General features: G+C 69.7%; 115 protein-coding genes and 1 rRNA gene (1 of these 116 only partly in view). 56 read left to right on the top strand and 60 right to left on the bottom strand.

The features are described from left to right. Positions 1-164 precede the first annotated feature (164 nt). Positions 165-281, top strand: a 5S ribosomal RNA gene (gene rrf / locus ACIGXX_RS09730). Positions 282-358: 77 nt separating this feature from the next. Here the strand turns inward: rrf and ACIGXX_RS09735 are convergent. The 12 genes from ACIGXX_RS09735 to ACIGXX_RS09790 form a co-directional block, all read right to left on the bottom strand. Then, entirely contained in the window at positions 359-1030 is a 672-nt protein-coding gene (locus ACIGXX_RS09735) for a response regulator (protein ID WP_399974409.1), read from the bottom strand. Beyond that, complete coding sequence (locus ACIGXX_RS09740; protein ID WP_399974412.1) at positions 1027-2352, bottom strand: sensor histidine kinase; 1326 nt, start codon at positions 2350-2352, stop codon at positions 1027-1029. Before ACIGXX_RS09740 ends, ACIGXX_RS09735 begins: the two co-directional genes overlap by 4 nt. A 25-nt stretch (positions 2353-2377) precedes the next feature. Further along, positions 2378-3178: an ABC transporter permease gene (locus ACIGXX_RS09745; RefSeq protein WP_399974415.1), complete on the bottom strand. Its 801-nt coding sequence runs from the start codon at positions 3176-3178 to the stop codon at positions 2378-2380. Then, complete coding sequence (locus tag ACIGXX_RS09750; RefSeq protein WP_399974418.1) at positions 3175-4110, bottom strand: ABC transporter ATP-binding protein; 936 nt, start codon at positions 4108-4110, stop codon at positions 3175-3177. Before ACIGXX_RS09750 ends, ACIGXX_RS09745 begins: the two co-directional genes overlap by 4 nt. Before the next feature lie 119 nt (positions 4111-4229). Continuing rightward, the gene (locus tag ACIGXX_RS09755; RefSeq protein ID WP_399974421.1) at positions 4230-5864 is read right to left on the bottom strand and encodes a type VI secretion protein; all 1635 of its coding nucleotides are present in this window, start codon (positions 5862-5864) and stop codon (positions 4230-4232) included. A 3-nt stretch (positions 5865-5867) separates the two neighbouring features. Then, positions 5868-7292: an ATP-binding protein gene (locus ACIGXX_RS09760; RefSeq protein WP_351168306.1), complete on the bottom strand. Its 1425-nt coding sequence runs from the start codon at positions 7290-7292 to the stop codon at positions 5868-5870. A 17-nt stretch (positions 7293-7309) separates the two neighbouring features. Beyond that, a complete protein-coding gene (locus tag ACIGXX_RS09765) occupies positions 7310-8869 on the bottom strand; it encodes an SCO6880 family protein (RefSeq protein WP_351168308.1) in 1560 nt (519 codons plus the stop codon). Beyond that, a complete protein-coding gene (locus ACIGXX_RS09770) occupies positions 8866-10221 on the bottom strand; it encodes a hypothetical protein (protein WP_399974425.1) in 1356 nt (451 codons plus the stop codon). The genes ACIGXX_RS09765 and ACIGXX_RS09770 overlap by 4 nt, the downstream gene beginning before the upstream one ends. After that, entirely contained in the window at positions 10211-11053 is an 843-nt protein-coding gene (locus ACIGXX_RS09775) for a hypothetical protein (protein ID WP_399974428.1), read from the bottom strand. The genes ACIGXX_RS09770 and ACIGXX_RS09775 overlap by 11 nt, the downstream gene beginning before the upstream one ends. 204 nt (positions 11054-11257) lie before the next feature. Continuing rightward, a complete protein-coding gene (locus ACIGXX_RS09780; RefSeq protein ID WP_160505898.1) occupies positions 11258-11566 on the bottom strand; it encodes a hypothetical protein in 309 nt (102 codons plus the stop codon). A gap of 236 nt (positions 11567-11802) precedes the next feature. Next, positions 11803-13554, bottom strand: a complete 1752-nt coding sequence (locus tag ACIGXX_RS09785; protein WP_399974432.1) for a hypothetical protein — start codon at positions 13552-13554, stop codon at positions 11803-11805. Between the two features lie 127 nt (positions 13555-13681). After that, positions 13682-13903 carry a hypothetical protein gene (locus ACIGXX_RS09790; RefSeq protein ID WP_351168316.1) on the bottom strand — a complete coding sequence of 74 codons (222 nt, stop codon included), beginning with the start codon at positions 13901-13903 and terminating at the stop codon, positions 13682-13684. A 94-nt stretch (positions 13904-13997) separates the two neighbouring features. Here ACIGXX_RS09790 and ACIGXX_RS09795 point away from each other — a divergent pair, with 94 nt between their 5' ends. Next, positions 13998-14771 carry a TetR/AcrR family transcriptional regulator gene (locus tag ACIGXX_RS09795; protein ID WP_361473313.1) on the top strand — a complete coding sequence of 258 codons (774 nt, stop codon included), beginning with the start codon at positions 13998-14000 and terminating at the stop codon, positions 14769-14771. Here the strand turns inward: ACIGXX_RS09795 and ACIGXX_RS09800 are convergent. From ACIGXX_RS09800 to ACIGXX_RS09815, 4 genes are all read right to left on the bottom strand, one after another. Next, the gene (locus tag ACIGXX_RS09800; RefSeq protein WP_361473310.1) at positions 14768-15475 is read right to left on the bottom strand and encodes a hypothetical protein; all 708 of its coding nucleotides are present in this window, start codon (positions 15473-15475) and stop codon (positions 14768-14770) included. The genes ACIGXX_RS09795 and ACIGXX_RS09800 overlap by 4 nt on opposite strands. Continuing rightward, entirely contained in the window at positions 15472-16092 is a 621-nt protein-coding gene (locus ACIGXX_RS09805; RefSeq protein WP_399974436.1) for a hypothetical protein, read from the bottom strand. The genes ACIGXX_RS09800 and ACIGXX_RS09805 overlap by 4 nt, the downstream gene beginning before the upstream one ends. A 94-nt stretch (positions 16093-16186) precedes the next feature. After that, complete coding sequence (locus ACIGXX_RS09810; protein ID WP_399974439.1) at positions 16187-17413, bottom strand: putative T7SS-secreted protein; 1227 nt, start codon at positions 17411-17413, stop codon at positions 16187-16189. Beyond that, on the bottom strand, positions 17410-17736 hold the full coding sequence (locus tag ACIGXX_RS09815; RefSeq protein WP_399974442.1) for a hypothetical protein: 327 nt from the start codon (positions 17734-17736) through the stop codon (positions 17410-17412). Before ACIGXX_RS09815 ends, ACIGXX_RS09810 begins: the two co-directional genes overlap by 4 nt. Positions 17737-18086: 350 nt before the next feature. Between ACIGXX_RS09815 and ACIGXX_RS09820 the strand changes: the two genes are divergently transcribed. Further along, entirely contained in the window at positions 18087-18722 is a 636-nt protein-coding gene (locus tag ACIGXX_RS09820) for an NADPH-dependent F420 reductase (RefSeq protein ID WP_399974445.1), read from the top strand. Between the two features lie 136 nt (positions 18723-18858). On the opposite strand, the gene ACIGXX_RS09825 is transcribed toward ACIGXX_RS09820, so the two are convergent. Next, positions 18859-19575, bottom strand: coding sequence for a DUF4232 domain-containing protein (locus ACIGXX_RS09825; RefSeq protein ID WP_399974448.1), 717 nt, complete (start codon positions 19573-19575; stop codon positions 18859-18861). 237 nt (positions 19576-19812) lie between these two features. Between ACIGXX_RS09825 and ACIGXX_RS09830 the strand changes: the two genes are divergently transcribed. Further along, a complete protein-coding gene (locus tag ACIGXX_RS09830; RefSeq protein ID WP_399974451.1) occupies positions 19813-20589 on the top strand; it encodes a hypothetical protein in 777 nt (258 codons plus the stop codon). Between the two features lie 49 nt (positions 20590-20638). On the opposite strand, the gene ACIGXX_RS09835 is transcribed toward ACIGXX_RS09830, so the two are convergent. Continuing rightward, positions 20639-20872, bottom strand: a complete 234-nt coding sequence (locus ACIGXX_RS09835; RefSeq protein ID WP_366462737.1) for a DUF397 domain-containing protein — start codon at positions 20870-20872, stop codon at positions 20639-20641. A gap of 209 nt (positions 20873-21081) precedes the next feature. Here ACIGXX_RS09835 and ACIGXX_RS09840 point away from each other — a divergent pair, with 209 nt between their 5' ends. Beyond that, a complete protein-coding gene (locus tag ACIGXX_RS09840; protein ID WP_351168335.1) occupies positions 21082-22092 on the top strand; it encodes a bifunctional lytic transglycosylase/C40 family peptidase in 1011 nt (336 codons plus the stop codon). Positions 22093-22390: 298 nt separating this feature from the next. Next, complete coding sequence (locus tag ACIGXX_RS09845) at positions 22391-23086, top strand: phosphatase PAP2 family protein (RefSeq protein ID WP_351168337.1); 696 nt, start codon at positions 22391-22393, stop codon at positions 23084-23086. A 421-nt stretch (positions 23087-23507) separates the two neighbouring features. Here ACIGXX_RS09845 and ACIGXX_RS09850 read toward each other — a convergent pair whose 3' ends face one another. Together ACIGXX_RS09850 and ACIGXX_RS09855 are read right to left on the bottom strand one after the other, a co-directional pair. After that, positions 23508-25094: an FAD-binding oxidoreductase gene (locus ACIGXX_RS09850; RefSeq protein WP_399974456.1), complete on the bottom strand. Its 1587-nt coding sequence runs from the start codon at positions 25092-25094 to the stop codon at positions 23508-23510. A gap of 144 nt (positions 25095-25238) precedes the next feature. Then, positions 25239-25394, bottom strand: a complete 156-nt coding sequence (locus tag ACIGXX_RS09855; RefSeq protein ID WP_351168341.1) for a hypothetical protein — start codon at positions 25392-25394, stop codon at positions 25239-25241. 120 nt (positions 25395-25514) lie between these two features. Between ACIGXX_RS09855 and ACIGXX_RS09860 the strand changes: the two genes are divergently transcribed. Both ACIGXX_RS09860 and ACIGXX_RS09865 read left to right on the top strand, forming a co-directional pair. Further along, positions 25515-26336 (top strand): hypothetical protein, encoded by an 822-nt coding sequence (locus tag ACIGXX_RS09860; RefSeq protein ID WP_351168343.1) that lies wholly within the window; start codon positions 25515-25517, stop codon positions 26334-26336. A gap of 165 nt (positions 26337-26501) precedes the next feature. Further along, positions 26502-26687 carry a hypothetical protein gene (locus ACIGXX_RS09865; RefSeq protein WP_351168345.1) on the top strand — a complete coding sequence of 62 codons (186 nt, stop codon included), beginning with the start codon at positions 26502-26504 and terminating at the stop codon, positions 26685-26687. Between the two features lie 212 nt (positions 26688-26899). Here the strand turns inward: ACIGXX_RS09865 and ACIGXX_RS09870 are convergent, their stop codons facing one another. Then, a complete protein-coding gene (locus tag ACIGXX_RS09870; RefSeq protein ID WP_351168346.1) occupies positions 26900-27256 on the bottom strand; it encodes a metal-sensitive transcriptional regulator in 357 nt (118 codons plus the stop codon). Positions 27257-27478: 222 nt separating this feature from the next. Here ACIGXX_RS09870 and ACIGXX_RS09875 point away from each other — a divergent pair, with 222 nt between their 5' ends. Then, a complete protein-coding gene (locus ACIGXX_RS09875) occupies positions 27479-28099 on the top strand; it encodes a DUF47 family protein (RefSeq protein WP_351168348.1) in 621 nt (206 codons plus the stop codon). Positions 28100-28108: 9 nt separating this feature from the next. Next, on the top strand, positions 28109-29107 hold the full coding sequence (locus ACIGXX_RS09880) for an inorganic phosphate transporter (RefSeq protein ID WP_351168350.1): 999 nt from the start codon (positions 28109-28111) through the stop codon (positions 29105-29107). A gap of 153 nt (positions 29108-29260) precedes the next feature. On the opposite strand, the gene pstB is transcribed toward ACIGXX_RS09880, so the two are convergent. From pstB to mshD, 11 genes are all read right to left on the bottom strand, one after another. After that, a complete protein-coding gene (gene pstB, locus ACIGXX_RS09885; RefSeq protein WP_351168352.1) occupies positions 29261-30037 on the bottom strand; it encodes a phosphate ABC transporter ATP-binding protein PstB in 777 nt (258 codons plus the stop codon). Positions 30038-30087: 50 nt separating this feature from the next. Continuing rightward, positions 30088-31137 (bottom strand): phosphate ABC transporter permease PstA, encoded by a 1050-nt coding sequence (pstA, locus tag ACIGXX_RS09890; RefSeq protein ID WP_351168354.1) that lies wholly within the window; start codon positions 31135-31137, stop codon positions 30088-30090. Next, positions 31134-32156: a phosphate ABC transporter permease subunit PstC gene (pstC, locus tag ACIGXX_RS09895; protein ID WP_361473284.1), complete on the bottom strand. Its 1023-nt coding sequence runs from the start codon at positions 32154-32156 to the stop codon at positions 31134-31136. The genes pstA and pstC overlap by 4 nt, the downstream gene beginning before the upstream one ends. 117 nt (positions 32157-32273) lie before the next feature. Further along, entirely contained in the window at positions 32274-33404 is a 1131-nt protein-coding gene (pstS, locus tag ACIGXX_RS09900) for a phosphate ABC transporter substrate-binding protein PstS (RefSeq protein WP_351168357.1), read from the bottom strand. A 227-nt stretch (positions 33405-33631) separates the two neighbouring features. After that, positions 33632-34054, bottom strand: a complete 423-nt coding sequence (locus ACIGXX_RS09905; protein WP_399974465.1) for an NUDIX hydrolase — start codon at positions 34052-34054, stop codon at positions 33632-33634. Further along, positions 34051-35148 (bottom strand): CHAD domain-containing protein, encoded by a 1098-nt coding sequence (locus ACIGXX_RS09910; RefSeq protein WP_361473279.1) that lies wholly within the window; start codon positions 35146-35148, stop codon positions 34051-34053. Before ACIGXX_RS09910 ends, ACIGXX_RS09905 begins: the two co-directional genes overlap by 4 nt. Beyond that, positions 35129-37480, bottom strand: a complete 2352-nt coding sequence (locus tag ACIGXX_RS09915) for an RNA degradosome polyphosphate kinase (RefSeq protein ID WP_383818995.1) — start codon at positions 37478-37480, stop codon at positions 35129-35131. Before ACIGXX_RS09915 ends, ACIGXX_RS09910 begins: the two co-directional genes overlap by 20 nt. Positions 37481-37587: 107 nt before the next feature. Continuing rightward, positions 37588-38613 carry a hypothetical protein gene (locus tag ACIGXX_RS09920; RefSeq protein ID WP_351168365.1) on the bottom strand — a complete coding sequence of 342 codons (1026 nt, stop codon included), beginning with the start codon at positions 38611-38613 and terminating at the stop codon, positions 37588-37590. Beyond that, the gene (locus tag ACIGXX_RS09925; RefSeq protein WP_351168367.1) at positions 38610-39509 is read right to left on the bottom strand and encodes an ABC transporter ATP-binding protein; all 900 of its coding nucleotides are present in this window, start codon (positions 39507-39509) and stop codon (positions 38610-38612) included. Before ACIGXX_RS09925 ends, ACIGXX_RS09920 begins: the two co-directional genes overlap by 4 nt. Further along, positions 39506-39952: a GntR family transcriptional regulator gene (locus ACIGXX_RS09930; protein ID WP_351168369.1), complete on the bottom strand. Its 447-nt coding sequence runs from the start codon at positions 39950-39952 to the stop codon at positions 39506-39508. The genes ACIGXX_RS09925 and ACIGXX_RS09930 overlap by 4 nt, the downstream gene beginning before the upstream one ends. A gap of 175 nt (positions 39953-40127) precedes the next feature. Next, positions 40128-41051 (bottom strand): mycothiol synthase, encoded by a 924-nt coding sequence (gene mshD / locus ACIGXX_RS09935; RefSeq protein ID WP_351168371.1) that lies wholly within the window; start codon positions 41049-41051, stop codon positions 40128-40130. A gap of 310 nt (positions 41052-41361) precedes the next feature. Between mshD and ACIGXX_RS09940 the strand changes: the two genes are divergently transcribed. The 6 genes from ACIGXX_RS09940 (at position 41362) to ACIGXX_RS09965 (ending at position 48044) form a co-directional block, all read left to right on the top strand. After that, positions 41362-41772, top strand: a complete 411-nt coding sequence (locus ACIGXX_RS09940) for a hypothetical protein (protein WP_399974472.1) — start codon at positions 41362-41364, stop codon at positions 41770-41772. 92 nt (positions 41773-41864) lie between these two features. After that, positions 41865-43154 (top strand): hypothetical protein, encoded by a 1290-nt coding sequence (locus ACIGXX_RS09945; RefSeq protein ID WP_383819002.1) that lies wholly within the window; start codon positions 41865-41867, stop codon positions 43152-43154. A gap of 368 nt (positions 43155-43522) precedes the next feature. Continuing rightward, the gene (locus ACIGXX_RS09950; protein ID WP_351168377.1) at positions 43523-43774 is read left to right on the top strand and encodes a hypothetical protein; all 252 of its coding nucleotides are present in this window, start codon (positions 43523-43525) and stop codon (positions 43772-43774) included. After that, complete coding sequence (locus ACIGXX_RS09955) at positions 43771-44523, top strand: ATP-binding cassette domain-containing protein (protein ID WP_351168379.1); 753 nt, start codon at positions 43771-43773, stop codon at positions 44521-44523. The genes ACIGXX_RS09950 and ACIGXX_RS09955 overlap by 4 nt, the downstream gene beginning before the upstream one ends. 313 nt (positions 44524-44836) lie before the next feature. Next, positions 44837-46648, top strand: coding sequence for a bifunctional metallophosphatase/5'-nucleotidase (locus tag ACIGXX_RS09960; RefSeq protein ID WP_399974477.1), 1812 nt, complete (start codon positions 44837-44839; stop codon positions 46646-46648). Between the two features lie 97 nt (positions 46649-46745). Then, positions 46746-48044: a DUF2993 domain-containing protein gene (locus ACIGXX_RS09965; RefSeq protein WP_351168383.1), complete on the top strand. Its 1299-nt coding sequence runs from the start codon at positions 46746-46748 to the stop codon at positions 48042-48044. 24 nt (positions 48045-48068) lie between these two features. On the opposite strand, the gene ACIGXX_RS09970 is transcribed toward ACIGXX_RS09965, so the two are convergent. The 6 genes from ACIGXX_RS09970 to ACIGXX_RS09995 all read right to left on the bottom strand — a co-directional run bounded on the left by ACIGXX_RS09970 (position 48069) and on the right by ACIGXX_RS09995 (position 53596). After that, positions 48069-49445 carry a HAMP domain-containing sensor histidine kinase gene (locus ACIGXX_RS09970; protein WP_351168614.1) on the bottom strand — a complete coding sequence of 459 codons (1377 nt, stop codon included), beginning with the start codon at positions 49443-49445 and terminating at the stop codon, positions 48069-48071. Positions 49446-49471: 26 nt separating this feature from the next. Next, positions 49472-50206, bottom strand: coding sequence for a response regulator transcription factor (locus tag ACIGXX_RS09975; protein ID WP_351168385.1), 735 nt, complete (start codon positions 50204-50206; stop codon positions 49472-49474). 42 nt (positions 50207-50248) lie between these two features. Further along, positions 50249-50467 carry a hypothetical protein gene (locus ACIGXX_RS09980; protein ID WP_351168387.1) on the bottom strand — a complete coding sequence of 73 codons (219 nt, stop codon included), beginning with the start codon at positions 50465-50467 and terminating at the stop codon, positions 50249-50251. Positions 50468-50537: 70 nt separating this feature from the next. After that, positions 50538-51572 carry a trypsin-like peptidase domain-containing protein gene (locus ACIGXX_RS09985; protein WP_351168389.1) on the bottom strand — a complete coding sequence of 345 codons (1035 nt, stop codon included), beginning with the start codon at positions 51570-51572 and terminating at the stop codon, positions 50538-50540. 165 nt (positions 51573-51737) lie between these two features. Continuing rightward, positions 51738-52760: a LacI family DNA-binding transcriptional regulator gene (locus tag ACIGXX_RS09990; RefSeq protein WP_351168391.1), complete on the bottom strand. Its 1023-nt coding sequence runs from the start codon at positions 52758-52760 to the stop codon at positions 51738-51740. Positions 52761-52783: 23 nt separating this feature from the next. Continuing rightward, complete coding sequence (locus ACIGXX_RS09995) at positions 52784-53596, bottom strand: response regulator transcription factor (protein ID WP_351168393.1); 813 nt, start codon at positions 53594-53596, stop codon at positions 52784-52786. A gap of 253 nt (positions 53597-53849) precedes the next feature. On the opposite strand from ACIGXX_RS09995, the gene ACIGXX_RS10000 reads away from it, so the two are divergent. The 7 genes from ACIGXX_RS10000 to ACIGXX_RS10030 all read left to right on the top strand — a co-directional run bounded on the left by ACIGXX_RS10000 (position 53850) and on the right by ACIGXX_RS10030 (position 58769). Then, positions 53850-54755, top strand: coding sequence for an alpha/beta hydrolase (locus tag ACIGXX_RS10000; protein ID WP_383819008.1), 906 nt, complete (start codon positions 53850-53852; stop codon positions 54753-54755). Further along, positions 54749-55003, top strand: coding sequence for a MoaD/ThiS family protein (locus tag ACIGXX_RS10005; RefSeq protein WP_160505846.1), 255 nt, complete (start codon positions 54749-54751; stop codon positions 55001-55003). The genes ACIGXX_RS10000 and ACIGXX_RS10005 overlap by 7 nt, the downstream gene beginning before the upstream one ends. Before the next feature lie 8 nt (positions 55004-55011). After that, positions 55012-56271 carry a hypothetical protein gene (locus tag ACIGXX_RS10010; protein ID WP_399974485.1) on the top strand — a complete coding sequence of 420 codons (1260 nt, stop codon included), beginning with the start codon at positions 55012-55014 and terminating at the stop codon, positions 56269-56271. A 112-nt stretch (positions 56272-56383) separates the two neighbouring features. Next, the gene (locus ACIGXX_RS10015; protein WP_351168399.1) at positions 56384-57136 is read left to right on the top strand and encodes a DUF2993 domain-containing protein; all 753 of its coding nucleotides are present in this window, start codon (positions 56384-56386) and stop codon (positions 57134-57136) included. 217 nt (positions 57137-57353) lie between these two features. After that, positions 57354-57434: a putative leader peptide gene (locus ACIGXX_RS10020; protein WP_351007875.1), complete on the top strand. Its 81-nt coding sequence runs from the start codon at positions 57354-57356 to the stop codon at positions 57432-57434. A 155-nt stretch (positions 57435-57589) separates the two neighbouring features. After that, positions 57590-58435: a sulfurtransferase gene (locus ACIGXX_RS10025; protein ID WP_351168401.1), complete on the top strand. Its 846-nt coding sequence runs from the start codon at positions 57590-57592 to the stop codon at positions 58433-58435. 46 nt (positions 58436-58481) lie between these two features. Beyond that, entirely contained in the window at positions 58482-58769 is a 288-nt protein-coding gene (locus tag ACIGXX_RS10030) for a DUF1416 domain-containing protein (protein WP_160505842.1), read from the top strand. Between the two features lie 186 nt (positions 58770-58955). Here the strand turns inward: ACIGXX_RS10030 and ACIGXX_RS10035 are convergent, their stop codons facing one another. Beyond that, a complete protein-coding gene (locus ACIGXX_RS10035) occupies positions 58956-59213 on the bottom strand; it encodes a DUF3099 domain-containing protein (RefSeq protein ID WP_351168403.1) in 258 nt (85 codons plus the stop codon). Positions 59214-59265: 52 nt separating this feature from the next. Next, entirely contained in the window at positions 59266-59628 is a 363-nt protein-coding gene (locus ACIGXX_RS10040; RefSeq protein WP_361467277.1) for a DsrE family protein, read from the bottom strand. A gap of 262 nt (positions 59629-59890) precedes the next feature. Between ACIGXX_RS10040 and ACIGXX_RS10045 the strand changes: the two genes are divergently transcribed. From ACIGXX_RS10045 to ACIGXX_RS10055, 3 genes are read left to right on the top strand one after another with little or no spacing between them, the layout of a single operon-like run. Then, positions 59891-60463 (top strand): FABP family protein, encoded by a 573-nt coding sequence (locus ACIGXX_RS10045; RefSeq protein WP_351168407.1) that lies wholly within the window; start codon positions 59891-59893, stop codon positions 60461-60463. 30 nt (positions 60464-60493) lie between these two features. Further along, the gene (locus tag ACIGXX_RS10050; protein WP_399974491.1) at positions 60494-60949 is read left to right on the top strand and encodes a Fur family transcriptional regulator; all 456 of its coding nucleotides are present in this window, start codon (positions 60494-60496) and stop codon (positions 60947-60949) included. A 34-nt stretch (positions 60950-60983) separates the two neighbouring features. Further along, positions 60984-61949, top strand: a complete 966-nt coding sequence (locus tag ACIGXX_RS10055; RefSeq protein WP_351168411.1) for a folate-binding protein — start codon at positions 60984-60986, stop codon at positions 61947-61949. Positions 61950-62012: 63 nt separating this feature from the next. Here ACIGXX_RS10055 and dtd read toward each other — a convergent pair whose 3' ends face one another. Continuing rightward, positions 62013-62450, bottom strand: coding sequence for a D-aminoacyl-tRNA deacylase (dtd, locus tag ACIGXX_RS10060; protein ID WP_351168413.1), 438 nt, complete (start codon positions 62448-62450; stop codon positions 62013-62015). A 178-nt stretch (positions 62451-62628) separates the two neighbouring features. Here dtd and ACIGXX_RS10065 point away from each other — a divergent pair, with 178 nt between their 5' ends. Both ACIGXX_RS10065 and ACIGXX_RS10070 read left to right on the top strand, forming a co-directional pair. Continuing rightward, positions 62629-63264, top strand: a complete 636-nt coding sequence (locus tag ACIGXX_RS10065; RefSeq protein ID WP_351168415.1) for a hypothetical protein — start codon at positions 62629-62631, stop codon at positions 63262-63264. Positions 63265-63324: 60 nt separating this feature from the next. Next, positions 63325-64302 (top strand): asparaginase, encoded by a 978-nt coding sequence (locus ACIGXX_RS10070; protein WP_351168417.1) that lies wholly within the window; start codon positions 63325-63327, stop codon positions 64300-64302. Between the two features lie 208 nt (positions 64303-64510). Here ACIGXX_RS10070 and ACIGXX_RS10075 read toward each other — a convergent pair whose 3' ends face one another. Then, entirely contained in the window at positions 64511-64696 is a 186-nt protein-coding gene (locus tag ACIGXX_RS10075) for a hypothetical protein (protein ID WP_351168419.1), read from the bottom strand. Positions 64697-64938: 242 nt separating this feature from the next. Here ACIGXX_RS10075 and ACIGXX_RS10080 point away from each other — a divergent pair, with 242 nt between their 5' ends. After that, positions 64939-65814, top strand: coding sequence for a GntR family transcriptional regulator (locus ACIGXX_RS10080; protein ID WP_351168421.1), 876 nt, complete (start codon positions 64939-64941; stop codon positions 65812-65814). Positions 65815-65828: 14 nt separating this feature from the next. On the opposite strand, the gene ACIGXX_RS10085 is transcribed toward ACIGXX_RS10080, so the two are convergent. Further along, on the bottom strand, positions 65829-66017 hold the full coding sequence (locus ACIGXX_RS10085; protein ID WP_351168423.1) for a hypothetical protein: 189 nt from the start codon (positions 66015-66017) through the stop codon (positions 65829-65831). Between the two features lie 125 nt (positions 66018-66142). Here ACIGXX_RS10085 and ACIGXX_RS10090 point away from each other — a divergent pair, with 125 nt between their 5' ends. The 3 genes from ACIGXX_RS10090 to ACIGXX_RS10100 all read left to right on the top strand — a co-directional run bounded on the left by ACIGXX_RS10090 (position 66143) and on the right by ACIGXX_RS10100 (position 69969). After that, a complete protein-coding gene (locus tag ACIGXX_RS10090) occupies positions 66143-67036 on the top strand; it encodes a GntR family transcriptional regulator (RefSeq protein ID WP_351168616.1) in 894 nt (297 codons plus the stop codon). Beyond that, a complete protein-coding gene (locus ACIGXX_RS10095) occupies positions 66985-67779 on the top strand; it encodes an HAD family hydrolase (protein WP_361467266.1) in 795 nt (264 codons plus the stop codon). Before ACIGXX_RS10090 ends, ACIGXX_RS10095 begins: the two co-directional genes overlap by 52 nt. Before the next feature lie 189 nt (positions 67780-67968). Continuing rightward, complete coding sequence (locus ACIGXX_RS10100; RefSeq protein WP_399974499.1) at positions 67969-69969, top strand: phosphotransferase; 2001 nt, start codon at positions 67969-67971, stop codon at positions 69967-69969. Positions 69970-69994: 25 nt separating this feature from the next. Here ACIGXX_RS10100 and ACIGXX_RS10105 read toward each other — a convergent pair whose 3' ends face one another. Together ACIGXX_RS10105 and ACIGXX_RS10110 are read right to left on the bottom strand one after the other, a co-directional pair. After that, positions 69995-70744 (bottom strand): ABC transporter permease, encoded by a 750-nt coding sequence (locus ACIGXX_RS10105; protein WP_351168429.1) that lies wholly within the window; start codon positions 70742-70744, stop codon positions 69995-69997. Then, on the bottom strand, positions 70737-71741 hold the full coding sequence (locus ACIGXX_RS10110) for an ABC transporter ATP-binding protein (RefSeq protein ID WP_399974503.1): 1005 nt from the start codon (positions 71739-71741) through the stop codon (positions 70737-70739). Before ACIGXX_RS10110 ends, ACIGXX_RS10105 begins: the two co-directional genes overlap by 8 nt. Positions 71742-71903: 162 nt before the next feature. On the opposite strand from ACIGXX_RS10110, the gene ACIGXX_RS10115 reads away from it, so the two are divergent. After that, on the top strand, positions 71904-72653 hold the full coding sequence (locus ACIGXX_RS10115) for a TetR/AcrR family transcriptional regulator (RefSeq protein ID WP_399974506.1): 750 nt from the start codon (positions 71904-71906) through the stop codon (positions 72651-72653). A 246-nt stretch (positions 72654-72899) separates the two neighbouring features. Here the strand turns inward: ACIGXX_RS10115 and ACIGXX_RS10120 are convergent, their stop codons facing one another. Beyond that, positions 72900-73541, bottom strand: coding sequence for a TetR/AcrR family transcriptional regulator (locus tag ACIGXX_RS10120; protein ID WP_399974509.1), 642 nt, complete (start codon positions 73539-73541; stop codon positions 72900-72902). 67 nt (positions 73542-73608) lie between these two features. On the opposite strand from ACIGXX_RS10120, the gene ACIGXX_RS10125 reads away from it, so the two are divergent. From ACIGXX_RS10125 to ACIGXX_RS10135, 3 genes are read left to right on the top strand one after another with little or no spacing between them, the layout of a single operon-like run. Continuing rightward, positions 73609-75657: a HelD family protein gene (locus tag ACIGXX_RS10125; protein WP_399974512.1), complete on the top strand. Its 2049-nt coding sequence runs from the start codon at positions 73609-73611 to the stop codon at positions 75655-75657. A 56-nt stretch (positions 75658-75713) separates the two neighbouring features. Continuing rightward, a complete protein-coding gene (locus ACIGXX_RS10130; protein WP_351168439.1) occupies positions 75714-76031 on the top strand; it encodes a metalloregulator ArsR/SmtB family transcription factor in 318 nt (105 codons plus the stop codon). Then, a complete protein-coding gene (locus ACIGXX_RS10135) occupies positions 76028-76882 on the top strand; it encodes an SRPBCC family protein (protein WP_351168441.1) in 855 nt (284 codons plus the stop codon). Before ACIGXX_RS10130 ends, ACIGXX_RS10135 begins: the two co-directional genes overlap by 4 nt. 9 nt (positions 76883-76891) lie before the next feature. On the opposite strand, the gene ACIGXX_RS10140 is transcribed toward ACIGXX_RS10135, so the two are convergent. Both ACIGXX_RS10140 and ACIGXX_RS10145 read right to left on the bottom strand, forming a co-directional pair. After that, entirely contained in the window at positions 76892-78367 is a 1476-nt protein-coding gene (locus tag ACIGXX_RS10140) for a penicillin-binding protein 2 (RefSeq protein WP_351168443.1), read from the bottom strand. A 91-nt stretch (positions 78368-78458) separates the two neighbouring features. Then, on the bottom strand, positions 78459-79391 hold the full coding sequence (locus ACIGXX_RS10145; protein WP_399974517.1) for an NAD(P)-dependent oxidoreductase: 933 nt from the start codon (positions 79389-79391) through the stop codon (positions 78459-78461). Between the two features lie 110 nt (positions 79392-79501). On the opposite strand from ACIGXX_RS10145, the gene ACIGXX_RS10150 reads away from it, so the two are divergent. Beyond that, positions 79502-80503, top strand: a complete 1002-nt coding sequence (locus ACIGXX_RS10150; protein WP_351168447.1) for a helix-turn-helix domain-containing protein — start codon at positions 79502-79504, stop codon at positions 80501-80503. A 49-nt stretch (positions 80504-80552) separates the two neighbouring features. Then, positions 80553-81014 carry a pyridoxamine 5'-phosphate oxidase family protein gene (locus ACIGXX_RS10155; RefSeq protein WP_361467246.1) on the top strand — a complete coding sequence of 154 codons (462 nt, stop codon included), beginning with the start codon at positions 80553-80555 and terminating at the stop codon, positions 81012-81014. A 21-nt stretch (positions 81015-81035) separates the two neighbouring features. Here the strand turns inward: ACIGXX_RS10155 and ACIGXX_RS10160 are convergent, their stop codons facing one another. Together ACIGXX_RS10160 and ACIGXX_RS10165 are read right to left on the bottom strand one after the other, a co-directional pair. Beyond that, positions 81036-81452, bottom strand: a complete 417-nt coding sequence (locus ACIGXX_RS10160; RefSeq protein ID WP_351168451.1) for a VOC family protein — start codon at positions 81450-81452, stop codon at positions 81036-81038. 10 nt (positions 81453-81462) lie between these two features. Continuing rightward, complete coding sequence (locus ACIGXX_RS10165) at positions 81463-81882, bottom strand: helix-turn-helix transcriptional regulator (RefSeq protein WP_351168618.1); 420 nt, start codon at positions 81880-81882, stop codon at positions 81463-81465. 135 nt (positions 81883-82017) lie between these two features. On the opposite strand from ACIGXX_RS10165, the gene ACIGXX_RS10170 reads away from it, so the two are divergent. The 3 genes from ACIGXX_RS10170 to ACIGXX_RS10180 all read left to right on the top strand — a co-directional run bounded on the left by ACIGXX_RS10170 (position 82018) and on the right by ACIGXX_RS10180 (position 83565). Further along, positions 82018-82497, top strand: coding sequence for a helix-turn-helix transcriptional regulator (locus ACIGXX_RS10170; protein WP_351168453.1), 480 nt, complete (start codon positions 82018-82020; stop codon positions 82495-82497). A gap of 25 nt (positions 82498-82522) precedes the next feature. Continuing rightward, entirely contained in the window at positions 82523-83122 is a 600-nt protein-coding gene (locus ACIGXX_RS10175) for a hypothetical protein (RefSeq protein ID WP_351168455.1), read from the top strand. A gap of 89 nt (positions 83123-83211) precedes the next feature. After that, on the top strand, positions 83212-83565 hold the full coding sequence (locus ACIGXX_RS10180; RefSeq protein ID WP_351168457.1) for a DUF2516 family protein: 354 nt from the start codon (positions 83212-83214) through the stop codon (positions 83563-83565). A gap of 85 nt (positions 83566-83650) precedes the next feature. Here the strand turns inward: ACIGXX_RS10180 and ACIGXX_RS10185 are convergent, their stop codons facing one another. From ACIGXX_RS10185 to ACIGXX_RS10195, 3 genes are all read right to left on the bottom strand, one after another. Beyond that, positions 83651-84988: a SpoIIE family protein phosphatase gene (locus tag ACIGXX_RS10185; RefSeq protein WP_351168459.1), complete on the bottom strand. Its 1338-nt coding sequence runs from the start codon at positions 84986-84988 to the stop codon at positions 83651-83653. Between the two features lie 342 nt (positions 84989-85330). Continuing rightward, complete coding sequence (locus ACIGXX_RS10190; RefSeq protein WP_399974525.1) at positions 85331-86380, bottom strand: NlpC/P60 family protein; 1050 nt, start codon at positions 86378-86380, stop codon at positions 85331-85333. 191 nt (positions 86381-86571) lie between these two features. After that, a complete protein-coding gene (locus ACIGXX_RS10195; protein WP_399974528.1) occupies positions 86572-87369 on the bottom strand; it encodes a class I SAM-dependent methyltransferase in 798 nt (265 codons plus the stop codon). A gap of 187 nt (positions 87370-87556) precedes the next feature. Here ACIGXX_RS10195 and mshA point away from each other — a divergent pair, with 187 nt between their 5' ends. From mshA to ACIGXX_RS10215, 4 genes are all read left to right on the top strand, one after another. Beyond that, positions 87557-88903, top strand: a complete 1347-nt coding sequence (gene mshA, locus ACIGXX_RS10200; protein ID WP_351168465.1) for a D-inositol-3-phosphate glycosyltransferase — start codon at positions 87557-87559, stop codon at positions 88901-88903. Beyond that, the gene (locus tag ACIGXX_RS10205; protein WP_351168467.1) at positions 88896-89426 is read left to right on the top strand and encodes a YbjN domain-containing protein; all 531 of its coding nucleotides are present in this window, start codon (positions 88896-88898) and stop codon (positions 89424-89426) included. Before mshA ends, ACIGXX_RS10205 begins: the two co-directional genes overlap by 8 nt. Positions 89427-89553: 127 nt before the next feature. Next, positions 89554-91218, top strand: coding sequence for a glycoside hydrolase family 55 protein (locus ACIGXX_RS10210; protein WP_399974532.1), 1665 nt, complete (start codon positions 89554-89556; stop codon positions 91216-91218). Between the two features lie 147 nt (positions 91219-91365). Then, entirely contained in the window at positions 91366-91581 is a 216-nt protein-coding gene (locus ACIGXX_RS10215; RefSeq protein WP_351168470.1) for a hypothetical protein, read from the top strand. Between the two features lie 91 nt (positions 91582-91672). Here the strand turns inward: ACIGXX_RS10215 and ACIGXX_RS10220 are convergent, their stop codons facing one another. Further along, entirely contained in the window at positions 91673-92434 is a 762-nt protein-coding gene (locus ACIGXX_RS10220) for a phosphoglyceromutase (protein ID WP_351168472.1), read from the bottom strand. A gap of 199 nt (positions 92435-92633) precedes the next feature. Between ACIGXX_RS10220 and ACIGXX_RS10225 the strand changes: the two genes are divergently transcribed. Further along, a complete protein-coding gene (locus tag ACIGXX_RS10225; RefSeq protein WP_399974536.1) occupies positions 92634-93929 on the top strand; it encodes an MDR family MFS transporter in 1296 nt (431 codons plus the stop codon). Positions 93930-93964: 35 nt separating this feature from the next. Here ACIGXX_RS10225 and ACIGXX_RS10230 read toward each other — a convergent pair whose 3' ends face one another. After that, positions 93965-95956 (bottom strand): YncE family protein, encoded by a 1992-nt coding sequence (locus ACIGXX_RS10230; protein WP_383819037.1) that lies wholly within the window; start codon positions 95954-95956, stop codon positions 93965-93967. Positions 95957-96194: 238 nt separating this feature from the next. Here ACIGXX_RS10230 and ACIGXX_RS10235 point away from each other — a divergent pair, with 238 nt between their 5' ends. After that, entirely contained in the window at positions 96195-96353 is a 159-nt protein-coding gene (locus ACIGXX_RS10235) for a hypothetical protein (protein WP_351168478.1), read from the top strand. Positions 96354-96518: 165 nt separating this feature from the next. Here the strand turns inward: ACIGXX_RS10235 and phoU are convergent, their stop codons facing one another. Next, positions 96519-97199 carry a phosphate signaling complex protein PhoU gene (gene phoU / locus ACIGXX_RS10240; RefSeq protein ID WP_160510362.1) on the bottom strand — a complete coding sequence of 227 codons (681 nt, stop codon included), beginning with the start codon at positions 97197-97199 and terminating at the stop codon, positions 96519-96521. Between the two features lie 283 nt (positions 97200-97482). On the opposite strand from phoU, the gene ACIGXX_RS10245 reads away from it, so the two are divergent. Together ACIGXX_RS10245 and ACIGXX_RS10250 are read left to right on the top strand one after the other, a co-directional pair. Next, positions 97483-98742 (top strand): ATP-binding protein, encoded by a 1260-nt coding sequence (locus ACIGXX_RS10245; protein WP_351168480.1) that lies wholly within the window; start codon positions 97483-97485, stop codon positions 98740-98742. Further along, the gene (locus ACIGXX_RS10250; RefSeq protein WP_030362171.1) at positions 98739-99419 is read left to right on the top strand and encodes a response regulator transcription factor; all 681 of its coding nucleotides are present in this window, start codon (positions 98739-98741) and stop codon (positions 99417-99419) included. The genes ACIGXX_RS10245 and ACIGXX_RS10250 overlap by 4 nt, the downstream gene beginning before the upstream one ends. Before the next feature lie 72 nt (positions 99420-99491). Here the strand turns inward: ACIGXX_RS10250 and ACIGXX_RS10255 are convergent, their stop codons facing one another. Further along, positions 99492-100217: a DUF461 domain-containing protein gene (locus ACIGXX_RS10255; protein ID WP_361467206.1), complete on the bottom strand. Its 726-nt coding sequence runs from the start codon at positions 100215-100217 to the stop codon at positions 99492-99494. 650 nt (positions 100218-100867) lie between these two features. Here ACIGXX_RS10255 and ACIGXX_RS10260 point away from each other — a divergent pair. From ACIGXX_RS10260 to ACIGXX_RS10290, 7 genes are all read left to right on the top strand, one after another. Beyond that, positions 100868-101350: a CarD family transcriptional regulator gene (locus ACIGXX_RS10260; RefSeq protein WP_003953493.1), complete on the top strand. Its 483-nt coding sequence runs from the start codon at positions 100868-100870 to the stop codon at positions 101348-101350. A 300-nt stretch (positions 101351-101650) separates the two neighbouring features. Continuing rightward, complete coding sequence (ispD, locus tag ACIGXX_RS10265; protein ID WP_351168484.1) at positions 101651-102379, top strand: 2-C-methyl-D-erythritol 4-phosphate cytidylyltransferase; 729 nt, start codon at positions 101651-101653, stop codon at positions 102377-102379. Next, on the top strand, positions 102369-102875 hold the full coding sequence (ispF, locus tag ACIGXX_RS10270; protein ID WP_399974543.1) for a 2-C-methyl-D-erythritol 2,4-cyclodiphosphate synthase: 507 nt from the start codon (positions 102369-102371) through the stop codon (positions 102873-102875). Before ispD ends, ispF begins: the two co-directional genes overlap by 11 nt. A 118-nt stretch (positions 102876-102993) precedes the next feature. Beyond that, positions 102994-103398, top strand: coding sequence for a PPOX class F420-dependent oxidoreductase (locus ACIGXX_RS10275; protein ID WP_351168487.1), 405 nt, complete (start codon positions 102994-102996; stop codon positions 103396-103398). Positions 103399-103488: 90 nt separating this feature from the next. Beyond that, a complete protein-coding gene (gene cysS / locus ACIGXX_RS10280) occupies positions 103489-104889 on the top strand; it encodes a cysteine--tRNA ligase (protein ID WP_351168489.1) in 1401 nt (466 codons plus the stop codon). Positions 104890-105013: 124 nt separating this feature from the next. Next, positions 105014-105979 (top strand): 23S rRNA (guanosine(2251)-2'-O)-methyltransferase RlmB, encoded by a 966-nt coding sequence (gene rlmB, locus ACIGXX_RS10285; protein WP_351168491.1) that lies wholly within the window; start codon positions 105014-105016, stop codon positions 105977-105979. Positions 105980-106104: 125 nt separating this feature from the next. Beyond that, positions 106105-107751: a DoxX family protein gene (locus ACIGXX_RS10290; protein ID WP_351168493.1), complete on the top strand. Its 1647-nt coding sequence runs from the start codon at positions 106105-106107 to the stop codon at positions 107749-107751. A 129-nt stretch (positions 107752-107880) separates the two neighbouring features. On the opposite strand, the gene ACIGXX_RS10295 is transcribed toward ACIGXX_RS10290, so the two are convergent. The 3 genes from ACIGXX_RS10295 to ACIGXX_RS10305 form a co-directional block, all read right to left on the bottom strand. Then, positions 107881-108612 carry a nucleotidyltransferase family protein gene (locus tag ACIGXX_RS10295; RefSeq protein ID WP_351168495.1) on the bottom strand — a complete coding sequence of 244 codons (732 nt, stop codon included), beginning with the start codon at positions 108610-108612 and terminating at the stop codon, positions 107881-107883. Between the two features lie 26 nt (positions 108613-108638). Further along, positions 108639-109097, bottom strand: a complete 459-nt coding sequence (locus tag ACIGXX_RS10300; RefSeq protein WP_351168497.1) for a hypothetical protein — start codon at positions 109095-109097, stop codon at positions 108639-108641. Positions 109098-109299: 202 nt separating this feature from the next. Continuing rightward, on the bottom strand, positions 109300-110064 hold the 3' portion of the coding sequence (locus tag ACIGXX_RS10305) for a sn-glycerol-3-phosphate ABC transporter ATP-binding protein UgpC (protein ID WP_351168499.1). Its footprint extends 372 nt past the window's final position; 765 of the gene's 1137 nt are visible here — the last part of the coding sequence; its start codon lies off the right edge, out of view — the gene reads right to left on this strand; its stop codon occupies positions 109300-109302.

Here is a 110064-nt window from a genome sequence, read left to right on the forward strand (position 1 = left end):
GTTGATAGGCCAGATCTGGAAGCCCGGCAACGGGTGGAGGTGACTGGTACTAATAGGCCGAGGGCTTGTCCTCAGTTGCTCGCGTCCACTGTGTTGGTTCTGAAACCACGAACAACCCCGTATGTCGGGCCACGACTACGGTGCGGTTGACAGTTTCATAGTGTTTCGGTGGTCATAGCGTGAGGGAAACGCCCGGTTACATTCCGAACCCGGAAGCTAAGCCTCACAGCGCCGATGGTACTGCAGGGGGGACCCTGTGGGAGAGTAGGACGCCGCCGAACTATTATTAACGGGAAACCCCCGCACCTCTGGTGCGGGGGTTTTCTGCGTTTAGGGCCCGCCAAGGGCCCTTTTGCATTCACTCCGGCCGCACCAATTTCGTGTCGTACGCCAGAATGACCGCCTGCACCCGGTCCCTCGCCCCCGTCTTGGCGAGAATCCGGCCCACATGCGTCTTCACCGTCGACTCCGCCAGGTGCAGTCGGCCCGCGATCTCCGCGTTCGTCCAGCCCTGCCCGATGACCGTCAGGATTTCGAGCTCCCGGTCCGTCAGTGAGGCCAGGCGCGGGTCACGGGTCGGGTCGGCGTCCGCGCCCGAGCGTGTCGGCAGGTGATCGGCGTACGCGTCGAGGAGGCGGCGGGTCAGGCTCGGGGCCACGACCGCGTCTCCCGTGGCGACCGCCCGGATGCCGGAGAGGAGCTCCTCCGGCAGCGCGTCCTTGATGAGGAAGCCGGATGCGCCCGCGCGCAGGCCCGCGTACGCGTATTCGTCGAGGTCGAACGTGGTGAGGATCAGGACGCGGGTGCGGTCGCCCGCGGCCACGATGCGGCGCGTGGCCTCGATGCCGTCGAGGCCCGGCATGCGGATGTCCATCAGGGCGACATCCGGGTGGAGTTCGGCCGTCATGCGGACCGCGTCGCTGCCGCTGCCGGCCTCTCCCACCACCTTCATGTCGTCCTGGCTCTCCAGGAGCATGCGGAAGCCGAAGCGTTGCATCGGCTGGTCGTCGACGATGAGCACGGTCGTCACTGGGCGGGTTCCTTGGGGAGACGGAGTACGACTTGCCAGCCGCCCGGCGGGTGCCGCAGCGGGCCTGCCTCAAGTGTCCCGTCGTAGAGGGCCGTTCGCTCGCGCATTCCCGTCAGACCCCTGCCGCCGGGGCCCGTGGTCGAAGACGCCGCGGTTGGAGTCGGTGGCGCGCCGCCCACACCCGTGTCCGTCACCGTCACCCGCACCGCGTCATCGCCGTACGCGACCTCCACGTGAGCGGTCGCCTCCGGGCCTCCGTGCTTGAGGGTGTTCGTGAGGGCCTCCTGCACCACGCGGTAGACCGTGAGCTGGCGGCCCGCCGGGAGCGAGTCGGGCCGGCCGCTGACCGTGTTGCGTACCGGGAGGCCCGCTGCCCTTACGCCGTCGATGAGGTGGTCCAGGTCGGTGAGTGCGGGCTGTGGGGCGAGTGCGGCACCCTCCTGGGCCTGAGGCGCGTCCTCCCGCAGTACGTCAAGGAGTCGGCGCAGCTCCGTCAGGGCCTGGCGGCTCGTGGTGCCGATGGCCGTCAGGGCCTGGGCCGCGCGCTCCGGGGACTTGGCGGCGGCGTACGAACCGCCGTCCGCGAGGGTCGTGATGACCGAGAGGTTGTGGCCGATGATGTCGTGCATCTCGCGGGCGATACGCGTGCGTTCGGCGTTGGTGGCCAGCTGCGCCTGCTGGTCGCGCTCCACTTCGAGCTGCTTGGCGCGCTGCACGAGCGATGCCATGTATTCCTGGCGGGTGCGGACCGCGATGCCGAGCAGCGCGACGATCGCGAAGCTCATCATCGTCGACACGACCTGCTGGTCCCAACTGCCCTGCGGGTGGCGGACGTGGCCGACCACGGGCGGCAGCACGAGCAGGGCGTACGACCAGGCCAAGGTGCGCGGCGGAAGCCGTGTCGCGATGTTGAAGACGACGATGAGCAGTGTGAGCGAGGCCTGTAGGACGGCGCCCGTCCAGTTGTTGATCAGGGACGCGAACAGCATGACCGCGTAGACCGCGAGCGGATGGGTGCGGCGCCACAGGAGTGGCACCGTGACGGCCAGCGTGATCGCGTACAGCGTCCAGGCCGGGACATCCGTGTTCTGGGCGATGTTCCGCCAGCCGTCGCCCACGAGGTCGATGAACGCGGCGAACACGAAGAACCCGGTCAGATGGAGGTCCCAGGCCCATGGATGCCGCCGGTCGAAGGCCCGCAGCCACTGGAGGCAGCGCTCCACGTACCGCGTCAGCGGCTGGGCGCCCGCGGACCAGTCGTGGTCCGGGGCGCCCTGGCGGCTTCCGCTGCCGTCGGGCCGCGGGGAGGTCCGGGAGGTCACGGTTGCATCCTCGTACGGGAAGCGCTCATACGTCGCGTCGCTTCAGCAGATACGCCGCCGCTGCCAGCGACGCCACCGCCCACGCGCACAGCGTCAGCAGGCCCGCGCCGGGCGAGAGGTCGCCGGACGACGTCTGCACGGCGGCGAGGGACTCGGCGGCCGGCAGCGGGAAGTAGTTCAGGAGGTCGCGCACCAGGTCGTTCGGGATCATCGTGGCGAGCTGCGGCAGGAGGATCAGGCCGCCGACGTACGCGCCGATCGCGCCCGGGATGCTGCGCAGGGCCGAGCCGAGGCCGAGCACGATGACGCCGATGAGGGCGGTCCCGGCCGCGGAGCCCGCCACGGCGCGGGCGATGCCGGGGTCGCCGAGCGACGCTTCCAGGTCCGAGCCGCCGAGGAAGATCTGGGCCAGCGGGAACGTGAGGAAGTCGGTGATCAGGAGCGTCCCGAGCGCGACCGTGCCGAACACCGCCGTCTTCGCCCAGAGCACCGGCAGCCGGTGCGGCACCGCGGCCATCGTGGCCCGCACCATGCCCGTCGAGTACTCGCCCGCGGTGATGAGGATGCCGAGGACCGCGATCGCGACCTGGCCGATCTGGGTCCCGAGCAGGGCGTAGGTGACCGGGTCGATCTCGTTGGCGGGGTCGGGCGTGTAGGTGGCACCGACGATCATGCCGATGACGACGGTGAAGACGCTCGCCACGCCGATCGTGATCCAGGTCGAGCGGAGCGTCCACAGCTTGTGCCACTCGGAGCGGAGGATTCCGCGGGTGGAGAGACGGTAGGGGGCGGTTGACGTGGGGGCTGTTGCCGTCGCGGTGCTCATGCCGCCGCTCCTTCCGGCACGCCGGGGGAGACCGACGCGACGTACTCGACCGAGTCCCGCGTCAGGTCCATGAAGGCCTGCTCCAACGATGCCGTGTGCGGGGTGAGTTCGAAGACCGGGATGCCGTGGTGCGCCGCCGTGCGGCCGATGTGCTCGCCGTCCGTGCCGCGTACGTCGAGGACGCCCGGCGCGTCACTCGTGATCTGTACGCCGGGTGCGGCGAGCAGCTCGCCGAGCAGGCCCGCCTCGGGGCTGACGACCTTGACGGAGCCCGTGCCGGACTCGCGTACGAACGCCTCGACTGTCGTGTCGGCGAGGAGCCTGCCGCGGCCGATGATGATCAGGTGCTCGGCCGTCAGCGCCATCTCGCTCATGAGGTGCGAGGAGACGAGGACCGTACGGCCTTCGGCGGCGAGGGACTTGAGGAGGTTGCGGATCCACAGGACGCCCTCGGGGTCGAGGCCGTTGACCGGCTCGTCGAGGATGACCACGGCCGGATCGCCGAGGAGCGCGGCCGCGATGCCCAGCCGCTGGCCCATGCCGAGCGAGAAGCCCTTCACGCGCTTGCGGGCCACCTCATGGATGCCCACCAGGTCGAGGACCTCCTCGACGCGGCGGCGCGGGATGCCGTGCGTGTGGGCCAGGGCCATCAGGTGGTGGAAGGCGGTGCGGCCCGGGTGGACGGACCGGGCCTCCAGGAGCGCGCCCACCTCGTGCAGGGGCGCGGTGTGCGTGGCGTACGTCCGGTCGCCGACGGTGGAGCGGCCGCGGGTCGGGGCGTCCAGGCCGAGGAGCATCCGCATGGTGGTGGACTTGCCCGCGCCGTTGGGTCCGAGGAAGCCGGTGACGGTGCCGGGGTGGACGGTGAAGGACAGGTCCTCCACGACGGTCTTCTCGCCGTAGCGCTTGGTGAGTTCGTATGCCCGAATCATGCTTCTGATGCTGGCGCTCGCGAAGGTGCGCGGCGTCGGACCAGGGGCGGGACGTGGGCGGTGGCGGGTAGTACCGCGGTAGGACGGGAACCCCGAGGGGACCCCCGCCCCGGTCCTGTCTAGCCGGGGAGTTCCGTGTGGGGCCAGCGGGTGCGGGCCTGTTCGCGGGAGCGGAGGAGGGCCAGGGTGGGCAGACCGCGGTCCGCGCCGGTGGTCAGGAGATCCGGGAGCTGGGGGAGCGGGGCCACGGCGGCCACGTCGTCCAGGACCAGCGTCATTGGTGGGTCGAGCCGACCGGAGGATGACCGTTCGGCCATGCGCCGGCCGTGCTCGACCACGCTTGAGGCGAGTGCCGTGAGGAGGGGCATGGCCCCCGGACCCTTGGGCGATTTGGGGTCCTCGATGGCTTCACCCACCACGAAAAGCGTGCCCCCTTCATCGATGAAGGAATCCAGGGTGAGGGCATCTGTTCTGTTTGGGGTGCAGGATTCCCGTACGTTCAGGGTGAAAAGGGCGGAGAGTGCGCGGGCGGTCAACTCCTGGGCCATGTCGCGGCGTTCGGGGTATGCCGTGAGCGCCGCCTCCAGTTCGCCCGCCGCGCCCGATGCTGCCTTCTGGTGCGTGCGCAGGACCCGTACGGCGTCCTGGACTCCCGTTCCCTGGGCCCAGCGGTGTACGTGCTTGACGGGGCGGCCGTCCACCGCTGCCGCGTGGAGGAAGCTGCGCAGGAGGGTCTCGGCGGTGTCGGCGACGCTGCTGTCCAGCTTGGCGCTGGGCCTTATGGCGGCCAGCAGAGCGGTGGCCCGCTGTGCGGCCACTGCCTTGTCCTCGCAGTTGGTGGTGGGGGACCAGTGCATTCTTGCGGGGGTGTCGCAGAGGTGGGAGGGGTCGTAGACCAGGACCGGGCCCAGCTTCGCTCGGGCGTCCTTGGTCTCTTCCCACAGGGTGGGGTCCGAGGTGAGTACTAGGGCTGCGCTTTCCGCGTCGCGGATGGCCTGGATCGCGTGCGCGCGGCGGGTTTCGGCGGGGCCCAACACCAAGGGCGTACGGGGGGTGGGGACCGTGGCTGCTTCCGTACCCGGCGTCTCGGTGCCGTACCCCTCTGCGCGGCTGACGCCCTGGTCATCGGCGCCCGGCGGTGTGGGCTGTGCCCACCCGTTCCGCCCTGCGGAACGATTGCCCACAGCGGGGACGGCTGCTGGAGGAGCGTGAGCGGGAGCGGCCTCGGCGGAAGCCGTCTCGACCGGGGTCGTCTCGACCGGGGCCCTCTCGACCGGGGTCGTCTCGACCCGTGTCGTTTCGACCGGCGTCGGCTCCGCCGGAGCGTGCGTCGCCGGACGCGGTGCCAAGTGGCCCTCGCGTCTCGCTCTCCGGACCGCCCGCCAGCGCGTCACCGTGCCCATGACGAAGATCGTCAGGACCACCAGCACCATCAGCTGGCCGATCAGCAGGCCCCAGAACAGGCCGTAGCCCGTGAGCTGGGCGGCCGGGGTCGCCGGCCACGCGCCCGCGATGTCGTGCGGCTGCTGCAACAGATGCCGCATCGCCACCGGCGTATTGCCGAAGGTGACGTTCTGGGGCCAGGAGCCGTGCGAGAAGAAGCCCGCGAGGCCCGTCGCCGACCAGACGAGGACCGTCAGGCCGAGCACGAAGGCGAGGCCGCCGACCAGCACGCCGTCGGGAATGCCCCGTTCACGCGACTCACGGCGGCCGCCCCGGTCGCGGTATTCGGGCTCGGGCTCCCGGTAGGCCATCCCTTACGCCACCCCGGAACGCGACGACGACGACGGGCCGTTCATCTGCTGCTCCATGTACGCCGCACGCTCCTCCGCCTCCAGTTCCGCCGCCCGCAGCGCGTCGTCGCCGAGCAGTTGGTCCGCCGACGACTCCGTCATCGCGCGGTCGGTGAAGACCAAGGGGCGTTCGGTCTCCGTGATCAGGTGTTTGACCACCTGGACGTTGCCGTTCACGTCCCACACCGCGATGCCGGGCGTGAGGGTGGGGATGATCTCCACCGCCCAGCGCGGCAGGCCCAGCACGCGGCCCGTCGCTCGCGCCTCGTCCGCCTTCTGGGCGTAGATCGTCCTCGTCGACGCCATCTTCAGGATCGCGGCCGCCTCCTTGGCCGCCGCCCCGTCCACCACGTCGCTGAGGTGGTGGACCACCGCCACGAACGAGAGTCCGAGCCGTCGGCCGAACTTCAGCAGGCGCTGGAAGAGCTGCGCCACGAAGGGCGAGTTGATGATGTGCCAGGCCTCCTCGACCAGGAAGATGCGCTTCTTCCTGTCCGGGCGGATCCAGGTGTGCTCCAGCCAGACGCCCACGATCGCCATCAGGATCGGCATCGCGATCGAGTTCCGGTCGATGTGCGAGAGGTCGAAGACGATCAGCGGGGCGTCCAGGTCGATGCCGACCGTCGTCGGGCCGTCGAACATGCCCCGCAGGTCACCGTCGACCAGACGGTCCAGGACGAGCGCGACGTCCAGACCCCACGCCCGTACGTCGTCTATGGCGACGTTCATCGCTTCCGCGGACTCCGGCTCCGGGTGCCGCAGCTGCTCCACGATGTCCATCAGGACCGGCTGCCGCTCGACGATCGTCTCGTTCACGTACGCGTGGGCGACCTTGAGCGCGAAGCCCGAGCGCTCGTCGAGCCCGTGCCCCATCGCGACCTCGATGATGGTGCGGAGCAGCGCGAGCTGGCCCGTCGTCGTGATCGCGGGGTCCAGCGGATTGAGGCGGATCCCCATGTCGAGCGCGGCCGTGGGGTCGAGCCGGATGGGAGTTATACCCAGCTCCTGGGCGATGAGGTTCCATTCGCCCACCCCGTCCTCGCCCTGCGCGTCGAGCACGACGACCTGCCGGTCCTTGAAGCGCAGCTGCCGCAGGACGTACGTCTTCTCCAGGGCCGACTTGCCGTTGCCCGACTCGCCGAGCACCAGCCAGTGCGGGGCGGGGAGCTGCTGGCCGTACAGCTGGAAGGGGTCGTAGATGTACCCCTTGCCGGAGTACACCTCGCGCCCGATGATCACGCCGGAGTCGCCGAGGCCGGGGGCGGCCGTCGGCAGATAGACGGCCTGGGCCTGCCCCGTCGACGTACGCACCGGAAGTCGGGTCGTCTCCACCTTCCCGAACAGGAAGGACGTGAAGGCGTCCGTGAGGATGGTCAGCGGATCCCGCATGTTGGCAGCCCTCGCCTCTAGCGTCGGATGCCGGTCGCGAACGGCAGCGTATTGACGAAGGCCCTGTGGTGCTCGCGGTCGCACCACTCCAGCTTCAGATACGACTTCCCGGCCGAGGCCCGGATGGTGCGCTTGTCGCGCGCGAGGGCTTCGGGGGAACGGGACGAGACGGTGATGTAGCCGACGAGATTGACGCCGGCCGCGCCGCTCGCCAGGTCCTCGCCGCGCTGGTCCAGACGGGAGTTCGATGCGATGTCACGCGGGTCGACCGTGCGGTTCAGCTTGGCCTGGCGGCTCGCCTCCGCCTCGTCGTTCGTCTTCTCCGTCAGCATGCGCTCGATGGCGACCTCGGTGGGTTCGAGGTCCATGGTCACCGCGACCGTGCGGATCACGTCCGGGGTGTGGACGAGCAGCGGGGCGAGGAAGTTGACGCCGACGGGCGTCATCGGCCACTCCTTCACCCAGGCCGTGGCGTGGCACCAGGGGGCGCGGGTGGAGGACTCGCGGGTCTTGGCCTGGAGGTAGGTGGGCTCCATGGCGTCGAGCTCGGCGGGCCAGGCGTTGCGCTTCGTCATCGCCTGGATGTGGTCGATGGGGTGGTCCGGGTCGTACATGGAGTGCACGAGCGAGGAGAGACGTCCCTGCCCGAGCGGCTGCCGTACGCGGATGTCGGCTTCCTGGAGCCGCGAGCAGATGTCGGTCAGCTCACGCGCCATGACGACCGCGAGACCGGCGTCCTTGTCGAGCTTGCGGCCGCCGTGCGGGCGGCTGGCGCGGGCCATCGCCTGGGCCTCGGCGGCCAGGTCGCGCGAGTAGTGCATGCAGGCCACCAGATAGGCGCGGTGCTGCTCGCTGCTGGTGGAGACCATCGACTGGAGCTGCTCGTACGACTGCTGGAGCCAGGGCAGTGCCCGGTCGTCGCCTCGTACGCTGACGTCCTTGGCGTGGGCGTCCGGGTCGGCCGGGAGGGTGCGCGCGAGGATCTGAAGGCGCGTCACGAACCCGTCGCCGTTCGCGACGTGCTTGAGCAGCGTCCCGAACCGGTCGACGAGGGCCTCCTGGTCCTCGGAGTCGCGCAGACCGACGCCCGGTCCCTCGATCTCGATGGCGGCGGTGACGGTGCGCCGGTCGGCGTGCAGCAGCACGGCGATCTCGTCGGGGCCGAAGGGCGCGGCCAGCCAGCTGATGCGCCCGATGCCCGGCGGCGGGCCGACCTCGATCTCCTTGCCGTCGAAGCGGATGCCCGCCTCGGGGGTGGCGGAGCGGTAGGCGGTGCCGCGCTTGAGGGAGCGCTTGTAGCTGCGGTTGATCTCGAACCACTTGTAGAACGTGCGGCCCTTGTAGGGGACGTAGACCGCGGCGATCGCCAGCATCGGGAAGCCCATGAGCAGCACGATGCGCAAGGAGAGGACAGGGACGAGGAGTCCGCACATCATCCCGAGGAAGGCGCCCGCGATGATCATCGCGATCTCGCCGGTCTCCCGGTTCTTGCCGACGATCGCGTTGGGCCGCGCGCGGCCGATCAGATATGTGCGGCGGGGCGCGACCGGTTGCGACACGTGGGACTGAGTCGTCAACGCCCTTCACCTCCCGTGCGTTTGGTACTTCCAGTGGAACCGTTTCCTGCGCCGCCGCGGTTGCGCGCGTGCGGAGTGCTGGTCGCGCTGCCCCGGGGCGGGGGTGCGGCGGAGGGGACAGATCCGCCGCCGTTCGATGAGCCGCCGCCTCCGCCGGGGCGGCTGCTGTGGGCGGCCACGCCGCCGCTCAGGGGGTTGGCGGGCCGCGCCTGGCTGTTGCCGCCTCCGCCGCCGCCTCCACGGGAGCTGTGGGTCTTGATCCCCTGGGACACGAGGGACGCGGGGGAGGAGATGACGGCCGCGGCACGGTTCTCGGCGCCCTGGGAGATGCGGTTGTTCCGGGTGTTGGCGATCTCGTCGCCGAAGCCGGGGACGAAGCGGTAGATCATGGCGCTCGCGAAGATGGCGAGCAGGATGATCGAGAGCCCGGAGACGACCGCCGAGAAGGAGTCGGGCCCGTCGTCGGCGGAGAGCGCTCCGGCGAGGCCGAGCACGATGACGATGATGGGTTTCACCAGGACCACCGCGATCATGATCCCGGCCCAGCGGCGGACGTGCGTCCACAGGTTCTTGTCGACGAGACCCGCGTACACGACGGTGCCGAGGAGCGCGCCCACGTAGAGCAGGGCGGCCCGGATGACGAGCTCCAGCCAGAGGATGCCGGCCGCGAGGATCGACACGAGCGAGACGACGATCAGCATGATCGGCCCGCCGCCGATGTCGTCGCCCTTCTTCAGCGCGGCGGAGAACGTCCCGAAGAACGTGTCCGTCTGCCCGCCCGTCGCCTTCGCGATGACGTCGCTCACGCCGTCGGCCGCCGAGACGACCGTGTAGAGGATCAGCGGCGTGAAGGCGGAGGCGAGGACCGTCAGCCACAGGAACCCGATGGCTTCGGAGAGCGCGGTGGTGAGGGGGACGCCGCGCACCGCGCGCTTGGCCACCGCGAGGAGCCAGAGGAGCAGGGTCAGGATGGTCGACGCGGCGAAGACGACCGCGTACTGCTTGAGGAAGCTGGGGTTCGTGAAGTCGACCTCGGCGGTCTTCTTCACGGCTTCGGAGAGCTTGTCGACGGTCCAGGAAGCGGCTTCGGCGCAGCCCTTTGCCAGGGAGGCGAGGGGGTCGGCGGTGGAGTCGATGGGGGCGTCGGTGGGGTACTCACCGCTGCCTCCGCTGCTGCTGCCGCCGTCTTGGCCTTTTTCGCAGTACTTTTTTGCCGGGCCCGCGATCAGCTCGCAGGGGTCGTCCTTCGGCTCCGGGGCTGCGAAGGCACGTGTGGCCGTCAGCACCGCTGCGGTTTGCGCCGCCGCGAGGACGGCGGTGACCTTCAGTGCACGGCGTGGGCTACCGGGCATACGTGAACCCTCCGTACTCCTTGACCGCCTCGCCGATCTCGTCGGCTCCGGAGATGGGGTTGTCGCCGTTCACCGGCGTCGGTCCGGACTTCTGGCTGGAGTCCAGAACCTTCCAGTCGTCGTCACTCCACTTCAGCTTCATCGTCACGGTGAACCAGCTGCCCGTGACGGGGTTGGTGGAGTTCTCGCCGGTGAGCCCGAACAGGCCACTGCACCAGACCTCGACGGTGGCGCTGCTGGCGCTGTAGCTCTTGATCTTGGTGCCGGCGGGCAGCGTGCGGTTCACGAACGTGCTCCCCGCAGGTGCACTGCCGGCGTTGTTCAGCCCGATCTTCTTCAGGAAGGCCTGCGAATAGTCGGAGTCGAACCCGTTCTGCAGCTTGTTCACCGAGCTGGGGTCAGCGATGGTCTGCACGATCTGGTGCCGACGGGTCTGGTTGAACATGCCGTCAGAACCCAGTGCCGACGCATAGTTCGCGGCAGCGGACTGGACACCCTGCTCGCTCTTCGCGAACCCGGAAGGAATCCCGGCCGTCTTGCCGTCGACGGGCTGCTCCCCGGTGGCGGCGGTGGGATCCGCCCCCGCCTTCTTGCCGTCGCCGCCTCCCCCTCCGGAGGAGGACCCCTCACCGCCGCGGTTCGCGAAGGCGATGGCCGCGATGAGCACCACCACCACACCGACCACCGTCACGAGGCTCCGTGACGAAGAACGGCCGGATCTGCGCCCTCCCCCGTACCCGTCCTGGCCGCCCCCCTCGCCCTCGGGAAGCCGCGTCCGGGTCTCGCCCGAGCCGCCGTAGAGGCCGTCGTTCCGCTCGTCGTCGAGACTCATGCCGCGTACGCCCCCTCAACCTCTCGGTGAACCGCCACGTACGACGGTAGCCGTGCTGGTTCCCGCGCGGGCGCGGTGTGGTGACTCGACATCAGGGAGTTGCAACCTCAGCCGGTGGGCACGACGGGTGGGTGGGTCGGAGGGGGACAGGGGGAGAGGGGGACGGGGGGACAGGGAGACGGGGACGTACGTGGGTGGCGGGCGCTAGACCGCCATGCCGTACACGATGGTGAAGACCGTGCCGAGCGATCCGATGATGAAGACGCCGGTCAGGCCCGCGATGATCAGGCCCTTGCCCTGCTCCGCGCTGAAGGTGTCGCGCAGCGCCGTCGCGCCGATGCGTTGCTTCGCCGCGCCCCAGATCGCAATGCCGAGACAGAGGAGGATGGCGATCGCCATCACGACCTCGATCATCACCCGTGCCTCGTTGCCCAGGCTCCCGAAGGGACCCCAGTCGGGGGCGATCCCGCCGATGATGGTGGTGATGTCGCCCTTTTCGGCTGCCATAAGCATGTGTAACTCACCGCCCCTAGTGGGTTGTTCTGTCACCTCTGCCTACCGCAGTACAGAGGACAGCTCATTCTCGCCGACAAATGGGCCAGTGCATGTCGACTTGGCGTCATTCGTTGGCTGAAACGTATGGTCACTCTGTGTATCACGGTGAGTGACGCCGGGCAATGACGGCCCGGCGTGCCCTCTGACCAGGTCTCATTCTGACCTGGTCCGGTGACGGAGACTCACATCATGGGTCATGTACGCCCGTCGAGGCCATCGAGACCGTCCAGGCCGTCGAGACCGCCGAGCCCGCCGCCCGTCACTACGTACGAACAGTCGGTGTAGCGGTAGCCGGGCTGGACCTTGCTGCCCTCGGCATTGTTGCGTACGCCGCCCACGCCGCTCGCGTCGCGCTTGTAGAGGAAGTGGTAGTCGCCCGGGGGCAGGTTGAGCGTCTTCTGGGGGTGGCCCTTGCCCGCGAGGCAGGCCTTCTTGCCCTGGGCCTTGCTGGTGTACGTCTTGCAGCCGCCGCACGAGGCGAGCTTGATGCTGCCGGTGGTGGGGCCGGTGTAGAGGACTTCGAGCGTTCCGGGGCCGCCGTTCTCGACGACGTACGTCAGTTTCGCGCCGCCCGGCGCCTTCGTCGGGGGCAGGCTGCTTCCGGCCGACGGGCGGGCATCGGCGATCTCGGCGGCGATGGCGATGTCCTTGGCGCGGTCGCGCTTGCCGTTGCTCTTGTAGGTCCCGGCGAAGTTCTTGAGCGTCTTGGCCGCTTCCGCGAACTTCCCGTCCTTGAACTCGTCCACGCCGCACGCGTACACCCCGGACTCCACCGCCCCGGCCGCGTCGCCGGAGAGGCCGCCGCCCGCGTCGTCGGGGAGGGCCTTCGCCGTGGAGCCGATGCCGCGGAGCTCGTCGGTGGCCTTGCAGGGGTCGGAGCCCTTCAGGTCCGTGGAGCGCGCGTCGATGGCGGCGCGGATGGCGGGCTCGACCTTCGCTGCCTGGTCGGAGTCGGGGAAGGTCCGCAGGAGCTCGCCGAACTCGGCGCCGCCGGCCGCCGCTCCGAGACCTTGGGCGCCGCACTCGTAGAGCGAGGTGGCGAGACGGTCGTCGGGCCAGGTGGCGAGGGTGCCGACGCGGTCCTTGCCGAGGGAGCCGGGGAGGGTGCGGAGGTACTTCAGGGGCTCCAGGGCCTCGCAGTACTTGCGCTCGTCGTACGGGGCGGCGACGGACTTGTAGTACGCGGTGAGGCTGTCCGGCACGCGCTCGGCGGCCTTCGACCCCGGGTGGTCGTCGCCGAGGTCTCGGTAGATGGCGAGGGCGGAGCGGTAGTCGTCCTCGGCGGCGTCGAAGGTGCGGCCGTCGGCTGCCGTGACGATTCTGTCGGCCTTGTCGAGCCGGTCGAGCAGCATCTCCTCGACGGCTTCGTCGCGCGCGGCGTCGTACGCGATGACGCCGCCGGCGGGCACGGCGAGCAGGACGAGCCCGAGCCCGGCGGCGAGCGGCGCGCGCAGCGGCCAGCTCTGGTGGGTACGGAGCGCGCGGCGGGCCCCGTCGGCCGCGGCGAGGACGAGAAAGGCGATGAACCCGACGAGTACGCCACCGGGGACGCCGTCGACCTCGGCGGGAAACGCCACGAAGAGGAGCCCGACGGTCGCGGCCCAGCAGAGGGCGGCGAGGAGCCAGCGCTTGAGGAGGACGTAGCCGAGGCCGAGGCCGGTGAGGTTGAGGAGGCCCGCGGAGAGGGCGCGCAGGGCGTCGGGGGCGGGAGGGGGCGCTGGCGCGGGCAGCGGTGCGGGCGCAGGCGCTGGCGCGGGTGGGCCGTAGGTGGGCGGGGCTGCGGGAGGCGGCGGCAGGGGCGGAGGCGACGAGGGGGGTGGCGGCGACGAGGGCGTCGGGGGCGGGGGTGCCATCGGGGGCGGGGGCCCGAAGTGGCCTCCCTGGCCCGGCGGCACCGCGTCGTTGGGCTCTGCTCCCGGCGTGGCGTGCTCGTCCCCAGGTTGCATGTTCGGCTCCCCCCAGCCGTCACAGCACAGCGCTTTGATTTGCGCTCAATTCCCCAACGATCGGGGAAAGTTGGACACTCGTCAACAGCCCGCGCACCCTCCGTCCCTCCTGCCTGCCCGCCCGCCTTCAGCCGCGGCGGCCGAGCGCCTTCGCCCGGGTGTGCCCCCAGCCGGTCAGGAGAAGGCCGGCGGTGGTCGCCATGCCGTAGGCGGCCAGGAGGGCGGCGAAGCCACCGGGGAGCCAGCCGAGGAAGCCGTTGTAGTCGTGGTCGATGAGCAGTCGGATGAGGCCTTGCGCGGCGAAACACATCAGGACTGCGCCGAGGATCTGCAGGATGTCGTACTTCACGATACGAACGTATCAACGGCGCAATGGAATTTCCCTATCTAGAAAGGAATATCTCTCTATTACGTCACACATTCGAGGTCCTATAGTGGGAGTCGTGCGTGACGAAAACAAGGCTCGTTGCACGGTCTGCCGTGCCGGAATCAGCGCCGCGGGCAAGCGCGGCCGCCCCGCTCTCTACTGCTCCCGCAGCTGCCAGGCGAGGGCCTACCGACGCCGGAAGCGGCCGCCGGTCCCGGCGCCCGAGAGCCCGGCGCCCACGTCCGCCGCCCGGTCGCGCAGGCGGCGCCAGATCGCCGAGGCGGTGTGGCGCATCGCCGCCGAGCGGGGTCTGGACGCGGCGAGCATGCGGGAGATCGCGGCGGAGGCGGGGGTGTCGCTGAGGGTGGTCCAGTACCACTTCGGCAGCAAGCACCAGCTCATGGTCGCCGCCCTGCACATGCTCCACCGCGAGAACGAACGCCTGGCGAGGACCCGCGTCCACTACGACCCCGCGAACCTGCGAGGCGTACTGAGCGCGATGCTCGACGAGTTCCTGCCCCTGGACGCGCAACGGGCCATGGCGCTGAGGGTCTTCTCGGCCTACTACGCCCGCAGCCTCACCGACCCCGCCATCGCGGCGGTCTTCCTGAGCGACGACCACCCCTTGGAGGAGCTCGTCGCCAGCTTCATCGCCACGGCCCAGGAGAGCGGCCAGACGGCCCCCGGCCTGGACGCACAGCGTGAGGCGGACCTGCTGGTGGCCGCTGCGGTCGGCCTGGGCGGGGACGTACTCCACGAGCGCCGCACCCTGGACGACGTACGCGCCACGCTCGACTACCACCTGGCCAAGATCTTCACCCCGGCGACGGCAGGCGCTCCGGGAGGCTAGCTGCGCTCACCGGCCTTGATGATCGCTTCGGCCTCGAGCAGAGGGTCTTCGAAGCTGACGTTCTCGGCGATCTGGTGAATCAGGCTCCGGTACTCCGCACGCCGGTTCACGGCGGTGGTGCCCAGCGTGAGCACGACCAGGCGTTTGCCGTCCGGGTGGGGGAGGTGGGCGAAGACCTGGAGGACAGGGTCCTGGGGGAGGCCGGAGTCGGCGTTCGGGGTACGTACGAGCTCGCTGAACGAGGCGGGGCCGCAGGGCAGTTCGAGGTACTCGATGTTCGCGTGGCCCTCGGCGCCCGCGACGGCGCGGGCTGCGGTGATGGCGGGGGCGGCGGGGGCGATGTCTCGCCAGGAGAGGGTGAAGAGGGAGAACAGGAGGCCGCCGCTGTTCTCGCCTGTGTTGCTGCCGGATACGTCGTCGCGGTGCAGACCGATCGAGCAGCGGGTGGTACCGGCCTCGGCGAGAACGGCCAACAGCTGCTGCCCTCGTGCGAGCTGCACCAGGAACTGCTGGCGGGCGAGGTCGTCCCCGAAGGAGTCCAGGATCGGTGCGATGGCGTTGCGCAGAGCGTCGGATCCGGGGGAGTCGGGCGGGTGCAACAGGGCGCGGAGGGGAATCGCGGTGAAGCCTGCCGGTTCGGCGAACCAGAGATCGGCTTCGGGGTCATGGGCCGACTCGTCGAGAAGGAACCTGGGCGCGGTCACAGGGATTTCACCTTCGGTTTGCGCGGATCAACGTACGGGGTGAATCCGGCGCGACGACCGCGTTCCACGTCCTCGGCTGTGGCACCCCACTCTGTGGTGAGGGCTTGATCGGCCATCGCCAGACGCTGCCTGAGGATCTTGAAGTGACCGGGAGTTCGGCCACTCGGTGAGGGCGCGGCAACGATGCCGACCATGCGAGGGTCGCCGGCGAACCAGATCGTCTCGATGCGGGCTTTCAGCTGCGGCTTGGCCCGGGGCGCCATCCTGCGGTGCCACCAGCCCACACGGAGGTGGTTGGAGACGACGAGGGGGAGTTGCTGCTGGGGGTTGGCGGGGTTGGGAAACTCGAACCATCCGTGCTGAGCGCCCAGGATGTCGGGATAGTCGGTCAGGCCGTACGACACTCCTCGAAGGACCTGCCATGGGTATGCACGCAGGATGCGGAGCTTACGCATAGCGATAGGGAAGTACCCGAAGACTTGGACGAAGAGTCGCCAACTGCCGTAGATGGAGTATGGAATAAAAATCCATAGCACCCAGTCCCTGTCGATGGAAAGCCCGAGGAATGCGATCCAGACGCCGACCCACCCGATGAGCCCGGCCACGTTCTTGATCATGAGTAGGAACCAGGCGCGTCGTGTTGGCGGATGCTGCCATGCAGTGGGGTAGTCAGCAGGGTTCATCGGGGTTCTTCTTTCTGCAGCAGGATGTTTACGAGAAGGCGCGTGCGATGAACGGGATTCCTGGTACGTCGAGTAGGAGACGCCCCCCATCAACCCTGGTCGTCACCTCGGCCCTGCCTTCGTCGTCATCGAAGAACCCATAGCCAGAAGTCGCGAGGCCCATAGCGCCTGAAGTGACGGCTACGTTTTCGGCTGCCGTCTCGCTCGTAACCGCTGCTTTGATCAAAGGGTTTCCCAGTTGGATGACGTCCTTGCCCGCATCCAATGTCTGTGTGCCGTAGGTCGCCAACTTCTGTCCGAGGCTCATGGCCCCAGTTCCTGCACGCACCGCACGAGTGGCGACCCGGCCACCCTTAACGACGGCGCTGAGCCCGGGGGCTACCCCTACCGCGTCGGCTCCTACCGAGACCAGGTTTCCGAAGAAGTCAGCGTCGTACTCGTTTTTGGAGAAACCGTCCATCAGCGACTGCCGCACGACCGGATCCGAGATTCGGACCCCAAGCGCCGCACCACTTGCAGCTGAAGCCGCCAGCATTAGTGCGGCTGCTACTCCAAGGCCCAAAGGTGCAGTAGCCAAGATCGCTGCCAGGGCAAGCACCCCGGCAAGTGCGCTGAGGATGTCTGGAAGGTTCTCTTTGACCCATTCCCAGGCTTCTTCGAACGCGCCAGGCTCATGCGGCGCCAGTTTGTCCGTCGCGTCGCGGATCTTCTCCGCGCGGTACTTGGACCTCTCGCTGTGCTCGTTCTGCAGGCTTCGGGCCCTGCCCAGAATCCGGTCGAGTTCCGCCTGAGCTTCTTCTACCTTGCCGTCGGCGAGCTTCTGGGCCTTCTTCGCGTCTTCTTGTTTCTTGCCCTTCTTGTCCAGGTCGGGATCATCACCGGCGGTGTCGGCATCTCCCTTCGCGGCCTTCAAGGCTTCCCTGGCGTCCTTGGCCTTCCCGTTCAGATCCCTCGCCCGGCGCTGGAAGTCGTCCAGGTCGCCTTCCCAGCGCTCCAACTGCGTGGCGGCCTTCTCGATGGAGCGGGCGGCGTTCTTCAGATTGAGCGTCAGTGGCCCGTCTTTGATGGTCTCGCGGAAGGCTACTGCCGCATCACCCTCCCAATAGCTGCCGTCCATCAGCTTGGTGACGACCTTGCGGGTGTCGCGGAGGATGGTGACGCAGGTGCCCAGCTTCTTGTGGAGCTCCTTGACGGTGTCGCGGTTTCCAGGGGTCGGATCAAAGCCGAGATCCGGATAGGTGGAGGCACTCGTCACTTCGGCACCTCTACGATGTCGTCCTTGGTCTTTCCGGCCTTGTTCATCGCCTTCGCAAGTGCGGCTTCGACCTCCATGAAGGCGTCCTTGTTCTTCTCGATGATCTTGCTCAGATCCTCCGTCTGCTCACCGATCTGCTCCGCGCCGTACTTCCAGTCCCCCTGGAACTCCTCGCACGCCTTGTCGAGCTCATCCGTCCCCAGCCCGCCAACGGTCGCACCGGACAAGGCGCTTCGCAGGCCCCTCAAGGACGTGACTGATCCATCGAGCAGCTTCATGAATCCTTCGAGCTCGACCGCGTCGACTCTCAGCTTCTCGGCCATTCCTACCCCCGGGGTCGTCTGGTCGTGTCCACGCAGCCGGCGGTGGTGCGTGTCAGGGGCTTCACCGGCACTCCGGTGCCGCGTTCTCGCCGCGGTGGGGAGAGGGAGCCTGAGTCAACCGACGCTATCCATGGGGCCTGCTGTTTCGCGAGTGCGAAGTTTGCGGCAAAGGTGTCTGAAGCGGCGCCTATCGGGCAAAGCGTGGCGTGATGCGCATCCCGTACAGAGAGGGGGAGTGAGCGGCCGGGGTCATGGCTGGGCCTCGGGCTTCAGGGGTACGTCGACGGGCCGATACGACATAGGGCTCTGGCCCGATTCCCCTGCTCCCAGGGCTAGTTAGCTTCGTGTCCATGCGAATCGGATTGCTTGGAACCGGACATGTGGCGCGTGCGTTGGCGAGCGGCTGGGAGGCGGCGGGGCATGACGTCGTGCTGGGGTCGCGTGACCCGAAAGAGCGGGGTGATGCGGAGGAGTTGCAGAGGTTCACGGTCGTGGGGCTCGGGGAGGCCGCCGCTCACGGGGAGGTGTTGGTCAACGCCACGCCCGGAACGGAGTCGGTGGGGCTGCTGAAGGGGATCGGCGCTACCGCGCTGGCCGGGAAGGTGTTGGTCGACGTCGGTGTCGGGTTCACCGAGGGGATGGAGCTCTCCCATCCCAACTACAGCCTCAGCGAGGAGATTCAGGCCGCGTTTCCCGAGACGCCGGTGGTCAAGACGCTCGTCACCATGGACTCCGTGGTGATGACGAATCCGGGCAGCTTGGAGGAGCCCGGCATGGTCTTCCTGTCCGGTGACGACGCCGCCGCCAAGCAGACCGTGCGGCGGCTGCTCGGCGACCTGGGATGGCCGGATGCCTCCCAGTTGGATCTGGGAGGCATCGGGACCGCGCGCGGTCAGGAGCACGCCGCGCTGCTGTTCATAGGGGTGGGGGACGCGCTCGGCACGTACGGCTTCGGGTTCAAGGTGGTGCGGCCACGGGTCGCTTGAGCGCCCATGGCCGGCGACCCGTGCTTCTGGGCGGGCCGCCATCTCGCTGACGCGGCGTTCCCGCCGCCCGCAAGAAGGCCCCGGCGCGGCGGTCCGGGGGGACGCCGCGCCGGGGTTCGCGCCGTACTCGGTCGGGTCAGCCCGCCGGGGAGTCGCTGACCTTGCCCACCGGGTTGATCTCCAGCTTGGCCGGGGTGTCGGAGACCGGGAGGGTGCCCGCGGGCCAGTCGAGGGTCACGTGCTTGGTCTCGTTCGGGGGCGTGACGACGAGGCTGGTGATGCGGACGCCGGAGCCGCCGGTGTTGTTGTACGGGAACGTGATGTTGAAGGCGGCGGATTCGCCGTCCTTCAGGATGCTCTTGGCCGGGGGCTCTCCGTTGCGGTCCACGGAGAGGGTGTCGCCCGTGTTCGCGGTCAGATCGACTCCCGCGTAGCCGTTGATCGTGCAGTCGCGGCCGCCGCCGTTCTTGAAGACGACGGTGACGACGCCTTCCGTCTTGTCGGTGGTGTTGTCGGTCGCGTTCACTTCGAGCTCGTCCGTACGGCAGATGCCGACCTTGCCGTTGCTGTTGTCGCCGGTACCGGCGGACGTGCCCTGGGCGGCTTCGTCTCCGCCACCGCTTCCTCCGGAGGTCCCTTCGCCACCGCCGCCCGAGGCCTCCGCGCCGCCGGAGGCGTCTCCGGCGCCGGTGCCGGAGTCCTCGTTGCTGCCGCCCTTGTCCGCCGACGAGGAAGGCACGGTGGTCTTGCTGTCCGCCGCTCCCGCCGCGTTGTCGTCGCCGTTGCAGGCGGTGAGCGAGAGGGCCGCGACGAGGCCGATGACGGCTGCGACTGCCTTGCGGGTGTGCTTCATGGGTTCCCCCGGAGTAGTGCTGCTGTTCAGTGGTGATCACAGCTAAAGGGGGCGGTCCCGGCAGGGGCAAGGTACGCCGGGTCATCTGGGACGCTGGAATGGTTCCAGGGGTCTGACCTGCGAGAACATGCCTTGCCTGGGACAGCGGGGTGGGACGCGTACGGAGTGGTTTGATCATGGACATGCGGTTGATCTAGGGTCCCGGCGTCATTACTCGACGGGGGATCGGATCACACCATGCGTACGCGCTCCAGACTGGCCGCGGTCTTCGTGACGGCGGCGCTCGCCTTGACGGTTTCCGGGTGCGAGGGGGACGGGGAGGACGCGGGGGCCTCCGGCTCGGGGGCCGGGTCCGCCGCCGGGGTTGTCGCCGGCGGCGGGTCCGACACCGGCAAGGGGGCGGGCACCGACACCGGCACCGGGGACGCATCCGACTCCAGTGCCACTCCCGCTCCCAGCTCCAGTGCCACTCCCGGCGTGGGCTCGGACGAAGCGCCCGCTCGCAACGGCGGTACCAGCGGTGGGCCCGGAGTCCGCCAGAAGTGGATGCTCGAGAACCTGCCCCAGGCGGACACCGTCATGGCCGCGGGCGAGTACCTCCAGCGCTTCACCACTTGCGAGCGCTACAGCATCGATCCGTCGGACGAGCGCTACTACCCCATGGACGAGAAGTTCGACATGGGCTGGGGCGTGCAGTTCCGGGGCACGTGCGACGACGGCGGCGACGGCTGGATCCGGGTCTTCAAGACCAGCGACATGAAGCAGTTCCAGACGGCGTACAAGGCGGACGTCGCCGAGCGGATGAAGACGAGTGAGCTGGCCGGCGTGAAGGGCGGCTTCGCCATCGGCAAGGACTTCGCCGTGATCGCCCCGGACGACGACACGATCCGGGACCTGTCGGCCTCCGGGCTCCTGATCCTCAACTGCAACCCGAACTTCCAGCCGGTCGGGGACGTCTCCACGGCGCCCGCGCTGATCGACGGCTGCGTTCTGACGGACGAGTTCGTTCAGTAGACCAAGACCAGTAGACCAAGATCAGTAACCCAAGATCAGTGGGCCACGATCAGTGGCCCTCGACGAAGTGGTCGAACTCGCCCGCCTGTACGCCGAGTACGAAGGCGTCCCACTTGGCCCGGGTCGTGGTCACGACGTTCTCGGGGGCACTGGTCTCCCGCAGATGGACGGCGTCGTCCTGGCCGTACGCGAATTCGATCCAGGGGCCCGGGCCTTCCTCCCCTTCGGGGGCGGCGCGGATCCAGTCGAGGTCCGGGGGGATGCGGGGGGTGTCCTCGGGCATGCGGACGGTCCTTTCCGAGGGTGGGCGGGTGAGCGGGCGGGTGCCGGGTCGGAGCCTGGTGGGTGCCCGGTCGGAGGCGGACGGGCGCCGGGTGGGAGCCTTCCGCGCTGCCGACAACCGTAGCCGCGCCCTCGAGTTACGCCCCCCGGCTCCCGCACGCCTCTAGACTGAGGCACGGTGGACTCCCGCGCGGTGAGGGGTGGTTGACGGTGCGTAAGGCGTGGCTGGTCGCAGCCGTCGGCATCAGTGGGGCGATGAGCTTCATCGCCCTGCTCGTCGTGGGGACGTACATGGCCGCGGGAAGCATCGCGAACGGCGCCGGGCAGGGGAATGTCGGCCTCGCCAAGGGCGCCGTACCCAGTACCTACCAGCCCCTCGTGCAGAAGTGGGGCAATCTGTGCAAGGCGATCAACCCCGCGCTGCTCGCCGCCCAGCTGTACCAGGAGAGCGGCTTCAATCCGAACGCCAAGAGCCCGGCCAAGGCCCAGGGGATAGCGCAATTCATCCCGGGGACCTGGGCCACGCACGGGGTCGACGGTGACGGCGACGGCGACCGTGATGTGTGGGACCCGCAGGACGCCATCCCGTCCGCCGCCTCGTACGACTGCAAACTCGCCAGTTATGTGAAGGACGCCCCGGGAAGTCCGACGGAGAACATGCTCGCCGCGTACAACGCGGGTGCGTACGCCGTCATCAAGTACGGCGGCGTGCCGCCTTACAGCGAGACCCAGAATTACGTGAAGACCATCACGGACCTGGAGAAGAGCTTCGCCCGGCCCACCAGCAGGGTGCAGCCGTCACAACAGGCGGCAGGGGCCATCTACTACGCGCAGAAGAAGCTCGGCACGCTGTATCTGTGGGGTGGAAACGGAACCCCCGAGCAGGGCGGACGGTTCGACTGTTCCGGTCTTACGCTCGCCGCCTATCGGAGCGTGGACATCGATCTGCCGCGTGTCGCGAACGACCAGTACAACGCGGGACCGCATCCGAAACGGGACGAACTGCTCCCGGGTGACCTGGTGTTCTTCTCGGACGACCTCACCAATTCACGCGCCATCCGGCATGTCGGGATCTATGTCGGCGGGGGCTACATGATTAATGCCCCGCGGGCCGGTGCGGTGATCCGCTTCGACCCCATCGATACGCCGGATTATTTTGGCGCGACTCGCGTCACCGAGGACGGCGCGAATGCCGTGCCCGACAAGCGGTCCGCGGCCTGAGAGCCCGCGCGGACGCCGCTCGCGGAGCGCGTGCGCGGGGCGTGATGTGGCTTGAACTCTCCGTCAGTACACTTCTCTGAGCTGCGGCGATGAGTCTCTCTTCGATAACGTCTCAGTGATCATTCGGTGGAGAGTGGAACGTAGTGAAGGGGACCGTGCGTTCCCTTGACTGGAAGAGCGAGACCACCCGGTAGCGAGCGGCATTGACCACGCGGCAAGCAGCACTGGACCACGGGGGTTGATGGAAGGGCGCACGGCAAGGTGCGTCCGAGGCGAGGAGACAAGGGGCCGCAGCACCATGGCTGGACTCGACACAACCGGGTCGAACCCCGACGTCAGCCTGCTCTACGACATCAACGGCCTGGCGGAGGATTCGCCGGCCTTGCTGGCGAAGTCGATGGCATTCGTCGGCGAGTACGGATTGCTGGTCGCGCTTGTTCTGCTCGTCCTCTGGTGCTGGTGGGGCCAGCGAAAGCGGGGCGCGCTCGATGACGCCGCTTCGTCTGTCGCCGCTGTTGTCTGGGCGCCGTTGGCGGCCGGGATCGCTGTCCTGGTGAATGTGCCGATCCGTGGATTTGTCGAGCGTCGTCGGCCTTTCAAGGATCACGACGGGCTGGAACTCCTTGTGCACGGAAAGACCGACTTCTCCTTCGTGAGCGATCACGCGACGCTCGCGATGGCTCTCGGTGTCGGGCTTTTCGTGGCCAACCGGAAGTTCGGTCTCGTCGGCATCGCCCTCGCCTTGCTCGAAGGGTTCTGCCGGGTCTTTATGGGCGTGCACTATCCGACGGACGTCGTGGGCGGATTCGCGCTCGGGACGGCTGTCGTGCTGCTGCTCTCGCCGCTTGCGATGGCCGCGCTCACGCCTGTTGCCAAGGCTGTCGGGCGTTCGGGGCGGGGCGGGTGGCTGGTGTGGGCGAAGCCGGGGGAGGCTGTGGCGGAGTTGCCTCGGCGGGCGGCCTCCGGGCCGGATGAGCGGGATCTCGCGGCGTAGGGGGAGCAGTTGGCGCGGCTTCCGTCTCCGCTTCCGTCTGTGCTTCCGCCTCTGCGCGGCGGCGCTTCAGCAGCCACCAGCCGGTGCCGGCCGCTGCGGCGGTGACTCCTGCGGAGGCAATGGCCATGGGGCCTGCCTCGGGGTGCTCCGCCCGGGTGGTGGCGGCGTGGGCCGTGGGGGTGGCCAGGGCGAGGAGCGTGGCGGTGGCTGCGGCGGCCTTGGCTATTCGTGGGGTCATACCCCCAGAGCAGTCCCCTTCCGGGGAGTGGGCCACCTGAGGGCGTGTCGGGTGAGCTGTTCGGGTTGCGGGGGCCGCCGTCCGGGGTAAGGACTTTCCTCTTCCCGGCCCAGACCCCGTCCGGCGATGGAGGACGAACTCGGCGAAGCCGGTGATCGACGGCGCGCGGGGCTCTGGAGCCCGTTACAACGCCTGGGGGAAGTCGAAGAAGCGCTTCGGGTCGTACTGCTTCTTCAGCGCCTTCAGGCGTGGTGCCGCCGAACCGTAGTACGCCTCGCGCCAGTTGGTCAGGGTCGGGTCCGCGTAGTTCTGGTACGCCGCGCCGGACGCGTATCGGGCCATCGCTCCATGGGCCGTTTTGAGCCATGCCTGCGCCGGCTTTCCGGACGTGCCGGGGCGCCACGACGCGATGTACTGCGCCAGCATCCGCGAGCGGCGGTGCACGAAGGCCGTGGCCGTCGGGTCGACGCGGTTGATCGCGCCGCCGAGGGCGGTCAGCGCGATGCTGCCCGCGCTCGCGCCCGTCACGTTCTCCACCTGGGAGAGGAGTGCGCGGATGCCCGCCGCCGAGAGCGAGCGGTCGAAGAAGTCCGAACTCGCCGCGTACGTCTCGCGGTTCAGCGCCCCCTGCGGGCTCCGCCCCGGCGTCGCGCCGGGCAGGTGGCACTGGGCGTCCGCCGAGAAGGACGAGCAGCCCGCGTACACCTCCATCGACTCCTCGTACGAGCGCCGCTTGAGGGAGACGCTGCGGGCCGGGGCGCCTATCTTGTCCGCCAGGCGGTCCACCGCGTTCTGGAGTTCTCCGTACGTCCCAAGGGAGAAGCAGGCGACCGAGACCGTGGGCGTGCCGCCCGGCGTGTTCGCCAGGTGCGCCGACGACCAGATCTCGTCCGGCTGGTCGGGGCCCCACTCCTGCCACGCCTTGACGACCGCCGCCGCCTTCGACCAGGGCCAGGTCATGTAGGCCGAGACGCCCTGCGGGGCCGCGTGCGTGCGGAACCGGAGCTCCGTCACCACGCCGAAGTTGCCGTTGCCCGCGCCCCGCAGCGCCCAGAACAGGTCCTTGTTCTCGCTCCTGCTCGCCGTCAGCTGCTTGCCGTCGGCGGTGATGAGCGTCGCCGACGTCAGGCTGTCGCAGGTCAGGCCGTACGCCCGGGACACCACGCCATGGCCGCCGCCCAGCGTCAGGCCGGAGACGCCGACCGTCGGGCAGGAACCCGCCGGGATCGTCACGCCCTTCGCGGCCAGCGCGCGGTAGACGTCGATCAGCTTGGCGCCCGCGCCGACCGTGGCCGTCGAACCGCTGGCGCGCGTTTTGTTCAGCTTCGACACGTCGACGATGAGACGGCCGCTGCCGGACGACCAACCCCCGTAGGAGTGGCCGCCGTTGCGTATGGAGACCGGGACGTCGTGCGCGCGGGCGTAGGCCAGGGTCGTACGGATGTCGTCCGGGTTCGCCACGTACGCGACCGCCGTCGGCCTGAGGCTGTCGTAGCGCGTGTTGTAGAGCTGGCGGGCCGCCGCCCACTTCGCCTCTCCCGGCTTGACCAGGGTGCCGTCCAGGTCCTTGGCGAGGGCAGTGAGGTTCGCGGCGGCGGACGCGGCGGCGCTGGACGTGCGGATGGGGGTGCTGGAGCCCGGGGAGCCCGCGCTGCGGGAGGTCGTGCCCCCGCCGCCGCTCCCGCTGCCTCCGCCGGAACCGGTGCAGCCCGCGGCCGCGAACGCCGCCGTCGCCGCTGCCGCCGTGCTGATGAACGTACGTCGCTCCATGACCCGCCTCCCGTTGCTTCCCGGAGTACGAGACGGGCTGCGGGACCGGTGGGTTCCGGTGAGCGGCAAGGGGAGTTGTGCGGGATCGGCGCGGGGCCCGTGAGCGGGGGCCATGCGCGGGAGCCGTGAGCGGGGGCCTGCGGCCTACCCGTCCGCCATGTGGGATTCCGCGTCCGTGCGGGCCTTGCTGCGCGCTCTGCGGGCGGGGCCGCGCCAGCCGCAGCTGCACCGGGCCGCACAGAACCGGCCCTGTTCGACCGTCGTCGCGCGGTGGGGTTCGTCCTGTTGCTCCTGGGCCACGACTCCACCGTACCCACGCCAGGTGAACGCTCTTCCGCGTGACGGGTCAACGTACCGGTCGTTACACGGAACGACAGGGGGCTACAGCACCTCGCGGGAAGGCTTGGGGGTAGTCGGGCGATGGGTCAGCAGCACAGGCGCACAGGCGGGGCGGTCGTCACGGCCGCGGCGGTGGGTCTCATGGCCGTCGCCACGGGATGCTCGGGCGGCGGAGCGGCGGCCGACGACGGGCGCAGCGCCGCCGAGGACGCCGTCGACGTGGTGCGGGACTCCGCCGACGCCCTGGTCCGCGCGGGGAGTTCCAAGGCGCGTACGTCCATGGAGATGGCCAGCGGCGGGACCCGCGTGACCATCCGCGGGCACGGCTCGTACGACTTCGGGCGGCAGGTGGGGCGGTTCGTGGTGGTGCTGCCGAAGGATCCCGCCGGGGACGAGGAGCACCGCCCCATCACGGAGCTGATGGCGAGCGGCGCGCTCTACATGAAGAACCGGGGGGCCGGGGTGCCCGCCGACAAGTGGGTGCGGATCGACACGGCGTCCCTCTCGGACGGCAACCTGGTCACGGGCGGCGCCACCGATCCGCTGGCCGCGGCGGAGCTGCTGCGGGGTGTGCGCAAGGCGTCGTACGTCGGGGAGACGGCGGTGGCGGGCGTGAAGGTGCGGCACTACCGCGGGACGGCGGACCTGCCGAGCGCCGCGAAGGCGGCCTCCGAGGGGCAGCGGCGGGCCCTGGGGGCGGCGGCGAAAGGGTTCAGCAAGGGTGGGGTGCCGTTCGACGCGTACCTCGACGAGGAGGGGCGGCTGCGGAAGCTGCGGCAGCACTTCAGTGTCGCGAACGCGGAAGTGGCGTCGACCACGTTGTTGTACGACTTCGGGGTGCGGGTGGATGTGCGGTTGCCGGCGAGCGAGGACATCTTCGCGGGCAAGATCGCCGAGAAGTAGAGCGGCGGAAAGAGCGAAGCGGAGACGTAATCCCCGGGGAGTGGGGGTACCCGGCTAGTCGCGCCCGGGGGTGTGGAAATGGTCCGTCCGTGCCATGCGCGGTGTGTAGGCCGCTCCCTACTCTAGGAAGTCGGTACCGGCAGGAAGCAAGGTCAGGAAGAGGTGATGAACGTGGCTCTGGTGCGCGGTACGACTGTTCAGGACCACGTCGCCCTTGCCGAGATCGAGCTGTGCGGCGAACTCATCATCGCGGCGTCCGCCGCCGGTGAGGAGCGGTTGAGTGCCGACCGCATCGACGAGGTCCTGAACGTCTCCACCGACGCGGACCGCCCGGACGCCCCCGGGGACTAGCCCCGGGCCCCGCCTTCGCCTTCCGGCGGGGGCCTGCCCGCCTTCGCGGCGCGGCGTTGTGGGTGCCGAACGGCTCTGCCTGCCGCTTCGCGGCAACAAGACCGCCGCTTCGCGGCGGAGGTCTCCCACCCACCCGGCACCCCGGGGCAATCGGGCGGGGATGATCCGTCGCGCAGCGGCGGGCTCGGGGACTGGTGCCCCCGGCGGGAGCCTTACGTTCGCATCATGCGGGCGATCGCCTTCGTCGCCTCTTCGACCTTCGCGTCGATCTCGTCGCCGCCCTTGACCGCCGCGTCCGCCACGCAGTGCCGCAGGTGTTCCTCCAGGAGCTGGAGGGCGAAGGACTGCAGGGCCTTCGTGCCCGCCGAGACCTGGGTGAGTATGTCGATGCAGTAGACGTCTTCCTCGACCATCCGCTGCAGGCCGCGGACCTGCCCCTCGATGCGCCGCAGGCGCTTGAGGTGCTCGTCCTTCTGCTTGTGGTAGCCGTGGACGCCCTGGTCGTGGCCGCCGGGCTCGGAGGGCGCCTCGGTGTTCATGGCCACACCGGCCGCATCGGTGGTCGTCATCGCGTCCTCCTGCTTGGACAGTCACTCTGCTGGGCAGTCATAGGAAAGCCACTGGCTCAACTGGCTTCCTATACCCCTAGTGGGTATAGAATACTCGATTGCTCGGGGGGCGTGCTGATCACTGTGCCTGATGGGCGACACTGGGGTCTGGCCGGTTAGCCGTGGCCGGATGATGCGCCTAGCATCAGCCTGACCGAATCCAAAGCACCCCGAGGACCCCACGTGCGCTTTCGTCTGACCCCCAGGGAGACGAGCTTCTACGACATGTTCGCCGCTTCCGCGGACAACATTGTCACGGGCTCGAAGCTCCTGATGGAACTGCTCGGGGCTGACGCCTCCGCCCGAGTCGAGATCGCAGAGCGTATGCGGGCCGCGGAGCACGCTGGAGACGACGCGACACACGCGATCTTCCACCAGCTGAACTCCTCCTTCATCACGCCCTTCGACCGCGAGGACATCTACAACCTGGCGTCGTGCCTGGACGACATCATGGACTTCATGGAGGAGGCCGTCGACCTGGTCGTTCTTTACCAGGTCGAGGAACTCCCCAAGGGAGTCGAGCAGCAGATCGAGGTCCTGTCGCGAGCCGCAGAGCTCACGGCCGAGGCCATGCCGAATCTGCGGACGATGGACAACCTCACCGAGTACTGGATCGAGGTCAACCGTCTGGAGAACCAGGCCGACCAGATTCACCGGAAGCTTCTCGCCCAGCTCTTCAACGGCAAGTACGACGCCATAGAGGTGCTGAAGCTGAAGCAGATCGTCGACGTGCTTGAAGAGGCGGCCGACGCGTTCGAGCACGTCGCGAACACGGTGGAGACCATCGCGGTCAAGGAGTCCTGAGGCCTCTCCATGGACACCTTTGCTTTGATCGTGACCATTGGCGTCGCGCTCGGATTTACGTATACGAATGGCTTTCACGACTCTGCGAATGCCATTGCCACTTCCGTCTCCACCCGTGCGCTGACGCCCCGCGCGGCGCTCGCGATGGCCGCCGTCATGAACCTCGCAGGCGCCTTCATGGGCAGCGGGGTCGCCAAGACGGTCAGCAAGGGCCTGATCGAGACGCCCGAGGGCAACAAGGGAATGTGGATCCTCTTTGCCGCCCTGGTGGGCGCCATTGTCTGGAACCTCATCACCTGGTACTTCGGGCTTCCTTCCTCCTCCTCCCACGCCCTTTTCGGTGGAATGGTCGGAGCCGCGCTCGCCGGTGGAATCGGGGTGATCTGGTCCGGCGTACTGGACAAGGTCGTCATCCCGATGTTCATCTCGCCCCTTGTCGGTCTCGTCGCCGGATATCTGGTGATGTGCGCGATCATGTGGATGTTCCGGAAGTCCAACCCGCACAAGGCCAAGCGCGGATTCCGCATCGCGCAGACGGTCTCCGCGGCCGGAATGGCGCTCGGACACGGTCTGCAGGACGCGCAGAAGACGATGGGCATCGTGGTGATGGCCCTGGTCATCTCCGATGTGCAGGACGCCGACGCGCCCATTCCGATCTGGGTCAAGATCGCCTGTGCGCTGATGCTCTCCGCCGGTACGTACGCGGGTGGCTGGCGCATCATGCGTACGCTCGGCCGCAAGATCATCGAGCTGGACCCGCCACAGGGATTCGCCGCCGAGACCACCGGCGCGGGCATCATGTTCACCACCGCTTTCATGTTCCACGCGCCGATCTCCACCACGCACGTGATCACTTCCGCGATCATGGGTGTGGGTGCCACCAAGCGTGTGAACGCCGTGCGCTGGGGCGTCGCCAAGAACATCATTCTCGGCTGGTTCATCACGATGCCGGCCGCAGCCATCGTCGCGGCCGTCAGTTTCTGGATCGTGAATCTCGCCTTCCTGTAGGGAGACGAGAGACGAAACGCATTACCGGCGGCATCGAACGCACAACGGAAAGGCCCGCCCCCCGGGAGCCAGGGGGCGGGCCTTTCTTTGTTGCCCCTGCGGTGGCACCGCCATGCAGCACCGCAAGGAGTCGGGACACCCGAGGGGTGTGGCTCAGCCGAAGCGGCCCGAGATGTAGTCCTCGGTGGCCTGCACGGAGGGGTTGGAGAAGATCCGCTCCGTGTCGTCGATCTCGACGAGCTTGCCGGGCTGGCCGACCGCCGCGAGGTTGAAGAAGGCCGTACGGTCCGAGACGCGCGCCGCCTGCTGCATGTTGTGCGTCACGATGACGATCGTGAAGCGCTCCTTCAGCTCGCCGATCAGGTCCTCGATGGCGAGGGTCGAGATCGGGTCCAGGGCCGAGCAGGGCTCGTCCATGAGCAGGACCTGGGGCTCGACCGCGATCGCCCGCGCGATGCACAGACGCTGCTGCTGACCGCCGGAGAGGCCGGAGCCGGGCTTGTTCAGGCGGTCCTTGACCTCGTTCCAGAGGTTGGCGCCCTTGAGGGACTTCTCGACGATGGCGTTCAGCTCGCTCTTCTTGTACGAGCCGTTGAGCCGCAGGCCCGCCGCCACGTTGTCGAAGATCGACATCGTGGGGAAGGGGTTGGGGCGCTGGAACACCATGCCGATGGTGCGGCGCACGGCGACCGGGTCGACACCGGGACCGTAGAGGTCCTCGTCGTCCAGGAGCACCTTGCCCTCGACGCGGCCACCGGTGGTGACCTCGTGCATGCGGTTGAGGGTGCGCAGGAAGGTGGACTTGCCGCAGCCGGAGGGGCCGATGAAGGCCGTCACGGAGCGGGGCTCCACGGTCATCGAGATGTCCTCGATGGCCTTGTGGGCGCTGTAGTAAGCGGTAAGGCCCGATACGTCGATTCGCTTGGCCATGGGGATCACTGCCTTAAGGGGGTTACAGAGAGGTCGCTGATGTGGCCGCGTCAGCGGCCCGTCTTGGGGGCCTTCCAGCGGGCTACGCCGCGGGCCGCCAGGTTGAGGATCATGATGAAGCCGATGAGGGCGAGCGCCGCCGCCCAGGCGCGGTCGTAACCTGCCTGGTTGCCGGCCGCGTACTGCTGGTAGATGTACAGCGGCAGCGAGGCCTGCGAGCCCTCGAACGGGTTCGTGTTGATCATGGGGTTGACCCAGACCAGGAGCAGGACCGGTGCGGTCTCGCCCGCGATACGGGCGACCGCGAGCATGACGCCGGTCGTGATGCCGCCGATCGCGGTGGGCAGGACCACCTTGAGGATGGTCCTCCACTTCGGGATGCCGAGGGCGAGTGACGCCTCCCGCAGCTCGTTCGGGACGAGCTTGAGCATCTCCTCCGTGGAGCGCACGACCACCGGCATCATCAGGATGGCGAGCGCCATGGCGCCGGCCCAGCCGGAGAAGTCGAAGCCCAGGATCAGGATCCAGAAGCTGAGGACGAACAGACCCGCGACGATCGACGGGATGCCCGTCATGACGTCCACGAAGAACGTGACGACCTTGGAGAGCTTCCCGCGCCCGTACTCCACGAGGTAGATCGCGGTGAGCAGGCCGATCGGCACGGCGATCAGGGAGGCCAGGAGCACCTGCTCCAGGGTGCCGATGATCGCGTGGTAGATGCCGCCGCCGGGCTCGTCGTCCGCGACCACGCCCATGGAGTGGGTCAGGAAGTAGCCGTTGAAGACGTTCGAGCCGCGCTGGACGGTCTCGTAGATCAGCGAGGCCAGCGGGACGACCGCCAGCAGGAACATCACCCACACCATCGAGGTGGCGAGGCGGTCCTTGGCCTGGCGTCCGCCCTCGACGGCGACCGCGAGGGCGTACGAGGCGCCGACGTAGAGGATGGCCGCGATCAGGCCCCACTGGATACGGCTGTCCAGGCCGGCCCCCGCACCGATGCCGATGGCGACAGCGGCGGAGCCGAGCGCGACGACGGCCGGTGTCCAGCGCGGGAGGCGGGCGCCCTGAAGGCTCGTGGGCTTGACGATGGTGGCGCTCATGCGTTGGCCCCCGAGTACTCCTTGCGGCGCGCGATGATCAGGCGGGCCGCGCCGTTGACCAGCAGCGTGATGACGAAGAGGACCAGACCGGAGGCGATGAGCGCGTCACGGCCGTACTCGGTCGCCTCGTTGAACTTGCTGGCGATGTTCTGCGCGAAGGTGCCGCCGCCGAAGTCGAGCACGGAGGCGTTGATCACGAAGCTCGGGGAGAGCACGGTGGCGACGGCGATCGTCTCGCCGAGCGCGCGGCCCAGGCCCAGCATCGATGCGGAGATGACGCCCGAGCGGGCGAAGGGGAGCACCGACATGCGGATGGTCTCCCAGCGCGTGGCGCCGAGCGCGAGCGCGGCCTCCTCGTGCATCTTCGGGACCTGCAGGAATACCTCGCGGCTGACGTTCGTGATGATCGGCAGGATCATGATGGCGAGCAGGATGCCCACCGTCATCAGGGAGCGCGGGGCGCCGCCCTGGTACTCGAAGATCCCGGTCCAGCCGAAGTAGTCGTCGAGCCAGCTGTAGAGGCCGGTCAGGTTGGGTGCGACCACGAGGGCGCCCCACAGGCCGTAGACGATCGACGGCACGGCGGCCAGCAGGTCGATCACGAAGGCGATGGGGGTGGCCAGCTTGCGCGGCGCGTAGTGCGAGATGAAGAGCGCGATGCCGATGGCCACGGGGACGGCGATCACCAGGGCGATGATCGAGCTCACCACGGTGCCGAAGACCAGGACCGCGATGCCGAAGTACGGCTTGCCGCCGGTGGTGCCACCGGCCGGGTCCCACTCGAAGGTGGTGAGGAAGTTGCCCGTGTTGTCCGAGAGGGCGATGGCCGCGCGGTAGGTCAGGAAGGCCGCGATGGCGGCCATGATCACGAGCAGCGCGATGCCGGAGCCGCGCGAGAGACCGAGGAAGATCCGGTCGCCGGGGCGGGTCGCGCTGCGGCGCGGACGCTTGGGCGTGATGCCCGAGGGCCGTACGTCGTCGAGGGGTGGGGGTGCTGTCGTACTGCTTGGTATATCCATGGGATTCTCCGGTCTGCGGAGCCAATCACCGCTCTGTCGGCGGCGGTTGCTCCTGGCGGCGGTGCACCGGACGGTGCGGCCGGCCCTGACTCACGGGGCCGGCCGCACTCGGTTCAGCTAGCTCAGGCCCGCGACGGTCGTGCGGACCTTGGCGATGATCTCGGCCGGGATCGGCGCGTAGTCGTTCTCCTTGAGGACGTTCTGGCCGTCCTCGCTGGCGATGTAGGTCAGGAAGGACTTGGTCGCGGCCAGGGTCTCGGCCTTGTTGCCCTTCTCGCAGAGGACCTCGTACGTCACCAGGGTGATCGGGTAGGCGCCCTCGGCGGCGGGCTTGTAGTTCAGCTCCAGGGCGAGGTCGTTGCCCTTGCCGACGACCTTGGCCTCGGAGATGGCCTTGGAGGCGTTGTCGACGGTGGCCTTCACCGGCTCCTTGGCCTCGGTCTTCAGGTCGACGGTGTTGATGCCGTCGGAGGCGTACGAGAGCTCGAAGTACGAGATGGCGCCGGCGGTCTGCTTGACCTGGCCCGCGACACCGGAGGAGCCGTTGGCGGACTGGCCGCCCTTGGCCTCCCAGGACTTGCCCGGCTCGTGCGCCCAGGCGGACGGGGCCGCGCCCTTGAGGTACTTGGTGAAGTTGTCCGTGGTGCCGGACTCGTCCGAGCGGTGGAACGCCTGGATCTTGGTGCTGGGGAGCTTGGCGTCGGGGTTCAGCTTCTCGATCGCCTTGTCGTCCCAGGTCTTGATCTTGCCGTCGAAGATCTTGGCGAGGGTCTCGGCGTCCAGGACGAGGTCGTCCACACCGGGCACGTTGTAACCGACGGCGATCGGGCCGCCGACCATCGGCAGGTCGATGGCCTGGCTGTTCTTGCAGACCTTCTTCGACGCCGCGATCTCCTCGGGCTTGAGCGCCGAGTCGGAGCCCGCGAAGGCGGTCTGGCCCTGCATGAACGCGGTGATGCCGGCGCCCGAACCCGTCGGGTTGTAGTTGAGCTGAACGTCCTTGCAGGTGGTCGAGTAGACCTTGCGCCAGGCGTCGATCGCGTTCTTCTGCGCGGACGAACCGGAGGCGGCGAGCTGGCCCTTGGCGTCGTCGCACTTGATGTTGGCGTTGGCGTTGGTCTCCTTGCCGGTGCCGCCGCTGCCGCCGCTCGTGTCGTCGGAGCCGCACGCCGTGAGGGCCAGGGCGCCGGAGACGGCGAGGGCGCCGAGGGAGAGGGCGCGGAGCCGGTTCTTGCGCTGAAGCTTCACTTTCGGGATTTCCTTCCGGGAGCCGCCGGCCCGTTGCTGGCGGCGTGCGAGGTCTTCGTCGTGCGAGTTCTTCGGTCCTGCGGTACTGCGGTTCTGCGGTCTTACGTTGTGTTGTAAGGCTGAAATTAGGCAGGGCAGGTGAAGTGGCCAAAGGGCATGAGTGAACGGAGGGTGAACCTCGGCGGTCGGCCTGGTTAGGCAACGCACTACGGAACGTAGCGGATCAGTTACGCCGGGTTGAGCACGCCGAGCAGGGCGTCGACAAGGTGCTGGTCGCGGGGCTGCGTGAGGCGGTTGCGGGCCGCGGTCGGCGAGAGCCAGAGGATGCGGTCGACCTCGTCGTTGGGGGTGAAGTGGCCGTCGGCCACCTCCGCCGCCCAGTAGGCGACCTCTTTCGGGCGGCCCTGGGCCAGGTAGCGGACCGTGGGGAGGCGGGCGCCGGGGACGCAGCGGTGGCCGGTCTCCTCCTCGACCTCGCGCAGGGCGCCCGCGAGGGAGTCCTCGGCCCGCTTCAGCTTGCCCTTGGGGTGCGACCAGTCGTCGTACTTCGGCCGGTGGACCAGGCATATCTCCAGGCGGCCGTCGAGCGGGGAGCGGCGCCACAGGACGCAGCCCGCGGCCAGCACGACGTCGCCTTCGGCGCGCGTCACCGGGTGCTCACCGCCTCCGTCTCTGCCGCTGTTCCCGCCTCGCGGAGCCAGGCCTGGTGGAAGTCGAAGCGTGCCGCCTCCACCTCGTGGCGCTGGTCGGCGTGCAGGACGCCCAAGGCGTACGCCGTCGCCGGGGCGATGCGGGGGGTGCGGGCGGCCGATGCCGCGGCCGAGGCGGCGTCCGCGGCCTCGCGGTGGCGGTCCAGGGCGTGGCCCGCGTCCGCGAGGCGGAGGTCCGTGCCGGGGGCGCCGGGGCCTCCGGTGAGGACTTCCTGGGCGTACCTGTGCAGGCGCAGGAGGGCGCGGGTCTTGAGCCAGGGGGCGTCCTGGGCCTCGGGGGCCTCACCCGCGGCGAGGCCGTGCGTCAGCGCTTCCGCGTTGTACGGGTGGCCCGCCTGGCCCAGGGGGAGTGCGGTGACGGCTTCGGCGAGGTTCTCCTCGGCCTTGGCCGCCAGCGGCTTCAGGTCCTCCACGGCGTGGATCAGGGGGACTTCGCTGGCCAGTACGGCGACGTTGTCCGCCACGGCGTGGAAGCGGGAGGAGCCGAAGGCTTGGAGGGCTGCTGAGTGGGCCCGCGTACGGGCGAGGGTGAGCTGCCGTTCCAGCAGTGCTGCCGCCTTGGCCGCGCCTACTGTGAGGCCCCTGGGCGTACTGCCTTGTTCATCGGCACCCTGAGGCGAGGGCTGCGGCGACCCCCATCGCCCTGCGGAACGCCTGCCCCCAGCGGGAACGGGCTCCTTGGGCGCCGGAACCGTCGGTGCTCCGGAGAGGCGGTGCAGGGCGTCCAAGAGGCGTTCCAGGCGGGTCGCGTACGCGTGTTCCCTCGCCAAGGTGCCGGAGAGCCATGCCAGTTCGGGGCGCAGCCCGGCCGCCCACTCCTGGTCCAGGAGCGGGCGGAACGTGTGCAGCGTGCCGCCGATGCGGCGCGCCGCGCGGCGCAGGGCGCGGGCGGCCTCCAGGGACTCCTCGGCGCCCTGCGCGTCCGTCGTCGACTCGCGGTGCAGCCGCAGCGAGCGCAGGAACTCCGTGGCCTGGCCCTGCAGATAGGCCGACAGGACATCGCCTGTCGTCGTCTCATGGTTTAGCTGTGCCACGCCGGCGCCTCCGGGCGTCAATGAGCATCTCCTGTACGTTCCGCAGGGGCTGGCCCTCCGGATCAAGGGCGTGCCGGGTCCAGTTGCCGTCCGCGCCCAGGTGCCAGGAGGCGGTGGTGTCCGACATGCCGGTCTCCAGGAGCCGGCTCAGCGCCGCCCGGTGTGCCGGGTCGGTGACCCTGACCAGCGCCTCGATGCGCCGGTCGAGATTGCGGTGCATCATGTCGGCGCTGCCGATCCACACCTCGGGCTCGCCCGCGTTGCCGAAGGCGAAGACGCGGGAGTGCTCCAGGAAGCGGCCGAGCACGGAACGGACCCGGATCGTCTCCGAGAGCCCCGCCACGCCGGGCCGCACCGCACAGATGCCGCGCACCCACACGTCCACCGGCACGCCCGCCTGCGAGGCGCGGTAGAGCGCGTCCACGACGGCCTCGTCGACCATCGAGTTGACCTTGATGCGTACGTACGCCGGGCGGCCCGCGCGGTGGTGCTGGATCTCCTTGTCGATGCGTGAGATCAGCCCGTCGCGCAGGGACTTGGGAGCCACGAGCAGACGGCGGTAGGTCTCGCGGCGCGAGTAGCCCGAGAGCCGGTTGAAGAGGTCGGACAGGTCGGCGCCCACCTCCTGCTTGGCGGTGAGCAGCCCCAGGTCCTCGTAGAGACGGGCCGTCTTGGGGTGGTAGTTGCCGGTGCCCACGTGCGAGTAGCGGACCAGCGTCTCGCCCTCCTGGCGGACGACGAGGGACAGCTTGCAGTGCGTCTTCAGGCCGACCAGGCCGTAGACGACATGGCAGCCCGCCTCCTCCAGCTTCCGCGCCCACTTGATGTTCGCCTGCTCGTCGAAGCGCGCCTTGATCTCGACGAGGACGAGCACCTGCTTGCCCGACTCGGCGGCGTCGATCAACGCGTCGACTATCGGGGAGTCGCCCGAGGTCCGGTACAGCGTCTGCTTGATCGCCAGGACGTCCGGGTCGGCGGCCGCCTGCTCCAGGAAGGCCTGCACGGACGTGGAGAAGGAGTCGTACGGGTGGTGCAGAAGTACGTCGCGTTCGCGAAGGGCGGCGAAGATGTCCGGGGCGGACGCCGACTCCACCTCGGCGAGGTCGCGGTGCGTGCCCGCGATGAACTTCGGGTACTTCAGCTCGGGCCGGTCGAGGGCCGCGATGCCGAAGAGCCCGGTCAGGTCGAGCGGACCGGGCAGCGGATAGACCTCGGCCTCGCTTATCTTCAGCTCGCGCACGAGGAGGTCGAGGACGTTCCGGTCGATGGACTCCTCGACCTCGAGGCGCACCGGGGGCCCGAAGCGGCGCCGCATGAGCTCCTTCTCCAGGGCCTGGAGCAGATTCTCGGCGTCGTCCTCCTCCACCTCCAGGTCCTCGTTCCGGGTGAGCCGGAACATGTGGTGCTCCTGGATCTCCATGCCCGGGAACAGCTCCGCGAGGTGCGCGGGAGCGGCGATGACGTCCTCGATGGGGACGTACCGCTGGGGGGAGGCCTCGAGGAAGCGGGAGAGGAGCGGCGGGACCTTCACGCGTGCGAAGTGTGTGTGTCCCGACACCGGGTTGCGCACGACCACGGCGAGGTTGAGCGAGAGCCCCGAGATGTACGGGAAAGGGTGCGCCGGGTCGACCGCGAGGGGGGTCAGGACGGGGAAGATCTGCTGCCGGAAGAGCGTGAAGAGGCGGGACTGCTCCTTCTCCGTCAGCTCGTTCCAGCGGACCAGGTGGATGCCCTCGTCGGCGAGGCCGGAGGCGACGTCCTCCTGGTAGCAGGCGGCGTGCCGGGCCATGAGTTCGCGGGAGCGGTTCCAGATCAGCTCCAGGACCTCGCGGGGCTGCAGACCTGAGGCCGAACGGGTGGCGACGCCGGTCGCGATGCGGCGCTTGAGGCCTGCCACGCGGACCATGAAGAACTCGTCCAGGTTCGAGGCGAAGATCGCCAGGAAATTAGCCCGTTCGAGTAGTGGCGTGTTCGGGTCCTCGGCGAGCTCCAGGACGCGTTCGTTGAAGGCGAGCCAGCTGCGCTCCCGGTCCAGGAAGCGGCCCTGCGGAAGCTCCTGGCCGTCGTGTCCTACCTGGCCGTCCTCGTCGTACGCGTCGAGATCGGCGTCGATGTCGGGGTCGAGGTCGGAGACCGCGGCCGACAGGGTGTGCGGGCGGTGTGCGGCGATGGAGCCGACGGAGGGCTGGGGGTGCTGGACCTGACCTTGCGCGCTGGGCTGGCTCATGGCCCCATTGTTCCGCGCGGGGACCCCGATGGGCGCGTCGGAGAGTGCCGGGGTGAGAACGAGCTTCCCGTTCATGGGGGGAGGGTCGGGCACGGCGGGCTGCATTGAGTGAGGGTCGCAAGCCAGTCTGAATCACTGGTTACGGCGACATGACGTGCGGGACATGTGCCGGAGGCCCCCGGGCGTCTACACACGTCCGGGGGCCGGTGGAATCAGGCGGTCCGGCGCCGCAGCACCCGGAATGCCGCGTAGGTCGCCGCCGCGGCGAGCGCGAGGACGATGCCCGTCTCCACGAACTGGAGGGGCCAGAAGTGGGACGAGGGGTGGAAATCGTTGTACCAGCCGGTGACTTGGTGCTTGTCGAGGCACTGCCTGAACTGGCCCGCATAGTTCGAGCACACGGACTGCGGCAGCCGTTGGCCGTCGGCGGTGAGCATGCCCTGCTCCACGCCGAAGCCGTTGCCGGGAGGGCCCTGCGCGTACTCGCCCGACGAGGTGACCGTCTCCGTCGCCCACAGGCGGCCCCGGAGCAGCGGCAGCGCGATGACCGCGCCCGCGGTGACGGCCAGCGCGGCGGCCATCGCGGGCAGCGTGCGCCGCAGCACCACCGCTGCGAGCGTGCCCACGGCGAGGCCGAGGAGGGCGTACGCGACAGCCACCGGGCCCACGGACCCGTAGATCGCGCGCTCGAACCAGGAAGTCTGCGGACCGTTCAGGTCCGGCCCCGCCCGCCAGGCCAGGCGCTGTCCCGCGGCGAGCAGCGTGCCGCAGCCGACCACGACGGTGGCGCACAGGGCGAACCGGACGGTGAGCCAGCGCACCGGGGAGACGGACTGCGTCCAGGCCAGCTTGTACGTGCCGGTCTCCATGTCCCGCCCGATCATCGGGCCGGCGACGAACAGGCCGATCAGGCAGGGCAGGGCGAGGATGGCCACGCCCGAGTAGTCGATGTACCGGCGGAACGAGGAGTCCGAGTCGAGGTATTCGCGGACCGTGGTGTAGCAGTCGGGGGTGATGTCCACCCCGATGGTGCAGCCGGTCGCCCTGAAGGCATCCGCCTCGTGGGAGATCACCAGCTGGTTGGTGACCAGGAACGCGATGGCGAGCACCATCAGACCGAGCGTGATCCACAGGGCGGTGCGGTGCTGGCGCAGTACGGCGCGGTACGGGCCGGGCAGGGTGAGGGCGGTGGGGCGGCCCTGAGTCCGGGCTGCGGGCGCCGTCGTCGACGCGGTCACGTGGTCACCGCCGGTTCGGTCGCGGTCGTGCCCGGCGTCAGGAGTGCGGGCGCCTCGGGGGAGCGCAGATGGGCCAGCAACAGTTCCTCCAGGGAGGGCTCTTCGATCTCCCAGCCTTCGCCGACCGGGCCTTCGGGCCGTATCAGCGCGGTCAGGCCGCGCCCGGTGGCGCGGGATTCGACGACGGTGTGCGGGGCGAGGTCCTCGGCGGGCCGGCGCCCGGTGACCAGGGCGTGCGCGCCGACGAGGTCGTCGATGCCGCCGCCGAGCCGCACCCGGCCGCCGGACACGAGCAGCAAGTGGTCGCAGGCGTCGGCCAGTTCGGCGACGATGTGCGAGGACATCACCACGGTGGTGCCGTGCTCGGCCGCCTCGGCCATCAGCGTCCCCATCAGCTGGTGCCGGGCGAGCGGGTCGAGGTCGGCCATCGGCTCGTCCAGGAGCAGGAGTTGGGCCCGTTTGCCGAGCGCGAGGGCGAGCGCGACGCGGGTGCGTTGACCGCCGGAGAGCGTGCGCACGCGCAGCTTCGGGTCCAAATCCCCTTCGCGTACGACACGTTCGGCGATCTCGGTGTCCCAGCGCCCGTAGTTCAGCTCGGCGCCGAGCCGCAGCGTGTCGGCGATGCTGAGCTGCGGGTAGAGCGGCTTGTCCTGGGCGACGTACGCGACGTGCTCGCGCGCGGTGGCCGGGTCGGTGCCGAGGACGGAGAGCGTGCCCTCGGAGGGCCGCATCAGCCCGGCCGCGAGGGCGAGCAGCGTCGATTTGCCCGCGCCGTTGGGTCCCACTACCGCGCAGATCCGTCCGGCGGGCAGCCGGAAGGAGCAGTCGCGCAGGGCATGGCCCCGCCGCCCGTAACTCTTGGCAAGCGCGGCCGCCTCGATGGCGGTGTCGGTCATGCGGGGTCCCCCTCGGTCACGTGCTGCTTCGACTGCTCTGTGTTCTCTGCGTGCTCGGTGTGCTCTGACTGCGTGAACTGCTCTTCGAGTACGGCGCTGAACAGCGCCGCGACGTCGTCCCTCTCCAGACCGGAAGCGCGGGCGCGGGCGGCCCACTGGCTCAGCTCGCCGCGCAGCGGGGAGTCGGTGGGCGCGGAGCCCAGCGACTTCCGCACGAAGGTGCCGAGCCCGCGACGGGCCTCGACCAGACCCTCGCGTTCCAGTTCGCGGTACGCCTTCAGGACCGTGTTCGGGTTGATGGCCGTCGCCTCGACGACCTCACGGGCCGTGGGCAGCTTGTCCCCCGGTTCCAACAGGCCCAGACGCAGGGCCTGTTGGGTCTGCTGGACGATCTGGAGATAGGTGGCGACGCCGCTGCGCCGGTCGATACGGAACTCGACCATGCCCTTGCACCACCCTTTCACTAATTGAGTAGTGAAAGGGTGGTGCAAGGGGGCCCGTTCCGTCAAGGGGTCCGAGAGCCCGGCGCGGCCGGACGCATGAAGGGCGCGGTGTTCCCCCGGGGAACACCGCGCCCTTCATGTCGTACGCGTCTCGTACGTGTCGTAAGCGGGAGGCTCAGGACTCCGTGCGGTACATCAGGTCCGTCTCGTGCGTGACGAACCCGAGCCGTTCGTAGACGCTCACCGCCGCCTTGTTGTCCGCGTCCACGTACAGCATCGCCGTCGGCAGGCCCGCCCCCGCCAGATGGTTGAGGCCGATCGTGGTCAGCGCCTTGCCGAGGCCGCCGCCCTGCGCGCCGGAGCGCACCCCGAGGACGTACACCTCGCCGAGGCCCTCGTCCGCGTGCACCTTGGTCCAGTGGAAGCCGACCAGGTCGCCGTCCTTCTCCGCGAGGAAGAAGCCCTCCGGGTCGAACCACGGCTCGGCCTTGCGGTCGTCCAGGTCGCGCTGGGTGAGGGAGCCCTGCTCGGGGTGGTGGGCGAAGGCGTCCGCGTTCACCGCCAGCCAGGCCGCGTCGTCCTGGCCGGGAACGAAGGCGCGTACCGAGACGCCGTCGGGAAGGGCGGGGGCGGGCAGGTCCAGGTCGCCCAACGAGCGCCGCATCTGCCGCAGTTCACGGAAGAGGGTGAGCCCGAGCACCTGCGCCAGGTGCCTGGCCGCCGAGTGTCCGCCGTGCGCCCAGATCCGCAGCCGCCGCCCCGACTCGGCGAGCAGCGCGGTGCCAAGGGCCCTGCCGTGGCCGCGGCCGCGGTGTGCGGGGTGCACGACGAGTTCGGCGGCGGGGGCCTCGATGGGGTCGGTGTCCTCCAGCTGCGCGTACCCGACGAGCTCGTCGCCGACGCCGAGCAGCAGATGCCGCACCCCGGTCCGCGCACCTCCCCGCAGCTGCAGCCGCCCCTGCTCGGACACGGCCTGCTGGCCGTCCGTGCGGGCCGCTTCCGCGATGAGTCCGAGCACGGCGTCGGCCTGGTCGGAGGTGAGGGCGGCGACGGTGTCGATCTGCCGCAGGTTGGCGGGAGGCTGCTGCTCGTCAGTCATGGAGTCGAGGGTACGGCGGCGGCCGATCCAGGAGCAGATCACGGAGGCCACAAGCCCAGTTAGGGCTCTACTCAGAAGGTAATGGGCAGGAAGGCGTACACACGGTTGTCCTCGTACGGGGGCAGCCTCTGGGTGCCGGCGAGGTGGTTGTTCTCCTGTGCGCCCAATCTTTCTTAATCAGTGATCGGAGCATGACATAGAGTGATGCGCGTAGACCACGGGGGGAGGCCTACATCGCGATGCGCTCCGCCCTGGTTTCATCCGACCAAAACATGTCTCTGGGGGGAGCGCTGTGCTCACGGAACGTCTCATGTCCAAAATGGCAGCGGTATCAGCAGGTGCCGCTGCCTTCGCGATGGTGGCGAGCCCGCCCGCCCACGCGAACTGGAGCGGGACCATCTTCGATTTCGTGTCCGGTCAGGAATCCCGCCGTTGGAAGGACGATGGCTATAACAGAGTCACCTTCACCGGGTGTGACCCGAACGGCCTGAAGAGTGTGGGGGTCAAGATGCGCCGGCACAAGTCCATGGCGCCGGACCCCAGTTACGGCGAGAAGACGTTCAAGAAGTGTGCCACGGCCCGCTATCCGAACAATGTCAGTCGTGGTGCCTGGCACGGGCTGCCCAGGGGGAAGTACTACTTTGAGATAGGAAAACTCCGCGGTGCCAACAAGGTAAGTGTCTACGAGGTCCATGTATGGACTAGGAACAGCCACGGATAGACCTGATCTCGGGCGGGGGCTCGGGCCCCCGCCCGGTGCCCTCGACTCCCCGCTCCAGCTCCACTTTTGCACACACAAGCACGGAGAAAAGCGTGCGATTCCGTACTCGGCTGCGATCCAGCAGCGCCCTGTGGGCCGCACCGCTCGCCTTGGGCGTACCTGTCCTCTATTACCTCACTGGCGCCAGCAGGCCGGAGTCACCCGACTTCGGTTATGCCCCCACGATCGTCTCCGCGCCCCTGTATTACTCCTACGCCATTGCCTACGCCATTGTGTCTGCCCTCTCTGCATGGGAGAGCGGACGGCTGAAGGAGGGTGGGGGGCTGCAATTGGCTCCAGCTCGGTCGCGGTACCGAGTGGCCGCGGAAATGCTGTGGCCGGTCGTCGCTCTCGGATGGCTCATGTTGATCACGCCCGTCGTTCTGGCGCTCGCGGACTACCGGGTATGGCCGACCGAGACCAGCCTGCGACCCCTGTGGCTCGCCCTCGTGATGTGCGTGGGGCACGCGGTGATCGGATACGCGGTCGGTGCGCATGCGCCGAAGGCACTTGCTGCTCCCGTAATGGCTGTCGTGGTCTGGGCGGCCGTCTCGTACACCGTGACCTTTGACACCACCTGGCCGCGACACGTCTCCGGCGGCTACTTCAATGACTTCATGTTCGGCGAGGCCACGTCTTACGGGGCGCTGTTGCCGCATGTGCTCTTCACCGGCAGTCTTGCTTGCGCCATCGCCCTCGGCTGGGCCCGTCTGTCGCGTACCGCACTGCGGGTTGGCCTCGCCCTGGTGGTCGCTGTCGCCGGAACCGGCACCGCGTGGGCGATGACGAGCAGTTGGGGTGCCAATCCGCCGCTCTTGACCGATCAGGCTCCCATGACCTGTGTCGGCAAGGCGCCCCAGGTTTGCGTGCCGACGCTGTTCAAGGACACTCTCGGCCCTGCACGGACTGAGACTGATCGGATCCTCGAGGACTTCCGTGCGGCAGGCGTCAAGCTCGCCCCCCGACTGGTCAGTGACAGTGTCACCGAAGGCCGCATGGAAGGGAGTGAGCGCGCCACCGCGCATGTCTGGCGCCCGCCCCTCAGCTCTGCGGTCCGCAGCGGTGATCTGCGATACCAGCTCACCGTGGAAGCCGTCACGCCCCCTTGCCGCCGCCCGAACAGGACGCGTGTGGTGGCCGCCTCGCTCTGGGCGACGAAGGTCACTGGCACGGATCATGAATACCGGGCGCTCCTGCGGGATTTCAGTGCTGGTGATCCTGAAGAGGCCGCATTGCAGGAACGGGCAGAACAAGAGTTCAAGGAAGGCACTCGGCTCCCCGAGAGCCGCCAGGGCGGCTGGTATCGGCACACGCTGCGTGCCGCCTGTGGAGGGCCGCGGTGACAGAGGGCACATCCCTGGCCTCCGGAGCGCTCTGGTGGCTCAAAGCCCGTCGCGCAGTGGTCCTCTGCGGCGCACTTGTGGCCTCCACGCTGCTGGTACTCGCGTTCCAGGGCGGCGCTGCGGTGCCCGTGCTTTCTCTCCCCGCATCCGCGTCCGTGTCCGTGCCCCTCATGCTTTTCACCCCCGTGCCCGTGGTTGCTGCTCTGGCCTGGTGCCTGGACAGTCGGCTCGCGGAGGCCGAAGATGTCGCAGTGCGTCCGGTATGGGTGCTAGACAGTGCACTGGTCGTCGCTGTCCTCGCAACGACCGCAGGCATCGGTCTCGTTGTGTCCAGATGGGCCGACTCGGGCCCGGCAGGAGCGTCGGGGGTGGGGCGGGACGCCGCGTTCCTGAGCGGATTGGTTCTGTGCCTGCGCCCCTCGGCCGGGCAGGCCGCAGTCATGGCGGCCCCGGCCTGGCTGGCCCTGGTCGTCTTCTTCGGGTTCTCGCCCTCGCGGGAGCCTTATGCCTGGACAGTCGTCGGTCACCCTGTCGACTCCTCGTCCTCGCTAGTCGCCGGCGCGCTGGCCGTTGCCGTCGGACTCGCCGTACTGATCCGCACTTCGAGGAATGCCGCATGAGCCGTACGACCCTGGAACTGTCCTCGTGCACCTTCACCTACCGCCGGTGGCTGCCCCCCGTACTGGAGGACTTCACGTACCACCTTCCGCAAGGGCTGACGATCCTGCTGGGGCCCAACGGAGCCGGAAAGTCGACGGCATTGCGCCTGGCCGCATCAGTCAGTCGCCCGCGCGTGGGCACCGTCACCTTCGACGGCCTCGTAGCGGGCACCAAGGGCTACCGGCAGGCCGTGGCGTGGATGCCGCAGCACATCACAGCCATGTCCGGCCTGACTGCCCGTGAGCAGGTCGCCTATACGGGTTGGCTCAAGGGGATGACCAAGGCCGACGCCTGGGAACAGGCGGCCGATGCGCTCAGCCGGGTCGGGCTCGTCCCACAAACCGACACCAAGGTGAAGCGCCTCTCCGGAGGCCAGCTTCGCCGAGTTGGGGTTGCCTCGGCCCTCGTTCACGACGCGCGCGTGCTGCTCTTGGATGAGCCGACGGCAGGCATGGACCCGCGTCAACGCCGGGTGTTTCGAGAGCTTTTGCAGCACGTCACCGATGCCGGCGTACAGGTACTGATGTCAACGCACGACGTGACCGACCTTGCCGAAGAGGCTGACCATGTCACAGTGCTCGATCAGGGGGCGATCACCTTCACTGGGCCGACCGAGGAGTTTCTTGCGCATGCGCCGGCCGACACAGCGGCTGGCCGCATGGCTGAGGCCGCATACTCGCAGCTCGCGGAGAGCTCGGCCGGATCATAGCCCGGCCGTAGCGCGGCATCAGGAGCCGGGTGGATCCGTAGCTGTCGCCGATGGCTGGACGCTGTGGGTCCCGGTGGGCAGACCAGGTATCGCGCCCGATCGCGGAGAGCTGGAGCGCAACGCGCCGGGACTCAGAGTGCCTTCGCCGAGGGAGACGTCGTCCGTATCGGTGCGCTGGTTCGCGCCGCTGGACAGAGCCGACGCCCGCAACCACCTCGTAACCCGTAACCCCCTGTCGCGCTACGCGCGTTGACTTTAGGCTGCGCACGGAGTTTCACACCCTCAGTCTTCTCTCACCCTCCCAGGGGGACACGTGTCAGCCACACCTCAGCCTCGGCGGCCAAGACGCCGCGCCACCCGTGTGCTCGCCGCCGCGGCCGGTCTCGCCACGCTCGGTGCGCTGGCCGCCGCGCTGCCCGCGAGCGCCGGGCAGGATCACGCGGGCGCGGACGGCAAGAAGCGCACCGTCGACGTGCAGCTGCTGTCCTTCAACGACTTCCACGGCAATCTGCAGCCGCCGGCCGGATCGTCGGGCCAGGTGACGCAGAAGCAGCCCGACGGGACCGAGAAGAAGATCGACGCGGGCGGCGCCGAGTACCTCGCCACGTCTCTTCGTACGGCCCGCAAGGGAAATCCGTACAGCGTGACCGCCGCGGCCGGTGACCTCATAGGCGCCAGCCCGCTCCTGTCGGGCCTCTTCCACGACGAGCCGACGATCGAGGCTATGAACAAGCTCGACCTCGACGTCACCAGCGTCGGGAACCACGAGTTCGACGAGGGGGCCAAGGAGCTGGCCCGCATGCAGAACGGCGGCTGCCACCCCAAGGACGGCTGCTTCGAGAAGGGCAAGAAGTTCAAGGGGGCGGACTACCCCTACCTCGCGGCCAACGTGACCGACGAGAAGACGGCCAAGCCCATCCTGAAGCCGTACTGGGTGTGGAAGCACAAGGGCGTGAAGGTCGGCTTCATCGGCGTGACCCTGGAGGGCACCCCCGACATCGTCTCCGCCGACGGCGTCAAGGGGCTCAAGTTCCACGACGAGATCGAGACGGTCAACAAGTACGCCAAGATCCTCGACAAGCAGGGCGTGAAGTCGATCGTCACGCTCATCCACGAGGGCGGCTCGCCCGCGAGCCAGGCGTACAACTACGACTGCGACTCCCCGGGCGCGGGCGACGGCATCTCCGGCCCGATCACCACCATCGCCAAGGGCATCACGCCCAAGGTCGACGCCATGGTCACCGGGCACACGCACTCCGCGTACGTCTGCACCATCCCCGACCCGTCGGGCAAGCCCCGCATGGTGACGTCCGCCTCGTCGTTCGGGAAGCTCTACACGGACACGACGCTCACGTACGACCGCAAGACCAAGGACATCGTCCGTACGTCCGTGAAGTCCGCGAACCACGTGGTCAGCCGCGAGCAGGCCAAGGCCCCGGACATGACCTCGCTCATCTCCCGCTGGGACAAGCTGGCCGCGCCGGTCGCCAACAAGCCCGTGGGCTTCATCTCCGCCGACATCCCGGGCCGCGGCGCCACCACTCCCGAGGCGCCGCTCGGCGACCTGATCGCGGACGCGCAGCTCGCGCACGGCAAGTCGCTCGACCCCGAGACGGATCTGGCGCTGATGAACCCCGGCGGCATCCGCTCCGACCTCGTCCACAAGGCGAGCGGCAGCGAGGGTGACGGGGTGGTGACCTACGGCGAGGGCTTCACCGTGCAGCCGTTCAGCAACACGGTCAATCTCGTCGACCTGACCGGCGCGCAGCTGATCACCGGCCTGAAGCAGCAGGTGAGCGGGTCGAACGAGGCATCCCCCAAGATCCTGCAGATCTCGGACGGCCTGACGTACACGCTCGACATGACGAAGTCCGGCGCCGACCGCGTGGTCACCGACTCGATCAAGCTGGGCGGCAAGGCGATCGATCCGGCCACCACCTACCGTGTGGCGATGAACTCCTTCCTCGCGGGCGGCGGCGACGGCTTCGCCGAGCTCGGCAAGGGCACGAAGCCGCTGGTCGGCAGCGACGACCTGAAGGCGTTCAACGACTACCTGACCGCCAACTCCTCGGCGGACAAGCCGATCGCGCCGCCCAAGGCGGACAGGATCACCATCGTGAAGTGAATGACGCGTTAACAGTCGCGCTCAGAAGGTGGCCTAAATCGGCGGTTACTGGGCGTAAGGCTTGGGGTGGGGTGTGAACGTATGGTGAAATCAGCTGATGCGTTCCCCCCACCGCATAGCCACGCTTCCGCCCGATCACAACCAGGCTAATCCGTCTGATGGTTGGCACGCCGCATCGGTTCCCCCAGAAGCAGCTCCAGACGCGGTAGAGACCACCGCTCCGCTCAATCCGTACGACGAGCTCGGCGCCCTCGCCGGACCGAATCCGCTGGAGGACTTCCTCCGCGAGACGGACGACGAGGACGAAACCGGCAAGCCGGACGCTCCCTGGCAGCCCCCGAACCACCGCCGCGGCAGCCGCCGCCGCAACCGGTTCGCCGGACTCCCGCTCGCCGGGAAGGCCGTCGTCGCCCTGGTCGTACTCGCCGCCTTCCTCGCGCTCGGCGACCGCTGGGCCCTGCTCTACGCCGAGCACGAGGCCGCGGACAAGCTCAAGGAGTCCATGCACCTGAGCGCCGCGCCCGAGGTCGAGATCGAGGGCTTCCCCTTCCTGACCCAGGTCCTCGACAAGCGCGTGGACAAGGTCAAGGTCACCGTCCCGGACGTCGCCGCCGACCGGATCTCGCTCGCCGAGGTCTCCGCCACCGCCACCGACGTCAAGATCACCGGCGACGGGCCCACCGACATCAAGGGCGCCCTCATCAACGAGATGAAGGGCGAGGTGCTGCTCTCCTTCGACGACCTGAACCGCGAACTGGGCGCCTCCCAGGTCACGTTCACCGGCCGCGGCAGCGACCAGGTGCTCGCGCGCGGCACCCTGCCCGTCGCCGGGCACGACCTGAAGCTGCGCGCCGACGCCCGCATCCAGCGCAACGGCGACCGCGGCATCTCCACCGACATCGGCAGGATGAGCCTGCAGATCGGCGACCTGGCGACCTACCGGCCCGGAACCCGCGAGTCCGAGGGTCTGCACCTCAGCAAGGCCTCCACGGACCGCATCGCCAAGGAGACCGCCAAGGCGAAGGCGCTGCTCTCCGTCCCGTCGATCGTCCAGCGGCTCGATGTCCCGGACTCCGTGGTCAGCGGCGCCCTGAAGAGCGACACCAAGCTGAACGAACTCGTCGGCTCGCCGCGCTTCGTGAACGACGTGATGGGCCTGAACCTCATCGACGTCGCCATGGGCCACCCCGAGCTCCTGAAGAAGCTGGGCCTGGACCCGGCGCTCCTGAAGGGCCTGTCCCAGCTCACCCGGCCGGTGCTCGCCGACCGCCTCACCCTCGCCTTCCAGCTGCCGAAGCTGCCGGGCAAGGGGAACGTGTGGCTGCAGGACGTGAGCGTGCAAAAGGAAGGCATCCGGGTGCGGCTGAGCGGTACGGGGCTGGGGATCGGCAAGTAGCGCTTGCCTGGCGGGGGCAGCGCTCTACGCGGCGGGGGGCGGGGTCGCGGCGCCCGGCAGGCTGACCGTGGCCACCGTCCCGCCGTCCCGCGCGGGCCTGAGCGCCACCTGGCCGCCCGACTGGTGCACGGTGCGGGCCACGATGGACAGGCCGAGGCCCGATCCCGGCAGGCTGCGGGCCGACGGGGAGCGCCAGAACCGGTCGAAGACGTGCGGGAGTTCGTCGGTGGGGATGCCGGGGCCGTGATCGCGGACGGTCAGCGCGCCGCCCTTCAGGGCCACCTCGACGGTGGAGCCCGACGGCCCGAACTTCACCGCGTTGTCCAGGATGTTCACGATGGCCCGCTCCAGGGCCGCGGGCTCCGCGCGGACGTACCAGGGGGAGAGGTCCGCGGCGAACGTCAGCTCGGGCCCGCGCAGCCGCGCCCGCTCCAGGGCGGTCTCCACGACCTCGTGCAGGGCGATGACCTGCACCTTCGCGGACTGGCCGCTGTCCGTGCGCGACAGCTCCTGCAAGTCGCCGATCAGCGCCGCCAGTTCGGTCATCTGCGCCGTAACCGAGGCAAGCAGGGCCTTGCGGTCGTCGGGCGGGATGGCCCGGCCGGTGTCCTCGCTGCGGGCCAGCAGCTCGATGTTCGTACGCAGCGAGGTGAGGGGGGTGCGCAGTTCGTGCCCCGCGTCGGCGATGAGCTGCTGCTGCAGGTCGCGTGAGGAGGCGAGGGAGGCGGTCATCGAGTTGAAGGACCGCGAGAGGCGGGCGATCTCGTCGTCGCCCTCGACGGGGATGCGCAGGTCGAGGTCCTCGGTGCGGGCCACGTGCTCGACGGCCCCGGTGAGCTCGTCGACCGGCCGCAGACCGGTGCGGGCCACCCACAGGCCCGCGGCGCCCGCGCCGATCACGCCGACTCCGGCGACCGCGGCGAGCAGCAGGGCGAGCTTGTTCAGGGGGGTGTCGATCTCGGAGAGGGGGCGGGAGAGGGACACCGTGAAGCCGCTGTCCCTGTCCACCTGCGTCAGGACGCGCACCGACTGGCCGTCGTCGGTCTTGCCGTCGTGCAGGGCCTGTTCGCGCACGCCCTGGGCCACCTGCAGATCGGCGCCCTCCGGCACGACGGGGGTGGAGCCGCGTCCCACGCAGCGCGTGCCGTCCGCCTGGACGACCTGCACGAAGACCGTCGTGGTGCCGGGCGCCGTCCCGGAGTTGGGCGAGGTGCCCCGGTCGCGACAGGTGGCCGCCGTCTCCGCGAGGTAGGGGCCACCGACCTTGAGGCTGCGCAGCGAGTCGTCCATCTGGTCGCGCAGCTGCGTGCGGGTCAGGAGCCAGCACGACACCGCGACGGCCGCCACCGCAAGCGCCACCGCGCACGTCACCAGGAGCGCGAGCCGTGAGCGCAGGGGCATCGCGCGGTACCGGCGGAAGAACTTGTTCACTCGACGCCGCCGGAACCGGGCCGCAGCACGTACCCCACACCCCGCACCGTATGGACGAGCCGGGGCTCGCCCCCCGCCTCCGTCTTGCGGCGCAGGTACATCACGTACACGTCCAGGGAGTTGGACGAGGGTTCGAAGTCGAAGCCCCAGACCGCCTTCAGGATCTGCTCCCGGGTGAGCACCTGCCGGGGGTGCGCGAGGAACATCTCCAGGAGCGTGAACTCGGTGCGGGTCAGCTCCACCGTGCGCGCCCCGCGCGTGACCTCACGCGTCGCGAGGTCCATCCGGAGGTCGCCGAAGGCGAGCGTGTCGCCCTCCTCGGCCTGGCCCGCCGCGGCGGCGTACGAACTGCGGCGCAGGAGCGCCCGGATACGGGCGAAGAGCTCGTCCAGCTCGAACGGCTTGACCAGATAGTCGTCGGCGCCCGCGTCGAGCCCCGTGACGCGGTCGCCGACCGTGTCACGCGCGGTCAGCATCAGGATGGGCGTCAGGGAACCGGTCGAGCGGAGCCTGCGGGCGGCGGTGAGGCCGTCCATGCGGGGCATCTGGATGTCCAGGACGACGAGGTCGGGGCGGTAGGCCGCCGCCTTCTCCAGCGCGTCGGCGCCGTCGACGGCGACCTCCGTGCCGTACCCCTCGAAGGCGAGACTGCGCTGCAGCGCCTCCCGCACGGCGGGCTCGTCGTCGACGATCAGGATGCGCTGCTGCTGCTCGCCTTCGGCGGGGCTCATCGGCTTGTGACTTCCTCGGGTACGGGTCTGACGGGGCCGGTATCAGCCTCGCACGCGCGCGCGGGGCTTGCGGCGTGCGGCGGGGCGGGAGGGGTTGGCCGTGGCCACTTCCGGGGCACGCACCGCGGTGGCGCCGTGCAGTTCACCGGCCACGGCGAGGGGGAGGCCGAGCCCGGCCGGATCGGTGTCCGGACGGCCCCACCCGACGGTGACGGCGAGGGCGTGCCGGGCGCGGTTGACGGTGATCAGGGGTCCGGTCATGGCGGCCTCCAAGGGCTCCGGGGTGTCGAGGGTCTCCAGGTCTCCAGGTCTCCAGGGGGAGTGGCCGGGGTCAGTCGGTGGAGCCGGCGCGCAGGGTGTCGAGGTCGGCCTTGACCGTGTTGACCGGGATGGCGAAGCCGAGGCCGACGCTGCCCGAGCCGGACTCGGTGCCGCTCTGCGACGAAGTGGGCGAGTACATCGCGGAGTTGATGCCGATGATGTTGCCGTTCATGTCGATGAGGGCGCCGCCGGAGTTGCCCGGGTTGAGCGAGGCGTCGGTCTGGAGGGCCTTGTACGTGGTCTTCGACGACCCGGTGTCGCCGTTGAACTGCTCGCCGCCGTACTCGAACGGCCAGTTGCCGCCGCCCTGCTGTTGCTGCTGCTGACCCTGGTCCTCGTCCGTCGACACGGTGACGTCGCGGTCGAGGGCGGAGATGATGCCGCTGGTGACGGTGCCGGTCAGGCCCTCGGGGGAGCCGATCGCCACGACGTCGTCACCGATCTTGACGTTGTCGGAGTCGCCGAGGCTCGCGGCCTTGAGGCCGGAGGCATCCTCGAGCTTGATCAGCGCCAGGTCCTTCTTGCTGTCGGTGCCGACGACCTTGGCGTCGTACGACTTGCCGTCGTTCGTCGTCACCTTGACCGACGAGGCACCGGAGATCACGTGGTTGTTGGTGATGATCTCGCCGTCGTCCGTGATGATCACGCCGGAACCGGTGGCCTCGCCCGAGCCGGACTTCGCGCTGATCTCCACGATGCTGGGGCTGACCGCCTCGGCCACGCCGGAGACGGTGCCCTTCTGGCTGGTGGGCACGACGTTCGTGTTGGTGGCGCTGCTGGACGTGCCGTCCTTGCCGGTCAACTCCTGGAAGGCGTAGGCGGTGCCGCCGCCCACCGCCGCGGCCGCGATGGCGACGGCGGCGAGCAGGGCCAGGGGGCCCCGCGCCCGGCGCCGGTGCTTCTGCGGCTCCTCCGGTGCGTGCTGCGGCTCCTCCGGTGCGTAAGCGGGCGGGGGCGGGTACGCGCCCTGCGTACCGCCATGGTGAACAGGCGCTGACGACTGCTGCTGGGGGTACTCGCCGCTGTGGCGGAAGGTGTCGGTCATGGGATCTAGGCTGCGGGGCGTTCATGAGAGGCGGCTGAGTACGCCCTGAGAACGCCAATAGAAGTGCGTATGCCCCATATAAAGCCGCCGCCGCGCGGCGATCTTCTCCCGCCCGCCCACCCGATTGCCCCGCAGCCGTTTCCCGCTGTGGGCAGGTGTCAGGTGTCAGGCGCAGCCGCAGGACTGGCGGACCACCAGCCGTGAGGGGAACAGCTTCAGGCGCTCCCGGCGGGAACCCGCCACCCGCAGGCCGTCGTCCAGGACCAGGTCGACCGCCGCCCGCGCCATCGCGGGGCGGTCCGACGCCACCGTCGTCAGTGGCGGGTCCGTCAGACCCGCCTCCTTGACGTCGTCGAAGCCGGCCACGGCCAGCTCCCCCGGCACGTCGATGCGAAGCTCCCGCGCGGCACGGAGGATGCCGATCGCCTGGTCGTCCGTGGAGCAGAAGATCGCCGTCGGCCGGTCCGGCCGGGCCAGCAGCTCCAGCGCCATCTGATACGCGTCGTAGCGGTTGTACGGCGCCTCGAAGAGCCGCCCCTCCACCGAGCGCCCGGCCTCCCGCATGGCCCGCCGCCATCCCTCGACGTGGTCGGAGACGGGGTCACCCACCGTCGGGGTCTCGGCCGTGCCGCCGACGCACGCCACGTACTCGTGGCCGTGCTCCAGGAGGTGCCGCGTGGCCAGCTGGGCGCCGCCCAGGTCGTCCGTGACGACGGCGACGTCGTCGATCGCCTCGGGCCGCTCGTGAAGGAGCACGACCCGCGCGTCCCACGCGTCGATCTCCGCGGCGGCCGAATCGGTCAGGCCGTGGCTGACGAGGATGAGCCCGGAGACCCGCATGCCGAGGAAGGCCCGCAGATAGTGGGCCTCGCGCTCGTCCACGTAGTCCGTGTTGCCGACGAGCACCATTTTTCCGCGCTCGGAGGCCGCCTGCTCCACGGCATGCGTCATCTCCGCGAAGAACGGCTGGCGCGCGTCCGGCACGATCATGCCTATGAGGTCGGTACGCCGCGACGCCATGGCCTGGGCGACCCGGTCGGGCCGATACCCCAGCTCTTTGATCGCGGCGAGTACACGCTCGCGCGTGGCCGGGGCAACCGGCCGGGGTCCGTTGTTGATGACATAGCTGACGACGGCGGTGGAAGTACCCGCAAGTCGTGCCACGTCATCCCGAGTCACCTTGGCCACGCGCGGAGTCTACGCGGATGGACCTACCGCTGGGCAGGGCGTACGGCAGCTTCCTTCGGCGAGGTCACGGCCGGGGCCGCCTCCTCACCGGGGGAGTCGTGGCGCTCGCCCTCGGCCGGTGGGGTCGCCGCCTTCGCCTTCGCCGTGTCGGCCGCACGTTCGACCTTCTCCGGCGTGACGAAGCGATAGCCGACATTCCGCACGGTGCCGATGAGCGACTCGTGCTCGACACCGAGCTTCGCGCGAAGGCGCCGTACGTGGACGTCGACCGTCCGCGTACCGCCGAAGTAGTCGTAGCCCCAGACCTCCTGGAGCAGCTGGGCCCGCGTGAACACGCGCCCGGGGTGCTGCGCCAGGTACTTGAGCAGCTCGAACTCCTTGAAGGTCAGGTCAAGGACCCGGCCCTTCAGCTTCGCGCTGTACGTCGCCTCGTCCACGGAGAGATCGCCGTTGCGGATCTCCATGGGGGAGTCGTCGGCGGTGATCGACTGGCGGCCCATCGCGAGCCGGAGCCGCGCCTCGACCTCGGCCGGACCCGCGGTGTCGAGCAGTACGTCGTCGATGCCCCAGTCGGCGGTGACGGCCGCGAGGCCGCCCTCCGTGACGACGAGGACGAGTGGACAGCCGGGTCCCGTGGAGCGGAGGAGCTGGCAGAGGCTGCGGACCTGCGGCAGGTCACGCCTGCCGTCGATCAGGATGACGTCGGCACCAGGGGTGTCGACGAGGGCCGGGCCTTCGGCGGGGGCCACCCGCACGTTGTGCAGCAGCAGGCCGAGGGCGGGAAGCACCTCCGTCGACGGCTGAAGGGCATTGGTAAGGAGCAGCAGAGAACTCATCGCCGCCCACCTGCCTGGGTCGTCTTACGGTTGTGCACGGTTCGCTCGCCCATAACGTCGGTTCCTCCTCGGTCCCTGCGAGGACGTTTACGGCACTGCTTCGTACTGATTGCTACGTAGGATCGCCCGCGCCCTGGGCTCTCCACGTGCGGTTCGGTCGGCTTCGCGGACGCGTTCGCCACGAGGCTGCAGAAAGCACGAAAGGACCCGGGGGCTTCGCTGCCCGGATCCTCTGCCAAGGAGAATAGCCCACATGACTCCAGGTCCGGCAGGTCGAGCGGCGGGATCTTCTGTGCCGCCGATCACTCGCACTCCGTCTCACGTTCAACGGCGCGTAACGCTGCGTACACAGGACGGGGTCGCCATCGAGGCCGCGTACGACCCCGGGCCCGACCCCGCGGGGGAGCTCGCGATCGTGCTCGCGCACGGCTTCACGGGCGGCGTCGACCGGCCGCACGTGCGCCGCGCCGCGGGGGTGTTCGCCCAGCGTGCGGCCGTGATCACGTTCTCCTTCCGGGGCCACGGGGCGTCCGGCGGGCTCTCCACGGTCGGCGACCGCGAGGTGCTCGATCTGGCGGCCGCGGTGGAGTGGGCGCGGTCCCTCGGCCATGCGCGGGTGGTGACCGTGGGCTTCTCCATGGGCGGTTCCGTGGTGCTCCGGCACGCGGCTCTCGCCGGTGCCGCGCAGGATGCCGCGCACGGGGGGCGCACAGAAGCGCGGGTTGACGCGGTGGTCGCGGTCAGCGCTCCGGCCCGCTGGTTCTACCGGGGGACGGCGCCGATGCGGCGGCTGCACTGGGTGGTGACGCGGCCCCTGGGGCGCGTGGTGGGCCGCTTCGGCCTGCACACGAGAATCCACCCGCACGAGTGGGACCCCGTCCCCCTCTCCCCGGTGGAATCGGTCCCGCTGATCGCGCCCACGCCGCTCCTGATCGTGCACGGGGACCGGGACCCGTACTTCCCCGTGGACCACCCCCGGATGCTGGCCGCCGCCGCGCGGGGCGGGGCCGAGCTCTGGCTGGAGGCGGGGATGGGGCACGCGGAGAACGCGGCGGACGACGCCCTGCTCGGTCGGATCGCCGAGTGGGCCACGGCATCATGGACGTCGGCATCCGCCGAAGGTTCGGCATCAGCCGAAGGAGAGGAGCTGTCGTGGTGAACGGCACCATTCGTTACTGGGCCGCGGCCAAAGCAGCCGCAGGCGTCGCGGAGGAGCCGTACGCCGCGACGACGCTCGCCGAGGCGCTGGACGCTGCGCGCGAGCGACACCCCGGCGAGCTGGTCCGTGTACTGCGGCGATGCTCGTTCCTCATCGACGGCGACCCCGTGGGTACCCGCGGGCATGAGACGGTACGGCTGGCCGAGGGCGGCACGGTCGAGGTGCTCCCGCCGTTCGCAGGAGGGTGAACAGCGCTATGAGCGATCCGCGACATGAGGGTTACGAGGGGTACCAGGGACACCAGGGTCACCAGGGGTACGGGGACTACGACCCGTACCGCCAGGAGTACCCCCCTGCTCCCGAGCAGCAGCAGCCCTACGCTCCCGAGCAGCAGCACGGCTATCCCGCACCGGAGCAGAGTTACGGCCAGCAGGCGTACCCCCCGCAGCAGCAGTACCCGCAGCAGGCCTACCCGCAGCAGCCGTACGCCCAGGACGCCTCGTACACCCAGCAGTGGGAAGGGCAGACCTGGGACACCCAGATCCAGCCCTCGCCCGCGGTGGACGTGACGGAGACGGCCTACCTGCCCCCGCAGTCCTACGGCCAGCCGCTGCCCCCGGAGCCCGCCGCCCCGGCGTACGACTCGACACCCGCCCACGCCCACGCCGACCCCGGCAGCCGGCCCACGGCGGCGGACGAGCCTCGGCCCGAGGCCGATTCCCGGCACTACGGGCCCGCCACCACCACCGGCAACCCCCGCGTCACCGACGCCCAGCGCGCCCGGGCCGAAGGGCGGTCGCCGATCATAGAGCCGGGGATTCAGCCCGCCGCGCTGACCGCGGTCCTCGGGCTGCTGCTCGCCGGGACCGCCGCCGTCGGGCAGTACGCACTCCTCGTACCGCTGATCCTGCTCCAGGCCGTCACCGCGGCCGGATGGTTCCGGCTCAACGGGATGTGGCCCGCACGGCAGGGCATCGCGCTCGCCTTCATGGGCGGTGTCGTCGCCGACATCGCGCTGCTCGTCACCGGCAAGGAGAACGCGCCCGCCGCGATCCTCGGCACCCTCGGCGTGTGGGTGCTCCTCGTGCTCGTCCTGCAGCTGCGCAGCCACGCGTCCGCCGACGAGCGGATGGCCGGGCTGATGGCGACCGTCGCGTCCGCCGCGCTCGCGATCATCGCGACCGGGCATCTCGCGGCGTCGTCCGACGCCGTGACGGTGGGTGGCATCGCCGTCGCGGTCGCCGTGATCGCCCGCGCGCTGCCGCTGCCGACGCCCGCATCCGTCGTCGTCGCGCTGCTCGCCGCCGCCGGAGCGGGTATCGCCGTCGGCGGCACGACGGACTTCGGCAACAAGGGTGCGCTGCTAGGCCTCGGCGCCGGTGTCTGCGCGCTGATCGGCCACCGGGTCGCCAGCTACGACTACCCGTCCCGTTTCGTGCACATGACGGCGGGCGTCGCCCTGCCGCTGGCGGCGGCCGCCCCGGCCGTCTACGTCCTGGGACGGGCCATCGGCTGATCGTCACAGCTGATCGACAGGTCCCCGGCAGGGCTCTCCCGCCGGGGACCTGTCCTTTAGGCTCGCGGCAAACGTCAGTTGAGTCGGGGGACTAGGTGGGGGAACACCGGACATGAAGCGCGCCGTACGAATACTTCTGATCGTCGTCGTGATCCTGGGGGGCCTCTTCGTGGGCGCCGACCGCCTCGCGGTGGGCTTCGCGGAGGACGAGGCGGCGGAGAAGCTGCGTACCAGCGAGGGGCTCGGCGAGACGCCCGACGTCTCCATCAAGGGCTTTCCGTTCCTGACCCAGGTCGCGGGCGGCACGCTCGACGACGTCGAGATCGGCATCAAGGACTACGACGCCACCTCCGGCTCCGACAAGATCCGCATCGCCGATCTGAACGCCCGGATGCAGGGCGTCGAGTTCTCCGGCGACTACAGCTCCGCCACCGCCGAGACGGCCACCGGCACGGCCCGGATCTCGTACGACGAGCTGCTCAAGGAGGCGCAGGGGGAGCCGCCGGTCGAGCTGCCGCTCGGCGCCACCGGCAAGGTCGTCGGGCTCTCGGACGGCGGCGACGGCAAGATCAAGGTCGAGGTCGAGGTGAGCAAGGGCGGCGCGAAGCTGCCCAAGCCGGTGCACGTGCTCAGCTCGGTCAAGGTGGAGAACGACACGATCAAGGTGAACGCCGACGAGATCCCGAAGAAGTTCGAGGTCATGGGCGTCTCGATCCCGCTGCCCGAGGGCCTGGTCCGCGATGTGACCGACTTCGAGGAGAAGGTCGGCGGACTGCCGGGCGGCATCAAGATCGACGAGGTGACGCCGGCGCGGGACGGCGTGGAGATCTCGGTCAAGGGCACGAACGTGAAGCTCGCGGGCTGAGGCGCCCGCCGGCTGAGGCCGAGCAGGGCCGTTTGGCCCGGCAATTCCGCAGTACGAGACGAAGCCGTCCGCGCGATGGATGCGGCAGGGGTGAACACGACCCCAGCCCCGTGCGGGCGGCTCTACTCGTTCCCTTGATCCCACATAGTGGATGATCGCGTCTCATCATCCGACACGCCGGTGACACGGCGCCCCTCGCGTCCTTACGATCGGACGCATGCAGCGACAGGCGGACCTCACGAAGCGGCGGGCAGTAGACCTGTGCCGCGTCGCCGCCATGCTCTGTCGCACCTTCTGAGCGGGAGCTCCGACTCCCGTATCCCCCGGCCCGTTGACACCGTCAGGGCCACCCCGTGCCGCGTACGCCGCGCCACCGCGCAGTCACAACCCGTACCCGGCATCCCCTCGCACAGCACCGCAGCCCCGCCGCAACTGCCCCGGAGGAGAAGAAGTATGAGCCGCAGCGACGTCCTGGTAGACGCCGACTGGGTCGAGGCCCACATCGACGACCCGAAGGTTGCCATCGTCGAGGTCGACGAAGACACCTCCGCGTACGACAAGAACCACATCAAGAACGCGATCCGCATCGACTGGACCGACGACCTCCAGGACCCGGTCCGCCGCGACTTCGTCGACCAGGAGGGCTTCGAGAAGCTCCTCTCGGCCAAGGGCATCGCGAACGACACCACCGTGGTCCTCTACGGCGGCAACAACAACTGGTTCGCGTCCTACGCCTTCTGGTACTTCAAGCTCTACGGCCACCAGGACGTGAAGCTCCTCGACGGCGGCCGCAAGAAGTGGGAGCTCGACTCCCGCGACCTGGTCGACGGCGACCAGGTCCCGCAGCGCGCGGCCACCTCGTACAAGGCCAAGCCCCAGGACAAGTCGATCCGCGCCTTCCGTGACGACGTCGTCGCCGCGATCGGCGCGCAGAACCTGGTCGACGTGCGCTCGCCCGACGAGTTCAGCGGCAAGCTGCTCGCCCCGGCGCACCTTCCGCAGGAGCAGTCGCAGCGTCCGGGCCACGTCCCGTCCGCGCGCAACATCCCGTGGTCGAAGAACGCCAACGACGACGGCACCTTCAAGTCGGACGACGAGCTCAAGGCCCTCTACGAGGACGAGCAGGTCGACCTGGCCAAGGACACCATCGCGTACTGCCGCATCGGTGAGCGCTCGGCGCTCACCTGGTTCGTGCTGCACGAGCTGCTCGGCCAGACGAACGTCAAGAACTACGACGGCTCCTGGACCGAGTACGGCTCCCTCGTCGGCGTCCCGATCGAGCTCGGCGCCAACAAGTAGCACCCCTCCCCGAACCCCCGCAGTGACCAGCTAAGGACGAACGCATATGTGTGGAGCGAAGGCCGGCGGACCCGACGCCTCGACGATCAAGCCCGGCGAGACCACCATCCAGGGCCAGGTGACCCGCGACGGCGAGCCCGTCAGCGGCTACGTGCGCCTGCTCGACTCGACCGGCGAGTTCACCGCCGAGGTCCCCACCTCGGCGACCGGCCAGTTCCGCTTCTACGCGGCCGAGGGCACGTGGACGCTGCGCGCCCTGATCCCGGGCGGCACGGCGGACCGCACGGTCGTGGCCCAGACGGGCGGCCTCGCGGAGGTCGCGATCGCCGTCTGAGTTTTCACGCGCGGGCTCCGTCCGCCGACTTCCGGCGGACGGGAGCCCGACGCGCATGAACGGCCGAAGGGCCGCATCCCTGGGGTTGGACGCCTTTATTCGCGGGATGCGGCCCTTCGTGCCGTCCGGCAGCGGAACGCGTGGCCAGGGCTTGGGCGCGCGGTGCAGGGCGGAGAAGTCCGCCGGCTAGCGGTGACGCCTGCCGTCCAGCTCGTCCCACCACTCGTCGGACTTCGGGTCCCCCGACGGGTCGTCCCACCAGCGGTCGTCCGGGCCTCGGCGGTTGGCCACCATGGCGGCCACGGGTGGGATCACCATGGCCACGACGCACATCCCGACCGCGACGGGAATGGACCACAGGCGCACCACGCCCCACGCCAGGACGAACAGGGCGATGCACGTGCCCATCATGGCGAAGTAGGCGTGACGCCTCCGCGCGTACATACGTCCAGCGTAAAGCCGCACCGGTCGATGCGGTCGGTGCGGTCGGCCGTGGTCAGTAGACGAGCGCCTGGGTGCCGTCCGTCATTGCTTCCTGGACGAAGACCTGTGCGCCCGCGATCCGTACCCCCTCGATCACGTCCTTCTCGGTGATCTCGCGGCGCGCCGCGCACTGCGTGCAGAGCGTGATCTGTCCCGCGGCCACGATCGAGTCGATCAGGTCGGGGAGCGGCGCCGCGTGCGGAAGCTCGAACTCCGCCGCGCGGCCCGGAAGGGCGAACCACGCGGACTCGCCGGTCAGCCAGAGGGAGACCTCGACGCCGCTGGCCACGGCCACGGCCGCCACCGTGAACGCCTGCGAGCAGCGCTCGGGTGCGTCGGCCCCGGCGGTCACCTTGATCACGAGCTTCTTCGCCATGGCCGCATCGTAAGGCCATCCGCGCGGCCACCCGTAAGGCCACCTCGCAGAGAGAGGCGGGCCGCGCACGACTACAGTGGGAGCGGCTCTGATACCTGCCCCAATAGCTCACCGAGGAGCACCCCGTGCTTGAGGCCTTCTTCTCCGCCCTGCTGGTTCTGGTCTGCGTCGGCGTTCTCGCGTTCGCCGGACTGTCCGTGAAGAAGCTGTATCAGGGTCAGCGCTGAGCCCGTACGCCACCTAGAGATCGCCTGAGCTTCCCATGATCGAGATTCCGTCCGACCTGCACCCCGACCTCGTGCCCCTCGTTTGGCTCCTCGGCAACTGGGCCGGCGCGGGCGTCACCGACTTCCCCGGCGCCGAGAAGGCGAACTTCGGCCAGGAAGTGTCCTTCACCCATGACGGGCGGGACTTCATCGAGTACCACTCGCACACGTGGGTGCTCGACGCCGAGGGCAACAAGGTCAAGCCGCTGGAGTCCGAGTCGGGCTTCTGGCGCATCGACAAGGACCGCAAGGTCGAGACCGTGATGGTCCGCGACGACGGCGTCGTCGAGGTCTGGTACGGCGAGCTCGCCGACCAGAAGCCGCAGATCGACCTGGTCACGGACGCGGTCGCCCGTACGGCGGCCTCCGGCCCGTACACCGGCGGCAAGCGTCTGTACGGGTACGTGAAGGGCGACCTGATGTGGGTCGGCGAGAAGCAGACCCCCGAGGTGCCGCTCCGTCCGTACATGTCGGCGCAGCTGAAGAAGGTCGTCACGCCCGAGGACGTCGCCGAGATGGCCAGGGGCCTGGGCGATCTGCCGGACGACGGCATCGCTTTCTTCAAGTAGGCCGTTTCCCCTCTGGCCTAGACTGCCTGTGTGGCGAGCACCGATTCCGACTGGAAGAGCGACCTGCGACAGCGCGGCTACCGGCTGACGCCGCAGCGCCAGCTTGTCCTCGAAGCCGTCGACACCCTTGAGCACGCGACCCCCGACGACATCCTCTGCCAAGTGCGGAAGACGGCGTCGGGGGTCAACATTTCCACGGTGTACCGGACCCTGGAGCTCCTGGAGGAGCTGGGGCTGGTCAGCCACGCGCACCTGGGGCACGGTGCGCCGACGTACCACCTGGCGGACCGGCACCACCACATGCACCTGGTGTGCCGGGACTGTACGAACGTCATCGAGGCGGATGTCTCGGTGGCCGCGGAGTTCACCGCGAAACTGCGGGACACGTTCGGCTTCGACACGGATCTGAAGCACTTCGCGATCTTCGGGCGCTGCGAGGACTGTTCGCGCAAGGTCACCAAGGACGCCGAAGCCGCCGAGGAATAAGAACGGCCGCTACCGGGTCGTAGTGTGGGTGAACATGAAGAGCCCCCTCCTGTCCTTGCCCGGCGCCGTCCCCGCCGAGGGCGTGGACGAAGGCGTCGCCGCCCACTACGGCGATCTGTTCCGTGAGCAGCGCGCCCTCGCCGACGGCACCGGTTTCGTCGACCTCTCGCACCGCGGCGTCGTCTCCGTCTCCGGCCCCGACCGGCTGAGCTGGCTGCATCTGCTGCTCACGCAGCACGTGACCGAGCTGCCCGTCGGCCAGGCCACCGAGGCGCTGATCCTCTCCGCGCACGGCCACATCGAGCACGCCCTCTATCTCGTCGACGACGGCGAGACGGTGTGGGCGCACGTCGAGCCCGGCACGCAGGACGCGCTCGTCGCGTATCTGGAGAGCATGAAGTTCTTCAACCGGGTCGAAGTCGCCGACCGCACGGACGAGTTCGCGGTCGTGTATCTGCCGGCCGGTTCGATCGCCGCGGTCCCGGAAGGCGTCGTCGTACGCGAGACGCCGCACGGCCGTGATCTGTTCCTGCCGCGTACGTCCCTCGAGTCGTACGCCGATGAGAGCGCCCCCGCGATCGGCATCCTGGCCTACGAGGCGCTGCGCGTGGAGGCGCACCGGCCGCGGCTCGGCTTCGAGACGGACCACCGCACGATCCCGCACGAGCTGGGCTGGATCGGCTCGGCGGTGCACCTGCAGAAGGGCTGCTACCGCGGCCAGGAGACGGTCGCCCGCGTGCAGAACCTGGGCAAGCCGCCGCGCCGCCTGGTCTTCCTGCACCTGGACGGCAGCGAGGTCCTCCTGCCGGCGGCCGGAACGGAGCTGCGCCTCGCCTCGGAGGGCGAGGAGGGCCGGAAGCTGGGCTTCGTCACGACGGCCGTACGCCACCACGAGCTGGGCCCGATCGCGCTGGCCCTGGTGAAGCGGAACGTGCCGCTGGACGCGGGGCTGCTCGCCGGGGCCACGGCGGCTTCGCAGGAAGTCGTGGTCCAGCCGTAGGAACACCCCCAGGAACAAACATGACCGGGTCACAGGTGTGGCCCGGTCACGTATGTGGCCCGGTCACATCTCCAGAAGCACCGTGAACGGCCCGTCGTTCGTCAAGGACACCCGCATCTGTGCGCCGAAGCGCCCCGTCGCCACCGTCGCGCCCAGGGACCGGAGTTGGGAGACGACCTCGTCGACCAGGGGCTCGGCGACATCGCCGGGCGCGGCGGCGTTCCAGGTGGGCCTGCGGCCCTTGCGCGCGTCGCCGTAGAGCGTGAACTGGCTGATGACCAGCAGCGGCGCGTCGATGTCCGAGCACGACCTCTCGTCGGCCAGCATCCGAACGGACCAGAGTTTGCGGGCCAGTTGGGCCGCCTTCTCCTTGGTGTCCTCGTGGGTCACCCCCACCAGGACGCACAGGCCCTCGCCGTTGATCTCGCCGACCGTCTCGGGGCCGTTCTCGCCCTCGACGACGACGCTCGCTCCGTCCACTCTCTGCACCACAGCACGCATATGGCCCATCATGCCGTGCTCCGTACGGCCGAGATGCGCCGGATGCGCCGCCCGTGAGGTTGGCCTGAACCCCCCATCTGGGGCCGATTGGGGGCACTCGCTCACATAGCGGCCACCCGGGGTGGCACCATGCTCATCACGCGGTGTACCGCGCCGGTCGAGGGGACGGTAGAGCCACATGAGCACACCAAGTACGGGACAGCCGCCCGGACCTGTGTCGCTGACCCGCATGAGCGCTGCGCGACGTACGAACGTGCCGCGGCCGCCCATGCAGCGCACGGGCAGTGCGGTCCTTTCCGAGCAGCCCGCGCCCGACCTGGCCGCGCTGCTCCTGCGCGAGCTGCGTGAGCTGCGCAGGGACGCACAGCAGAACGAGGCGGACCTGAGCTATGTCCGGCGCCTCCTCCAGGGGCGGATCGACATCCTGCGGGCCGAGGTCGCGCGCCGTAAGGACCCGTCGGCGCCGGGTCCCGAGGGTCCTGTCGTGCACGGTCCCATCGTGCACCGGCTCTCGGAGATCCTCACGGACGCGCCGGCCCGGCACCGCTCGTCGGCCCGGCATGTGACGCTGGGCACGCCGCACAGCGCGGAGTACGGCCTGCTCGCCACGGAGATGCTCGCCGAGGTGGAGCTCTCCGACCTGGACGCCCGTACGGACGACGAGCTGCACACGGCCATGGGGCGGCTCATCCGCTACGAACAGCAGGTTTCCCGGCGCCGCCAGCAGCTCCAGCGCACGGCGGACGATTGCAGTGCGGAGATCGCCCGCAGGTACCGTGAAGGTGAAGCACAAGTAGACGACCTGCTCTCGTGACCCGGTGATCCCGGCCTCCGCGGGCGGCCGTCACGCCACCCCCGCCCCGGAAGGCCGAAGATGACCTCGACGTCCGCCGAGTCCGCCGCCACCCCTGTCATATCCCCGGTCCTCGCCGAGGTCGTACGTTCAGGCTTCGTCGAGGGCCGCCACAGGGGAAGCCTGGTGCTGCTGGCCGCGGACGGCAGCGTGGAGCTGGCCCTTGGGGACGTGAGCGCCCCCGTCTTCCCCAGGTCCGCCAACAAGCCGATGCAGGCGGCTGCGGTGCTGCGGGCGGGGCTCGACCTGTCGGGCGAGCGGCTCGCGCTGACCGCGGCGAGTCACTCGGGGGAGGGGTTCCACCGGGACCTCGTCCAGAAGATGCTGGCCGAGCGCCGGCTGACGGCCGCCGACCTGCAGTGCCCGCCGGACCTCCCGCTGGACGCGGTCGAGGCCGAGACATATCTGGCAGCGGGTGCCGTTCGTGACCGGGTCACGATGAACTGCTCCGGCAAGCACGCGTCGATGCTCGCGGTGTGCGACCTGAACGGCTGGCCCACGGATTCCTACCTGGACCCGGGTCACCCCCTCCAGCAGCTGATCCTGAAGGTGGTCGAGGAGGCGGCGGGCGAGAAGGTGGCCGCCGTCGGCACGGACGGCTGCGGCGCGCCCCTGATGGCGATCTCCCTGACCGGCCTCGCCCGGGCCTTCCGGCACTTCGTCCTCGCCCCCGAGGGCTCGGCCGAGCGCCGGGTCGCGGACGCGATGCGGGCCCACCCCGAGTACGTGGCCGGTACGCGCCGCCCCGACACCTGGCTGATGCGGGAGATTCCCGGGGCCCTCTCCAAGATGGGCGCCGAGGCGGTCCAGGCGTTCGCGCTGCCGGACGGTCGCGCGCTGGCGTTCAAGGTGGACGACGGAGGGATACGGGCCCTGGGTCCCGTCCTGGCCCGTGCGCTGCACCTGGCGGGTGTGGAGGCGGACGTACTCACCCGCGTCGGCCGTGCGCCGCTGCTGGGCGGGGCGGCCGAGGTGGGGGAGATACGGGCGGCGTTCTGAGGGTTCCCCCCCAAGGCTTTCCCCCCCGACGGACCCGGATGGGTTCTCTCTCCCCCCCCGACGAATCCCCCGGGACACCCGCCCGCCCGTTCCTCCCCCACCGGCACCCCCGTGCCCCCGCGCCCCCCGTGCCCCCCGTGTACCCCGGTTCGGTGGCTGACCGGGCTCCCGGCTCCCCTCCGGATGGGAACCCGGTCAGCCAGCTCTGTCAGCCCGACTGGGCCAGCAGCAGGACGAGGAGCGCAGCCCCGACCCCGCTGATCTTGGTGCTCTTGGCCTTGATGCCCACGGTCAGCAGGACGAAGGCGACGATTCCCATCGGCCCGTACTTCCACTGGATGAGCTGCTCGAATCCGATGGCGAGAGCGGCGATGACGATGGCGATGAGCGGCATGACGTTCCCCCTTTCGGGACGGGGCGCCGAGCCCCGGCCCATCAGGTCGGCAGCCATCCGATGGGCAACGGCTGGTGGCCAACCCCTGAGGGTTCCTGCCAGGTTGCCTAAGTTGGCGACCAACTTCACCTGAGTTATCTCCGCGATGGCTCGATTCATAACCACCTTCCGAGCAACTCCCCAAAGATGGCGCGAAGTTGTACTGTTTGGTTGTGAGCCCGGAACCTGCCCAAGTCAATGGGATGAAGAGGCCGCACAGGTCTCACCACGAGGTGGCCGACGAGCTGCGCGACCGGATCAGGTCCGGGTTGCTGCGGCCGGGTCAGCGGATGCCGACGCAGGCCGAGCTGGCCGACGAGTTCGGCGTGGAGCGCGGTGCGATACGTGAGGCGCTGCGCACGCTTCAGGGCGAGAACCTGCTGGCGAACGTGTCCAAGGGGAGCCCCGCCACGGTCGCCGAGACCTCGAAGCAGGTCCTTTCCGGGCCCGGTGGCGTCCGGCCGCAGCCCACCATGGTCGGCCTCGCCCCGCGTATCGCCGCCGCGTTCGAGGCCGACCACGTGGAGATCGACGCGCTCTGCCTGACCTCCATCTCGCTCACGATGGCGATCGGGGAACCACTCCGTCAGATTCACGCCGGACAGCGGAAACCGGCCAAGGTCACCGTCCGCGTGCTGCTGCCGAGCCGCAGCATCGATCTCGCCTTTCCGGCGCCGGTGGACAGCGGGGACGACGAGGGCGGGCAGGTGCACAGGCGCTGGCTCGACCAGCGCAACGCACAGGGGCAGGTGCTCCGCCACAACCTCCTGGCGCTGCGCGCCTCGCACGGCATCGACGTCGACGTCTCGTTCCGCGCGCTGCCGTTCACGCCGCCGGTGAAGCTGTATCTCATCAATGGTTCCGAGGCGCTCTTCGCCTACTACACGCTCGCGAAGCAGAGCGAGCAGATCGACCACGAGCCCCTGGAGATGTACGACGCGCAGGGCGCGCAGTCGATGCTCTTCCCCTTCCACCAGGGTGACGGGCTGCGGGACACGACCTTCGTGGAGCAGTCGCATCTTTGGTTCAACGCTCTGTGGGGCACGATCAGTCAGGATCTGGAGCTGGCGCGCGGCTAGCGGACGAACGGCCCTCAGATCGCGGGGCCGGTCATCATCAGCGCGAGGACGACGGCGCCGATGGAGCTGCAGGTGGGGCTCTTCGCCTTGATCCCGACGGTCAGCAGGAGCAGTCCGACGAGGCCGGTGGCCCCGTACTGCCACTGCACGAACTGTTCGAGGGTGATGGCGGACACGGCTGCGAGGAGGGCGAGGACGGTCATGATGGTTCCCCCTTCTGCCATCTCGGATGAGTTGGCAACCAACTTCACTTGAGTTGTCCCCACTTGGTCCCGCAACATAAACAACTTCAAGACAACTGCCCCGAGATGGTGGGTAGTTGTATCGTCTGGTCGTGACCCAGGAGAACGTTGCAGTGAACGGCAGCAGAAAGCTCACTCCCCAGGACATCGCCGACACCCTTCGCGACCGCATCCGCTCGGGCGACCTCAAGCCGGGCGACCGCCTCCCCACGCAGGCGGTGCTCGCGGAGGAGTTCGGCGTGGAGCGGGGGACGGTGCGCCAGGCGCTGAAGACGCTTCAGGGCGACGGACTGCTTGCCAACGTGAGCAAGGGCAGCCCGCCACGGATCGCGGCGGAGCCATCGGGTCCGACGTCGGCGGTCGCGGGCCCGCAGGCGTCGATGGTCGGCCTCGCGCCACGGCTCGCGGCGGCGTTCTCGGAGCCGCGGGTTCGGATCGACGTCGTGTCGTACACGGCGGAGACGCTGATGATCGCGCTGGGGGAGCCGGTGCGCCGCGTCCACGAGGGGCTCATCCGGCCCACGTCGATCGACGTCCGCATCCTGCTGCCCAGCAGCGACATCGACCTGGCCTTTCCCAGGCCGGTCAGCGGCCTGGGCGACGAGGACGGCAGGATCCAGCAGCGCTGGCTTGCGCTGCGCAACACCCAGGGGCAGGTCCTGCGCCACAACCTGCGCGCGCTGCGCGCCTCGCACGGCATCGACGTCGACGTCTCGTTCCGCGCGCTGCCGTTCACCCCGCCGGTGAAGCTGTACCTGCTGAACCAGCAGGAGGCGCTTCTCGCCTATTACACGATCGAGCGCAGCACGCTGGACTTCGGGAGCGCCGAGATGGAGGCGTTCGACGTCTCGGGGCTGAGATCGCCGCTCTTCTCCTTCGACAAGGCCTCGGCCCCCCGGGACGCCGCGTTCGTCGAAGAGTCCCAGAAATGGTTCGACGCGCTCTGGGCAACCATTGCGACGGAGCTGACACTCTCTTAGTGACTCCTGATACGACGCAGACCGAACAGATGGCAGAAGAGATCGAGAACCTGCGTGATCTGATCGTCCCCGCCCGTTTCGTGCTCTTCGACTTCGACGGGCCCATCTGCCGGCTGTTCGCCAGGCACTCGGCCGTACGGATCGCCGCGGACATGGTGCGCGGCCTTGAGGGGCGGGGCCTGCGCGGGCTCCTGCCCGACGGGCTGCCGGGCGCGGAGGACCCCCAGATCGTCATGCGTGCCGTCGCCGCCCGGCACCCCGGCAGCGATCTGATCACCGAGATCGAGGAGCAGCTCACCCAGGACGAGCTGAAGGCCGCGGCCACCGCATGGCCCACGCCGTACGCCGACCCGGTGATCCAGACCTGGGTCCATCTCGACGCCCGGCTCGCGATCACCACCAACAACTCCGCGCGTGCGGTGACGAGGTACCTGGAGTCGCGCGACCTCACCCACTGCTTCGCCCCGCACATCTATGGCCGGACCCCGAACCTCGACCTGCTCAAGCCGAACCCGTACTGCGTCAAGCGGGCCCTGAGCGCCATGGGCGCCGACCCCGCCGCGGCGCTGATGATCGGCGACGCCCCGACGGACTACGAGGCCGCGGTGGGGGCCGGAGTGCACTTCCTGGGCTACGCGCACGACGACCGCAAGGCAGGGCGGCTGCGGGACGCGGGCGTCAAGCGCGAGCACATCGTGGACTCGCTCGAACCCGTGCTCAAGATCCTCCGCACCCGGCGCTGAACCGACCGCCCGTGCGGACTCCCGGGTCAACTCCTGGCGGTATCCGCTCGCCGAGTAACGCCTGGCGCACATGCGCGTTACAACCTTGGTGACTCTCGGCCATACGCCTCCCCCGCGTCGCGGGAGAGAGTGGGCCTCATTAGGCTGTGCGGCAATTTCGGGTACGCGCGCGAGCATCAGGAGCGGCACGTGTCGATCAGCACCTGGACGAACGGAACTCCGGTGTTCCGTGCCGTCCGCCCTGTGCTCCCCCAGCTCCCCGGGCTTCTCGAACTCCCCGAGCTCCCCGAGCACCCGCTCGCCCCGGAGGACCTGGACGCGCTGCGGGACACGGTCGGCTTACCGCTGGATCGGTTCTGCGAGGACGGGAAGCCGGTACAGCCCCAGCTGATCAAGGCCCTGGTCGAACTGCTCGCGCAGCTGGTCCTGGTGCGCAAGGAGTCACTGGGGACTCCCGTCGGCGGCTGGCCGCACGACGAGAAGGACAGCAGAGGCTTCCTGCGGAACCTCGCCCGGCATCTTCACGAGCGTGACGTGCGGCCCGGCTGGGCCGAGTTCGGCGGCCTGTTCGGAGCCTTCGGCATCGGGCCGGATGCGCTGATCCACTGCGCGGAGCGGGCGCCCTCGATGGCGCGGCGACCGTACAGCCTCCTCAACACGGATCTGCGCCGGGCCACCGTCCTGCTGCCCTGCGACCGGAGCCGGCCGGTGAGCCTGGACTGGTCCCAAGCGACCTACGGCGATCCCGCCTACGACCTGGCGTCCCACCTGGTGCGCATGCGGTACCCCGACTTCCAGTGGCAGGAGGTGATCGACGCCTGGGCCGTCGCCATGCACAGGCGCAGGCCGTCGGCCGTCACCAGAGTCCTGAAGGACGTCCGCAGCTACATCGCCCTCGAACAGGTCCGTGCCGTCCATCTCGACGTGATGGGAGCGGCGCGTTCCCTGGGGACGACGCTCGACAGCACGCGCCTTGGGGCTGCCGCCGAATCCGTGCGCCAGTGCCTGCACCCGGCGGAGAAGGCCCTCGGCCTCACACGACTGCCCGATGTGGGCGAGGTGGAGCGGGCGCTCTACCGGTGGCAGGCGGCCCGGATCGAGGCCCGGCACGCGGCAGCACCGGGCGGCGGCCCCCGGCTCGTGCCGTCCACCTTCTCCTGGCAGCCCGACGAACGCGTCCCGGAGCGCCCGGACTTCCCCCGGAGCGCCGTCCTCCAGGCGCTGGCCGCCGAGGGCGCGGCGCAGCAGCACCGGGTGTTCAAGGGCACGGCCCACCTCAACACGGTGGTGCGGGTGGACGGAGTCGAGCGCCCCGTCGTGGTGCGGCGCAAGGCGGGTGCCGTGCCGCGCCGCGAGAGCGGCTTCCTCAGCGAACACGCCGTACTCGACGCCATCGAGAAGTCGCAGGCCGGGGTCAGGGCGCCCAGGGTCCTCGCGCTCGGGACCAGCGACCGGGGCGATCTGTTCGCCGTCCACTCCTACGAGGGCCCGCTCGGCTGCGAGAAGCCGCCGAGTCATCCTGTGCACGGCCTGCTGCCCAACGAGGCGGACAACCTCGTGGACCAGCTCCACGCGCTGACCCGGGTCGACTACGCCAGGCTCGACCCGGCCGCGGCGAACACCAGCTTCTACGGCCGGCTCAGCCGTGAACTGGTCCGGTTCGTGCACTCGCTGCCCAAGGAGACCCAGCGGCAGGCCCGAGCCTGCGGCCTTCCGAACGGGTGGCGGCTACAGGAGATCCTCGGCAGGCACGACACCGCACCACGCACATCGGTGCTGCTGCACGGCGACCTCAATCCGTGGAACCTCGTGCGGGGCGAGTTCGGCGGCCGACTCACCATCATCGACTGGGAGTTGGCGATGATCGGTGACCCGCTGTACGACCTGGTGCGCCATCTGCACCTCACGCCGACCCGGGTGGAGATCCGGCAGCGGCTGTTCGCGCGCTGGGCCCGGATGCTGCCGCCCGAGTACACCAAGGGCTGGGAGAAGGACTGGCGCGTGTACCGGTGGATCGAGCTCGTCCGCTCCGCCTACGTTGACCTGGACCGGCTGGAGACCGGCGCCGCTCTGGACAGCCCGCACGTGCGGCGTGCCGTCGAGTCGTACGCGATGACGCTGGACGCGGCGAAGGCTTCGCTCGGTCTGCATCGGGCGGGGGCGGCGGCGGGGGTGCGGGCGCGTCGTTGAGCTGGCTCTCCGGGAGGGCGGGTCCTTACGTCGTCCGCCTCCTGAACAGCAGCCCCGATGCCCCGACCGAAGCCGCCAGGATTCCCGCGCACCAGGCCAGGGCGGCCCACGGTGTCGAGCCCACCGGCTGGTTGAGGAGCAGGCCCCGGAGGGACTCGATGACGTGGGTCACCGGCTGGTGGTCGGCGAAGGGGCGGAGCCAGCCGGGCATGGTGGAGGTCGGGACGAAGGCGCTGCTCGGGTAGGGCAGGAAGCTCACGAAGAACGTGAAGCCGCCTGCCGCCTCGGGGGACTTGGCCAGCAGGCCCACCGCTGCCGAGAGCCAGGACAGGGCCAGGATGAACGCCAGGAGGATCGCCGTCGCCGCGAGCCAGGCCGCCGGGGTCGCCGTCGGGCGGAAGCCGATCGCGAAGGCCAGGGCCAGGACCAGGGTCGTGGCGATGAGGTTGCGGGCCACCGAGGCGAAGACGTGGCCCGTCAGGATCTGCGCGCCGCCGATGTCCAGGGAGCGGAAGCGGTCGATGATGCCGCCCTTCAGGTCCTCCGTCACCGCGATCGCCGTGTTCGACGAGCCGAAGCCGGCGCAGAGGAGGAGGACTCCGGGCACTACGTACGTGACGTACGACCGGGTGTCCGTCTTGATCGCGCCGCCGAAGAAGTAGACGAAGATCAGGAGGAGCATCACCGGGAGCGCCATGGAGGTGATCAGGGCGTCCACGTTGCGGCGGCTGATGCGGATCGCTCTGCCGGTCATGATGAGGGCTGCCTCAGACATGGGTGGTCAGCTCCTGTGGTTCCTGGCCCTTCGGCCGCTGCGGGGGCGTCGGGTTCGTGAGGGTCAGGAATACGTCGTCCAGCGTTGCCGTGCGCAGGGTGAAGTTCGCCAGGTCGGTGCGGTCCGGGTCCAGGTCGTCCAGCAGGTCGCGTACGCCTGTTGCCGTGCCGTCCGTCGGGAAGCCGAGCGTCAGGGTCTCGGGGGAGTGGTGCGTGGCCCGCTCGGTCAGTCGGATGTACGCGTGGTGGGTCTTGACCGTGGCGTCCAGGCGGTGGCCCGGCACCAGGGATTTGAGGGCCGATGGTGAGCCCTCGGCCACGATCACTCCCTCGTGCAACACCGCGATGTGGTCGGCCAGTTGGTCTGCCTCTTCCAGGTATTGGGTCGTCAGGAAGACCGTCGTGCCCTGTGCCGTGAGGTCGCGTACGACCTCCCACATCTCCTGGCGGCTGCGCGGGTCGAGGCCCGTCGTCGGCTCGTCCAGGAAGATGATTTGGGGGTCGCCCACCAGGCCCGCCGCCAGGTCGACGCGGCGGCGCATGCCTCCCGAGTACGTGCGGACCAGGCGGTCGCCCGCCTCCGTGAGGCCGAAGCGGGCCAGGAGTTCGGCGGCCCGGGTGGCGGCGGCAGGGCGGTTCAGGCCCGCGAGCCTCGCCATCATGCGGAGGTTCTCGGCGCCGGTCTGCGTCTCGTCGACCGCGGCGAACTGGCCGGTGAGGCTGATCGCGCGGCGGACCTCGCGGCGTCCCGTACGGATGTCGTGGCCCGCCACCCGTGCCGTGCCCGTGTCGGGGGTGGTGAGCGTGGTGAGGATGCGGACGGCCGTCGTCTTGCCTGCGCCGTTCGGGCCCAGGAGGGCGAAGACGGCGCCGGGCGGGACGTGGAGGTCGATGGATCGGAGGACGGGGACGGCTCGGGTGCCTGATCCGTAGGTCTTGGTCAGGGCCTTTGCCTCGATGGCGGGTGGGGTGGGTGGTGGTGTGGGCGTGGGTGGCATGGCTTCCCCCGGGTCTACTGCGTAGGGCTTACGCGTTACCGTGTAAGGGTTACGCAGAACTACGATGTGCGTCAAGCACGGCAGCTCAGGAGGAGGCAGCGGCGGATCATGGCGGCAGATGGTGATGGTGGTGGCGTGCAGGGTGAGGGCACGGGGTTGTCCGTGAGCCTTGAGACCGCCTGGGGGTTGCGGGAGCGGCCCTCGAAAGGGCCCAAGCCCGGTCTGAGCCTTGATCGCATCGTCGACGCGGGCATCGCCATCGCCGCCTCGGAGGGGATCGGCGCGGTCACCATGGGGCGGGTCGCCAAGGCGCTCGGCGTCTCGCCGATGTCCCTCTACCGGTACGTCTCCGCCCGGGACGAGCTGTACGTCCTGATGCAGGACGCGGCGACCGGGGCTCCGCCCGAGATGCCGGCCGAGGTCACGGGGTGGCGGGCGCGTCTGGAGTGGTGGGCGCGGGCCCAGCGTGAGGTCTTCCGGCGCAATCTGTGGCTCGTACGCATCCCCATCACGTCACCGCCCGCCTCGCCCCACTATCTGGAGTGGATGGAGCAGGGGCTCGCGGCGCTCGACGACTGCGGTCTGGAGGAGGGGTGGAAGCTCTCCGTGCTCATGCTGGTGGGCGGGTTCGTGCGGAACGAGGTCACGCTCATGGCCGATCTGGACGCGGCGATGAGGGCGAAGGGGCAGGAGCCGGATGAGGCGATGCGTCGGTACGCGCGCACCATCGAGGCTCTGATCTCGACCGACCCCGGACGGTTTCCGGCGCTGCGGCGGACCCTGGATGCGGGGGTCCTCGACGTCGCGGATACCGAGGACGCGGAGTTCGATTTCGGGATCGGGCGGGTGCTTGATGGCGTGGCGGTGCTGGTGGGGGATGCGGGGGGTGCGGGGGACGTGGGGGATCGGTAGAGGCCTGCGGCGCATCCGGCCGTGGGTGGGGGTCGATGGCGCGGAGCCGCTGTGCGGAGGGCGACGGGGCCGCGCCGGTATGTCCGTACTCGCTATCTCGGTCTGAGTGCCTGGTGACTTCGGCGGGGGAGTTGGTTCGTGCCGTGCTCCGTGCGGACATACCGGCACGTCCCCTCGCGTCTCGTCGCCGGGCGCGGGTGCCTGGGTCCCCCGCCGGACTCTCGTGGCCGAGGCTTGGCCCGTCCCTTACGCGTACGTCGTCAAGCCCGAACGCAGTTGCCCGAATGCCCGGTTCGACGATGCCACCGCGTCCGGCCATACCGCCTTCGCGGTCTCGCCCGCGTCGATCCTGCGCCAGTTCTCCAGGGCGAGGATGCGTTGTACGGCGATGATCTGGCCTGCGGCCAGGCGTGCGGCGAGTGTGTTGGTGTTGGTCGCTTTGCCCAGTGCCTCGCCCAGTGATGCCTCCGATCGCTCCTGGTACGCGTACAGGCGTGCCACCAGCGATGGCGTTCCGTACAGGAGGCGGTGGAAGGCGAGTACGTGGACGTTGTCGCACAGGCCCGTCACCGGGTCCTGGCGTTCCAGGCCGTCGAGGAAGTTGCGCTGGAGGGCGTCCAGGGGGGTGCGTTTTGCGGGGCGTGTGGAGACTACCCGGGCCGCCTCGTCCACGTGGTCCGCGAAGCGGTGGAGTACGAGGTCCTCCTTGGTCGGGAAGTACCGGAACAGGGTCGGCTTCGAGATGTCGGCGGCCGCCGCCACCTCTGCCACCGGGACCTTCTCGAAGCCCTTCTCCAGGAAGAGCGCGATCGCGATGTCGGAGACCGCCTCGTACATCCGTTGCCTCTTGCGCTCGCGCAGGCCTGGGCCGTTCGCTTCGTCCGTCATGGCGGGAGCCTATCGCACGGGTGATACTCGGTAATAAATTTAACTCGGTTACATTATTCTGGGTCGTATGACGCCACTCGATCGAGCTCTGGATGAAGAACGCCGCTATCACGACAGCTGTCGTGCCGCCCTCGTCGGCATGGTCGAGGGGGCAGAGGAGCAAGTCGTCAGGGGATCGGACGTCTCGGCGTCCGGTGCCGATGCCGAAGTCCTCGGTTATCAGTTCCGCAGTCATGCCAAAGCGATGCGTGAGCTGCCTGAAGCGCCTCTGTTCTTCGGTCGGCTCGACTTCGCCGACGATGGGGTGGAAGCCGGTGATCACCGTGGGCAGAGCTATCACATCGGCCGCCTTCGGATCACTGAGCAGCCATCGGCCCCGCCTCTGGTCGTGGACTGGCGTGCCCCTGTGTCCCGCGCCTTCTACCAGGCCGGATCCCGCGACTCCCAAGGCGTCGCCGTGCGTCGCCGCTTCGGCTGGGCGCCCGGCAGCAAGGGGGCGTCCGCCGATCTCACCGGGCTGGAGGACGAGCCGTTGGCCGGCGAGGCGGCCGTGGCGCCCGCCGGCGGCAGTCGCATCCTCGCCGGGGAGATCGAGCGGCCCCGCGTCGGCCCCATGCGGGACATCGCCGCCACCATCCAGCCCGAGCAGGACGACCTCGTCCGTGGTGAACTCGCCGCCTCCGTGTGTGTTCAGGGCGCCCCCGGCACCGGCAAGACCGCTGTTGGGCTGCACCGTGCCGCCTATCTTCTGTACACCCACCCGCAGCGCGTGCAGCGCGCCGGGCTTCTGATCCTCGGGCCCAACCGCACCTTCCTGCGCTACATCGCCGAGGTGCTTCCCTCGCTCGGCGAGACCGGCGTGCGTCAGTCCACCGTGGGGGACGAGATCGCCAGGGCCACCGCCCCCGTGCGGGCCCAGGACAGTGTTGTTGCGGCGGGGGTGAAGCATGATGCCCGGATGGCCGTCGTCCTGCGGCGCGCTCTCTACTCGCGTGTCGCCGTGCCCACCAACTCCATTGCGGTGCCCGACGGTTCGTACACCTGGCGGGTCTCGCTCGACGAACTGGAGCGGATCGTCGCGGACGTGCGGGCGGAGGAACCTCCGTACGACGTCGGGCGCGAGCGGGTGCGTACGCGTGCCGTTCGGCACATCCAGGAGCAGGCCGAGCGTCGCGCGGGCGCCGTGAACAACGCCTGGCTGCAGAAGATCTCCCGGGCCCGTTCCGTCTCCGCCTTCGTCGACGAGGCCTGGCCGCGGGTCAGGCCGGAGGAGGTGCTCGCCGCCCTGCTCGGGGACGCGGATGCGCTGGCCGCTGCCGCGGACGGCGTTCTCGACGCCGATGAGCAGCGGGCCGTCCGGTGGGGGAAGCCGCCGCGCTCGTACAAGTCGGCCAAGTGGTCCGCCGCCGATCTCGTCCTGCTCGACGAGATCGCCGGGCTGCTCGAACGGCCGGAGGGGTATGGGCACATCGTCGTCGACGAGGCCCAGGACCTCTCCCCGATGGAGGCCCGTGTGATCGCCCGCCGCGCGGACTTCGGCTCGCTCACCGTCCTCGGCGACCTCGCCCAGGGCACCACCCCGTGGGCCGCCCGCGGCTGGCCCGAACTGCTCGGGCATCTGGGGAAACCCGATGCGTCGGTCACGCCGTTGACCGTCGGGTTCCGTGTTCCGAAGGCGGTCGTGGGGCTCGCCAACCGTGTCCTCGCCTCGCTCGACGTCGACGTACCGCCCGCTCGGTCGCTGCGTACGGACGGTGAGTTGAGGATTCGCCAGGTGCCGGACGTGGGTGCCGCGACCGTGGAAGCGGTGCGTGCCGCGCTCCTTCGTGAGGGCTCGGTCGGTGTCATCGCCGCCGATGCCGATGTCGACCTGCTGCGCGAGGTCCTCGGCGTGGGGGGCGTCGAGTGCGCGGGGCCGGACGATCTGGGTGCGCGGGTGACGGTGCTGCCCGCGTCCATGGCGAAGGGTCTGGAGTACGACCATGTCGTGGCCGTCGAGCCCGCCGCCATCGTGGAGGCGGAGAGCCGCGGGGCGCACCGGCTGTACGTGGTCCTGACCAGGGCGGTCTCCCGGCTGGATGTGCTGCACAGCAGGGCGTTGCCGTGGGAGGTGTGAGGCGCCGGCTTGTGCATGCCGTTGTGGTTATATAGCCACGGAGGTATGTTCGTTGCATGCCCATACCGTTCGATGTCCTGGCCGAGCCGAGCCGCCGGAAGATCCTCGATCTGCTCCTTGAGCGGCCCCATCTGGTCGGCGAGCTCACCGAGCGGCTCGGTCTGAGCCAGCCCGGCACGTCCAAGCATCTGCGGGTCCTGCGCGACGCGGGGCTCGTGCGGGTGCGGCAGGACGCGCAGCGCCGCTGGTACGAACTGCGGCCCGAGCCCCTCGCCGAGCTCGACGCGTGGCTCGCGCACTACCGGCACCTCTGGACGGGCAGGATCGACGCACTCGAACGGCACCTCGACGTCATGGACGGTGACTCCTCATGAATCCGCACACCGACACCCTCATCCCCGCGGACGGCGGCCGGAACGTCCTGCGGATGGAGCGCCGCCTCGCGCACCCGCCCGCCAAGGTCTGGGCCGCGATCACGCAGCCCGAGCATCTCGCCCAGTGGTTCCCCTCCGAGGTGACGGTGGAGCTGCGGCCCGGCGGCGCGATGGGCTTCCACTTCCCCGGTGACGAGGGGCCCGGCATGACCGGCGAGGTCACCGATGCCGACGAGCCGCGTCTCTTCGCCTTCAGCTGGGGTGACGACCATCTGCGCTGGGAGATCACCCCGGACGGTCCTGACGGGGCAGGGTCGCTGCTCACCCTCGTCCACACCTTCGGCGACCGCTTCGGCGCCCCGAGCTTCGCCGCCGGCTGGCAGCTGTGCATCTCGGCGCTCGGCCAGTTCCTCGACGGCGGGCAGGCCGAGGTGAGCCGGGACGCGGGCGAGCTGCACGAGGCGTATCTGGAGCAGTTCGACCTGGGGCACGGGCAGGTGACCGACGACGGCATCCGTTTCGAGCGGCAGCTGGTACGGTCCGCGGACGCCGTGTGGGCCGAACTGTGTGCGGGGGAGGTGCCGTTGGAGGGTGACACCGCGCCCGACGGGTTCCTCGCGGACGGCGTCTCGGCGGGGCCCGTCACCGCGCTGCGGGCCCCGGATTCACTGACGTACGCCGTGCATCCCAAGGGCGAGGTGCGCTGGGAGTTCGGTGAGGGGACGGGCTATGGGACTCGGCTCGTCCTGACGCAGACCGGTCCCTTCGACGGCGCGGACGCCACGGACGAGGCGCTCGCCGCCTGGCACGCCCGCATCGAGCGGCTGGCGGGGCAGCTCCTGGAGGGCTGACGGGACGGCTCAGTCGTTCAGGACGGCTTCCATGACCGCCTTCGCGATCGGCGCCCCGAGCTTGCCGCCCGCGATCTCCGAGCGCGGGATGTCCATGTCCTTCGGGTCGACGAACACGGCGACCGCGACGGGCGAGGAGCCGTCGTCCTGCTTGGCGTACGAGACGAACCAGGCGTACGGCCGCTCGTCGTTGACGTTCGAGCCGTGCTGGGCGGTGCCCGTCTTGCCGCCGACCGTGACGCCGTCGATCCGCGCCTTGTTCGCCGTGCCCTCCTCGACGGTGTGCTCCATCATCTCCTGCACCTTGCCCGCGGTGTCCTCGGAGACGGCCTGGCTGAGCTCCTGCGGCTTGCCCTTCTCGATCGTCGAGAGGTCGGGGCCGCGCAGCTCCTCGACCATGTACGGCTTCATCAGTTTGCCGTCGTTGGCCAGGCCCGCGGCGACCATCGCCATCTGTAGCGGCGTGCTGGTCAGGCTGCCCTGGCCCATGCCGGTCAGGGCGGTCTGCGGCTTGTCGAGGTCGTCCGGGTAGCTGCTCGCGGAGGAGCGCACGGGGATGAACTGCTGCTTGTTGAAGCCGAACTTCTCCGCCGTCTCGCGCATGTCGTCGTCGCCGACCTTGAGAGCGGTGTCGAGGAAGACGTTGTTGCACGACCACTGCATGCCGACCTTCAGCGAGGCCTTGTCGCAGGGGGCGCCCGGCACGTCGTTGCCGATCGTGGTGGAGCTGAGCGGCAGTTTGTAGGGGGCCTTGGCGCCGGTCTTCTCGTCGATGTCGTCGATCACGCCGTGCTCCAGGGCCGCCGCCGCCGTGAGGATCTTGAAGGTGGAGCCGGGGGGATAGATCTCGCGGAGCGCGCGGTTGGAGAGGGGCTTGTCCTTGTTCTTGCTGAGCCGCGTGAACTCCTTGCCCTCCTTCTGCGAGATCCCCGCGAAGACGGAGGGGTCGTACGAGGGGGTGCTCGCCATGGCGAGGACCTTCCCGGAGCGCGGGTCGAGCGCGACGACCGCGCCCCGGGCGTTGAGGTCCACCAGGCCCTGGTAGGCCGCCTTTTGGGCCTTGGGGTTGATGGTCGTGATGACGTCGCCGCCCTGGCGCTTCTCGCCGGTCAGCATGTCCAGGGTGCGGCGGATGAAGAGGCGGTCGTCGTCGCCGCTGAGCACGTCGTTCTCGACGCCCTCCAGGAAGGTCGCGCCCTGGGCCTGCGAGAAGTAGCCGGTGATCGGCGCGTACATGGGGCCGCTCTTGAAGACCCGCTGGTACTTGAAGTCCGTCCCCTTGACTTCCTTGGAGCCGGTGATCGGCTTGCCGCCGACGATGATGTCGCCACGGGGGTGCGAGAAGGCCTCGATCTGGACGCGCCGGTTCTTCTCGTGCTTCGCCAGGGACTCGCCCTCGGCGAACTGCACCCAGGTCGCGCGCAGCAGCAGGGCGAGCGTGAGCACGCCGCAGAAGACGGCTATGTGGCGCAGCGGCTTGTTCATACGCTCCCCCCAAGACCCATGAAACCAGGACGTGATGAATCTTCATCATGCGCCAGACCGCACGGTTCTCCGCCCCATTGTTGCCGAATGGTCACACTCGCATGCTGTCCCGTCCGCCCCCTCGGAGAACCTCGATCACGCTCGCATAGCTGTCGGAGCCGTGCCCGGCGGCGCTCGTCCGCTCCATGGTGGCCTTCAGGAGTTCCGGCAGCGCGTTGTCCACACCGCGGTCGGCCGCCGCGTGGATGAGGTGTCCGATCGCCGTGATCTGTACGTCGACGGTGGCGTCGTCGCCCGGATAGCGCCCGGCGTCCACCTGGGGCGCGTAGGCCGCCATGAATCCGGCGACCGCGTGCGTCATCCAGCGGATGGCCACGGGCGTGAAGTCGGCCGCCTTGGTCGCGTCCGCGCCGACCAGGGCCGTGCCGTGCAGCCAGCCGGTGAACGTGGACCACATCAGGCCGAGCAGGGCCACGTCGTAGAGCGAGGCGCGGCCGGGCTCCGCGCCCAGGTAGAGCGGATCGCCCAGCACGGCGAGGGTGGTGCGGTGCGCCTCGAAGACCTCGGCCGAGCCGCTGTAGAGGAACATCATCTCCGGGTTACCGACCCCCGGCGGCGTGGTCATGATCGCCCCGTCGAGATAACCGAGCCCCAGGGGAGCCGCCCACGCCGCCGCCTCGTCGGCCTGCTCCGGGGAGCTGGAGGTGAGGTTGACCAGGGCCTTTCCGGTGAGGGATGCGGCGACGGGGTCCAGGACCGCGTGCAGGGCGTCGTGGTCCAGGACGCAGGCGATGATCAACGGGCTTGCGGCGACGGCCTCTTCGGGGGTCGCGGCGAGGCGGGCGCCCCGGTCGACGAGGGGCTTGGCCTTGGCGGCGGAACGGTTCCAGACGGTGGTGGGGTGGCCGTTCTCCAGGAGGGTGGCGGCGAGGGCGGCGCCCATGTTGCCCAGGCCGATGACGGTGACGGGGGTCTTCGCCGTGGTGGAGGTGTTCTCTGCGCTGACGGTGTTCTCTGCGTTCATGGGGACCACGCTCGCAGCGCGCCGCGGCCCCGGACAGTGACAGGGGTGACGGCGCCCACCAAATTCCTGCCACGCCCCGCCGGGCCTCCGCGGCGGCCTAGTCTCCCCGTATGAGCGCTGGTTCCGTGGCCTTGGTCGTGACCGAGGAGATAGCGATCCCCTCGTGGGATCTGTACGAGCTGAGCATCCCCTGCACGGTGTTCGGGAAGCCGCAGCCGGATCTGTCGGACCACTGGTACGACTTCCGGCTGTGCAGCGCGTACGAGGGTGAGGGCTCGGCGGGCTCCGCCTTCGGCCTGACCGTGCGTACGCCGCACGGCCTGGACGACATCGTCGGGGCGGACACGGTCATCGTCACGTCCGTGCCGGACGCCTGCGTGGAGGAGGGCCGCCCGCTGCCGGACGGCCTGGCCCCGGCGCTGCGCCGCGCGTACGACGAGGGGGCCCGCATGGTCTCCCTGTGCACCGGCGCCTTCGCGCTGGCCGACGCGGGGCTGCTCGACGGCCGCCGGGCCACCGCGCACTGGATGCACACCGCCCAGCTCGCCCGGCGCTACCCGAAGGTGGAGGTCGACGACTCCGTCCTGTACGTGGACGACGGCGACGTACTGACCAGCGCGGGCGTGAGCGCGGGCCTCGACCTGTGCCTGCATCTGGTCCGCCGCGACCTGGGCGCGCACGTCGCCAACCAGCTGGCCCGCCGCATGGTCGTACCCGCCCACCGCCCTGGCGGCCAGGCCCAGTTCATCGACCTCTCGGTCCCCGCGACGGACGACGAGGGTCTTGGCCCCGTACTCGACTGGGCGCGCGCCCGCCTCGACCGGCCCCTGACGGTCGACGACCTGGCCCGCCGCGCCGCGATGAGCCCGCGCACCCTCTACCGGCGGCTCCAGGCGGCCACCGGCACGACCCCGCTCCAGTGGCTGCTCAACCAGCGCCTGGCCCGCGCCCAGAGCCTGCTCGAATCGACGGCCGCCCCGATCGACAAGATCGCCGAGCTGAGCGGCCTCGGCACGGCGAACAACCTCCGGCACCACTTCCTCAAGCAGGTGGGGGTGTCACCGGGGGACTACCGGCGGGCGTTCGGGGCCGGCGTCGGTCCTCGGGCGTAGGACCAGCGCCCCATGTGCGTCGCGAGGGCGCTGATTAGGGTCGACGTCCATGCGGAACACCGAGATCGTTCGACGTGGGGGCCCGGAGCGCAGGCGCGAGACGCTGGAGCGCCTCGACCGGGAGCGGGACATCTGGCTGTCGACGGCTCATCCGGAGCACGGCCCGCACCAAGTGCCCCTGTGGTTCCGCTGGGACGGCCTCGCGCTGTGGATGTGCACCGGCGCGAACTCCGCGACGGCCCGCAACGCCCGGCGGGAGCCACGGGTGCGCCTCGCGCTGCCTGACACCTTTGACGTGGTGCTCGTGCAGGGCGAGGCCCGGTGCTTCCCGGCCCGTGACGTCCCGCGGGACGCCGCGGACGGGTTCACCGACAAGTTCGGCTGGGACCCGCGCAAGGAGGAGGGCCCCTTCCTGTATCTGCGCGTGACACCGCGAACGGTGCGGGCCTGGCGCGGCGAGCACGAGCTGAGCGGCAGGGTCCTGATGCGGGAGGGGGAGTGGGTGGTGTAGCCGCCCCCGCTCCTCTTCCCGTTACTCCTTGCGCGGCTGGTTGAGCCGGAGCATGTTCCCGGACGGGTCGCGGAAGGCGCAGTCGCGGACGCCGTACGGCTGGTCCATCGGCTCCTGGAGCACTTCGCCGCCCGCGGCGCGGATCTTCTCGAAGGCGGCGTCGACGTCGGTGGTGCGGAAGATGACGCCCCGCAGCATGCCCTTGGCCATCAGCTCGGCCACGGCCTGCCGGTCGGCGGCCGACGCGTTCGGGTCGGCGAGCGGGGGCTCGAGGACGATCTCCACGTCCGGCTGCGAGGGCGAGGCGACGGTCACCCAGCGCATGCCTTCGTAGCCGACGTCGTTGCGCACTTCGAGACCGAGCGCGTCGCGGTAGAAGGCGAGCGCCTTGTCGTGGTCGTCGACGGCGATGAAACACTGTGCGAGGTTGATTTCCATGCGTACGACGCTACGTACCGGCGTCGGGTTTCGCTTCTCCGTTCCTGACCGGCCTGGTGTAGATCTTGGCGACGCAGGCCGGGATGACGGCACTGTCCTTGTGGTCGCGGGCCCGGTACGCGCTCGGGCTCTCGCCGACCAGCTCGGTGAACCGCGAGCTGAAGGAGCCGAGCGACGTACAGCCGACCTCCATGCAGACGTCCGTCACCGACAGGTCGCCGCGCCGCAGCAGCGCCTTGGCCCGCTCGATCCGGCGGGTCATGAGATAGCTGTACGGCGTCTCGCCGTAGGCGGCGCGGAAGCTGCGCGAGAAGTGTCCCGGCGACATGAGGGCGGCCCGCGCGAGCGCGGGGACGTCCAGGGGCTCCGCGTAGTCCCGGTCCATGCGGTCACGGGCGCGGCGCAGCCGGACGAGGTCGTCTAGAGACACTGGCACACGAGGAACGTTACCGACCGGCCGCGAACGCGGCGCGTCCAGTGGTGTGTTGAGGCCCGTCCAGTGGCGTAGCGCACTTTTGCAAGCAGGCGCTTGCAATAGTTAGCAAGGGCCAGGCAGTATCGAGGCATGGCATCACTCAACGTCGGCAATCTCGGTGAGTATCTGCGCGAGCAGCGGCGCAACGCGCAGCTCTCGCTCAGGCAGCTCGCCGACGCCGCCGGGGTGTCCAATCCGTATCTGAGCCAGATCGAGCGCGGCCTGCGCAAGCCGAGCGCCGAAGTGCTGCAACAGGTGGCCAAGGCGCTGCGGATCTCCGCCGAGACGCTGTATGTCCGGGCCGGGATCCTCGACGAGAAGGAGCGGGACGAGCTGGAGACGCGCGCCGTCATCCTCGCCGACCCCTCCATCAACGAGCGGCAGAAGCAGGTTCTGTTGCAGATCTACGAGTCGTTCAGAAAAGAGAACGGCTTCGAGGTTTCGGGGTACGCGGATGACGCGTCGTACGCCGACGAAGCCTCGTACGCGGCCGATGTGGACGCCACCGCTGACGGCCCCCGCACGGCCGACGGCAGTGATGCCGACCCCAAGGACCATCCCTCAAGCTGAACGCGAATCCGGGAGGACCATCACCATGGCCATCAAGGACGACCTGCGCAACACCCTCACCGACACGACCCCCGCCTACTTCGTCGTCGGCACCGCCGACCTGGCGTTCCAGCAGGCGAAGAAGGTGCCGGGCGCCATCGAGCAGCTGATCGCCGAGGCGCCGGCCCGGATCGACGCCGTGCGCAACACCGACACGAAGGCCGTCCAGGACAAGGCCGTCGCCCGCGCCAAGGAGGCGCAGGAGACGATCCAGACCAAGGTCGCCGATCTGCTCGGCACGCTGGACACGGACCTGAAGAAGCTCGGCGAGAGCGCTCAGGGCCTGGCCCTCAGCTCGGTCGGCGTCGCCGCCGAGTACGCCGTGAAGGCGCGCGAGAAGTACGAAGAGGTCGCCGAGCACGGCGAGCAGGCCGTGCGCACCTGGCGCGGCGAGGCCGCCGAGGAGATCACCGAGCTGGCCGTGGCCGTCGAGCCGGACGCCGAGGAGAAGCCGGCGACGGCCGACTCGGGCACGTCGGACTCCTCCGAGCCGCAGGCCGCTGCCTCGGCGAAGAAGCCCGCCGCCAAGAAGGCCCCGGCCGCCCGCAAGCCGGCGGCGAAGAAGACCACGCCGTCCACGAAGTAACCCGTGGGGAAGGGCCGGGCACTCCAGAAGTGCCCGGCCCGTTCTCCGGGTAGCGGGTACGGTGTCCGCGTACTCAAGAGCCGAGACTGGTGGTGGACGTAGTGCTGATGCAGGGGTTCGCGAACTTCATGTGGCTGCTGTCGTTGGCGCTGATCGTCTTCAGCGGCTTCGCGCTCGTCGACGCGGCCATCCGGCGTGAGGACGCCTATCGCGCCGCCGACAAGAAGACCAAGCCGTTCTGGCTGATCATCCTCGGGCTCGCCTTCATCGTGAACCTGATCTTCAACATCCTGTCGTTCCTGCCGATCATCGGGCTCATCGCGACCATCGTCTACATGGTCGACGTGCGGCCCGCGCTGCGGCAGATCACCGGTGGTGGCGGCGGACGCCGCGGCGGCTCCAGCAGCGACGGTCCGTACGGGCCGTACAACGGCGGCCGTTAGCCGCCCGTAGCCGCCCGCGCCCGGCCGCTAGCCGCTGCCGTGCCCCGTCAGGGGCGCGGACTCGTCACCGCGGCTCCGGTGAACGCTAGCGGTCGCGGTCCAGCAGCAGCACGGCGACATCATCGGTCAGGTCGCCGCCGTTCAGCTCGCGCACCTCGTTCACCGCGGCCTCAAGGAGTTCGTCGCCCCGCAGGCCCGCGGCGATCTGGCGGCGCACCATCTCCACCATGCCCTCCTGGCCGAGGCGCTGGTTGCCCTGGCCGATGCGGCCCTCGATCAGGCCGTCCGTGTAGAGCATCAGGCTCCACTTGCCGCCGAGCTCCACCTGGCGGCGCGGCCAGCGTGCGTTCGGCAGGAGTCCGAGCGCCGGGCCGTTGTTCTCGTACGGCAGCAGCTCGGCGAGGTGGCCGTCGCGGGCGATCAGCGGGGACGGGTGACCGGCCAGGCAGAGCCCGGCCCTGCGGCCGTCCGGGGCGATGTCGACCGTGCAGAGCGTCGCGAAGATCTCGTCGTCGGCCCGCTCGTGCTCCAGGACCTTCTGAAGGGTGCTGAGCAGCTCGTCGCCGCACAGGCCCGCGAAGGTCAGCGTCCGCCAGGCGATGCGCAGCTCCACGCCGAGCGCGGCCTCGTCCGGGCCGTGGCCGCAGACGTCGCCGATCATGACGTGCACGGAGCCGTCGGGGGTGCGCACCGTGTCGTAGAAGTCGCCGCCGAGCAGTGCCCGTGAACGTCCCGGGCGGTAGCGCGCGGCGAACCGCAGCGGGGAGCCGTCGAGCAGCGGCGTCGGCAGCAGGCCGCGCTCCAGGCGGGCGTTCTCCTGGGCCCGCAGCCGTGACTCCGTCAGCTGGCGCTGGGCGGCGTCCGCGCGCTTGCGCTCCACGGCGTACCGGATGGCGCGGCTCAGGAGCCGTCCGTCCAGCTCGTCACGGAAGAGATAGTCCTGGGCGCCGACCCGCACGGCCTCCGCGCCGCCCTCGGTGTCGCCGCTCGCGGTGAGCGCGAGGACGGCGTGCCGGGGCGCGAGGCGCAGGACGTGCTTGAGCGTGGCGAGCTCGTCCTCGTCCTCGTCGGGCGCCGCGGGGCCCGACATGGCGAGGTCGAGCAGGATGCAGTGCACGTCGTCGGTGAGCAGCCGCTCGGCCTCGGTGAGGTTGCGGGCGGTGCGGACCTTGATGGGCTTGCCCGCGGAGTCGAGCATCTGGGGGACGCTGAGGGAACCCACCGGGTCGTCCTCGATCACCAGGAGGCTGAGGCCGGGGCCGCTCGCCTGCTGGTCCATGTCCCTCGACGTCGGTACGGGCCCCACGGGTGCGGGGACGGGTTCGGGCGCCGGCACAGGTGCGGGCATCGGCGTCGGCAGAGCGTGAGCCTGACCGCCTTCCGCGGCCGGGATCGCCCTCTGCCGCGGTATGGGTACGGGCATGGCTTGGGTTCCTTCCCTCCCCCCGAGGGCATGGTGGATCGACGGTCGAACGCTCCACCGACGGGGACCATAGCGTTAGCCGAGGCTCGATTGGAATGGCGCGCGGCAAACAGCCACCGTCATATGCCGCATCAAGGACCGCAATTGGGCACGACAGGTCCCCACCGGGATGACGAACATCACGCCTGAGGGGTTGAGAGACGGGCCGAGGGGTGCGGTGGGTCACATGACGCACGGCACAGGCAGGGCACAGGCACGGCCCAGGCACAGCTCAGGAACCGCACAGGGGCCGCACCGACACGGCACGGGCTCCGTGGGGGCGCCGCACGACTACGTGCACGACTACTTGTCGGGCCGCACGACCCCGAGAATCTTCATCGACCCCGCGCCCGCGACGGTGACGTCCCGCCCCGGCCGGGGCGCGTGCACGATCGCGCCGTCGCCCACGTACATCCCGACATGGCTGGCGTCCGCGTGATAAATGATCAGGTCACCGGGGCGCATGTTCTTGACGTCGATGCGGGGCAGCTGCTTCCACTGCTCCTGCGACGTACGCGGGATTCCCTTGCCCGCGGCGGCCCAGGCCTTGGACGTGAGGCCGGAGCAGTCGTACGACGACGGGCCCTCGGCGCCCCACACGTACGGCTTGCCGATCTGCGCGGTGGCGAACTCGACGGCCTTCTTGCCCGATCCGGTCGCCTTGCCCTTGATGTCCTTCAGGACGCCCGAACTCACCCACGCCGACTGCTTCTTGAGCTGGGCCTCCTCCTCGAGCTTCCGGAGCCGCTCCAACTCCTTCTTCTCGAGCTTGGACTCCATCTCCTCGGCGGCCGAGATCTTCTTCTTGATCTTCTTCTTCGACTCGGCCTTCGCCTTGCGGTTGGCCTCGAGCTTCTTCCACTGGGCGGTGGCGTCCTTGGCGTAGATCCGCAGGTCTTCCTGCGTCCGCTCCATCTCGGTCATCATGCCCTTGGTGGCCTTGTGGCCCTCCCGGATGCGCCCGGCGCCGTCCAGGAACTCCTGCGGGTCGTCGCTGAGCATCAACTGGGCCTCGGAGGAGACCCCGCCGCTGCGGTACTGGGCGCGGGCGGCGGCGCCCGCGCGGGACTTGAGCTTGTCCAGCTTCTGCTGGCCCTTGGTGATGGAGCGGGCGAGCTTCACGATCTGCTTGGACTGCTTCTCGCTCTTCTCCTCCGCCGCGTTGTACGCGTCCGTGGCGACGCCCGCGTCGTGGTAGAGCTTCTCGATCTCTTTGCGCACGTCCTCAAGGGACTTGGTCTTGCCGGGCGTTGGCTTCGCCGGACTCGCGTAGGCCGCGCCGGGTGCGCTCAGCACCGCTGCCGCGCAGATCAGCGCCAGGCCAGCCACAGTCGAACTCCGCTTGCCGGTCACGTCCGCCTCCCCCAAAGCTGATTTACCGTCAGTAACTTACGGTTGCCCCGGGGATGGTGCCATGCCGACGCGCAATGCGACAGAGCGCGGCGACGACTCCGATCCCCACCCGCCCCATGTGACGAACGGCATGCGGAGATCGTTCCCCGCAGGTCGGGGGCCCTGCGCGACGGCGGTGCGGGGCGGGGGAGTCACGCCTGACGCGGTGCCAATGCTCCCCATCGCACCGTCAATTCACCCTGCCGCCACCGCACGGACCGGTCCGCGACCGGCCAGTCCGCGGCCAGGTCACGCACCGTCCTGATCCACCGCTGCCGGGCGCCGTACGAGGCGTAGGGCGCCGCGGCGGCCCAGGCCCGGTCGAAGTCGCGCAGGAACGCGTGCACCGGCTCGCCCGGCACGTTCCGGTGGATCAGCGCCTTGGGCAGCCGCTCGGCGAGGTCGGACGGCCGGTCGAGGGAGCCGAGGCGGGTCGCGAAGGTCACGGTGCGCGGCCCCTCGGGGCCGAGCGCGACCCAGACGTGCCGCCGCCCGATCTCGTCGCACGTCCCCTCCACCAGCAGCCCGCCGGGCGCGAGCCGCCCGCACAGCCGTTCCCACACGGCGGCGACCTGTTCCTCGTCGTACTGCCGGAGCACGTTCGCGGCCCGGATCAGCGTGGGCCTGCCCGGCAGCGGGACCTCGAAGCCGCCGTGCCGGAAGGAGAGCCCCTCCCGCTCGTACGGCTTCGCGGCAGCGACCCGCGCCGGATCGATCTCGACGCCGACCACGCGCGCGTGCGGGGCGGCGGTCCTGAGCCGGACGAGCAGCTCGACGGCCGTCCAGGGGGCCGCTCCGTAGCCGAGGTCGACGGCGACGGGGTCCGCCGAGCGCCGCAGCTCGGCGCCGTGCGTGGCGGCGATCCAGCGGTCCATGCGGCGCAGGCGGTTGGGGTTGGTGGTCCCGCGCGTCACCGTTCCCACGGGGCGGGAAGGGGTGCGGGAGGCCATGGAGGAAAGGGTATGCGCCCTGGCGGCAGGGGTGCTCGCCGCGTCTCGCGAGGTCATTGGTTGAGCCGGAACCGGTAATGATTTGGCAAAGAGGAAATGGAGTCGTCCCTTCCGATGTTCACCCTCTGGAGGACCGTGCACGCCCTCCCTTAAGCCATGCCCGCGCGCGCACAAGGAGGACTGCCACGTGAGCCAGTACGTGTCCAGGCTCAGTCGTCGCTCGACAGCGGCGCCCAGCAGACTCCGGATTCCCGGCACCCACCGGCGCCCGCGCCGGGTGGCCATGCTCAGCGTGCACACGTCCCCGCTGCACCAGCCCGGCACGGGCGACGCGGGCGGCATGAACGTCTACATCGTGGAGCTGGCCAAGCGCCTCGCGGCGATCAACATCGAGGTCGAGATCTTCACGCGCTCGACGACCGGCGCACTGCCGCCCGCCGTCGAGCTCGCCCCGGGCGTCCTGGTGCGCCACGTGGACGCGGGGCCGTACGAAGGCCTGGCGAAGGAGGAGCTGCCCGCCCAGCTCTGCGCCTTCACGCACGGCGTGATGCAGGCATGGGCCGGCCACCGCCCCGGCTACTACGACCTGGTCCACTCGCACTACTGGCTCAGCGGCCACGTCGGCTGGCTGGCCGCCGAGCGCTGGGGCGTGCCCCTCGTGCACGCCATGCACACCATGGCGAAGGTCAAGAACGCGGCGCTGGCGGCGGGCGACACCCCGGAGCCCGCGGCGCGCGTGATCGGCGAGACGCAGATCGTGCGGGCGGCCGACCGGCTGATCGCCAACACCTCCGAAGAGGCCGACGAGCTCGTACGGCACTACGAAGCGGACGCGGGCAAGGTCGCCGTGGTCCACCCCGGCGTGAACCTCGACCGCTTCCGCCCCGCCGACGGCCGCGCTGAGGCCCGCCGCCGCCTCGGCCTTCCGCAGGACGCGCTCGTCCCGCTCTTCGCGGGCCGCATCCAGCCCCTGAAAGCACCGGACGTCCTGCTGCGCGCGGTCGCGGTCCTCCTGGACCAGCGCCCCGAGCTGCGCTCGAACATCGTCGTACCCGTGGTGGGCGGCCCCAGCGGCAGCGGGCTCGCGAAGCCGGAGGGGCTCCAGAAGCTGGCCGCCAGGCTGGGCATCGCGGACGTGGTCCGCTTCCAGCCGCCGGTGGGCCAGGAGCAGCTCGCGGACTGGTTCAGGGCGGCCTCGGTCCTGGTGATGCCCTCGTACAGCGAGTCCTTCGGCCTGGTGGCCATCGAAGCTCAGGCGGCGGGCACCCCGGTCCTCGCCGCGTCGGTGGGCGGCCTGCCGGTCGCCGTACGCGACGGGGTGACGGGCTTCCTGATCGACGGCCACGAACCGGCCCACTACGCGCGCGTGCTGCGCGATTTCGCCGAGAACCCGCACCTGGCGGACCGCATGGGCGAGGCCGCCGCACAGCATGCGCAATCCTTCGGCTGGGACACGGCCGCGTCCGCCACGGCGGACGTGTACACGGCAGCGGTGCACGAGCACAGGCGTCGCGTACGCTCGCATCATGGCTGATGAGGCGGCGAAGGCGGCGGTGAAGGATGCGGCGGCGAAGGACGCGGCGGCGGTCATCGAGGGGACGCTGACAGAGGCGGACCTGGAGTGGGAGAACCCGGAGCCGGGCTCGTACGTGGTGACGCTCCCCGGCACGCGGAAACTCTCGACGACCCTCTCCGTGAAGCTCGGCAAGCACGCCCTGTCCCTGACGGCGTTCGTGATCCGCCACCCCGACGAGAACCACGACGCGGTCCACCGCTGGCTCCTGGAGCGGAACCTGCGCCTGTACGGCGTGAGTTACGCGATCGACTCCCTCGGCGACATCTACCTCACCGGCAAGCTCCCGCTCTCGGCGGTCACCCCGGACGAGCTCGACCGCCTGCTCGGCTCGGTCCTGGAGAACGCGGACGGCTCCTTCAACACGCTCCTGGAGCTGGGTTTCGCGTCGGCGATCCGCAAGGAGTACGCGTGGCGGGTGTCGCGCGGGGAGTCCACGCGGAACCTGGACGCGTTCACTCACCTGACTCAGCCGCAGGGCTGAACTCGCCTCCGCCAGAGGACTTTCAAGAGGACCCGTAGGACATCTTCCCCGTACGGGGGCCCCGTGGCATGCTCGCGCCCATCGCAGACATGAATGGCGTTCACATCCATGGAAGGTGGCGGCGGGCATGGGCAGGGAACACCCCACGCGGCGGGGCGTACTGGGCGGCGCGATAGCGGTGGCGGCGGTCGCGGTGAGCGGCGGGACGGCACAGGCATACACGGGCAGGGGCGAAACCCCCGCCCTCTGGCGGGAGTTCAGGGCGACCCCGCACACGCACCCCCAGATCCCCTACGTAGCCCGCGCGGGCGCCCGCTCCGGCATCCGCCGCCTCCCCCGCCGCAAGGTGGTCGCGAACGTAAGGGACTACGGAGCGAGGCCGGACGGCACGACGGACGCGGCCCCCGCGATCAACCGCGCGCTGGCGGAAGCGGGCGCGCGGGGCGGCGGCACGGTCGTCGTCCCGCCCGGCGACTACCGCGTCGACGACATCATCCGCATAGCCCACGACAACGTGGTGCTTCGTGGGGCGGGCAGCGCTCGCACCACCCTCCACGCGACGAAGAACCTCACGGAACTGATCGGCCCCTACGGCTCCCGCTACGGCGGCGACAAGTCGAGCTGGTCCTGGGCCGGCGGCCTCATCTGGCTCTGCCCGCAGCGGCGTTGGGAGTCGCTGACGACGGCCATCAAGGCGAAGGCGTGGCCTTTCGAGGGCTGGACGGGCAACAAGAGGGACGAGTGGGAAACTCTTACGGCGGCCGCCCCCGCCAGACGCGGCGACCGCACCCTGAGGGTCACGGACACCTCCCGCCTCCACCCGGGCGACCTGGTGCTCCTGCGCCTGGCGGACGACGCGGACCACACGCTCCTGGAGCACATGGCGGGCGGGGGATCGGGCCCGGAGGCGTACACCTGGGACGACAAGACGAAGCTCACGTCGTACGTCCCCTACGAGTGGCCGGTGAGGGTCACTTCCGTACGGAAGAACACGGTCACCCTGGAACGCCCGCTCCCCTTGGACGTACGGGAGGAATGGGACCCGCGCCTGACGACGCACGTAAGAGCACTGATGGGCGCGGGAGTCGAAGGCCTGACCCTGCAAGCAGTGGAAACCCCTCAATCCCCCCACCTCCTGGACAAGGGCTACAACGGGGTCACGTTCCAGTGCGCGTACGACTGCTGGGCGGACGACATCGTGGTCCGGCACGTGGACAACGGCTTCGGCCTGGTGGGCGCTTCGGCCTGCACGCTGCGCCGCACGCGCGTGGAGGGCAGGGGCGCGCACCACCCGTACTTCTGCCGGGAGGGCTCGCACGACAACCTGACCGAGGACTTCCACATAGCGCAGCGGACGGCCCCGGCCCCGCCGGGCACCCAACTCCACGGCATCAACGTGGAGGGCCTGTCCTCCTACAACGTCTGGTCCCGGGGCGAGATGGAGATGGGCACGTTCGACAGCCACCGAGGCATGCCCTTCGCGAACGTCCGCACGGACATCACGGTCGACAACAACGGCCGCCACGGCGGAGACGCCAGCGCGGGCCCCCTCTTCGGCGCCCGCTTCACCCACTGGAACATCCGCGTCACCAACGGCCGCGCGGGCCTGATGAAGATCGACGCCCTGGCCCCGTACAGCGCGACGGTAGGCATCAACGAGGTCCGGGAGTTCGACCAGACCGACGTACCGGACTTCTCCAGAGACCTGCACTCCCGGATCGAGCTCTACGGGACGACGGACAGGGTGCGGCCACGGAATCTGTATGAGGCGCAGAGGGAGCTGTCGCTGTAGCCGTGGTCCCACCAAGTCGGCCGATTCGGCCCCAGACGGGTGCTTTGCCGCCAAACCCGTCCAACTGAGTGCACCCCTCAGACAGTTCGAGCTACACAGGAGGACTGAGGAACTGGGCCGTTCTTGCTTGATGGGGGGACTCGCCAAGTGGTGCTGACGATCGATCTCGCGGTTCTGCTGGCTGTCGTCATCTTCTTGCTGTGGCGCAGACGCGTGAAGCCCAGGACCCGGCTCGACACGGGCCTGACCATGACCGTCGTGCTGGTCTTCGGGGTACTGATCGCCCCGACCGCCTTCGGGCACGGAATCATGGACGCCGTGAGCGAGGTCGCACAGGGCATCTCGGACGTGGGCCAACCGTGACCGCCCCCGGGCGGCAGCCCCCACCCGGCACAAAGCCCCCTGCCCGCGAAAGATCGCGGGCAGGGGGGCTCAGATCACTTCTGGCGTCGGGCTACTTCTTCTTGCCCTGGTTCTTGACCGCCTCGATCGCCGCCTTCGCCGCGTCCGGGTCGAGGTACGTGCCGCCGCGCTTCAGCGGCTTGAAGTCGGCGTCCAGTTCGTACGCCAGCGGGATGCCCGTCGGGATGTTCAGGCCCGCGATGTCCTCGTCCGAGATGCCGTCCAGGTGCTTGACCAGGGCGCGCAGCGAGTTGCCGTGGGCCGCGACCAGGACCGTCTTGCCCGTCAGGAGGTCCGGGACGATGCCGTCGAACCAGTACGGGAGCATGCGGACGACGACGTCCTTGAGGCACTCCGTCTGCGGGCGCAGCTCCGGCGGGAGCGTCGCGTAGCGGGGGTCCTCGAACTGCGAGTACTCCGCGTCGCGGTCCAGCGCCGGCGGCGGGGTGTCGTACGAGCGGCGCCAGAGCATGAACTGCTCCTCGCCGAACTCGGCGAGCGTCTGCGCCTTGTCCTTGCCCTGCAGGGCTCCGTAGTGGCGCTCGTTCAGGCGCCAGCTGCGGTGGACCGGGATCCAGAGGCGGTCGGCGGACTCCAGGGAGAGCTGCGCGGTGCGGATCGCGCGCTTCTGGAGCGACGTGTGGACCACGTCGGGAAGCAGGCCGGCGTCCTTGAGCAGCTCGCCGCCGCGCGTCGCCTCCTTCTCGCCCTTCGCGGTGAGGTTCACGTCCACCCAGCCGGTGAACAGGTTCTTCTCGTTCCACTCGCTCTCGCCGTGGCGGAGGAGGATCAGCTTGTACGGTGCGTCGGCCATGCCCCTGAGCGTAATCGAACCCCCGGGTGCCCCGCGCGTCCGCCCGGACCCCGGACAGTGCGGGCGTGAGACGGGCGACAGTTGACGGGTTCTGCTAATCCGCTGGCTCTTCCGGACCGCCGAGTCGTAATGTTCGCTCGTCGCTAGCGACGCTTACATTGAGCGCTCTGTACGTACGACTGATCCGTGGGGGACCCCGATGCCACTCGCCGCCCTGAGACGCGCCGCCAAGGACTCCGTCTCCGGTCTTCCCCGCGCGTTCTGGTGGCTGTGGATCAGCACCCTCGTCAACCGTCTCGGTGCCTTCGTCGCCACCTTCATGGCGCTCTACCTGACACTCGACCGCGGCTACTCCGCCACGTACGCCGGTCTCGTCGCCGCCCTGCACGGCCTCGGCGGTGTCGTCTCCTCGCTGGGCGCCGGTGTCATGACCGACCGGCTCGGGCGGCGGCCCACCCTCCTCATCGCCCAGACCTCCACCGCCCTGTCCGTGGCGCTGCTCGGCTTCATGAAGGACCCGCTGGCCATCGCGGCCGTCGCGTTCCTCGTCGGCATGGCGAGCAACGCCTCGCGGCCCGCCGTCCAGGCGATGATGGCCGACATCGTCCGCCCCGAGGACCGGGTGCGGGCCTTCTCGCTCAACTACTGGGCCATCAACCTCGGCTTCGCCATCTCCTCCACCGGCGCCGGTTTCATCGCCGAGTTCAGCTACCTCGCCGGGTTCCTCATCGAAGCCGTGATGACCCTGGTCTGCGCGATCGTCGTCTTCGTGAAGCTGCCGGAGTCGAGGCCCGTGCGCACCGCCCAGGAGAAGGCCGCCGAGCCGGACGTCGGCCTCGGGGCCGTCCTGCGCGACGGGCGTTTCATGGGCGTCGTGGGGCTCTCCTTCCTCATCGCGCTGATCTTCCAGCAGGGCTCGGTGGGGCTGCCCGTCGCCATGGGAGAGGCCGGGTTCACGCCCGCCGACTACGGGATGGCCATCGCCGTCAACGGCGTGCTGATCGTCGCCCTTCAGATCCCGGTCACCCGCTTCATCGAACACCGCGACCCGCAGCGCCTGTTGGTCGTCTCCGCGCTGCTCGCGGGCTACGGCTTCGGGCTCACCGCGTTCGCCGGGTCCATCGGCGTCTTCGCCCTGACCGTGTGCGTCTGGACGCTGGCCGAGATCGTGAACGCCCCGACGCAGACCGGCCTCGTCGTACGGCTCTCACCGCTGCACGGCAGGGGCCGCTACCAGGGCATGTACACGCTGTCCTGGGCCGTCGCCGCGCTCGTCGCCCCGCTGATGTCCGGCTTCGTCATCGACCGCTTCGGAGCCGAGTGGCTCTGGGGCACCTGCGCGGTCATCGGGACGGTCGCCGCCCTCGGCTACTGGTCGCTGATGAGGGGGCTCCCGGCGGAGGGGGACGGGGACGGGACGGTGGGAGTGGTGCCCACACCCACCGTCCCCGCCCCCGACGCGGTCGCCGACCGCGTCCCCGGTGTCACCGGGTGAAGCTGAGGTGCTTCACCAGGTGAAGTCGAGGTGCTTCACCGGGTGAAGTTGAGGTACTTCCAGGACCCGTGCGTCGTCGAGTTCACGTTGTCGCCCGACGAGTTGTTGATGTACGAGGCGCGCATCCGCGCCCGGATGCCCGACTCGCCGGGAGCCTCCAGGCGCACGGCGGACTTGCCGTTCGTACCGAGCTTGAAGTACTCGGAAGCGCCCGCGGAGCGCCACCTGCCGTCCACGCGCACCTCCAGCTGGAAGCGGTGCTTGCGGCCCTGGTAGTACGTCATCGACGTCGTGAGGACCGGATCGGTGTTCTTGTGGAAGTAGTGGTACGTCGTGGAGCCGATCTTGCCCGTCTTGTAGTGCTTGGAGACGGACGTGGAGACCTTCACCTTGGCGCCCACCGTGGACGTGGCCTTCTTGGACGTGTACCGGGCATCGCCCGCGAAGACCGCGGTGACGTCCGTGTCGCGCTTCATGTCGACGGTGGCCGACAGGTCGCCGCGGGAGTTGACGACGCCCTTCTTGATCAGCTTGTTGGGCTTGTCGGCGCCGTAGGGGTTGGCCCAGATCTCGACGGTGCGGTTCTTGTACGTGGTGCCGAGGTGCGCGGTGAAGGAGACGTCGGCGCCGTAGCCGTAGACGTTGCCGTTCTTGTTCAGCGTCAGCTTGGTCGCGGTCCGCGCGACGTCGACCGTGTCCGAACCGGAGGTCGCGGCGTGCGTGGCGTCACCCGCGTACGCCACCTTGTACTTCACGTTCCCGCCGGCCGGCGGGACGTCGGTGAACGAGAAGGAACCGTCCGCCTTGGTCTTCGCCTTGGGCAGCGCCTTGCCGTCGGGGGACTCGATGTCCGTGCGCGTGACGGTCAGTTCGGTCCCGGCGGGCAGCGGCGCCGCCGTGTCGGCGAGCTTGCCGGTGACGGTGAGGGTCTTGGCGCGGGGTGCCTTCGTGGGGGCGGTGACCGTGAGCTTCGGCAGCGACTTGCCCGGCTCGGTCAGGACCCGCAGCGAGAAGACGCCCTCGCTGTTCTCGGAGACCGCGAAGAGGCGGCTGCCGTCCGGCGCCCAGGCGAGCCCGCCCTCGGCGAGCGTGTCGGCGCCGCTGCTGTTGCCGGTGTTCGGGAACTCGTACTCCCGGACCTTGGACCACTTGCCCTGCCGGTAGATGTGCACGTCGGGCGCGTACCAGGAGGAGGTGCCCGCGGCCACGGTGCCGTCCGGGGCGATGTCCACGGCCGCGCCGTAGTCCCCGGAGTCGTAACGGCCCACCGGCGACAGGTCCTTGGTGGAGTACACCGGGTGGTAGTACGGGGCGCCGCTCGCCGTGACGATCTGGGTCCCGTCGGGGGAGACCGCGATGTCGTCGAAGAAGCTGCCCTCCACCGACTTGGAGACCTTCAGCTCCGGCTTCGGCCCCGACACGTCGTACACGGTCAGGGTGTCGTTGCTGGTCGCCTTCTCACCGGCGACGAGGATGCCGGAATCGGGATCGGAGCCGAGTTCGGGCGCCGCGTAGAAACTCGCGTCACCGTCCTGGCCGAGCGCGACGACGGGCTCGGCGCCGGAGAGGTCGAGCGAGCCGATGCCGCCCCCGGCGTCCGGGCCGTAGCCGAACCACAGCTTGCCGCTCGCCAGCGCCAGGGTGCGCGGCTTCTCGGCGCCGTCGAGCGCGTAGCTCGCGCTCTGCGTGTACGAGGACGTCTCCACGGAGACGATCCGGTTGAGCCCCGCCACGGCCGCGTACACCTGGCCGGAGTCGGGCGAGAGCGCGAGGCCCTCGACGTCAGGGAGCCCGTCCAGGGTGGCCTTGACGGCGCCCGTGTAGTCCGTGACGACGATCTTGCCGCCCCTGGGGTCGGAGACGTAGACGCGCTGGTGCTCCCCGTCCACGAGCACGTCACCCGCCGACTTCACGTTCAGGAGCTTCGACGAGTCCGCCGCGGCCTGGCCGGACGTGACCGCGACCAGAGCCGCGGAGCTGAAGAGGACCGCGAGCGCTGTCGCGGTCGAGATGGTGCGCGTACGCACGGTATGTGACCCCCCACATAGAAAGAACCCAGGTCAGAGGCCTGGGCCTTGATCCCCCGTTGCAGCGCCCTCACAGTAGGGCATTCCTGTGAAGGTTGTGGAGAGAGTTTCGCGAGTGACTTCGCGGGCGCGAGCCGGATGCGATGGGCCCGCCGAACGCGCGTGTGCGCCGTTGGTGCGCCCCTTCCCGGTGGGCATGGAACGGGCATCAGGCAGTACGCCTTCGAGGAGGAGACCCATGGCTGAGTCCCCCATCACCGAACCCGTCCCCGAGCAGTCGGCCGACACACCCGGCCTGCCCGCACTCGTGCTCCTTGGCGCCTGCGGCTGCGGTTCGGGCTGCGGCTGCGGCTGTCAGTCGGGCGGACCGTGCCAGTGCGGCGGCTGCTGCGGCTGAGGCACCCGGAGCGAGCGATCCGGACCACTGGACCAGCGGACCGGACCACGCAAAAGGGTGCGCCCCGCACCATCCATCGATGCGGGGCACACCCTTTGCGCGTACGTCTGACGCGTACGTCTGACGCATACGTCTTGCGCGTACGTCGCCGACGCGAGGGCCTGTTCAGGCGCCTTCCACGGGCGTCCCCGTCTGCTGCATCTCGTCCGCGTGCTCGCCGGTGACCAGGTAGACGACCCTCTTCGCCACCGAGACCGCGTGGTCGGCGAAGCGCTCGTAGTAGCGGCCGAGCAGCGTCACGTCCACGGCCGTCTCGATGCCGTGCTTCCAGCGGTCGTCCATCAGGTGCTGGAAGAGCGTGCGGTGCAGCAGGTCCATCTCGTCGTCGTCCTGCTCCAGCTGGAGCGCCAGATCGACGTCCTTGGTGATGATGACCTCCGCCGCCTTGGCCATCAGCCGCTGCGCCAGCTGCCCCATCTCCAGGATCGTCGCGTGCAGATCCTGCGGAACGGCCGACGCGGGGAAGCGCAGGCGCGTCAACTTGCCGACGTGCTGGGCGAGGTCGCCCGAGCGCTCCAGGTCGGCGCTCATCCGCAGCGAGGTGACGACGATGCGCAGGTCGGTGGCGACCGGCTGCTGCCGTGCGAGGAGGGCTATCGCGCGCGCCTCCAGTTCGTGCTGCAGATCGTCGACCTTCTGGTCGGCGGCGATCACGCTCTCGGCCATCTTCAGGTCGGCGTCGAGCATGGCCGTCGTGGCGCGCCCGATCGCGGACCCGACGAGGCGGGCCATCTCGACCAGGCCTTCGCCGATCGAGTCAAGTTCCTCGTGGTACGCGTCCCGCATGTGGATGTCCCTCTCTAGTACGTCCCGGGGGGTGACCCCCACGCTCCCACGGTGCGGGTCCGACGCGTCCGTTTCCGGCATCCCGAATGAACCGTCCCTGTCACCGAGGTGAACTGTGGGCGACGCGTAGCGCGCCCCCCGGAGCCGCTCCGGCCAGGACCGGAGTAACCCGTTCGGCCGAAGTGAACCACCACCGTCCCCTCGGTGAACTCTGGGCGACGAGTGTTCGAGCCGGTACCCGGATGGCTGGGGCGGATGCTCATCCGGCGCATAACCTGGGGGCATGGACGTGAACGCGGCGGTCGCCGCAGCGGCAGCGATCGCCGGGGTGTGTACCGGTGTCATCGCCATGCTGGCGTTCCGCTGGAGCGAGCGCGACCTGAAACGCCCCACCCGGACCTCCCTGCACACAGACCCCGTACTGCCGCCGGGGGTCGACACGGTGCTCTCCGTGCTCCGCTCGTCCGCCGTCGTCCTCGACGAGGCGGACAGCGTGGTGAAGGCCAGCTCGGCGGCGTACGCCCTCGGCCTGGTCCGCGGCGGCAAGCTCGCCGTGGAGCCCATGCTCCAGATGACGCGCGACACCCGCCGCGACGGCGAGATACGCCAGGTCGAGCTGGACCTGCCGCGCCGCGGCACCGGCCGCGGCGAGGCCCTCGCCGTCTCCGCCCGCGTGGCGCCCCTCGGCTCCCGCCTGGTCCTGCTCCTCGTGGAGGACCTCACCGAGGCCCGCCGCATCGAGGCCGTACGACGCGACTTCGTCGCGAACGTGAGCCATGAGCTCAAGACCCCGGTAGGGGCACTCTCCCTTCTCTCCGAGGCCGTCATGGACGCCTCGGACGACCCCGAGGCCGTCGAACGCTTCGCGGGCCGCATGCAGATCGAGGCGACGCGCCTGACCAACCTCGTCCAGGAGCTCATCGACCTCTCCCGGGTCCAGAACGACGACCCCTTGGAGGACGCCGAACCCGTCCGTGTCGATGAACTGGTGGCGGAGGCGATCGACCGCAGCCGTCACCAGGCCTCGCACAAGCAGATCACCATGGCCGCGGGCGGCACCGCCGACCTGCAGATATGGGGCAACCGCGGCCAGCTCGCGGCGGCGCTCGGCAACCTCGTCGAGAACGCCGTGAACTACTCGCCCGCACGGACCAGGGTGGGCGTCGCCGCCCGCCGGGTCACCGCACCGGGCGGGGACCTCATCGAGGTGGCCGTCACCGACCAGGGGATCGGCATCTCCGACAAGGACAAGGAGCGCATCTTCGAGCGCTTCTACCGAGTGGACCCGGCCCGCTCCCGGGCCACCGGCGGCACCGGCCTCGGCCTCGCCATCGTCAAACATGTGGCCGCCTCGCACGGCGGGGAGGTCACCGTGTGGAGCTCCGAGGGACAGGGCTCCACCTTCACCCTGCGGCTGCCCGAAGCAGCCGCGGCCCGCGACCGCGGATCCGGTCACGGCGGGAACGGCAGCGAAGCCGACACCGCACGGCCCGGCGAGACCACTGCGTACGAACCCATTCCTGCCCCGGAGGTCCTTCCGTGACCCGAGTGCTCGTCGTCGAGGACGAGGAATCCTTCAGCGACGCCCTGTCCTACATGCTCCGCAAAGAGGGCTTCGAGGTCGCCATCGCGGCCACCGGACCCGACGGACTCGACGAGTTCGAGCGCAACGGCGCCGACCTCGTCCTGCTCGACCTGATGCTGCCCGGCCTGCCCGGCACGGAGGTCTGCCGCCAGCTGCGCAGCCGTTCCAACGTCCCGGTGATCATGGTCACCGCCAAGGACAGCGAGATCGACAAGGTGGTCGGCCTCGAAATAGGAGCCGACGACTACGTGACGAAGCCCTTCTCGTCGCGCGAGCTCGTGGCCCGCATCCGCGCGGTCCTGCGCCGCCGCGGCGAGCCCGAGGAGGTCGCACCGCAGGCCCTGGAGGCGGGCCCGGTCCGCATGGACGTGGACCGCCACGTGGTCACCGTCTCCGGCTCCAAGGTCGACCTGCCCCTCAAGGAGTTCGACCTCCTGGAGATGCTCCTGCGCAACGCGGGCCGCGTCCTGACCCGCATGCAGCTCATCGACCGCGTCTGGGGCGCGGACTACGTGGGCGACACCAAGACCCTCGACGTCCACGTCAAGCGCCTACGCGCCAAGATCGAGCCGGACCCCGGTGCTCCGCGCTATTTGGTGACGGTGCGAGGCCTGGGCTACAAGTTCGAGCCGTAGCCGGGCCCTCGGTAGACGCGTGAAGGGGCGGGAACCCGGTGCCGGGTTCCCGCCCCTTCGTACGTGCGTCGATCAGTGCTCGGCGGCGTCGCCCGCACCGTGCGACTGGGCGCCGTCACCGGCCGGCGTGGAGGCCGCCCCGGACGGCTCGGTGTTCGCGCCTTCGGCGGGCGTGCCCGAGGGGTTCGTGGAGGCCTCGCCCGACGGGTCGGTCGAGGCGCCGCCGGAAGGCTTCGTCGACGGCTTCGAGCCCGGAGCCTCGGGAACCTCGGTCGGGCCCCACTTCTTGAAGTAGCTCTCGGCCGGTACGACGAAGGTCTTCATCTTCACGTCGCCGGTCTCGCTGAAGGCGAAGACGACCGGCTGCGCGTTGCCGTCCTTGACGGCCTCGCGGCTGCTGGGCAGGACGGCGGTGGCGTTGTCCTTGCCGCCGATGACGACGGAGCCGCCGGCGGGGATCGTCAGCGGGCCGCCGCGCTTGGAGGCCTTGTCGTCCTTGCCCGGCTTGATCTCGGCCTTCTTGCCGGTACCGGTGACCGTGATCGCGTCCAGGGTCTGGTCGGTGCTGCCGTTGTTGAAGATCGTGGCGGCGATCACCGCGGGACCCGTCGACTTCAGGTCGGGCTGGGTGATCACCATGGCGTTCTGGATCTTGATGTCGCCGACGGCGGTCGCGGCGTTGTCCGGCTTGATCTCGTGCGTCTGAGCGTTGTTACCGGCGCCGCACGCGGCGAGCGACGCGAGCGAGAACGCGATGGCGGTGGCGGCGATGGCGCCACGTCGAAGGCTGCGGCTCACGGCGGCGGCAACTCCTTGAACGAGAGCGGTACGGGAGGGCGGACGGCCGTAAAGCCGTCCTAAGTGTGTGTCAGCGGGCTCAGGTTACCGAGCCGTTCCCGTGCCGCCGCACCCGACCCGCCCCTAGGACCCGCGAGCCTCTCCCGCACCCTTCCTGTCCGCCCCTCATGTCCCGCCACACACGCCCCTGCCGTCACCTGCACGCCATTGGCCTCTCGTTCACCATTCACATAAGGACCGTCAAGAGTCATCACGGCCCGTCTTGCGGATTTCCCGTAAGGAATGCATGGCGGTGCGGGGAAGTCCGGGGAATTGATCATCGGGGGCACTTGATCAATTCCGGATTCACGCCGAACGGCGGCTAGCACGTCTCTCCGGTCACCGAACGGAGTAGCGGAAGTTCACCGCTTGGAACCTGGCAAACCGGGACGTTCAGCCTCGTGGAGCGCTCTCGGAGGGCGTGTGACGGGCATGTTTCTGCTTCCCCGGAGAGCCGCTCCCACCTGCGAATACCTCGCTCCGGAAGCCCTTCGCAGCACGTTCCTGTTGCTGTTGTCAAGCCCCGAGATATGCCCTGACCTGCGAAAACGCCATTCAGAAGAGGCGGTTCTCGTGTTAGGATGGATAGCCACGGAAGGGGTACCTGTCACATGACGTTCAAGGTTGGCGACACCGTGGTCTATCCCCATCACGGGGCCGCGCTGATCGAGGCCATTGAGACTCGCCAGATCAAAGGCGTGGACAAGACCTACTTGGTGCTGAAGGTCGCCCAGGGCGACCTGACGGTACGTGTGCCTGCGGACAATGCGGAGTTCGTCGGCGTACGTGATGTGGTCGGTCAGGACGGGCTCGACCGGGTCTTCGAAGTACTGCGCGCGCCGTACGCCGAAGAGCCCACGAACTGGTCCCGTCGTTACAAGGCAAATCTCGAGAAGCTCGCATCGGGCGATGTCATCAAGGTCGCGGAAGTCGTGCGTGACCTGTGGCGTCGTGAGCGTGAGCGCGGACTGTCCGCGGGTGAGAAGCGCATGCTCGCCAAGGCTCGCCAGATCCTGGTGAGCGAGCTCGCCCTCGCGGAGAACACGAACGAGGACAAGGCCGAGGCCCTGCTTGACGAGGTCCTCGCGTCCTGATCGCGTCCTGACATACGCATACGTCTTGGCGCCATGAAATGCCGCGGTGCCCGCTGACCCTCAATGGTGTCGCCGGGCGCTGCGGCATGTTCGTACCCGGACGCGATCCGGGAAGACGCTGGTCCCCGAATACGTACGCCCTGCTCAGCGCTGTCTGGTGCTCTCTGTGCTGTTGGCGTGTGTGCCGGGCTCGGGCAGCTGGTTCGACCAGATGTCACGGAAGGGTCCGGTCAAGGCGTCGCGCCCGGCACGCTGAGGCCATACCCACCTCCCCCGAGCCCACAAACCTGAACGGAAGCGATGTCTGAGGAATCCCGCACCGCGGTCGTGATCCCCGCAGCCGGACGCGGCGTACGGCTCGGCCCGGGCGCCCCCAAGGCGCTCCGCGCGCTGAACGGCACGCCCATGCTCATCCACGCCGTACGAGCCATGGCCGCGTCCCGCGCCGTCTCGCTCGTCGTCGTGGTGGCCCCGCCGGAGGGCGCCGCCGAGGTCAAGTCCCTGCTGGCCGACCACGCGCTGCCCGACCGCACCGACTTCGTGGTGGTCCCCGGCGGCGAGACCCGCCAGGAGTCCGTGAAGCTCGGCCTCGACGCCCTGCCGGAGGGCATCGGCGTCGTCCTGGTGCACGACGCGGCCCGCCCGCTCGTGCCCGTGGACACCGTCGACGGCGTCATCGAGGCCGTGCGCGAGGGCGCACCCGCCGTCGTCCCCGCGCTGCCCCTGGCCGACACCGTCAAGCAGGTCGAGCCGGGCGAGCCCGGAGCGCCCGAGCCCGTGCTCGCCACGCCCGAGCGGGCCCGTCTGCGCGCCGTGCAGACCCCGCAGGGCTTCGACCGCGACACCCTCGTCCGCGCCCACGCCACGGTCACCGGCGACGTCACGGACGACGCGGGGATGGTCGAGCAGCTGGGCGTCCAGGTCGTCGTCGTACCCGGACACGAGGAGGCCTTCAAGGTCACGCGGCCCCTCGACCTCGTCCTCGCCGAGGCCGTGCTCGCCCGCAGGAGGGCCAACGATGGGTTCTGAGGACCAGCCGCGGCAGATCCGCCTCCCGCAGGTCGGCATCGGCACCGACGTGCACGCCTTCGAGGAAGGGCGCGAGCTGTGGTGCGCCGGACTCCTCTGGGAGGGCGAGAGCGCGGGCCTGGCCGGGCACTCGGACGGTGACGTCGCGGCGCACGCCGCCTGCGACGCCCTGTTCTCCGCCGCCGGCGTCGGCGACCTCGGCGCGCACTTCGGCACCGGCAGGCCCGAGTGGTCCGGTGCCTCCGGTGTGACGCTGCTCGCCGAGGCGGCCAGGATCGTGCGCGCCGAAGGCTTCGAGATCGGCAACATCGCCGTCCAGGTCATCGGCGTACGCCCCAAGGTCGGCAAGCGGCGCGACGAGGCGCAGAAGACGCTGAGCGCCGCGGCGGGCGCCCCGGTCGCCGTGTCCGGCACGACGACGGACGGGCTCGGCCTCACCGGCCGCGCCGAGGGCCTCGCCGCGATCGCCACGGCCCTGGTCGTGCGGACGGGCTGACCGGCGTACCGGTGACGGGTGAAATGCCGCCGGGGCAGGGTGTGTTGGAGCAGTATCGGAGAACGCACCCCGCACCGCGCGGCGTCACCCATCGACGTACGAGAGAGAGGCATCCGCCATGGCCGCCGAACTGTCCGACAAGCTCAAGGCCCTTCTCGACACCCCCGTCTTCGTCTCCGTCGCCACCATCCAGCCCGACGGCAGCCCCCAGGTCTCACCGGTCTGGGTGAAGCGTGACGGCGACGACCTGCTCTTCTCCACCACGATCGGGCGCCGCAAGGAGCGGAACCTGCGCCGCGACCCGCGCGTGACGGTGCTGCTCCAGCCCTTCGACGCCCCGTACACGTACGCCGAGATCCGCGGCGAGGTGACGATGACCACCGAGGGCGGGCAGGAGCTCATCGACGAGCTGGCCCTGAAATACACCGGCCTGAAGTACGCGGAGTTCAACCCGTCCTCCGTCAACGACGACCCCCGCGTCGTCGTCCGCGTCACTCCGCGCAAGGTCGTCGGCCGCCTCTGAGGCCTTCCGGCACCCGCGCATGTCACAGTTCCGTGCCCTGTTGACCCCAGAGGTCGCAGGGCACTGTCCTGCGACCACTACCCTGGAGTGGTGACGATTCGCCTGTACGACACCAGCGCCCGGCAGATCCGAGACTTCAGCCCGCTCATCGACGGTTGTGTCTCGATCTACCTGTGTGGCGCGACGGTGCAGGCGGCCCCGCACATCGGGCACATCCGGTCGGGGCTCAACTTCGACATCATGCGCCGCTGGTTCGCCCACCGCGGCTACGACGTCACCTTCATCCGCAACGTCACGGACATCGACGACAAGATCATCCGGAAGTCGGCCGAGCAGGGCCGCCCGTGGTGGTCGATCGGGTACGAGAACGAGCGGGCCTTCAACGACGGCTACGACGTCCTCGGCTGCCTGCCGCCCACGTACGAGCCGCGCGCCACCGGGCACATCACCGAGATGGTCGAGATGATGCGCGGCCTGATCGAGCGCGGCCACGCGTACGAGTCGGACGGCAACGTCTACTTCGACGTGAAGTCCTTCCCGGGCTATCTGGAGCTGTCCAACCAGGAGCTGGACAACCTGCTTCAGCCCTCGGGCGAGGGCGAGACCGGCAAGCGCGACCCGCGCGACTTCGCCATGTGGAAGTCCGCCAAGGAGGGGGAGCCCAGCTGGGAGACCCCCTGGGGCCGCGGCCGTCCCGGCTGGCACCTGGAGTGCTCGGCGATGGCCCACAAGTACCTCGGCCGTGAGTTCGACATCCACGGCGGCGGCATCGACCTGATCTTCCCGCACCACGAGAACGAGATCGCGCAGGCCAAGGCCTTCGGTGACGTGTTCGCGCGGTACTGGGTGCACAACGGCTGGGTCACCATGAGCGGCGAGAAGATGTCGAAGTCGCTCGGCAACTCGGTCCTCGTCTCCGAGATGGTCAAGAAGTGGCGCCCGATCGTCCTGCGCTACTACCTGGGCACCCCGCACTACCGCTCGATGATCGAGTACAGCGAGGAGGCCCTGCGCGAGGCGGAGTCCGCGTTCGCGCGGATCGAGGGCTTCGTGCAGCGCGTGGTGGAGAAGGCCGGGGGCCCCGTGGAGCCCGCCGCCGAGGTGCCGCCCGCCTTCGCCGACGCGATGGACGACGACCTGGGCGTCCCGCAGGCGCTGGCCATCGTGCACACGACGGTCCGGCAGGGCAATTCCGCCCTGGCCGCCGACGACAAGGAAGCCGCGGTGGAGCGGCTCGCCGAGGTGCGGGCCATGCTGGGCGTGCTCGGACTCGACCCGCTCGACCCGCACTGGGCCGGCGAGGGAGACCGCGGCGAGGACCTGCACGGAGTCGTCGACACGCTCGTGCGGCTCGTGCTCCAGCAGCGGGAGGCCGCGCGCGGCCGCAAGGACTGGGCCACCGCCGACGCCATCCGCGATCAGCTCAACCAGTCCGGCCTCGTCATCGAGGACGGCCCGAACGGACCGCGGTGGACTCTCGGCCCGCGCTGAGCGTCTGACCTCGCGATGTGCCGCCCGGCGACCCGGGCGGCACACTTCATATACGTACGCAGTCACGCAGTGGGCAGCCATGCAGTTCGCAGGCAGCCGCACGCAACACAGAGACAGGTAGGTCATGGCCGCTAACAACCGCCGCATGTCCGGCAAGAAGGGCGCGCAGGTCGGCAGCGGTGGAAATCGGCGCCGCGGCCTTGAGGGCAAGGGCCCGACGCCGCCCGCCGAGGCGCGCAAGGGACACAAGAAGAACCGCATCGCCAACGCCGCGGCCAAGAAGACCGCCGGGTCCGGCGGCCCCGGCGGCCGCCGTCCCGGTTCCGTGAAGGGCCGCGGCAAGGGCACGTCCGAGATGGTCGTGGGGCGCAACTCGGTCGTCGAGGCGCTGCGCGAGGGCGTGCCGGCCTCGATGCTCTACGTCCAGCAGTTCATCGACAACGACGAGCGCGTGCGCGAGGCGCTTCAGCTCGCCGGTGAGCGCGGCGGCATCCACCTCATGGAGGCCCCGCGCCCCGAGCTTGACCGCATGACCAACGGGCTCAACCACCAGGGGCTCGTGCTCCAGGTGCCGCCCTACGAGTACGCGCACCCCGAGGAGCTCGCGGCCGCCGCGTACGACCAGGGCGAGGACCCGCTGATCGTCGCCCTCGACGGTGTGACGGACCCGCGGAACCTGGGCGCCGTGGTGCGGTCCGCCTCCGCCTTCGGCGGGCACGGCGTCGTCGTCCCCGAGCGGCGTGCCGCCGGGATGACCGCCGGTGCCTGGAAGACGGCCGCCGGTGCCGCGGCGCGTACGCCGGTGGCGCGCGCCACGAACCTGACCCGCGTCCTGGAGTCCTACAAGAAGGCCGGGCTCGCGATCGTCGGGCTCGCGGCGGACGGCGACCACGAGGTCGGCGACCTCGAGGCGCTCTCCGGTCCCGTCGTCATCGTCATCGGCAGCGAGGGCAAGGGCCTCTCGCGGCTGGTCGGCGAGACCTGCGACTACCGCGTGCGCATCCCCATGCCGGGCGGCACGGAGTCCCTGAACGCCGGTGTGGCGGCGGGAGTCGTGCTCTACGAGGCGTCCCGGCGCCGCCGTAGCTAGTTCGCACCCCGGACCCCGGCCGGCCCGTATTTCGCGGGTCGGCCGGGGTCCGCTGTAGATCTTGACGCGGTCCGGACATTTCCACGCGGTCAAGGCAGTGTCCTAAACACACATCACTCGGTTAGATGAGTGTGGACACCAGAACGCCCCGCAATCCCACGGGGGGAAGCTCGTCAGGGTTCGACGAAGCTCCCGCGCTGAGCATGGTGAAGGTGCCGAGCGACCCGGCGCAGGTCATCGTGAATCACGCGAGCTTCCGCGTGCAGCTCCCCACCGCGCAGCGGACCCAATCCCCGCGTATCGCACGGCACTTGAGCAATGCCGATGACACCGTGCGCATCCCCGCAGTCGGCTCGGCCGCGCGGCGCCGCTCACCCGTCGTCTGGAGCGGGAAGTCCGAGCCGGGCGACCCCGGAGCCACCGGACTGCTGCAGGCGGTGCGCGGCACCGGCGTGCGCCATTCGGCCGAACTCGGGGGCACCTCCTACGACGACGGAGGTGCCACGCAGGTCATTCCGCGCATCGACGACGAGGACGATCTCGAGAGTACGCAGGCCACGCCTGCCGTCATCGGTCCTCGCCACCCCGATCCCGGGACCCGGCTGATTCCGCGCATGCCCATGCCGGAGAGCGACCTCGACGAGCGGCTCCCCTATGGGGACGACGACTTCGACGACGACGATGACGACGGTCGCCAGGTCGTCAGACGGCACGGGGCCGATCCCGTGCGGCACGCCTACTACCCCGGTCGCCGGATGAACCTCGGCGTCGTGCTGCTCCCGCTGCGCGTCTTCCTCGGGTTCATCTCCATCTACGCCGGCATGGGCAAGCTCTGCGACCCCGTGTACTTCGACGGCGGCGACCGCGGCTCCATGGTCAAGTGGCTCAACTCGCTGCACCCCTGGGCGCTGGCCGAGCCGCTGCGCGACTTCGCCCTCTCGCACCCGGTGGGCGCCGGGCTCTGCATCGCCTTCCTGCAGATCATCGTGGGTGTGCTCACGGTGCTCGGGCTCTGGCAGCGGGTCGCGGCCAGCATCGGCGTGCTCCTGTCCGCCGCGCTCATCGTCACCGTCAGCTGGAAGACCGTCCCCGCCTACGACGCGCCGGACATCATCTATCTGGCCGCATGGTCGCCGCTGATCATCGCGGGCGCGCCCGTCTACTCCGTCGACGGACGCCTCGCGGGCGAGGCCTGGCGCACGCTCGGGCCGCGCGTGGACATCTGGGAGCTGCGGCGCCGTGTGCTGCGGCGCGGTGCGCTCATCGGCTCGCTCGTCGTCGGCCTCACGCTGCTGATCGGTTCGATGCTCGGCGGCGCGGTGCGCGACGCCGACCGCGTGACCGTGCCGGGACCCGGCGAGGCCCCGCGCAACGAACTGCCGGGCTCACCGCTCCCGGAGGAGCCCGGAAAGCAGCGGCAGCGGCAGGGTCAGGCGTCGCAGGGGCCCACGGCCTCCGAAGCGCCGACGCAGGGCAGCAGCGCGAGCCCCACGCAGGGCGGCGGCGCGGCGGCGACCACTCCGGGCGCGGCCCCCGAGAGCGCCACCGCGGGCACCGGCACCGGCCAGGGGCAGCCCAGCCAGACGCAGGGCACCACCGGGCAGGCACCGCCCCAGCAGTCGTCGCCCCAGCAGCCTCCGTCGTCGGCGGCCGCGGGACCCACGTCCAGCGGCGGCAGCGGCGGCGGCGCGCCCGAGAGCGGCACGAACGGCGGCAGCACGGGCGGCGGCGGCAACGACCGGCTCGTGGGCGGGCTGCTCGGCGGCGGCTGAGCAGGACCGTGACCCGTACGCCGACGGGGCCCCGCACAGAGACTGTGCGGGGCCCCGTCGGCGTACGTGGAGACGCGCGTGGAGATGCGCGTGGAGGGGGCGGCTCAACCGCGCGTGGAGGGGGGCGGCTCAACCGGTCTGAGCCGCGAGCTCCTTGGCCGCTTCCGTCAGATCCTTGGCGGTGTCGATCGCCCGCCAGTAGGCGCCCTGCGGCAGCGGGAAGCCCGCCAGGCTCTTCTCGCGTGCCAGGCGCGGGAACGTGGTGCGCTCGTGGTCGCCGCGGTCCGGCAGGAGTGCGGCGAAGGAGGCGGAGAAGACGTACACGCCCGCGTTGATCAGGTACGGGGACGGCGGGGACTCGATGAAGTCCGTGATGTGGCCGAACGCGTCCGTCTCGACGGCGCCCCACGGGATGCGGGGGCGGGCCAGGGCGAGGGTCGCGGTGGCGTCGCGCTCGGCGTGGAAGGCCGCCATGTCGCGCAGCGAGAAGCGGGTCCAGATGTCGCCGTTGGTCGCGTACCAGGGGCGGTCCGCGTGCGGGAGGTGGCGGGCGGCGTACTTGAGGCCGCCGCCGCGGCCCAGGGGCTCGTTCTCGACCACCGTGGTGACGTTCAGGGGGAGATCGGCCGACTCCAGCCACTCCTGGAGCACTTCGGCGAGATGGCCGCAGGAGACGACCGCGTCCGTCACGCCCTCGGCCGCCAGCCAGGAAAGCTGATGGCCGATGATCGGGGTCCCTGTGCCAGGGATCTCGACCATCGGCTTGGGCCGGTCATCGGTGTACGGACGGAGGCGCGAGCCCTGGCCACCGGCCAGGACGACGGCCTGCGTGGGCCTGTGAGCGTGAGGGTCGCCGGTCATGCCGGAAACCCTACGTGCCGGCCCGATCAGCCGTTCTGGTGGGCGGCGACGCCCGTCGCGAAGGACGTGTCGCAGACCGGGCGCGCATACGACTGGGCACGGGTCGGGCCGTACTTCTGGACGGCCGCGCGGCCGAGGGCACGGGCGATGGAGACGCAGTGCCGGGCGAGCGACGGGTGGCGGTTCACCTCCTGCTGGAGGTGGGTGAGCGCGAGGCCCGGGTTCCTCTCCTGGAGCTCAAGGAGCAGCCGGTCGCGCAGGAGGTCCTGCGGGGCGCGCGACTTGGCCGGCTTGGAGAGGTCGCCGGAGGACGCGGTGAGCATCGAATCCGAGGAGTTCCCGGACCAGTTGACGCTGGTGACCGCGAGGGTCCCGGAGAGCACCAGCATCACGGGCAGGACGAGGGCGAGCGTGCGGCCGATGCGTCGGGCGGGGCCTCGGTGGGCTCGGCGCGGCTTCTGGGTGTAGTTGGCGGAGTGCGTCACGCGAGTGAGCGTAGCGGTCGGTGATGATTTGGCGACATTACGTCACTCGGTCGAGCGACGGAGAATGAGGTTTCTCTGGAGCGGTGTTGACGGGGCCTCGGCGAAATGACCGGTCTGCCGGGGTATTTGTCGACAACGTGGGCGCACGCGCAGGGCCCCGCACCGAGGTGCGGGGCCCTGCACGTGCTGGTGAGGCGGCCCGTCAGTCGGTGAGGCGCTCGCCCGTCGACGTCGAGAACACGTGGATCTCGCCCGGACGCGGCACGACGTGCAGCTGGGTGCCCTTCTCGGGGACCCGGCGGCCGTTCACGCGGACCACGAGGTCCTTGTGCTCGCCGCCGACCTCGGCGGAGCCGTAGACGTAGCCGTCGGCGCCGAGCTCCTCGACGACGTTCACGGAGACGGCGAGGCCCGCCGGGGCGTCCTCGGTCTCCTTGGAGAGGGACTTCGCGGTGGAGCCGTCCTGCTCGACGATGTCGAAGTGCTCCGGACGGACGCCGACGGTGACCGTGCGGTCGCCCTTGTCGGCGGCGGCGGACAGCGCCTCGCGGTTGACCGGCACCACGGAGTTGCCGAACTTCACGCCGCCGTCGGTGATCGGGACCTCGACGAGGTTCATGGCGGGGGAGCCGATGAAGCCCGCGACGAAGAGGTTGGCCGGGCGGTCGTACATGTTGCGCGGCGAGTCGACCTGCTGGAGCAGACCGTCCTTCAGCACGGCCACGCGGTCGCCCATGGTCATGGCCTCGACCTGGTCGTGGGTGACGTACACGGTGGTGATGCCCAGGCGCCGCTGGAGGGACGCGATCTGCGTACGGGTGGAGACACGCAGCTTGGCGTCGAGGTTCGACAGCGGCTCGTCCATGAGGAAGACCTGGGGCTCACGCACGATGGCGCGGCCCATGGCGACACGCTGGCGCTGACCGCCGGAGAGCGCCTTGGGCTTGCGGGCCAGGTAGTCCGTGAG

The organism is Streptomyces sp. NPDC055243 (assembly GCF_044544025.1).
Lineage (GTDB): Bacteria > Actinomycetota > Actinomycetes > Streptomycetales > Streptomycetaceae > Streptomyces.

Excerpts from the sequence above, each read along its gene's own strand:
- ACIGXX_RS10260 (WP_003953493.1), top strand. The coding sequence starts at position 100,868 with ATGACGTTCAAGGTTGGCGACACCGTGGTCTATCCCCATCACGGGGCC.
- ACIGXX_RS09845 (WP_351168337.1), top strand. The coding sequence starts at position 22,391 with ATGGCTGGACTCGACACAACCGGGTCGAACCCCGACGTCAGCCTGCTC.
- rlmB (WP_351168491.1), top strand. The coding sequence starts at position 105,014 with ATGGCCGCTAACAACCGCCGCATGTCCGGCAAGAAGGGCGCGCAGGTC.
- ACIGXX_RS09860 (WP_351168343.1), top strand. The coding sequence starts at position 25,515 with ATGGGTCAGCAGCACAGGCGCACAGGCGGGGCGGTCGTCACGGCCGCG.
- ACIGXX_RS09775 (WP_399974428.1), bottom strand. The coding sequence starts at position 11,053 with ATGAGTCTCGACGACGAGCGGAACGACGGCCTCTACGGCGGCTCGGGC.
- ACIGXX_RS10150 (WP_351168447.1), top strand. The coding sequence starts at position 79,502 with ATGAGCGCTGGTTCCGTGGCCTTGGTCGTGACCGAGGAGATAGCGATC.
- ACIGXX_RS10000 (WP_383819008.1), top strand. The coding sequence starts at position 53,850 with ATGACTCCAGGTCCGGCAGGTCGAGCGGCGGGATCTTCTGTGCCGCCG.
- ACIGXX_RS09970 (WP_351168614.1), bottom strand. The coding sequence starts at position 49,445 with ATGCCCCTGCGCTCACGGCTCGCGCTCCTGGTGACGTGCGCGGTGGCG.
- ACIGXX_RS09940 (WP_399974472.1), top strand. The coding sequence starts at position 41,362 with ATGTCCAAAATGGCAGCGGTATCAGCAGGTGCCGCTGCCTTCGCGATG.
- ACIGXX_RS09975 (WP_351168385.1), bottom strand. The coding sequence starts at position 50,206 with ATGAGCCCCGCCGAAGGCGAGCAGCAGCAGCGCATCCTGATCGTCGAC.
- ACIGXX_RS10055 (WP_351168411.1), top strand. The coding sequence starts at position 60,984 with ATGAAGAGCCCCCTCCTGTCCTTGCCCGGCGCCGTCCCCGCCGAGGGC.
- ACIGXX_RS09755 (WP_399974421.1), bottom strand. The coding sequence starts at position 5,864 with ATGGCCTACCGGGAGCCCGAGCCCGAATACCGCGACCGGGGCGGCCGC.
- ACIGXX_RS09985 (WP_351168389.1), bottom strand. The coding sequence starts at position 51,572 with ATGACCGACACCTTCCGCCACAGCGGCGAGTACCCCCAGCAGCAGTCG.
- ACIGXX_RS10210 (WP_399974532.1), top strand. The coding sequence starts at position 89,554 with ATGGGCAGGGAACACCCCACGCGGCGGGGCGTACTGGGCGGCGCGATA.
- pstA (WP_351168354.1), bottom strand. The coding sequence starts at position 31,137 with ATGAGCGCCACCATCGTCAAGCCCACGAGCCTTCAGGGCGCCCGCCTC.
- ACIGXX_RS09925 (WP_351168367.1), bottom strand. The coding sequence starts at position 39,509 with ATGACCGACACCGCCATCGAGGCGGCCGCGCTTGCCAAGAGTTACGGG.
- ACIGXX_RS09915 (WP_383818995.1), bottom strand. The coding sequence starts at position 37,480 with ATGCAGCCCGCCGTGCCCGACCCTCCCCCCATGAACGGGAAGCTCGTT.
- ACIGXX_RS10110 (WP_399974503.1), bottom strand. The coding sequence starts at position 71,741 with ATGCCACCCACGCCCACACCACCACCCACCCCACCCGCCATCGAGGCA.
- ACIGXX_RS09980 (WP_351168387.1), bottom strand. The coding sequence starts at position 50,467 with ATGACCGGACCCCTGATCACCGTCAACCGCGCCCGGCACGCCCTCGCC.
- ACIGXX_RS10135 (WP_351168441.1), top strand. The coding sequence starts at position 76,028 with ATGAATCCGCACACCGACACCCTCATCCCCGCGGACGGCGGCCGGAAC.
- ACIGXX_RS10120 (WP_399974509.1), bottom strand. The coding sequence starts at position 73,541 with ATGACGGACGAAGCGAACGGCCCAGGCCTGCGCGAGCGCAAGAGGCAA.
- ACIGXX_RS10145 (WP_399974517.1), bottom strand. The coding sequence starts at position 79,391 with ATGAACGCAGAGAACACCGTCAGCGCAGAGAACACCTCCACCACGGCG.
- ACIGXX_RS09930 (WP_351168369.1), bottom strand. The coding sequence starts at position 39,952 with ATGGTCGAGTTCCGTATCGACCGGCGCAGCGGCGTCGCCACCTATCTC.
- ACIGXX_RS10045 (WP_351168407.1), top strand. The coding sequence starts at position 59,891 with ATGATCGAGATTCCGTCCGACCTGCACCCCGACCTCGTGCCCCTCGTT.
- ACIGXX_RS09815 (WP_399974442.1), bottom strand. The coding sequence starts at position 17,736 with ATGGCCGAGAAGCTGAGAGTCGACGCGGTCGAGCTCGAAGGATTCATG.
- ACIGXX_RS10290 (WP_351168493.1), top strand. The coding sequence starts at position 106,105 with ATGAGTGTGGACACCAGAACGCCCCGCAATCCCACGGGGGGAAGCTCG.
- ACIGXX_RS10225 (WP_399974536.1), top strand. The coding sequence starts at position 92,634 with ATGCCACTCGCCGCCCTGAGACGCGCCGCCAAGGACTCCGTCTCCGGT.
- dtd (WP_351168413.1), bottom strand. The coding sequence starts at position 62,450 with ATGCGTGCTGTGGTGCAGAGAGTGGACGGAGCGAGCGTCGTCGTCGAG.
- ACIGXX_RS10020 (WP_351007875.1), top strand. The coding sequence starts at position 57,354 with ATGCAGCGACAGGCGGACCTCACGAAGCGGCGGGCAGTAGACCTGTGC.
- ACIGXX_RS10175 (WP_351168455.1), top strand. The coding sequence starts at position 82,523 with ATGGCCATCAAGGACGACCTGCGCAACACCCTCACCGACACGACCCCC.
- ACIGXX_RS10195 (WP_399974528.1), bottom strand. The coding sequence starts at position 87,369 with ATGGCCTCCCGCACCCCTTCCCGCCCCGTGGGAACGGTGACGCGCGGG.
- pstB (WP_351168352.1), bottom strand. The coding sequence starts at position 30,037 with ATGGCCAAGCGAATCGACGTATCGGGCCTTACCGCTTACTACAGCGCC.
- ACIGXX_RS10295 (WP_351168495.1), bottom strand. The coding sequence starts at position 108,612 with ATGACCGGCGACCCTCACGCTCACAGGCCCACGCAGGCCGTCGTCCTG.
- ACIGXX_RS10085 (WP_351168423.1), bottom strand. The coding sequence starts at position 66,017 with ATGACCGTCCTCGCCCTCCTCGCAGCCGTGTCCGCCATCACCCTCGAA.
- ACIGXX_RS10035 (WP_351168403.1), bottom strand. The coding sequence starts at position 59,213 with ATGTACGCGCGGAGGCGTCACGCCTACTTCGCCATGATGGGCACGTGC.
- ACIGXX_RS10220 (WP_351168472.1), bottom strand. The coding sequence starts at position 92,434 with ATGGCCGACGCACCGTACAAGCTGATCCTCCTCCGCCACGGCGAGAGC.
- ACIGXX_RS09760 (WP_351168306.1), bottom strand. The coding sequence starts at position 7,292 with ATGCGGGATCCGCTGACCATCCTCACGGACGCCTTCACGTCCTTCCTG.
- ACIGXX_RS09870 (WP_351168346.1), bottom strand. The coding sequence starts at position 27,256 with ATGACGACCACCGATGCGGCCGGTGTGGCCATGAACACCGAGGCGCCC.
- pstC (WP_361473284.1), bottom strand. The coding sequence starts at position 32,156 with ATGGATATACCAAGCAGTACGACAGCACCCCCACCCCTCGACGACGTA.
- ACIGXX_RS10245 (WP_351168480.1), top strand. The coding sequence starts at position 97,483 with ATGGACGTGAACGCGGCGGTCGCCGCAGCGGCAGCGATCGCCGGGGTG.
- ACIGXX_RS09865 (WP_351168345.1), top strand. The coding sequence starts at position 26,502 with ATGAACGTGGCTCTGGTGCGCGGTACGACTGTTCAGGACCACGTCGCC.
- ACIGXX_RS09805 (WP_399974436.1), bottom strand. The coding sequence starts at position 16,092 with ATGATCAAGAACGTGGCCGGGCTCATCGGGTGGGTCGGCGTCTGGATC.
- ACIGXX_RS09785 (WP_399974432.1), bottom strand. The coding sequence starts at position 13,554 with ATGCAACCTGGGGACGAGCACGCCACGCCGGGAGCAGAGCCCAACGAC.
- ACIGXX_RS10235 (WP_351168478.1), top strand. The coding sequence starts at position 96,195 with ATGGCTGAGTCCCCCATCACCGAACCCGTCCCCGAGCAGTCGGCCGAC.
- ACIGXX_RS09995 (WP_351168393.1), bottom strand. The coding sequence starts at position 53,596 with ATGAGTTCTCTGCTGCTCCTTACCAATGCCCTTCAGCCGTCGACGGAG.
- ACIGXX_RS10130 (WP_351168439.1), top strand. The coding sequence starts at position 75,714 with ATGCCCATACCGTTCGATGTCCTGGCCGAGCCGAGCCGCCGGAAGATC.
- ACIGXX_RS10015 (WP_351168399.1), top strand. The coding sequence starts at position 56,384 with ATGAAGCGCGCCGTACGAATACTTCTGATCGTCGTCGTGATCCTGGGG.
- ACIGXX_RS09750 (WP_399974418.1), bottom strand. The coding sequence starts at position 4,110 with ATGATTCGGGCATACGAACTCACCAAGCGCTACGGCGAGAAGACCGTC.
- ispD (WP_351168484.1), top strand. The coding sequence starts at position 101,651 with ATGTCTGAGGAATCCCGCACCGCGGTCGTGATCCCCGCAGCCGGACGC.
- ACIGXX_RS09955 (WP_351168379.1), top strand. The coding sequence starts at position 43,771 with ATGAGCCGTACGACCCTGGAACTGTCCTCGTGCACCTTCACCTACCGC.
- ACIGXX_RS10205 (WP_351168467.1), top strand. The coding sequence starts at position 88,896 with ATGGCTGATGAGGCGGCGAAGGCGGCGGTGAAGGATGCGGCGGCGAAG.
- ACIGXX_RS09825 (WP_399974448.1), bottom strand. The coding sequence starts at position 19,575 with ATGAAGCACACCCGCAAGGCAGTCGCAGCCGTCATCGGCCTCGTCGCG.
- ACIGXX_RS10095 (WP_361467266.1), top strand. The coding sequence starts at position 66,985 with ATGGTTCGACGCGCTCTGGGCAACCATTGCGACGGAGCTGACACTCTC.
- ACIGXX_RS09770 (WP_399974425.1), bottom strand. The coding sequence starts at position 10,221 with ATGCCCGGTAGCCCACGCCGTGCACTGAAGGTCACCGCCGTCCTCGCG.
- ACIGXX_RS09850 (WP_399974456.1), bottom strand. The coding sequence starts at position 25,094 with ATGGAGCGACGTACGTTCATCAGCACGGCGGCAGCGGCGACGGCGGCG.
- ACIGXX_RS10170 (WP_351168453.1), top strand. The coding sequence starts at position 82,018 with ATGGCATCACTCAACGTCGGCAATCTCGGTGAGTATCTGCGCGAGCAG.
- ACIGXX_RS10040 (WP_361467277.1), bottom strand. The coding sequence starts at position 59,628 with ATGGCGAAGAAGCTCGTGATCAAGGTGACCGCCGGGGCCGACGCACCC.
- ACIGXX_RS09820 (WP_399974445.1), top strand. The coding sequence starts at position 18,087 with ATGCGAATCGGATTGCTTGGAACCGGACATGTGGCGCGTGCGTTGGCG.
- ACIGXX_RS10105 (WP_351168429.1), bottom strand. The coding sequence starts at position 70,744 with ATGTCTGAGGCAGCCCTCATCATGACCGGCAGAGCGATCCGCATCAGC.
- ACIGXX_RS09830 (WP_399974451.1), top strand. The coding sequence starts at position 19,813 with ATGCGTACGCGCTCCAGACTGGCCGCGGTCTTCGTGACGGCGGCGCTC.
- ACIGXX_RS09745 (WP_399974415.1), bottom strand. The coding sequence starts at position 3,178 with ATGAGCACCGCGACGGCAACAGCCCCCACGTCAACCGCCCCCTACCGT.
- ACIGXX_RS10075 (WP_351168419.1), bottom strand. The coding sequence starts at position 64,696 with ATGCCGCTCATCGCCATCGTCATCGCCGCTCTCGCCATCGGATTCGAG.
- ACIGXX_RS10010 (WP_399974485.1), top strand. The coding sequence starts at position 55,012 with ATGAGCGATCCGCGACATGAGGGTTACGAGGGGTACCAGGGACACCAG.
- ACIGXX_RS09965 (WP_351168383.1), top strand. The coding sequence starts at position 46,746 with ATGCGTTCCCCCCACCGCATAGCCACGCTTCCGCCCGATCACAACCAG.
- ACIGXX_RS10155 (WP_361467246.1), top strand. The coding sequence starts at position 80,553 with ATGCGGAACACCGAGATCGTTCGACGTGGGGGCCCGGAGCGCAGGCGC.
- ACIGXX_RS10030 (WP_160505842.1), top strand. The coding sequence starts at position 58,482 with ATGTGTGGAGCGAAGGCCGGCGGACCCGACGCCTCGACGATCAAGCCC.
- ACIGXX_RS09880 (WP_351168350.1), top strand. The coding sequence starts at position 28,109 with ATGGACACCTTTGCTTTGATCGTGACCATTGGCGTCGCGCTCGGATTT.
- ACIGXX_RS10070 (WP_351168417.1), top strand. The coding sequence starts at position 63,325 with ATGACCTCGACGTCCGCCGAGTCCGCCGCCACCCCTGTCATATCCCCG.
- ACIGXX_RS09780 (WP_160505898.1), bottom strand. The coding sequence starts at position 11,566 with ATGCTTATGGCAGCCGAAAAGGGCGACATCACCACCATCATCGGCGGG.
- ACIGXX_RS10080 (WP_351168421.1), top strand. The coding sequence starts at position 64,939 with ATGAAGAGGCCGCACAGGTCTCACCACGAGGTGGCCGACGAGCTGCGC.
- ACIGXX_RS09835 (WP_366462737.1), bottom strand. The coding sequence starts at position 20,872 with ATGCCCGAGGACACCCCCCGCATCCCCCCGGACCTCGACTGGATCCGC.
- ACIGXX_RS10275 (WP_351168487.1), top strand. The coding sequence starts at position 102,994 with ATGGCCGCCGAACTGTCCGACAAGCTCAAGGCCCTTCTCGACACCCCC.
- phoU (WP_160510362.1), bottom strand. The coding sequence starts at position 97,199 with ATGCGGGACGCGTACCACGAGGAACTTGACTCGATCGGCGAAGGCCTG.
- ACIGXX_RS10065 (WP_351168415.1), top strand. The coding sequence starts at position 62,629 with ATGAGCACACCAAGTACGGGACAGCCGCCCGGACCTGTGTCGCTGACC.
- ACIGXX_RS10185 (WP_351168459.1), bottom strand. The coding sequence starts at position 84,988 with ATGCCCGTACCCATACCGCGGCAGAGGGCGATCCCGGCCGCGGAAGGC.
- ACIGXX_RS10125 (WP_399974512.1), top strand. The coding sequence starts at position 73,609 with ATGACGCCACTCGATCGAGCTCTGGATGAAGAACGCCGCTATCACGAC.
- ACIGXX_RS10160 (WP_351168451.1), bottom strand. The coding sequence starts at position 81,452 with ATGGAAATCAACCTCGCACAGTGTTTCATCGCCGTCGACGACCACGAC.
- ispF (WP_399974543.1), top strand. The coding sequence starts at position 102,369 with ATGGGTTCTGAGGACCAGCCGCGGCAGATCCGCCTCCCGCAGGTCGGC.
- ACIGXX_RS10140 (WP_351168443.1), bottom strand. The coding sequence starts at position 78,367 with ATGAACAAGCCGCTGCGCCACATAGCCGTCTTCTGCGGCGTGCTCACG.
- ACIGXX_RS10025 (WP_351168401.1), top strand. The coding sequence starts at position 57,590 with ATGAGCCGCAGCGACGTCCTGGTAGACGCCGACTGGGTCGAGGCCCAC.
- mshD (WP_351168371.1), bottom strand. The coding sequence starts at position 41,051 with ATGACTGACGAGCAGCAGCCTCCCGCCAACCTGCGGCAGATCGACACC.